This is a genomic window from Bradyrhizobium lupini, assembly GCF_040939785.1.
Classification (GTDB): domain Bacteria; phylum Pseudomonadota; class Alphaproteobacteria; order Rhizobiales; family Xanthobacteraceae; genus Bradyrhizobium; species Bradyrhizobium canariense_D.
This window is the reverse complement of sequence record NZ_CP162553.1, coordinates 2206308-2321142: the sequence shown is the minus strand read 5'-3', so window position 1 is coordinate 2321142 and position 114835 is coordinate 2206308. Positions and strand designations below refer to the sequence as shown.

General features: G+C 62.6%; 95 protein-coding genes, 1 tRNA gene, 21 pseudogenes and 1 other annotated feature (2 of these 118 only partly in view). Of the genes and pseudogenes, 65 read left to right on the top strand and 52 right to left on the bottom strand.

The window, feature by feature from the left end:
* The 4 genes and pseudogenes from AB3L03_RS11300 to AB3L03_RS11285 form a co-directional block, all read left to right on the top strand.
* Positions 1 to 441 carry the 3' portion of a polyprenyl synthetase family protein gene (locus tag AB3L03_RS11300; RefSeq protein WP_368509031.1) on the top strand. Its footprint begins 558 nt before the window's first position, so 441 of the gene's 999 nt are visible here — the last part of the coding sequence; its start codon lies beyond the left edge, outside the window; it ends in the stop codon at positions 439 to 441.
* 300 nt (positions 442 to 741) lie between these two features.
* The gene (locus AB3L03_RS11295; RefSeq protein ID WP_368508594.1) at positions 742 to 2292 is read left to right on the top strand and encodes a hypothetical protein; all 1551 of its coding nucleotides are present in this window, start codon (positions 742 to 744) and stop codon (positions 2290 to 2292) included.
* A complete protein-coding gene (locus AB3L03_RS11290; RefSeq protein WP_368508593.1) occupies positions 2289 to 3191 on the top strand; it encodes a hypothetical protein in 903 nt (300 codons plus the stop codon). The genes AB3L03_RS11295 and AB3L03_RS11290 overlap by 4 nt, the downstream gene beginning before the upstream one ends.
* 19 nt (positions 3192 to 3210) lie before the next feature.
* Positions 3211 to 3441: pseudogene (locus AB3L03_RS11285) on the top strand (type 2 isopentenyl-diphosphate Delta-isomerase); the annotation flags it as partial.
* 8 nt (positions 3442 to 3449) lie between these two features.
* On the opposite strand, the pseudogene AB3L03_RS11280 reads toward AB3L03_RS11285, so the two are convergent.
* Both AB3L03_RS11280 and AB3L03_RS11275 read right to left on the bottom strand, forming a co-directional pair.
* Positions 3450 to 3716, bottom strand: a pseudogene (locus tag AB3L03_RS11280) (MFS transporter); the annotation flags it as partial.
* Between the two features lie 57 nt (positions 3717 to 3773).
* Positions 3774 to 4054, bottom strand: a pseudogene (locus tag AB3L03_RS11275) (aldehyde dehydrogenase family protein); the annotation flags it as partial.
* 434 nt (positions 4055 to 4488) lie between these two features.
* Here AB3L03_RS11275 and AB3L03_RS11270 point away from each other — a divergent pair.
* Positions 4489 to 5076, top strand: a complete 588-nt coding sequence (locus AB3L03_RS11270) for a GNAT family N-acetyltransferase (protein WP_368508592.1) — start codon at positions 4489 to 4491, stop codon at positions 5074 to 5076.
* A gap of 467 nt (positions 5077 to 5543) precedes the next feature.
* On the opposite strand, the gene sbmA is transcribed toward AB3L03_RS11270, so the two are convergent.
* Entirely contained in the window at positions 5544 to 6758 is a 1215-nt protein-coding gene (sbmA, locus tag AB3L03_RS11265) for a peptide antibiotic transporter SbmA (protein ID WP_368508591.1), read from the bottom strand.
* A gap of 631 nt (positions 6759 to 7389) precedes the next feature.
* Here sbmA and AB3L03_RS11260 point away from each other — a divergent pair.
* The 5 genes and pseudogenes from AB3L03_RS11260 (at position 7390) to AB3L03_RS11240 (ending at position 13030) form a co-directional block, all read left to right on the top strand.
* Positions 7390 to 8137, top strand: a pseudogene (locus tag AB3L03_RS11260) (outer membrane protein).
* Between the two features lie 212 nt (positions 8138 to 8349).
* The gene (locus AB3L03_RS11255) at positions 8350 to 8859 is read left to right on the top strand and encodes a transposase DNA-binding-containing protein (RefSeq protein ID WP_368508590.1); all 510 of its coding nucleotides are present in this window, start codon (positions 8350 to 8352) and stop codon (positions 8857 to 8859) included.
* Between the two features lie 420 nt (positions 8860 to 9279).
* Positions 9280 to 10152, top strand: a complete 873-nt coding sequence (gene panB, locus AB3L03_RS11250) for a 3-methyl-2-oxobutanoate hydroxymethyltransferase (protein WP_317245083.1) — start codon at positions 9280 to 9282, stop codon at positions 10150 to 10152.
* A gap of 14 nt (positions 10153 to 10166) precedes the next feature.
* Positions 10167 to 11018 carry a pantoate--beta-alanine ligase gene (gene panC, locus AB3L03_RS11245; RefSeq protein ID WP_368508589.1) on the top strand — a complete coding sequence of 284 codons (852 nt, stop codon included), beginning with the start codon at positions 10167 to 10169 and terminating at the stop codon, positions 11016 to 11018.
* A gap of 1229 nt (positions 11019 to 12247) precedes the next feature.
* Positions 12248 to 13030 (top strand): YggS family pyridoxal phosphate-dependent enzyme, encoded by a 783-nt coding sequence (locus AB3L03_RS11240; RefSeq protein WP_368508588.1) that lies wholly within the window; start codon positions 12248 to 12250, stop codon positions 13028 to 13030.
* Between the two features lie 1341 nt (positions 13031 to 14371).
* Here the strand turns inward: AB3L03_RS11240 and AB3L03_RS11235 are convergent.
* Positions 14372 to 14699, bottom strand: a pseudogene (locus AB3L03_RS11235) (transposase); the annotation flags it as partial.
* 392 nt (positions 14700 to 15091) lie between these two features.
* On the opposite strand from AB3L03_RS11235, the gene AB3L03_RS11230 reads away from it, so the two are divergent.
* The 6 genes and pseudogenes from AB3L03_RS11230 to AB3L03_RS11205 all read left to right on the top strand — a co-directional run bounded on the left by AB3L03_RS11230 (position 15092) and on the right by AB3L03_RS11205 (position 18577).
* On the top strand, positions 15092 to 15592 hold the full coding sequence (locus AB3L03_RS11230) for a transposase (protein WP_368509030.1): 501 nt from the start codon (positions 15092 to 15094) through the stop codon (positions 15590 to 15592).
* Positions 15593 to 15627: 35 nt separating this feature from the next.
* Positions 15628 to 15981 (top strand): annotated as a pseudogene (locus AB3L03_RS11225) (DDE-type integrase/transposase/recombinase); the annotation flags it as partial.
* A gap of 101 nt (positions 15982 to 16082) precedes the next feature.
* Positions 16083 to 16556: a transposase gene (locus AB3L03_RS11220; RefSeq protein ID WP_368508587.1), complete on the top strand. Its 474-nt coding sequence runs from the start codon at positions 16083 to 16085 to the stop codon at positions 16554 to 16556.
* A complete protein-coding gene (gene tnpB, locus AB3L03_RS11215) occupies positions 16553 to 16903 on the top strand; it encodes an IS66 family insertion sequence element accessory protein TnpB (RefSeq protein WP_038952245.1) in 351 nt (116 codons plus the stop codon). The genes AB3L03_RS11220 and tnpB overlap by 4 nt, the downstream gene beginning before the upstream one ends.
* A gap of 206 nt (positions 16904 to 17109) precedes the next feature.
* Positions 17110 to 18387 (top strand): annotated as a pseudogene (locus tag AB3L03_RS11210) (IS66 family transposase); the annotation flags it as partial.
* Entirely contained in the window at positions 18374 to 18577 is a 204-nt protein-coding gene (locus AB3L03_RS11205; protein WP_368508586.1) for a transposase domain-containing protein, read from the top strand. The pseudogene AB3L03_RS11210 and the gene AB3L03_RS11205, both read left to right, overlap by 14 nt.
* Here the strand turns inward: AB3L03_RS11205 and AB3L03_RS11200 are convergent, their stop codons facing one another.
* On the bottom strand, positions 18578 to 18838 hold the full coding sequence (locus AB3L03_RS11200) for a hypothetical protein (RefSeq protein ID WP_368508585.1): 261 nt from the start codon (positions 18836 to 18838) through the stop codon (positions 18578 to 18580).
* A gap of 316 nt (positions 18839 to 19154) precedes the next feature.
* On the opposite strand from AB3L03_RS11200, the pseudogene AB3L03_RS11195 reads away from it, so the two are divergent.
* Positions 19155 to 19372: pseudogene (locus AB3L03_RS11195) on the top strand (integrase core domain-containing protein); the annotation flags it as partial.
* A gap of 301 nt (positions 19373 to 19673) precedes the next feature.
* Here the strand turns inward: AB3L03_RS11195 and AB3L03_RS11190 are convergent.
* Positions 19674 to 20399 carry a hypothetical protein gene (locus AB3L03_RS11190; protein WP_368508584.1) on the bottom strand — a complete coding sequence of 242 codons (726 nt, stop codon included), beginning with the start codon at positions 20397 to 20399 and terminating at the stop codon, positions 19674 to 19676.
* A gap of 52 nt (positions 20400 to 20451) precedes the next feature.
* Positions 20452 to 20817 (bottom strand): hypothetical protein, encoded by a 366-nt coding sequence (locus AB3L03_RS11185; protein ID WP_368508583.1) that lies wholly within the window; start codon positions 20815 to 20817, stop codon positions 20452 to 20454.
* Positions 20818 to 21216: 399 nt separating this feature from the next.
* Here AB3L03_RS11185 and AB3L03_RS11180 point away from each other — a divergent pair, with 399 nt between their 5' ends.
* The 5 genes and pseudogenes from AB3L03_RS11180 to AB3L03_RS11160 form a co-directional block, all read left to right on the top strand.
* Entirely contained in the window at positions 21217 to 22416 is a 1200-nt protein-coding gene (locus tag AB3L03_RS11180; RefSeq protein WP_204513443.1) for an IS256 family transposase, read from the top strand.
* A 64-nt stretch (positions 22417 to 22480) separates the two neighbouring features.
* Positions 22481 to 23356, top strand: a pseudogene (locus AB3L03_RS11175) (IS3 family transposase); the annotation flags it as partial.
* Positions 22705 to 22821: a sequence feature (AL1L pseudoknot), on the top strand. It overlaps the preceding pseudogene by 117 nt.
* A gap of 46 nt (positions 23357 to 23402) precedes the next feature.
* A pseudogene (locus AB3L03_RS11170) lies at positions 23403 to 23711 on the top strand (helix-turn-helix domain-containing protein); the annotation flags it as partial.
* A pseudogene (locus tag AB3L03_RS11165) lies at positions 23601 to 24759 on the top strand (IS30 family transposase); the annotation flags it as partial. The pseudogenes AB3L03_RS11170 and AB3L03_RS11165, both read left to right, overlap by 111 nt.
* Before the next feature lie 43 nt (positions 24760 to 24802).
* Positions 24803 to 25118: pseudogene (locus tag AB3L03_RS11160) on the top strand (integrase core domain-containing protein); the annotation flags it as partial.
* Positions 25119 to 26138: 1020 nt separating this feature from the next.
* Here the strand turns inward: AB3L03_RS11160 and AB3L03_RS11155 are convergent.
* Positions 26139 to 26516, bottom strand: a complete 378-nt coding sequence (locus AB3L03_RS11155) for a hypothetical protein (RefSeq protein WP_368508582.1) — start codon at positions 26514 to 26516, stop codon at positions 26139 to 26141.
* Positions 26517 to 26919: 403 nt separating this feature from the next.
* Here AB3L03_RS11155 and AB3L03_RS11150 point away from each other — a divergent pair, with 403 nt between their 5' ends.
* The 3 genes and pseudogenes from AB3L03_RS11150 to AB3L03_RS11140 form a co-directional block, all read left to right on the top strand.
* A complete protein-coding gene (locus AB3L03_RS11150) occupies positions 26920 to 27237 on the top strand; it encodes a hypothetical protein (protein ID WP_368508581.1) in 318 nt (105 codons plus the stop codon).
* 185 nt (positions 27238 to 27422) lie between these two features.
* Positions 27423 to 28154: a cation:dicarboxylase symporter family transporter gene (locus AB3L03_RS11145; RefSeq protein ID WP_368508580.1), complete on the top strand. Its 732-nt coding sequence runs from the start codon at positions 27423 to 27425 to the stop codon at positions 28152 to 28154.
* Between the two features lie 32 nt (positions 28155 to 28186).
* Positions 28187 to 28448, top strand: a pseudogene (locus AB3L03_RS11140) (transposase); the annotation flags it as partial.
* A gap of 25 nt (positions 28449 to 28473) precedes the next feature.
* Here the strand turns inward: AB3L03_RS11140 and AB3L03_RS11135 are convergent.
* Positions 28474 to 28806: pseudogene (locus tag AB3L03_RS11135) on the bottom strand (VapE domain-containing protein); the annotation flags it as partial.
* Positions 28807 to 29275: 469 nt separating this feature from the next.
* On the opposite strand from AB3L03_RS11135, the gene AB3L03_RS11130 reads away from it, so the two are divergent.
* Together AB3L03_RS11130 and AB3L03_RS11125 are read left to right on the top strand one after the other, a co-directional pair.
* Positions 29276 to 29680 (top strand): recombinase family protein, encoded by a 405-nt coding sequence (locus tag AB3L03_RS11130; RefSeq protein ID WP_368508579.1) that lies wholly within the window; start codon positions 29276 to 29278, stop codon positions 29678 to 29680.
* A gap of 12 nt (positions 29681 to 29692) precedes the next feature.
* On the top strand, positions 29693 to 29875 hold the full coding sequence (locus AB3L03_RS11125) for a WGR domain-containing protein (RefSeq protein ID WP_368508578.1): 183 nt from the start codon (positions 29693 to 29695) through the stop codon (positions 29873 to 29875).
* A gap of 190 nt (positions 29876 to 30065) precedes the next feature.
* Here the strand turns inward: AB3L03_RS11125 and AB3L03_RS11120 are convergent, their stop codons facing one another.
* Positions 30066 to 30260, bottom strand: a complete 195-nt coding sequence (locus AB3L03_RS11120) for a ribbon-helix-helix domain-containing protein (RefSeq protein ID WP_368508577.1) — start codon at positions 30258 to 30260, stop codon at positions 30066 to 30068.
* A 257-nt stretch (positions 30261 to 30517) separates the two neighbouring features.
* Here AB3L03_RS11120 and AB3L03_RS11115 point away from each other — a divergent pair, with 257 nt between their 5' ends.
* A complete protein-coding gene (locus AB3L03_RS11115; protein ID WP_368508576.1) occupies positions 30518 to 31150 on the top strand; it encodes a sce7726 family protein in 633 nt (210 codons plus the stop codon).
* Here AB3L03_RS11115 and AB3L03_RS11110 read toward each other — a convergent pair.
* The 5 genes and pseudogenes from AB3L03_RS11110 to AB3L03_RS11090 form a co-directional block, all read right to left on the bottom strand.
* Positions 31041 to 32138 (bottom strand): beta family protein, encoded by a 1098-nt coding sequence (locus tag AB3L03_RS11110; protein WP_368508575.1) that lies wholly within the window; start codon positions 32136 to 32138, stop codon positions 31041 to 31043. The genes AB3L03_RS11115 and AB3L03_RS11110 overlap by 110 nt on opposite strands.
* 223 nt (positions 32139 to 32361) lie before the next feature.
* On the bottom strand, positions 32362 to 32523 hold the full coding sequence (locus AB3L03_RS11105; RefSeq protein ID WP_368508574.1) for a hypothetical protein: 162 nt from the start codon (positions 32521 to 32523) through the stop codon (positions 32362 to 32364).
* A 205-nt stretch (positions 32524 to 32728) separates the two neighbouring features.
* Positions 32729 to 34858, bottom strand: a complete 2130-nt coding sequence (locus AB3L03_RS11100; protein ID WP_368508573.1) for an ATP-binding protein — start codon at positions 34856 to 34858, stop codon at positions 32729 to 32731.
* A 295-nt stretch (positions 34859 to 35153) separates the two neighbouring features.
* Positions 35154 to 35375 (bottom strand): hypothetical protein, encoded by a 222-nt coding sequence (locus AB3L03_RS11095; RefSeq protein ID WP_368508572.1) that lies wholly within the window; start codon positions 35373 to 35375, stop codon positions 35154 to 35156.
* A gap of 709 nt (positions 35376 to 36084) precedes the next feature.
* Positions 36085 to 36765: pseudogene (locus tag AB3L03_RS11090) on the bottom strand (exonuclease SbcCD subunit D); the annotation flags it as partial.
* Positions 36766 to 37738: 973 nt separating this feature from the next.
* On the opposite strand from AB3L03_RS11090, the gene AB3L03_RS11085 reads away from it, so the two are divergent.
* Complete coding sequence (locus AB3L03_RS11085; protein WP_368508571.1) at positions 37739 to 39229, top strand: DUF459 domain-containing protein; 1491 nt, start codon at positions 37739 to 37741, stop codon at positions 39227 to 39229.
* A 127-nt stretch (positions 39230 to 39356) separates the two neighbouring features.
* Here AB3L03_RS11085 and AB3L03_RS11080 read toward each other — a convergent pair.
* Positions 39357 to 39470, bottom strand: a pseudogene (locus AB3L03_RS11080) (IS5/IS1182 family transposase); the annotation flags it as partial.
* Positions 39471 to 39687: 217 nt separating this feature from the next.
* Here AB3L03_RS11080 and AB3L03_RS11075 point away from each other — a divergent pair.
* Together AB3L03_RS11075 and AB3L03_RS11070 are read left to right on the top strand one after the other, a co-directional pair.
* The gene (locus AB3L03_RS11075) at positions 39688 to 39981 is read left to right on the top strand and encodes an oleate hydratase (RefSeq protein ID WP_368508570.1); all 294 of its coding nucleotides are present in this window, start codon (positions 39688 to 39690) and stop codon (positions 39979 to 39981) included.
* Positions 39982 to 40136: 155 nt separating this feature from the next.
* On the top strand, positions 40137 to 40886 hold the full coding sequence (locus AB3L03_RS11070; RefSeq protein WP_368508569.1) for an SDR family oxidoreductase: 750 nt from the start codon (positions 40137 to 40139) through the stop codon (positions 40884 to 40886).
* A 962-nt stretch (positions 40887 to 41848) separates the two neighbouring features.
* Here AB3L03_RS11070 and AB3L03_RS11065 read toward each other — a convergent pair.
* A complete protein-coding gene (locus tag AB3L03_RS11065) occupies positions 41849 to 42106 on the bottom strand; it encodes a hypothetical protein (protein ID WP_368508568.1) in 258 nt (85 codons plus the stop codon).
* A gap of 327 nt (positions 42107 to 42433) precedes the next feature.
* Complete coding sequence (locus AB3L03_RS11060) at positions 42434 to 42661, bottom strand: hypothetical protein (RefSeq protein ID WP_368508567.1); 228 nt, start codon at positions 42659 to 42661, stop codon at positions 42434 to 42436.
* A 356-nt stretch (positions 42662 to 43017) separates the two neighbouring features.
* On the opposite strand from AB3L03_RS11060, the gene AB3L03_RS11055 reads away from it, so the two are divergent.
* Positions 43018 to 43287 (top strand): DUF1488 family protein, encoded by a 270-nt coding sequence (locus AB3L03_RS11055; RefSeq protein WP_368508566.1) that lies wholly within the window; start codon positions 43018 to 43020, stop codon positions 43285 to 43287.
* A gap of 384 nt (positions 43288 to 43671) precedes the next feature.
* Here the strand turns inward: AB3L03_RS11055 and AB3L03_RS11050 are convergent, their stop codons facing one another.
* Complete coding sequence (locus AB3L03_RS11050) at positions 43672 to 43941, bottom strand: hypothetical protein (RefSeq protein WP_368508565.1); 270 nt, start codon at positions 43939 to 43941, stop codon at positions 43672 to 43674.
* 732 nt (positions 43942 to 44673) lie between these two features.
* Here AB3L03_RS11050 and AB3L03_RS11045 point away from each other — a divergent pair.
* Entirely contained in the window at positions 44674 to 44910 is a 237-nt protein-coding gene (locus AB3L03_RS11045; RefSeq protein ID WP_368508564.1) for a hypothetical protein, read from the top strand.
* Between the two features lie 1127 nt (positions 44911 to 46037).
* On the opposite strand, the gene istB is transcribed toward AB3L03_RS11045, so the two are convergent.
* From istB to AB3L03_RS11030, 3 genes and pseudogenes are all read right to left on the bottom strand, one after another.
* Complete coding sequence (istB, locus tag AB3L03_RS11040; protein ID WP_368508563.1) at positions 46038 to 46850, bottom strand: IS21-like element helper ATPase IstB; 813 nt, start codon at positions 46848 to 46850, stop codon at positions 46038 to 46040.
* Positions 46847 to 48329, bottom strand: a pseudogene (istA, locus tag AB3L03_RS11035) (IS21 family transposase). Before istA ends, istB begins: the two are co-directional and overlap by 4 nt.
* A gap of 613 nt (positions 48330 to 48942) precedes the next feature.
* Complete coding sequence (locus AB3L03_RS11030; RefSeq protein ID WP_368508562.1) at positions 48943 to 49161, bottom strand: hypothetical protein; 219 nt, start codon at positions 49159 to 49161, stop codon at positions 48943 to 48945.
* A 939-nt stretch (positions 49162 to 50100) separates the two neighbouring features.
* Here AB3L03_RS11030 and AB3L03_RS11025 point away from each other — a divergent pair.
* The 5 genes and pseudogenes from AB3L03_RS11025 to AB3L03_RS11005 form a co-directional block, all read left to right on the top strand.
* A pseudogene (locus tag AB3L03_RS11025) lies at positions 50101 to 50495 on the top strand (TauD/TfdA dioxygenase family protein); the annotation flags it as partial.
* Positions 50492 to 50821, top strand: a complete 330-nt coding sequence (locus AB3L03_RS11020) for an ABC transporter permease (RefSeq protein WP_368508561.1) — start codon at positions 50492 to 50494, stop codon at positions 50819 to 50821. The pseudogene AB3L03_RS11025 and the gene AB3L03_RS11020, both read left to right, overlap by 4 nt.
* A 185-nt stretch (positions 50822 to 51006) precedes the next feature.
* The gene (locus tag AB3L03_RS11015; RefSeq protein WP_368508560.1) at positions 51007 to 51294 is read left to right on the top strand and encodes a helix-turn-helix domain-containing protein; all 288 of its coding nucleotides are present in this window, start codon (positions 51007 to 51009) and stop codon (positions 51292 to 51294) included.
* Positions 51291 to 51938, top strand: a complete 648-nt coding sequence (locus AB3L03_RS11010; protein ID WP_368508559.1) for a HipA N-terminal domain-containing protein — start codon at positions 51291 to 51293, stop codon at positions 51936 to 51938. Before AB3L03_RS11015 ends, AB3L03_RS11010 begins: the two co-directional genes overlap by 4 nt.
* Complete coding sequence (locus AB3L03_RS11005) at positions 51833 to 52573, top strand: HipA domain-containing protein (protein WP_368509029.1); 741 nt, start codon at positions 51833 to 51835, stop codon at positions 52571 to 52573. Before AB3L03_RS11010 ends, AB3L03_RS11005 begins: the two co-directional genes overlap by 106 nt.
* A 105-nt stretch (positions 52574 to 52678) precedes the next feature.
* Here AB3L03_RS11005 and AB3L03_RS11000 read toward each other — a convergent pair.
* Together AB3L03_RS11000 and AB3L03_RS10995 are read right to left on the bottom strand one after the other, a co-directional pair.
* A pseudogene (locus AB3L03_RS11000) lies at positions 52679 to 53808 on the bottom strand (IS5 family transposase); the annotation flags it as partial.
* Between the two features lie 28 nt (positions 53809 to 53836).
* Entirely contained in the window at positions 53837 to 54424 is a 588-nt protein-coding gene (locus AB3L03_RS10995) for a hypothetical protein (RefSeq protein ID WP_368508558.1), read from the bottom strand.
* Between the two features lie 745 nt (positions 54425 to 55169).
* On the opposite strand from AB3L03_RS10995, the gene AB3L03_RS10990 reads away from it, so the two are divergent.
* Positions 55170 to 55403, top strand: a complete 234-nt coding sequence (locus AB3L03_RS10990) for a hypothetical protein (RefSeq protein ID WP_368508557.1) — start codon at positions 55170 to 55172, stop codon at positions 55401 to 55403.
* Positions 55404 to 56860: 1457 nt separating this feature from the next.
* On the opposite strand, the gene AB3L03_RS10985 is transcribed toward AB3L03_RS10990, so the two are convergent.
* The 3 genes from AB3L03_RS10985 to AB3L03_RS10975 form a co-directional block, all read right to left on the bottom strand.
* Positions 56861 to 56935: transfer RNA gene (locus AB3L03_RS10985), tRNA-Val, on the bottom strand.
* Between the two features lie 156 nt (positions 56936 to 57091).
* Entirely contained in the window at positions 57092 to 58390 is a 1299-nt protein-coding gene (locus AB3L03_RS10980; RefSeq protein ID WP_018458351.1) for a hypothetical protein, read from the bottom strand.
* A 119-nt stretch (positions 58391 to 58509) separates the two neighbouring features.
* Entirely contained in the window at positions 58510 to 59115 is a 606-nt protein-coding gene (locus AB3L03_RS10975) for a DUF1134 domain-containing protein (RefSeq protein WP_018458350.1), read from the bottom strand.
* Between the two features lie 139 nt (positions 59116 to 59254).
* On the opposite strand from AB3L03_RS10975, the gene AB3L03_RS10970 reads away from it, so the two are divergent.
* A complete protein-coding gene (locus AB3L03_RS10970) occupies positions 59255 to 59740 on the top strand; it encodes a YHS domain-containing (seleno)protein (RefSeq protein ID WP_204513698.1) in 486 nt (161 codons plus the stop codon).
* Between the two features lie 14 nt (positions 59741 to 59754).
* Here the strand turns inward: AB3L03_RS10970 and AB3L03_RS10965 are convergent, their stop codons facing one another.
* On the bottom strand, positions 59755 to 60582 hold the full coding sequence (locus tag AB3L03_RS10965) for a 3'(2'),5'-bisphosphate nucleotidase CysQ (protein ID WP_085348586.1): 828 nt from the start codon (positions 60580 to 60582) through the stop codon (positions 59755 to 59757).
* 171 nt (positions 60583 to 60753) lie between these two features.
* On the opposite strand from AB3L03_RS10965, the gene chpT reads away from it, so the two are divergent.
* The 6 genes from chpT (at position 60754) to AB3L03_RS10935 (ending at position 67532) form a co-directional block, all read left to right on the top strand.
* Complete coding sequence (gene chpT, locus AB3L03_RS10960) at positions 60754 to 61407, top strand: histidine phosphotransferase ChpT (RefSeq protein WP_018458347.1); 654 nt, start codon at positions 60754 to 60756, stop codon at positions 61405 to 61407.
* Between the two features lie 198 nt (positions 61408 to 61605).
* Positions 61606 to 64440 (top strand): chemotaxis protein CheW, encoded by a 2835-nt coding sequence (locus tag AB3L03_RS10955; RefSeq protein WP_368508556.1) that lies wholly within the window; start codon positions 61606 to 61608, stop codon positions 64438 to 64440.
* A gap of 31 nt (positions 64441 to 64471) precedes the next feature.
* Complete coding sequence (locus AB3L03_RS10950; RefSeq protein WP_085409211.1) at positions 64472 to 64942, top strand: chemotaxis protein CheW; 471 nt, start codon at positions 64472 to 64474, stop codon at positions 64940 to 64942.
* Positions 64943 to 65013: 71 nt separating this feature from the next.
* A complete protein-coding gene (locus AB3L03_RS10945; RefSeq protein WP_007600538.1) occupies positions 65014 to 65379 on the top strand; it encodes a PleD family two-component system response regulator in 366 nt (121 codons plus the stop codon).
* 75 nt (positions 65380 to 65454) lie between these two features.
* On the top strand, positions 65455 to 66663 hold the full coding sequence (locus tag AB3L03_RS10940; RefSeq protein WP_247372417.1) for a chemotaxis response regulator protein-glutamate methylesterase: 1209 nt from the start codon (positions 65455 to 65457) through the stop codon (positions 66661 to 66663).
* Positions 66660 to 67532, top strand: coding sequence for a protein-glutamate O-methyltransferase CheR (locus AB3L03_RS10935; protein ID WP_368508555.1), 873 nt, complete (start codon positions 66660 to 66662; stop codon positions 67530 to 67532). Before AB3L03_RS10940 ends, AB3L03_RS10935 begins: the two co-directional genes overlap by 4 nt.
* A gap of 172 nt (positions 67533 to 67704) precedes the next feature.
* Here the strand turns inward: AB3L03_RS10935 and AB3L03_RS10930 are convergent, their stop codons facing one another.
* The 4 genes and pseudogenes from AB3L03_RS10930 to ctrA form a co-directional block, all read right to left on the bottom strand.
* Positions 67705 to 68865, bottom strand: coding sequence for a glutathionylspermidine synthase family protein (locus AB3L03_RS10930; protein WP_247372421.1), 1161 nt, complete (start codon positions 68863 to 68865; stop codon positions 67705 to 67707).
* 11 nt (positions 68866 to 68876) lie between these two features.
* Positions 68877 to 69236: pseudogene (locus AB3L03_RS10925) on the bottom strand (hypothetical protein); the annotation flags it as partial.
* Positions 69237 to 69254: 18 nt separating this feature from the next.
* On the bottom strand, positions 69255 to 69659 hold the full coding sequence (locus tag AB3L03_RS10920; protein ID WP_018455720.1) for a DUF350 domain-containing protein: 405 nt from the start codon (positions 69657 to 69659) through the stop codon (positions 69255 to 69257).
* Between the two features lie 169 nt (positions 69660 to 69828).
* Positions 69829 to 70530, bottom strand: a complete 702-nt coding sequence (gene ctrA, locus AB3L03_RS10915; protein ID WP_007600544.1) for a response regulator transcription factor CtrA — start codon at positions 70528 to 70530, stop codon at positions 69829 to 69831.
* Between the two features lie 416 nt (positions 70531 to 70946).
* Between ctrA and fliI the strand changes: the two genes are divergently transcribed.
* From fliI to AB3L03_RS10885, 6 genes are all read left to right on the top strand, one after another.
* Positions 70947 to 72272, top strand: a complete 1326-nt coding sequence (gene fliI / locus AB3L03_RS10910) for a flagellar protein export ATPase FliI (RefSeq protein ID WP_018455719.1) — start codon at positions 70947 to 70949, stop codon at positions 72270 to 72272.
* Between the two features lie 121 nt (positions 72273 to 72393).
* Entirely contained in the window at positions 72394 to 72813 is a 420-nt protein-coding gene (fliJ, locus tag AB3L03_RS10905) for a flagellar export protein FliJ (protein WP_007606301.1), read from the top strand.
* 178 nt (positions 72814 to 72991) lie between these two features.
* Positions 72992 to 73537, top strand: coding sequence for a sigma-70 family RNA polymerase sigma factor (locus AB3L03_RS10900; RefSeq protein ID WP_018455718.1), 546 nt, complete (start codon positions 72992 to 72994; stop codon positions 73535 to 73537).
* Positions 73538 to 73588: 51 nt separating this feature from the next.
* Positions 73589 to 74644: an anti-sigma factor gene (locus AB3L03_RS10895; RefSeq protein WP_247372424.1), complete on the top strand. Its 1056-nt coding sequence runs from the start codon at positions 73589 to 73591 to the stop codon at positions 74642 to 74644.
* Between the two features lie 352 nt (positions 74645 to 74996).
* Entirely contained in the window at positions 74997 to 75956 is a 960-nt protein-coding gene (locus tag AB3L03_RS10890; protein WP_204513702.1) for an AraC family transcriptional regulator, read from the top strand.
* A gap of 142 nt (positions 75957 to 76098) precedes the next feature.
* Positions 76099 to 77319, top strand: a complete 1221-nt coding sequence (locus tag AB3L03_RS10885; protein ID WP_204513703.1) for an NAD(P)/FAD-dependent oxidoreductase — start codon at positions 76099 to 76101, stop codon at positions 77317 to 77319.
* A 298-nt stretch (positions 77320 to 77617) separates the two neighbouring features.
* Here the strand turns inward: AB3L03_RS10885 and AB3L03_RS10880 are convergent, their stop codons facing one another.
* The 8 genes from AB3L03_RS10880 to AB3L03_RS10845 form a co-directional block, all read right to left on the bottom strand.
* Positions 77618 to 77818 (bottom strand): hypothetical protein, encoded by a 201-nt coding sequence (locus AB3L03_RS10880; protein WP_018455714.1) that lies wholly within the window; start codon positions 77816 to 77818, stop codon positions 77618 to 77620.
* A gap of 294 nt (positions 77819 to 78112) precedes the next feature.
* Entirely contained in the window at positions 78113 to 80254 is a 2142-nt protein-coding gene (gene flhA / locus AB3L03_RS10875; protein WP_085383680.1) for a flagellar biosynthesis protein FlhA, read from the bottom strand.
* Between the two features lie 346 nt (positions 80255 to 80600).
* A complete protein-coding gene (locus tag AB3L03_RS10870) occupies positions 80601 to 80903 on the bottom strand; it encodes a copper-binding protein (RefSeq protein ID WP_085357864.1) in 303 nt (100 codons plus the stop codon).
* A gap of 16 nt (positions 80904 to 80919) precedes the next feature.
* Complete coding sequence (locus AB3L03_RS10865; RefSeq protein WP_085383679.1) at positions 80920 to 81375, bottom strand: plastocyanin/azurin family copper-binding protein; 456 nt, start codon at positions 81373 to 81375, stop codon at positions 80920 to 80922.
* 35 nt (positions 81376 to 81410) lie between these two features.
* A complete protein-coding gene (locus AB3L03_RS10860) occupies positions 81411 to 82748 on the bottom strand; it encodes a copper oxidase (RefSeq protein WP_085357890.1) in 1338 nt (445 codons plus the stop codon).
* Positions 82749 to 82761: 13 nt separating this feature from the next.
* A complete protein-coding gene (locus AB3L03_RS10855; RefSeq protein WP_247489678.1) occupies positions 82762 to 84183 on the bottom strand; it encodes a TolC family protein in 1422 nt (473 codons plus the stop codon).
* A 9-nt stretch (positions 84184 to 84192) separates the two neighbouring features.
* Positions 84193 to 84477, bottom strand: coding sequence for a hypothetical protein (locus tag AB3L03_RS10850; protein WP_018455708.1), 285 nt, complete (start codon positions 84475 to 84477; stop codon positions 84193 to 84195).
* A gap of 74 nt (positions 84478 to 84551) precedes the next feature.
* Complete coding sequence (locus AB3L03_RS10845; protein ID WP_368508554.1) at positions 84552 to 85004, bottom strand: hypothetical protein; 453 nt, start codon at positions 85002 to 85004, stop codon at positions 84552 to 84554.
* 152 nt (positions 85005 to 85156) lie between these two features.
* Here AB3L03_RS10845 and AB3L03_RS10840 point away from each other — a divergent pair, with 152 nt between their 5' ends.
* Positions 85157 to 86422 (top strand): MFS transporter, encoded by a 1266-nt coding sequence (locus AB3L03_RS10840; RefSeq protein ID WP_026233006.1) that lies wholly within the window; start codon positions 85157 to 85159, stop codon positions 86420 to 86422.
* Here AB3L03_RS10840 and AB3L03_RS10835 read toward each other — a convergent pair.
* The gene (locus tag AB3L03_RS10835; protein ID WP_247372437.1) at positions 86419 to 86826 is read right to left on the bottom strand and encodes a DUF4864 domain-containing protein; all 408 of its coding nucleotides are present in this window, start codon (positions 86824 to 86826) and stop codon (positions 86419 to 86421) included. The two genes, AB3L03_RS10840 and AB3L03_RS10835, sit on opposite strands and share 4 nt — an antisense overlap.
* A 53-nt stretch (positions 86827 to 86879) precedes the next feature.
* Positions 86880 to 87521 carry a TetR/AcrR family transcriptional regulator gene (locus AB3L03_RS10830; RefSeq protein ID WP_026233005.1) on the bottom strand — a complete coding sequence of 214 codons (642 nt, stop codon included), beginning with the start codon at positions 87519 to 87521 and terminating at the stop codon, positions 86880 to 86882.
* A gap of 240 nt (positions 87522 to 87761) precedes the next feature.
* Here AB3L03_RS10830 and AB3L03_RS10825 point away from each other — a divergent pair, with 240 nt between their 5' ends.
* The 3 genes and pseudogenes from AB3L03_RS10825 to AB3L03_RS10815 all read left to right on the top strand — a co-directional run bounded on the left by AB3L03_RS10825 (position 87762) and on the right by AB3L03_RS10815 (position 91558).
* A complete protein-coding gene (locus tag AB3L03_RS10825; protein WP_018455702.1) occupies positions 87762 to 88259 on the top strand; it encodes a (2Fe-2S)-binding protein in 498 nt (165 codons plus the stop codon).
* A pseudogene (locus tag AB3L03_RS10820) lies at positions 88256 to 89316 on the top strand (xanthine dehydrogenase family protein subunit M). The gene AB3L03_RS10825 and the pseudogene AB3L03_RS10820 overlap by 4 nt, the downstream one beginning before the upstream one ends.
* The gene (locus AB3L03_RS10815; protein ID WP_368508553.1) at positions 89303 to 91558 is read left to right on the top strand and encodes a xanthine dehydrogenase family protein molybdopterin-binding subunit; all 2256 of its coding nucleotides are present in this window, start codon (positions 89303 to 89305) and stop codon (positions 91556 to 91558) included. Before AB3L03_RS10820 ends, AB3L03_RS10815 begins: the two are co-directional and overlap by 14 nt.
* Positions 91559 to 91600: 42 nt before the next feature.
* Here the strand turns inward: AB3L03_RS10815 and AB3L03_RS10810 are convergent, their stop codons facing one another.
* Positions 91601 to 91753: a hypothetical protein gene (locus AB3L03_RS10810; protein ID WP_368508552.1), complete on the bottom strand. Its 153-nt coding sequence runs from the start codon at positions 91751 to 91753 to the stop codon at positions 91601 to 91603.
* 140 nt (positions 91754 to 91893) lie between these two features.
* Positions 91894 to 92442, bottom strand: a complete 549-nt coding sequence (locus tag AB3L03_RS10805) for a cupin domain-containing protein (protein ID WP_007600574.1) — start codon at positions 92440 to 92442, stop codon at positions 91894 to 91896.
* A 149-nt stretch (positions 92443 to 92591) separates the two neighbouring features.
* On the opposite strand from AB3L03_RS10805, the gene AB3L03_RS10800 reads away from it, so the two are divergent.
* Positions 92592 to 93920, top strand: coding sequence for an aspartate aminotransferase family protein (locus AB3L03_RS10800; RefSeq protein WP_018455698.1), 1329 nt, complete (start codon positions 92592 to 92594; stop codon positions 93918 to 93920).
* Positions 93921 to 93990: 70 nt separating this feature from the next.
* A complete protein-coding gene (locus AB3L03_RS10795) occupies positions 93991 to 95256 on the top strand; it encodes a D-amino acid dehydrogenase (protein WP_018455697.1) in 1266 nt (421 codons plus the stop codon).
* A gap of 106 nt (positions 95257 to 95362) precedes the next feature.
* On the opposite strand, the gene AB3L03_RS10790 is transcribed toward AB3L03_RS10795, so the two are convergent.
* A complete protein-coding gene (locus AB3L03_RS10790; RefSeq protein WP_018455696.1) occupies positions 95363 to 96019 on the bottom strand; it encodes a helix-turn-helix domain-containing protein in 657 nt (218 codons plus the stop codon).
* 180 nt (positions 96020 to 96199) lie between these two features.
* On the opposite strand from AB3L03_RS10790, the gene AB3L03_RS10785 reads away from it, so the two are divergent.
* From AB3L03_RS10785 to AB3L03_RS10770, 4 genes are read left to right on the top strand one after another with little or no spacing between them, the layout of a single operon-like run.
* Positions 96200 to 96958, top strand: coding sequence for an ABC transporter substrate-binding protein (locus AB3L03_RS10785; protein WP_368508551.1), 759 nt, complete (start codon positions 96200 to 96202; stop codon positions 96956 to 96958).
* Between the two features lie 30 nt (positions 96959 to 96988).
* A complete protein-coding gene (locus AB3L03_RS10780; RefSeq protein WP_018455693.1) occupies positions 96989 to 97642 on the top strand; it encodes an amino acid ABC transporter permease in 654 nt (217 codons plus the stop codon).
* Positions 97639 to 98370: an amino acid ABC transporter ATP-binding protein gene (locus AB3L03_RS10775; RefSeq protein ID WP_018455692.1), complete on the top strand. Its 732-nt coding sequence runs from the start codon at positions 97639 to 97641 to the stop codon at positions 98368 to 98370. Before AB3L03_RS10780 ends, AB3L03_RS10775 begins: the two co-directional genes overlap by 4 nt.
* 12 nt (positions 98371 to 98382) lie before the next feature.
* Positions 98383 to 99669, top strand: a complete 1287-nt coding sequence (locus AB3L03_RS10770; protein ID WP_368508550.1) for an NAD(P)/FAD-dependent oxidoreductase — start codon at positions 98383 to 98385, stop codon at positions 99667 to 99669.
* 2 nt (positions 99670 to 99671) lie between these two features.
* Here AB3L03_RS10770 and AB3L03_RS10765 read toward each other — a convergent pair whose 3' ends face one another.
* The 3 genes from AB3L03_RS10765 to AB3L03_RS10755 form a co-directional block, all read right to left on the bottom strand.
* Positions 99672 to 101261 carry a gamma-glutamyltransferase gene (locus tag AB3L03_RS10765; protein WP_368508549.1) on the bottom strand — a complete coding sequence of 530 codons (1590 nt, stop codon included), beginning with the start codon at positions 101259 to 101261 and terminating at the stop codon, positions 99672 to 99674.
* 227 nt (positions 101262 to 101488) lie between these two features.
* A complete protein-coding gene (locus AB3L03_RS10760; protein ID WP_162847226.1) occupies positions 101489 to 101665 on the bottom strand; it encodes a hypothetical protein in 177 nt (58 codons plus the stop codon).
* 9 nt (positions 101666 to 101674) lie between these two features.
* Positions 101675 to 101908, bottom strand: a complete 234-nt coding sequence (locus tag AB3L03_RS10755) for a hypothetical protein (RefSeq protein WP_007606355.1) — start codon at positions 101906 to 101908, stop codon at positions 101675 to 101677.
* Positions 101909 to 102114: 206 nt separating this feature from the next.
* On the opposite strand from AB3L03_RS10755, the gene AB3L03_RS10750 reads away from it, so the two are divergent.
* The 3 genes from AB3L03_RS10750 (at position 102115) to AB3L03_RS10740 (ending at position 106237) form a co-directional block, all read left to right on the top strand.
* The gene (locus AB3L03_RS10750; protein ID WP_204513711.1) at positions 102115 to 104187 is read left to right on the top strand and encodes a sorbosone dehydrogenase family protein; all 2073 of its coding nucleotides are present in this window, start codon (positions 102115 to 102117) and stop codon (positions 104185 to 104187) included.
* A complete protein-coding gene (locus AB3L03_RS10745; RefSeq protein WP_204513712.1) occupies positions 104144 to 105085 on the top strand; it encodes an SMP-30/gluconolactonase/LRE family protein in 942 nt (313 codons plus the stop codon). Before AB3L03_RS10750 ends, AB3L03_RS10745 begins: the two co-directional genes overlap by 44 nt.
* 126 nt (positions 105086 to 105211) lie before the next feature.
* On the top strand, positions 105212 to 106237 hold the full coding sequence (locus AB3L03_RS10740; RefSeq protein WP_018455686.1) for a histone deacetylase family protein: 1026 nt from the start codon (positions 105212 to 105214) through the stop codon (positions 106235 to 106237).
* A gap of 138 nt (positions 106238 to 106375) precedes the next feature.
* Here AB3L03_RS10740 and AB3L03_RS10735 read toward each other — a convergent pair whose 3' ends face one another.
* From AB3L03_RS10735 to AB3L03_RS10720, 4 genes are all read right to left on the bottom strand, one after another.
* Positions 106376 to 107356: an LLM class flavin-dependent oxidoreductase gene (locus AB3L03_RS10735; RefSeq protein WP_204513713.1), complete on the bottom strand. Its 981-nt coding sequence runs from the start codon at positions 107354 to 107356 to the stop codon at positions 106376 to 106378.
* On the bottom strand, positions 107353 to 108084 hold the full coding sequence (locus tag AB3L03_RS10730) for a 4'-phosphopantetheinyl transferase superfamily protein (protein WP_018455684.1): 732 nt from the start codon (positions 108082 to 108084) through the stop codon (positions 107353 to 107355). Before AB3L03_RS10730 ends, AB3L03_RS10735 begins: the two co-directional genes overlap by 4 nt.
* 245 nt (positions 108085 to 108329) lie before the next feature.
* Positions 108330 to 108503, bottom strand: a complete 174-nt coding sequence (locus AB3L03_RS10725) for a hypothetical protein (protein ID WP_007600599.1) — start codon at positions 108501 to 108503, stop codon at positions 108330 to 108332.
* A gap of 141 nt (positions 108504 to 108644) precedes the next feature.
* Positions 108645 to 114835: the 3' portion of a non-ribosomal peptide synthetase gene (locus tag AB3L03_RS10720; RefSeq protein WP_204513714.1), read on the bottom strand. The gene runs 262 nt beyond the window's last position; only the last 6191 of its 6453 coding nucleotides appear in the window; its start codon lies off the right edge, out of view; the stop codon is at positions 108645 to 108647.

Here is a 114835-nt window from a genome sequence, read left to right as displayed (position 1 = left end):
ATCGATCTGTCGCTGGTTGGAAAGCACGTCGAGCTGGACAGGATCGTCGCGATGCACCGGATGAAGAGCGGAGCGCTAGTGCGCGCGTCCGTTCGCATGGGCGCGCTATGCGCCATCGCGGAGGATGCCGCGCACGCTGCGCTGTACTGTGCGCTCGATCGCTACAGCGCCTGTTTCGGCCTGGCGTTGCAGGTGGTCGATGACATTCTCGATGCGACAGCGGATACCGCGACGCTCGGCAAGACCCCCGGGAAGGACGCGGCGGCGCAGAAGCCGACCTGCGCGTCGATCATGGGGCTGGAGCCTGCGCGCCAGTTCGCGCTCGATCTATTGCGCGACGCCGGAGAGGCCATCGTCCCGCTGGGGCCGCGTGCGGAACGGTTGGGGCAGATGCTGCAGCGGGCCAACGCGCACCTGTTCAAGCACGCGCCATGCGCATGAGCGCGCCCGTTGCGCATGGAGTCGCCCCTGTCCCGCTGCGATCGGCCGGCGGTAGCGGTGCATGCTGCACCGTGTCCGAGTCCGCGGCGCCGATCACAGCGGTTGCCCTGCACGGCCGCGGCGCGCTGCGGCCAAGCCTATGCGGCGGACCGGCGCCAGCGTCGGTGGCAAGTCGCCGCGCCAGAGCAGTGCGGCCGTCCGGCGCTGCCCATCGGCCGGGCCGCGACGGACCTGCGGCAACGTGCGCGGCGTCTGCCCGATCCTGGTTCTCGTCAACCGTCTGCAGAAGGAACCTCTCGCGTGAACGCGCAGTCCGAACAGATCCTTTCCGAATTGCGCCACCTGCTGAGCGAGATGAGCGACGGCGGCAGCGTCGGTCCGTCTGTCTACGACACGGCGCGAGCTCTGCAATTCCACGGCAACTTCACCGGTCGGCAGGACGCCTACGCGTGGCTCATCTCGCAGCAACAGGCCGATGGCGGATGGGGAAGCGCGGACTTCCCGCTGTTCCGTCATGCGCCCACGTGGGCGGCGTTGCTGGCATTGCAGCGTGCCGATCCTCTTCCCGGCGCTGCCGACGCAGTCCAGGCTGCAACCCGGTTCCTCGAACGCCAGCCCGATCCCTACGCGCATGCGGTGCCGGAAGACGCGCCGATCGGCGCGGAGCTGATCTTGCCGCAATTTTGCGGCGAGGCCGCATCCTTGCTGGGCGGCGTGGCGTTTCCGCGCCACCCGGCGCTGTTGCCGTTGCGGCAAGCGTGCCTGGTCAAGCTGGGGGCGCTGGGGAGGTTGCCGAGCGGCCATCCGTTGCTGCACTCCTGGGAAGGTTGGGGGACGTCGCCGACCACCGCATGCCCGGACGACGACGGCAGCATCGGCATCAGTCCGGCGGCGACCGCCGCCTGGCGTGCGCACGCCGTGACTCAGGGGAGCACGACGCAGGTCGGGCGCTCCGACGCGTATCTGCAGGCAGCATCGCGGGCGACGCGCAGCGGCATCGAAGGTGTCGTTCCCAACGTCTGGCCAATCAATGTGTTCGAGCCATGCTGGTCGCTGTACACCCTGCATTTGGCCGGGCTGTTCGCGCATCCCGCGCTCGCCGAGGCGGTGCGCGTGATCGTCTTGCAGCTCGACGCCCGCCTGGGCGTGCGCGGTCTCGGCCCGGCGTTGCATTTCGCGGCCGATGCGGACGACACCGCCATTGCGTTGTGCGTCCTGCGCCTTGCAGGCCGCGAGCCGGCGGTCGATGCCTTGCGCCATTTCGAAACCGGCGAGCTATTCGTCACCTTCCCCGGCGAGCGCAATGCCTCGGTGTCGACCAACATCCATGCCCTGCATGCGTTGCGATTGTTGGGAAAGCCCGCCGCCGGCACCAGCGACTATGTCGAGGCTAATCGCAACCCGAACGGTGTATGGGACAACGAAAAATGGCACGTTTCATGGCTGTATCCCACCGCGCATGCCATCGCTGCGCTGGCGCAAGGCAACCCCCAGTGGCGCGACGAGCGCGCGCTGGCGGCGCTGCTGCAGGCGCAGCGCGACGACGGCGGCTGGGGCGCCGGTCGCGCGTCCACATTCGAGGAAACCGCCTATGCGCTGTTCGCGTTGCATGTGATGGACGGGAGCGAAGAGCCGACAGGGCGCCGGCGCATCGCGCAGGCGGTGGCGCATGCGCTGGAGTGGATGCTCGCCCGCCATGCGGCGCATGCATTGCCGCAGACGCCGCTGTGGATCGGTAAGGAACTGTATTGCCCCACGCGGGTCGTGCGTGTGGCCGAACTTGCCGGGTTGTGGCTGGCGCTTCATTGGGGGCGGCGTGCCCTGGCCGAGAGAGCAGGAGTGGCGCCATGATCCAGACCGGACGCGCGCTGCAGCAGGTGCTGGAGTGGGGGCATTCCCTGAACGGGTTCGCCGACGAGCATGCTATGGAAGCGGTCAGGGGCGGCCAGTACATCCTGCAGCGCATCCACCCGAGCCTGCTCGACACCAGCGCCCGCACCGGCCGCGATCCGCACGACGAAACGCTGATCGTGGCGTTCTATCGCGAACTGGCGCTGCTGTTCTGGCTCGACGATTGCAACGACGTTGGCCTGATCGCGCCGGAGCAGCTCGCCGCTGTGGAGCATGCGCTGGGGCAGGGCGTGCCGTGCGCGCTCCCCGGATTCGAGGGCTGCGCTGTGCTGCGCACCTCGCTGGCCGCTCTCGCCTACGATCGTCGCGACTATGCTCAGCTTCTCGACGATACCCGGCGCTACTGCGCGGCGCTACGCGCCGGACAGGTGCGGGCGGCAGGGGCGGAACGCTGGTCCTACGCCGAGTACCTGCACAAGGGCATCGATCTGATCGCCTACGCGAATGTGTTCTGTTGCCTGTCTTTGCTGTGGGGGCTGGACATGGCGACCTTGCGCGCGCGTCCGGCGTTTCGCCAGGTCCTGCGGCTCATCTCCGCGATAGGGCGTCTGCAGAACGATCTGCATGGACGCGACAAGGACAGCTCGGCCGGCGAGGCCGACAACGCGGCGATCCTGCTGCTGCAGCGCTATCCGGCTATGCCTGTGGTGGAGTTCCTCAAGGACGAGCTGGCCGGCCATACGCGCATGCTGCACCACCTGATGGCGGAAGAATGCTTTCCCGCGCCGTGGGGAGCGTTGATCGAGGCCATGGCGGCCATCCGCGCGCAGTACTACCAGACCTCGACCAGCCGCTACCGCAGCCACGCCACGGGGGCAGGCCAGCGTGCGCCGGGCTGAACGCGCGGGACGCGGCGGCGTGCGCGCGCTGCCGTCGGTCCGATCCGACGCAACGCCGTCGCCCGATGCAGCGAGCATGAGCGACACCGCCCTGAGCCGGTGCAAGGACGACTAACTGGACGTCGTGCTGGATCGCCGAACGGCGTCGGCCAAGGTCGCCGCCGCCTGAGAGTATATCACTTTCGATCACTGCGCATTTTCCGAGTTGGACTTGACGCAGATCGAGCTCTGCGCCTGGCGGCTGGGCAAGATCCCGCGTGTGAAGCGTCGTCCATAGCGGTCACCGAGAAACCCGGTACCGAACGATCCTAGCATCATGCCGACGAAGGTCGCGGAGATGAACACCACATTCTGGGGGAGGCTCGAAAATCTGGTCTTGAGTATCACGCTCAGCACGGTACCGATAGTGTAGATGTCGAAACCGTCGAAAAACGTTCCTATGCCGATCAGCAGTATGATGCGGCGATGGAATGGCCCGACCGGCAGTCGATCAAGACGAATGCCTGTGTTCACGGATCTCGACATTGACGCTCTCCATTGATGCGGCCCGCCTTCTTCGAACGTCTGCCGCTTGTCGTTCTGTTAGTTCAGCCGCTTCTGGTTGGCCGTGTCGCGATACCAGTCGAACGGCTGCTCGTGCGTGGCGATCATCACGCTCTTGGTCTTGAGGTGGTCGTCGAAGGTCTGGGTGCCACATTCGCGGCCGGTGGCGGCGAGGCCGCCCCAGGGCGAGGCGGGGTCGAGCCGGTGATGATCGTTGACCCAGATGACGCCGGCGACGGAGGCGGCAACCGCGCGGGCGACGTCACGGGTGCGATCGCTGCGGCAAGGCTGAAGGGGAAGTCGTTGGCAATCCTTCGGGCAGACAATCCCAAGCACCTACCTGGGTTGGCAGGTTCCAAATTAGACTGCGGTGCTTAGACTCGCCGAGCGAATGCAACTCGCAACGTTTGGCGAAACAAGATCACCTTGTAACACAAATCGTCCTTCTCGCTTCCTTCGGAAGGCTGCCAGGCTTGTCGACGCCGATAAAATGAGGCCTTCCTTTCGGAAAGGGCAGGATCCAGATGACGCTCTCATGGCGAAAAGCACAAGTCCTCGGCAGGTCCAAGGGTCAGGGGCTCCCAGCGAGGAACCTTCGCCGAAGCCGCCGTCGAAGGCGGCCTTCTGAGGCGGGATGAGAGCCGGAGGCGGAAACTAAAGGGGATGAATGTTCGGGGCACATCCATTCCGCTCACGTCCCAGGTATCGGTCCTGTGCTCCAACCTTCAACTCTGCGATCGAAAAGCGGTGCATCATGACAAGAGAGCCGGGCGTCACCTCGGCGAACGCAAGTATTCGGGCAAGAATCGTCTGGACGATTGTCCTCGGCTTTGCCGCCGATCCTTTGATGCGTTGGAGTTGGCCGGACCCTGGGCAATATCTTGGCAGCATGACTCAGCTCATCAAGGCCTGTGGCGGACGAGCATTCGAGCATGGCACAGCATACGTCACGGGAGAGACTCGCGCAGCGGCCCTGTGGCTGCCTCCGGGCGTGCAGCAGGATGAGGATGCGCTGGACGCAATCATGGCGCTGTCCCTGCGCCCTGAAATCAGCGAACATATGGCACACCTGCGCCAGGGAATGGCTGAACATCATCCCTCCGAGCCACATTGGTATTTGCCCCTGATCGCTGTCGATCCGAACTGGGCCGGACAAGGGCTTGGCACATTGCTGATGAAGTACGCTCTTCAACGCTGTGATGAGCAGGGCCTCGCTGCCTACCTCGAAAGTTCGAATCCTGAAAACATTCCCTTTTACCAACGCCACGGGTTCAAGATTATTGGAGAGATACAGCACGGTTGCTCACCGCCACTTACGCCGATGTTGCGAAAGACGCGGTGAACGGAATTCGGAGACGCTTCGCATGCTGCGGCTCCCGAAGCGTCCTTGGAGACGCCGAACTGAGGCACATTGCCTCATCCGGATTGTTACTGGACAACTTCTCGCCGGTGATTGGGTGGCTGCCATCGAATTGGTCCGGTGGCGTCTATGGCGGGAAAGATCAGCATGGGCGCGCGGCGGCAGGTGGTGTCGGCCGAAAGGGATCGTTGCCGGTCGGCCACCCGGGCGGAAAAGAGGCGCATCTCGATGCGATATGCGCGACGACCGGCTGGCATCGCAAGTATGCGGTGCGTGCAATTCGGGCACGCGCAACAGTTGGACCGAGGCCGGTCGAGGCACCGCGAGAGCACAAGCGAGGATATGGGGCTACGATCAAGGACGCGATGACCGCAGTGTGGGGGCGTCGGATCGGGTGTGCGGCAAGCGGCTCAAGGGCCGGGTTTCGTCAACTCCTGCAGCTACGCCAATCATGAGGCTGGCTCCTTTTGTGTCTCGATCGACGGCAGTGGCCCACCGTGGATCTTTGCCTCAAAGCTCCGCAGCCGCTGATAGATCGAGATCAGTTCGACGATCGTGCTCCAGGAGTTGACGAGATACTGAAACGAGGTTCGTACTTGCGTGAACGCGTTGAGGATCTGGTTCATCGCGCCGAGGGTGATCCTGCCCGCGATGATTGTGGGCGCAAGCAGCAGATAAGGAAAGATGACGTCAGTCTGCAGATAGACGATCCGGCCGATATTGAAGTACATGAAGTTCAGATAGAGCCGGAAGTAATTCCTGCGAATGTCGCTAAACAGCACGCTCAATGTCGGCGCATTGGCACGCGCCGTATCATCCTCGCCGAGCACGAGCTCCTTGCGATAGGCCGCTTCGACCCGCTGGTTGAAAAATTCAATTCCGGGCAGGCGGATGCCGATAAGCGCGAGAACGCCGGTGCCCAGGATCGACCAGATCACCGCGGCGAACACCAGCGGATAGGCAATCGAGCCGAACAGAGGCAGCTCCGTGACGTTGCTGGACAGCCTCACCAGAACCGGCAGGAACGCCAACAGTGTCAGCACCGCGCTGATGAGATTGACGCCTAGACCTTCCATGGTGCTGGCGAAGCGCATGGTGTCTTCCTGGATGCGCTGGGAGGCGCCTTCGATCGTGCGCAGCCGTGGCCAGTTGGCGACATAAAACTCGTTCATCGCTGTGCGCCAGCGGAAGATGTAGTGGCTGACGAAGAATCGCGTCATCACGCCGACCACGACGGCCACGAGCGCGATACCGGCAAAGGTCGACAATTCGTTGTAGAACTGCTCAACCGTGACCGGCGCCGATTTCGAAAGCGCAGCCTGGACCAGGTCGTAGAACGGTCCATACCAGCTGTTGATCGCGACCGAGACCTGGACCTGAAAGTAAGAGGTGAACAGGATCAGCGCCGAACCAAGAATGGACCACGTCGCCCAGGGATGGGGGGCAAACAACATCCATGCAGCCGCGAACACCGTAACGGTCAGCGCAAAATAGAGATCAAACCACAGCGCCGTGGCCGACCAGAACGTCGCAAGCCCGACCGGCTTCTCCGGGGCTTGAAAGAGATTGCCGGCAAATACATACCAAAACGCCATCGCCAACGCCGTCCAAAGAATTGAGGAGGCAAAGAACAACTTTGGTCGAGGGAAGAATGAAACGAACATGCTCGCTGTCCTTTATCGACTTAGAACTTCAGCTCAGAAGATGAACTCGCCGCGGCCGTTGGCCACCACCGGTCGGCAAGCGTTATCGGCGATCTGGGCATTGGCGGTGTGGTAGAAAGCCTCGGGTGGAGAACGGCTCGTTCAACCAATAAGCAAAATCCTTCGGGCCGCATCCTTCATCCGCCGAGGGCGGAGGTTGTGTTTCGCATGCTCTGTCGACCGCGTGACACAGCGGCATCTGCGACGAACGGGTCAGCATCTGCAGGACATTGATTCAATCGAATAGACTTCATCTGATCTCTCGGGCCGGTGGGTGCAACACGAGCATGGTCGTAACGGGGTCTTTAGTGGCGGCACGGGACAAGAGCAAGAGTTTTGCAAACCGCTTCACTCTTCTCGCTTGCGGTGTGGCTTGCGACGATCTGAGTTGCGAGCGCTTACTCCGCTGAAATCAGCGGCCGCAATCTATGCTCGCGCGCGAAGGTGCATTGCGACGCTGTTGGAGATGATCTGCACCGCAACCTGACGCAGCGTTCGGTTCACGCATTTCTTTCGGCGCAAAGGTTGCGATGCAGTTACAGCAATTCGCGCGCACGTTGTTAAGACGCATGAAGCTCGGGGCACTGAAGAGATGAGAGTAGAAACGAAGAACTTGTTGCTTGCGACTGTGAGCATTGTGGGGCTCGGCGCATGGGTGCCCGCATTCGGCGCGGATCTGGCTGCGCAGCCGGCCAAGCCTCTCTACACCAATGCCCCGCGGCCCGTCGCGGCTGCAATCTACGACTGGAGCGGCTACAACGTCGGTATGAACGGCGGCTTTGGTTCGAGCTCGAATTGCTGGGATTCCGATGGTGGCAAGCCTGAGGGCTGCCATGATGCCACCGGCGGAAGCGTGGGCGGGCAGATCGGCTATCGATGGCAGACGGGCCCCGATCGTGCTTGGTGTTGAAGGCCAGGGGAACTGGGCTCATTTGACTGGTTGGAATCCCAGCGCGGCTTTTTTGGATATCAACCAGACCAAGATTGATGCGTTCGGCCTGGTAACGGGGCAGATCGGTTATGCCTTCGACAACGTACTGCTTTACGCCAAAGGCGGCGCCGCGGTGACGAGCAATACGTTTCGGGTCATCTGGACGACGGGCGAGTTAGGTGGAGAAAGCAAGCACGTTCTTTGGGGCGGCGCGTTGGCAGCCGGTTTCGAGTATGGCTTCGCACCGAATTGGTCGATTGGATTCGAGTACGCACACCTGTTCATGCGGCCAACCATGGTCGGCTTCACCGAGCCCGCTGGTGGGGTTGACCGCATCCGCCAGGATCTCGATCTTATGACTGCACGGCTCAACTATAAGTTTGGCGGCCCGATTCTTCTCAAATGTTGATCTATCGTTCAAAAGGTGGATCGAGGGCCTTGGCCTATGGGCCGGGCCTATTTTGGTGCGCCAGGCATGGCGCGGAGCGCCGCGACTGGCGCGGTTGACCGGCTTTCAATTACCCATAACTTTCTCCGCTTGAGCTGATCCGCTGATCAGCAAAATCTTGAAAAATCACTTGTGATTCCTTGCTGAGCACCTGATGCGCGAGGGGGTGCTCTATGGGGCTCACATTGAGGGATCGATCGGCAAAAGGCCGTTTGCGTTTCTTAGGCGGTGAATGTTGGATTGATCGAGAGACTAGTGGATGCCAGTTTAGGGACGCGCGGCTCGGCGACAGATTCCGCTGCTCACGCAGATTGGAAGCGCCATCGGACAAACTATTCCGCTCGTCTGCCAATTGGGCGAATACCAAGGCAGCTTATCGCTTCTTCTCTAATGACCGGGTTAGCGAAGCGGACATTCTGGCGGGCCACTTTCAATCGGTGGTTGAGCGCATGATTGCCGCCGGCGGTCCGGTTCTAGTGCTCCATGATACGACCGAGTTCACCTATCAACAGCAGTCCAGCACCCTGCGCTCCGACATCGCCGACATCCTTCGCCAAGCGCTGATGCGGCTCGACCAAAAGATCATCTGTGCCGCGGGCAGCCTGCAATGGCGTGAGCCAACAACCGCGGAAGCGGACGAACTCCTGGTGAAGCGTCAAGGCGGTGTCGACAGCATGACGTGAGTCGGCGGGACCACTGACCCGGACCCCGACTGACCACAGCTTCACCTTTCCGCCACTGGAAGACCATAAGCTAATCGCAGCGCTTCGGCACGACTAGATCAGCGCACCCTGCGTCGTCCCGTGCGCTCTCATCTGGAATGGCTCCGACCGCCCCAGCGCGCCCTGAGGCGCGGCGTGACTCGAGGTGCTTCCACATGACAATTTGAATCTTGGAAGTTCTTGCTTGGTGGTCGCGCGACCATTGGAATGTTTGTGCACTCGGTCGCGACCTTGGAGACATATGTTTCTTTCTTCCTTTCACGGTTGACAGTTTTCTCTTGTCCTCCATACGAAAGCATGGTCCCCCGTTGCGGGTAATACTCGGCCGCGTCGCTCGCAACATCGGATTACCGTTCGCCTAGTTGATGGAACGTATCAAAAATGAGCCACGCTTCGGAAGTGTCAGTTGAGCGGGTCACAATTCCAATCTTGCAGCGGTGGAAGCAGGAGCGGCGGCGTGTCACCATGACCACCGCCTATGATGCGGTTACGGCAGGCATCGCCGACCCAATCGTCGACATCATTCTTGTGGGCGACAGTGTTGGCAATGTCTGTCTCGGATTCGACAACACGTTGCCGGTCAGCATGGCAATGATGAATCATCATCTGGAGGCTGTTGCACGCACAAGGCCCCGTGCCCTTCTCGTGGCCGATCTGCCGTTTCTTAGCTTTCACCTTGGTCCGGAGGAGACGATACGCAACGCTGGAGGGTTCCTGCAGCGAGGCGCAGATGCCGTGAAACTCGAGGGCGGGGCCAAGCGCGTGGAAATGGTGCGTGCCTTGGTCGATTGCGAAATTCCTGTCATGGGCCATCTCGGCCTCACCCCGCAAAGCGTCAATGTCATGGGCGGATTCAAGGTGCAGGGCCGGAACGCCGATGACGCTTTACGGCTGCTCGATGACGCTCACCGTCTGCAGGAGGCCGGATGCTTCGCGTTGGTGCTTGAAGGCATTCCGGCCGAGCTAGCCCAGCGAGCGACCGAATCGCTATCGATACCAACCATCGGAATCGGCGCGGGTCCCGACTGCTCGGGCCAAGTGCTCGTATTCCATGACGTGCTGGGGCTAACCATAGGTCATCGGCCCAAATTCGTTCGCGCCTATGCAGATGGTTTTCAGATGTTACAAGAGGCGCTCTCGCGCTGGGCTGCCGATGTCCGCACCGGTGCGTTCCCGGCGCCGCAGGAGTGCTATCGGCTTCCTGAAAGCCTGAGTGACATTATCGCAACCTGGGCTCCTCCCAACCCAACCTGATGTAAGGTGAAACGATGCAGACGATTACCACGGTCGCTGAGCTTCGTCGTGAGCTCGCGAAGGCTTGCAGCGCGGGCAAACGCGTCGGGTTAGTGCCTACAATGGGGTATTTGCACGATGGGCATCTGGCCCTGGTCGAGGCGAGCCGAGCGCAATGCGATGTCACCGTCGTTAGCATTTTCGTCAATCCGACTCAGTTCGGACCAAACGAGGATCTCAGCAGCTATCCTCGCGATTTCGTGCGCGATGAAAAAATGTGCCGCGATGCCGGTGTTGCGATTGTGTTCGCGCCGGGTGCACAGGAGGTCTACCCGGCTCAATTCGAGACCTTCGTCGAGCCGGGCGAACTGGCGAAGCCACTCTGCGGGGCTTTCAGGCCTGGGCATTTTCGGGGCGTGGCGACCGTCGTGTGCAAGCTGTTCAACATGGTGCATCCGGACGTCGTGTTTTTCGGGCAAAAGGATTTTCAGCAATGCGCGGTCGTGCGTCGCATGGCGACAGATCTCAATTTTCCCATCAAGATCGTCACCGTGCCAACCGTTCGGGAACCGGACGGGCTCGCGATGAGCAGCCGCAATCGGCATCTCAGCAAGGAAGAACGTGGGCGAGCCGTTGCCATTAGTCGTGGACTGTTCGCCGCGGCGGAAGAATTCCGCGTAGGAGTGCGCGAGGTGGACAAGCTGATTGCGATAGCCGAGCGGCAACTTGAGACAGTTGATCGGCTGCATTATCTTGAACTTGTCGACGGTGATACCCTCAAGCACGCCAAGAGTCCCCTGCGGTTTCCGGCGGCGCTCTGTGTCGCAGCCTACGTTGGTTCGACCCGACTGATTGACAACGTCCTACTGGGAGTACCAACTCCGTAGCGCAATTCAGAACCAAATCGATAAACTATCTTCTCGTTATAATCCACGGATCGGCCGACCGATTCACCTGTTCAGGCCGTGGGCCCAACCCAGCGATTTGAGACGGTGCAGGTCCGGGATTTGAGCGTACCGGTGCGCAAAGTTCAAGCCGCTCAGCGCCGGACTCCTCGCCGTTTTGTCCCTGAACGGACTCAGTGTGGACGTGGGCCGGTCCGATTGAGCCCGGCGTCGAAGGCGACCGTAGTAATTCGCTGCTAGTTCGCTCGAAGCCAAGCCGTCTCAGCTCCCAGCATCTTCGGCACCGTCGACCATCTCCAACTTGCGCGCAGCAGTCAGATGACAGTCTCGGCCTTCGGATCCACGACTCCACATTGAAACCAAGCTTGTTACCTCCCGCGCCTCTATTCACTAATGATGCGCGAAGTCGACATCGCGATGACCCTGGACACGCCCGGCCACGGGTCAGTTGACGTCGCAAAAGCGTACTGACTACACGCTCGATCTCTAAGGGTCGGAAGTATAAGTCAAACACCGCCGCTGGCCCAAATCCTTGGCGGATCTAGCGGGGCACGTTTTGTTGGCCTACATCCCCGAACTGCTTTCCACGCGGCAACCTATCGAAACTCGGTGATCGCATCCAGGTCCTGCCAACAATTTGCAGCACGAGCGTGATGGCGCAGGCCGATGCGGTGCAGTATGGAGGGGCGATCGGCGCGCTGCCGACCTTTTTGCCCTCGGGTGGCCGCTTCTGAAAATGTTGCGTCCGAAAAAGTGAGGCTCTCGCATAGATACTCGATTGCCGTCCGCGTGTGACGGCTGCACCGATAAAGGCCGCTCTCGACGCCATTGTAGTGGGTGTTCCTGCCGACAAGCGCATGTTTCTGCATCGTTGATGGTGAGACGCTCATCGTTAGACCAGAACTGCCCCGATTTGAACGAATATGAACCTTACTCGTGAATGGAGGGTCGTGAATTGTCTCTCCCGAGCAGCACAGAACTTTCCGTGCTGTCCTCCCTGAGCCAGGGCGGCGAGTTGGGCGATGGCGGATCGCGAGATCCGGAGCACCTTGTCTGGGATTAGGATCGTCCCTATGAGGGGGATACGGCCTGGATTATGCGTCGATGGGAGAGGTTCTGACGAACTAGCCGGACTCGGCTCTGCTTTATGTGCTACCGAAATCCATTGGCCTTATGTCAAACACCATGGACGTGGAAGCGAGGAATTCGCCATGTCGCAGATGAATAGCGCCCGATTCACGGACGATCCGCGCTCGTTATTGCGCTCCAATCTTGATGAGCTTGAGCAGCGCATAAATCGGGCCTGTATGCGGGCTCGCCGCAGGCGTTCAGAAGTTCGTGTTTTGCCTGTCAGCAAGACCGTACCCGCCGCGATTATCCGTATCGCATCCGAACTCGGCCTTTGCGAGTTCGGCGAGAACAAGGTCCAAGAGGCGGAGAGCAAGGTCCGCGATTTGGCCGACCTGTCGTTGAACTGGAGTGTCATCGGTCACCTCCAGACGAACAAAGTGAAATCCATGGTCAAGTTCGCGAACGAGTTTCATGCGTTGGATACCTTGAGATTGGCTGAAGCGCTCCAGGCGCGCCTGAGCGCCGAAGGCCGGCATCTCAACGTGTTCGTCCAAGTCAACACCTCGGGTGAGGTGAGCAAATACGGTTTGCCGCCCCAAGAGGTAGAGGATTTTGTTCTTCGGCTGTCTGACTATCCAGCCCTTGTTCCTCGCGGCTTGATGACTCTCGCCGTCCTGAGCGGAGAGGCGGACAAGGTTCGCGAATGTTTCAAGTTGCTGCGGGGGCTTCGAGACGCACTCCTCGATAGAACATCGACGCGACTTGATCTCCTCTCAATGGGGATGACAAGCGACTTCGAGATAGCAATCGAGGAAGGTGCCGATGTCATAAGAGTTGGTCAGGCGATATTCGGACCGCGTCCGACCAAGGACAGACAGTATTGGCCCGGGCTTCCTCTCCCCACCAGCGCGCTATCCGCGTGAGGCCGCGGGACCTGCCGCGAGTTCTGTTTCGTCCGTCGCCTGCCAACAGCAGACTAAAATCACCACACGAATGCTAGCAAGTCGCCCCGTCACGATCCGCATGACGCCCCTTGTGAGCTGACCAGGCTCGATGGCGGACCCAGTCTAAGTCGACACGCCGGACCCTCGCCGATTGCAGGCGGGCCGCCCAACGGAAAACACGGCAAATTTCTCCGCGACCAGGAACACTAAGGTGCGCCGCGAGGTTCTTCTGCGTCAGGGCTAGGGCTTGCGGAGTTCTCTTCCATGGCTATCCAGATCGTGATGGACCATACAGGCGACAGCCGACATTGTTTTGACCAAAGCGACCTGAAGGGCCTGGCCAGGTCGAGCCGCGCTTCGACAAGCTGACAGGCCGCGGATTATCGCTGTCAACCGGGCGGCGGCGGGTGATCTTAAACCCGTACGGGCATTTGATCCGAGTGCAGGTGAGACGCTGCTCTGTTCGCGCCTTGTCGGGACTAGCCAGACTCGCGGCGCGGCAAATGTTTTTGCTTAGACGCGGCGGTGTCGCAAGTAGCGCGCGTTTGCGCGCCCCGCGTTCGCTTTATCGGAGCTTCATCGAGCAAAATGGGCCGGACGCGCGTGCGCGACGCCTTCTGCGCAATTGGTTATCTCCAAGAGCAGCGTGCGCAATTTGATGCGATGGTTATTTCGAAGTCACCGGCTCTCACACCGGGCGACGGTATCGAATTCATCAGGGCACCATAGTTTTGGAGCCTGATGAAAAATGTAGCCTAAGATCGGGTGGTGTTTCGTTATCGAACAAGCGCTGGTAGCCGGCGACGTGATCCGAAATTGACGTGATCGTCTACGGTGAGTTCGACAAGGAAGGCCAGCTCGAAAGCCAACCGGTGTGTTCTGGGACGCTATGTCTGGATCACGGCACCGGCTCTCTCGATGGTCGTGATCGAGATGCGCACTCGCTGCACGCGGCCAAGCGATTTCAGTCCGGTCGGGAACATGCAAATTGGCCTGATTTGCTGCACCGGCAAGAGCTGATGTGGGTCCCGCGCGCTTCTTGGCGAATAGATTTTCATCGTGCGGATAGCTTCCAAACAATGCGTACGTGCCCGCCTGGAATGGTCGGTCGGAAAATATGCATGTCTCTGACACGCAGGTTGCTCTCCTCGATGAGGTTCATGACTTGTCCAACGTCTCCCTGATCGGAAAAAATCACATACATCGCCCCCTTCGGACTTAACCAGACGTGCGCCCCTCCGACCGCGGCGGCCATGACCTTGTGATCTTGATCGAAACACGAACGCTCCAGATCGTCATTGGCCTTGCGGTTCCCGCGGAGCAGGCCCGCCTGACTGACACCTTCCAGTCACTTCGCACCTTGTCGACAAGCTCGCGCTTGCGGCCAGGCCTTAGAGCGTTTTTGAGAGCACATCCTGAAGCATGGCCTTGTCCAACGACAGGTCGGCGACAATCCGCTTCAGCTTCCCGTTCTCTTCCTCAAGCTGACGCAGCCGCTTCATCTCCGAGGGCATCAAGCCTGCATACTTCTTCCGCCAGTTGTAGAAGGTTGCCTCGCTGATCCCGGCCTTGCGGCAGACCTCGGCCACCGCCGAGCCGTCTTCAGCACGAATGCAATCTGCGCCTCTGAAAACTTCGATGCCTTCATGGAATTCTCCTCTCCCCATCAGGGGGTCATAAGTGGAAAATTCCAGTTCAAACCGGCCTAATTTGGCGGGGGCACGTCAGTTGCAGGCGAACGAATCCCGACGTTCTGGCAACCTATCGAGACGTGCGCCGCCATTCTTCAAGGGAGACGATCCGCGCGGCACTGATGGCAACGACCGGGAGGAGTATGTCTTCGCTTGACCCAACCGCTGGAACTCTACGACATCTACCAGACGAAGATGCTGGACTGCGACCGCAAGCTCGAAGTGTTGATCGCCGCGCTGAGCAATAGAGAAGCAAACGGTCGGAAAGCTATCCAAGCCACGCGTAAAGACCAAGCAGGTCAACACACCCAGCTTCGATGTCAGGAGCTGTACGGTGTGCTCGGCGTTGATGGGTCCCTCACTAGCATTGAAGCTCGTCGGCGAGTGCGGCAAGGATCTGAGAGCGTGGCCGAGCGCCAAGCACTTTACCGCTTGGCTCTGCCTCGCACCCGGCAACAAAATCTCCGGCGGCAAGGTGCTATCTTCGCGCCCGCTGAGATCTTCCAACCAGGCAGCCGTACTACTGCGGCTGCAGCACCACCGTCGGGCCGCGCGATACTTCGCTCGGTGCATTCTACCGCCGGCTGTCCTCACGTGCGGGCAAGTCGAAGGCGCTGACGGCGACCGCCTGCAAGATTGCAGTTCTATTCTACAACACCCTCCGGCACGGCATGAGCTCCAGAGATCCAGGTGCCAACCACTATTACAAACAATATCGCAGCCGCGTCCTTGCCAACCTTCAGAGGCGGGCCAACTCGCTAGGCTTCGCATTGCAGGCCATTCCAGGACACGCAAATCCGGCTGTTTGCTAGGAAGTCGATCGCGATCTTTGCTTGGGGGACCGAAATGAGATTCCGCTTCATCGAAGATTGCCGCGCCGACTGTCCGCTGACGATCCTGTGCGACGTGCTCGGGGTCGCGCCGACCGGCTATTATGGCTGGCGCTCGCTCCCGGAGAGCCCGCGATCGGCCGCCAATCGCTTTCCGATTCCGCCGAATCTGCTCGACCGGAACTTCACCGCCGCCGCGCCAAACCGGACCTGGCTCGCCGACATCACTTATATCGAGACCGATCAGGGCTCGCTCTATCTGACCATCGTCATGGATTTGTACAGCCGCAGGATGGTCGGCTGGGCGATAGCGGATCATTTGCGTGCCGAGTTGTCGCTGGCAGCCCTGCGCATGGTCATCTCGGTGCAGCGGCCTGGCTCCGGCCTGATCCACCATTCCGATCGCGGCGTTAAATGCTTCGTCGGAGTATCGCAATGCGATGCAGTGTGAGCGTCATGCAGGGACCACGCGCTAAGGGCTGATCCGATCGGCTAGAAGAATCTCGCGGAATGGTTGGTCGCGAGGTCACAATGTCGAAGGATAGTCGTAAGGATAGCGATAAGGATAGGCATACGCCTATCGTCGAACACGGCGCCGACACGCTGCGGCGTGTCGAAATCATCACCGGGACGGGCCGGCGTCGGCGCTGGTCGACCGATGCGAAGGCGGCGATTGTCGCGGAGAGTTTCGCGCCGGGTGCAAGCGTGTCCGCGGTGGCACGAGGACACGACATCAGCCCAAGCCTGTTGTTTCTGTGGCGTCGTCAGACCACGCGGGTGAAGCTCGCGGAGCGCCGGGACGGAGATGTGCCACCTGGCTTTGTGCCGGTCGCGATCACTGGTTGCGGCGGCGAATTGTCATCGCGCGAAGAGCAGGCAGTAATTGAGATCCAAGTCGGCGCGGTTCGCATCCGTGTCAGGGGGACGGTCGACCGGCGGGCGCTGTGCGAGGTGCTTGCGGCAGTCGGGACGGTTGGCCGATGATCGGGCTCCGACCTGGGTTGTCGATCTGGATCGCGACGCAGCCGATCGATTTCCGTCGGGGGATGGACTCACTGGCGATGCTGGTGAGCGAGGCGTTTGGGGCCAATCCGTACGACGGCGGACTTTATGTCTTCCGGTCCAAGCGCCGAGATCGCGTGAAGATCCTGACCTGGGACGGAAGCGGCCTTGTCCTTTACTACAAAAGAATCGAGGGGCAGTTCACCTGGCCGCCGATCAAGGAAGGCGTCATGCCGCTATCTCATGCTCAACTCTCGGTGCTGCTCGATGGCTCAGACTGGAAGCGTGTGCCGATGCGGGTTGTGGATCAGCCAGCGCGAGCTGGTTGATCCGTATCAAGAGTAGCTCGTCACTCATGCGGAGTTGTTGTAAAATCACTCTGCATGAGTGATTTGCCTTCCGATCCTGCATTGCTCCGACACACCGTGAGTCAAGGCTTGCGGCGTTGTCGGCGGAATGCAGCACGCTTTCGGCCGAGCGTGATGCGGCGATCGCCCAACGCGACGCTGCGGCTCAGGAGAACGACAAGCTCCTGATGATCCTGTCCCAGTTCAAGCGCACGATCTTCGGTCCCCGCTCCGAGACACTGGATCCCGGACAGCTGCCTCTCTTCACCATCACGGCACAGGCGGCTCGTGCCGCGGCCAACGACGACGTAACCGGAGGCAGGCTGCCGGATGGAGCGGAGGGCCGTGGAAAGCGACCGGCGCGACGCAACCGGGGGAAGCTTCCGGAGCATTTGCCGCGCATCGATGTCGTAATCGATGTCGAGAGCCACATCTGCCCTTGCTGCGGCGAGCGGCTGCACAAGATCGGGGAGACCGTCAAGGAAGCCTTCGACGTCGTTCCGATGCAGTACCGGGTCAAGCGCATTGTGCGTCCGCGGTATGGCTGCCGGGGATGCCGCCAGGGTGTGATGCAGGCACCTGCGCCGGCCCGGGCGATCGATGGCGGGATGGTGACGGAAGCATTGCTGGCCCACATCGCGGTGATGAAATACGGCTACCAGTTGCCGCTGCATCGGCAGGAACAGATGTTCGCCGCGCAAGGCATCACGCTCGATCGGCAGACGCTGGCCTCGTGGATGGGCCGCGCCGCCTGGTGGCTGAAGCCGCTTCACACGCTGTTGCGCGACACAATGATGTCCTACCCGCGGCTGTTTGCCGACGAGACGCCGCTGCCAGTTCTCGATTCTGGCCGTGGCAAGACCAAAGTCTGCCAGTTCTGGGCGATCGCCACCGATGACCGTCCGTGGGGCGGCCCGGCACCGCCGGCGGTAGTCTACATGTTTGCTGAGGATCGCAAGGCGATCCGCGCCAAGCAGCTGTTCGGGGACTACCACGGCATCCTGCAGGTCGACGGCTATGCCGCCTACAAGGGCCTGATCAAGAACGGCGGCCATCTGGTGCAGTTGGCGTTCTGCTTCGCGCATGCGCGGCGGAAGTTCTGGGACGTTCACGTCGCGACGAAGTCGCCGATTGCTGCGGAAGCGCTGCAACGGATCGCGATGTTCTACGCCATCGAGGATCGCATCCGCGGTCTGCCGGCGGCGCATCGGGCTGCAGTGCGGCAGACCGACACCAGGCCGTTGATCGAGGACTTCAAACCCTGGCTCGAGGCGCGGCTACTGGAAGTCTCGAAGAAATCCGGCCTTGGCAAGGCGATCCGCTACACCCTCAACCATTGGGAAGGCCTGAGGCGCTTCATCGATGATGGGCGCGTCGAGATCGACAGCAATACGGTCGAACGCAGCATCAAGCCGATAGGCCTGGGAAAGAAGAATTACTTGTTCGCCGGCAGTGAGGGCGGCGCCGAAACCTGGGCCACCCTTGCATCGCTCATCAACTACGGCAAAGCTGCACGACATCGACCCGCGGCACTATCTGACCGATGTTCTCGAGCGCATCGTCTCCGGACGTACAAAGATCAATCAGCTGCACATGCTGTTGCCGTGGAATTGGAAGGCCGAGCGCGATAGTTCGCAGGCAAAGCTCGCCGCCTGATCAGTGCGACGGCAGCGCATCTGGAACTTCCTGCGCATCGCTGGCGTCGTCGTAGATCTCTTCGCGGATCACGCGCAGCGTCACCTCGTGCAGATACACTTGCAGCGCACCCTCCAGCTCGGTGAACTCCGGCAGCAGGACTCGATCGACGAAGCCCCGTGACGCACGGACCATCACCCGTGTTGCGTCGCTGCCGGCGATAACGAAACGGCCGCAGCCCATATCGGCGGCAAAGCGCCAGAAAAAGGGTGCCGAGACCACTGGTCGGGAAGTGAGAATTGCTGTTCAATCGGTGGATCGTGGCGAGCGAGTTCCTCGACCCGGGCCCGCACCCGCTGCAGCGCGGCTTCCGCCGCAAGGCGCTCACCAGCAGTTCCGGCCCCCACGAACAACGCCTCGATCTTCCGAAGCTTCTCGCGCAGCTGCGACTCGCTGTTCATTCTGATCCCGTTGCCCGCTCAGAACCGGGATCACCCCATCACCGCGCCCCGGCGGCGTCAATCATCCCGACCGCGCTATCCAGAGCATTCCGCGCAAGTCAAGCCCGGGCACCGGTGATCCTATCGTGACGCTCACGATGCAGTCCGCCGGCTTCCGGGCTTCGATGAGCCGCAAAGTCGACTGCTACGACAACGCCCCGATGGAGAGCTTCTTCCACACGCTCAAGACCGAGCTCGTCCATCACCGGCACTATGCAACACGTGAGGACGCCAGACGTGATATCTTCGCCTACACGAGGGCTTCTACAACGACGCACGACCAAACTCGCAGCTCGGATGGAAGACGCCGTCCGAGTTCGCCTTCACCTGCCTCCGCGCCGGAATCTGGCGCGGCCCTATGCCGAGGGCTCCGGGCCAGCTCCCTCGCTTCCACCGCCCAACCGGCAAATCCATCAGCTGGGACAAACTCAGGACTGTAAAACTTGGGGCAAGGTCACTTGCTTCAAGCCAAAATGATGGGTCCGTCCACAACCAAAGGTAAATCGGACCTAAAGCTCCTCAAGGTTTCACTCGTCTCGTCGTCCTTCACCTCAAGGATCACCTCCTTATGAAGTTTCGTCTCGAATGTTTGAGTAGTTATGTGACGATTAGCTATATCATTCCGGCTCATTACAGCTGCCGTAGGCGATGTAAAAAAAATGGTGCCCTCGATACCGAGGATGATAATTCATTGCCACATTTCCAGTCAAAGAAGACTCATACTCCACGCGTACTATACCTTCTGTAGACTTGAAAGTCGCATCAATCACTGCGCATTCGCCGGGATCGAGGATCATACTAACACCTGCGCCGGTGGCAACCGTTACGCTTTCTGTCACTGTTTCTTCGCTGCCCCATGTGTTCCGCCATTCTATGCTTCCTCCGATGCCCACTTGAAAAACTTTCCCAAACTTAATTTCGGCCTTCAACCCATAAGAAATACTCTGACTGTTCGACCACTTCGATGTTACCGTGTTTGTGACCGTTCTGGAAAAGCTTATAGGAAACGGTGCGGGTCGAGAACCACTGTTGATTATCCTTTGCCTAATCGTCTCAGATCCAATGCGGACCTCCAGAACCTGCACACTGCGAACAATCGTGTTTCTTTCAGTTTGTGGCCAATTGTAGGTTTCGTATAAGTCGTTCCATGGGGTCGGGCTACGGACAAATACATCATTTGGCTTTTTACCCATGAAAACAGCGAGGCTGTCTTTGAGCCGATCGTTGTCAACGCTAAAGGTTCGTCGTTCAGCGTCTGTGATGATACTTGAACTACTTCCGGTTCCAGTAGCTGAACTACTCTCAACGGTGTCTCCGAGGGCGACGTCTATTCTGATCGGCATGGTGGCTTCTCTCTCTGCTCTATCTTTCTCTGCTCTATCTTTTCTCTTCCATCTATCTTTCGAAATTTACCAGAAGATTGTGGCGCCGCGACGATTCAGTTCCTACCACTTTGGGTAGGACCTGAAGGGTGTCCATCAGTGAAGGGCGACGCGTTGGTGAGCGCGAGCTACGACCGCCAAATGCAGATGTTCGCGAATGCGCGAAAGGCGGTCTGCTGCACCTTCTGAAGTGCAGCGCCATGGGTTTCATCCAGATCAGCATACCCTGCTTGAAGACACTTGCCTGATCGCCCTCAGGCAAATCGGCAACGCTGTGCGTCATCACCATACGTCCGCCGCAGAAGTCGTGCCGGAACGAGTCGTTCAACTCACGAACCCGCGCTATCGAAGGCTTCTCGCTCTGTTGCTTCGTCTTCATCGGACTATCTCCCCGTTTGTTATTCCAGCTGCGCCAATCGCGGCTGGACGCGAGTTCAGAAGGACCAGAGGTCATAAGCACGGGCGCAAGGAGGCTCCGACTGAGGGACCCTCCGGGATATGAACCGCCCCGGGTTTGCCGGAGGCTCCAACTCCTGAGAGGATGGAGCCATGACAAGCAAGACCACGAACAAGTTTTCGCCTGAAGTCCGCGACCGTGCGGTTCGGATGGTTCTGGATCACGGTCGTGTCCCCGGTGGTGGTGTAGCTCGGTAGAGCAAAGCCGCCCGGACGCGCGCCTTCAAACAGCGCCGTAGCGGGCGGGCGGCTTTGCGGTGGTCACCGGCAGTTCTCCGGTAGGATCGGGTTGCGATACGCCAACGCAACCGAGGAACCACCGATGACCGACGACATGATGAACCTGCGCACGCTCGTGGAGAAGACCCCTGATGCCGATCTCTTGCGCGAGATGATTGGCTTTGCCGCCCAGCGCCTGATGGAGCTGGAAGTGGGAGGCCAGACGGGGGCGGCCTACGGCGAGAAGAGCCCCGAACGTCTGGCCCAGCGCAACGGCTACCGGGACCGGATCTGGGAGACCCGCGCCGGTGCGGTTGAGCTGCGGATTCCCAAGTTGCGCAAAGGCTCCTACTTCCCTGGCTTCCTGGAGCCGCGCCGCATGGCCGAGAAGGCGCTCACTGCCGTGGTGCAGGAAGCCTATGTGCAGGGCGTCTCGACCCGCTCGGTGGACGATCTGGTGCAGGCGATGGGCATGACCGGCATCTCCAAGAGCCAGGTCAGCCGGCTGTGCGGCGAGATCGATGACAAGGTGAAGGCCTTCCTCGCCCGTCCGATCGAGGGCGACTGGCCGTATCTGTGGATCGACGCCACCTACGTGAAGGTGCGCCAGAATGGCCGCATCGTCTCAGTCGCGGTGATTGTCGCGGTCGGCGTCAATAGCGACGGCCGACGCGAGGTCCTCGGCATGGACATCGGCCCTTCCGAGGCCGAGACGTTCTGGACGGCGTTCCTGCGCAAGCTCGCCCGCCGCGGCCTGCGCGGCGTCAAGCTGGTCGTGTCCGACGCCCACGAAGGCATCAAGGCCACCGTCGCCAAGGTGCTCAATGCCAGCTGGCAGCGTTGCCGCGTCCACTTCATGCGCAACGCGCTGGCGCATGCTGGCAAGAGCGGGCGGCGCGTCGTCTCCGCCTTCATCGCCACCGCCTTTGCTCAGGACGACGCCGAGGCCGCGCGAACCCAGTGGCGCAAGGTCGCCGACCAGCTCCGCCCCAAGCTGCCCAAACTTGCCGGCTTCCTCAACGAGGCCGAGACCGATGTGCTCGCCTACATGACCTTTCCGCCACAGCATCGGACCAAGCTGCACTCGACCAACCCGATCGAGCGTCTCAACGGCGAGATCAAACGGCGGACCGAGGTGATCGGCATCTTCCCCAACGAGGACGCCATCACTCGCCTCATCGGCGCGATCCTGCTCGAACAGAATGATGAATGGGCCGTCCAGCGTGCCCGCTACATGACACTGGAAACCATCGCGCCGTTGAGCGATGATCCGAGCGTCAGCATCACGGCTATCGCCAGCTGACCAGCCCGGCTCCAGCCGGCGAACGCGGTGGCCCGCCGCCACCTACACCACGCCACGGGACACGATCCTGGATCACGCCGGCGAGCACCCGTCGCGCTGGGCGGCAGTGACCTCGATTGCGGCCAAGATCGGCTGCACACCGCAGACGCTGCATGACTGGGTCAAGAAGGCCGAGATCGACAGCGGGCAGCGGGCCGGTGTCCCGACTGAGATGGCCGAGAAGCTGAAGGCCCTGGAACGGGAGAACCGTGAGCTGCGGCAGGCCAACGAGATCCTGCGCAAGGCAAGCGCTTATTTTGCGATGGCGGAGCTCGACCGCCGGTCCAAGCCATGATCGGCTTCATCGACGATCATCGTGGGGCGCATGGGGTCGAGCCGATCTGCAAAGTGTTGCCGATCGCCCCCTCGACCTACCATGCCCATGTGGCCAAGACGCGCGATCCCGCCAAGCTGTCGGCGCGAGCCGAGCAGGACGCCGCGCTGAAGATCGAGGTTCGGCGCGTCTTCAATGAGAACTTCTCCGTCTACGGCGCGCGCAAGGTGTGGCGGCAGCTCAAGCGAGAAGGCTTCGATGTTGCTCGTTGCACGGTGTCGCGATTGATGCAGGACATGGGTTTGCAGGGGGTTATCCGCGGCAAACCGGTTAAGATCACGATCAGCGACAAGGCCGCGCCATGCCCGCTGGATCACGTCAACCGCCAGTTCAGGGCGCCAAGGCCGAACGTCCTTTGGCTCTCCGACTTCACCTATGTCGCGACCTGGAGCGGATTCGTCTACGTCGCCTTCGTCATCGACGCCCATGCCCGCAGGATCGTGGGCTGGCGGGCCTCGCGCACGGCGCACGCCAGCTTCGTGCTCGATGCGCTGGAGCAGGCCCTGCACGATCGCCGACCGGTCCATCGCGGCGGGGCTCGTGCATTATAGCGATAGGGGTAGCCAAGGCGGATTCAAACGGTCGTCGCAACACTCGCACATTGGAGGTTGCGATGAGTATTGGAGGACGGAGATCGGCACGATCTGGACGAGCGCCAATGCCATCGCCGGGGCGGCCGCAAGTTGCGGGGCGTGATGAACAGAGCAGATTTTGGCGGGGGATTGCCGCGGGGCTAAGCAGTGAAGAAGCTGCGCTTGAAGCCGGAGTATCGCAGCCTGTCGGATACAGATTGTTCCGAACGGCGGGCGGCATGCCACCAGCAATGTTCAGATCCTCGGCAAAGCCGCTCTCCGGGCGGTACCTGTCGTTTGCCGAGCGCGAGGAGATCGCACTTCTCAAGGTGCAGGGCCACTCCATGCCAGAAATCGGGCGCCGCCTCGCTCGGTCCGCCTCGACAATCTCCCGTGAACTGCGACGCAATGCAGCTACCAGAAGCGGCGGGTTGGAGTATCGTGCGACGACTGCCCAGTGGCATGCAGACCGATCGGCATGTCGGCCCAAACTGACCAAACTTGCGCTCAACAAGACCTTGCGCACTTATGTGGAGGAGAGACTTGCCGGCGTCGTCGTGGCACCGAGCGGCGCTTCCGTTCCCGGTCCGGTCGTTCCGTGGAACGGTCGCCGGCATGGCCCGCGAAGAGATCGGCGATGGGCCAAGGCCTGGAGCCCGGAGCAGATTGCCCGACGCTTGCCGATCGACTTCCCGGACGACAACACGATGCGCATCAGCCACGAAGCCATCTATCAGGCTCTCTTCGTTCAAGGTCGGGGAACGCTACGCCGCGAACTGACGGCCTGCTTGCGAACGGGGCGCGTGCTAAGAGTGCCCAGAGCACGCGTAAAAAGGCGAGGCAAGGGCTTTGTCTCGCCGGAGATCATGATCAGTCAACGTCCCGCCGAAGCAACCGATCGAGCAGTGCCGGGACACTGGGAGGGAGACCTCATCCTTGGTCTTGGCAGCTCAGCGATTGGTACGCTGGTCGAGCGTACAACCCGGTTCACGATGCTGCTGCATCTTCCCCGCCTCATGGGGCACGGCGAAGCTCCGCGCATCAAGAACGGGCCTGCGCTCGCGGGACACGGCGCTGAAGCCGTACGGGACGCGATTACTCGCACCATCATCACGTTGCCACAAGAACTGCGGGCGTTCGCTGACCTGGGACCAAGGCGCCGAAATGGCCCAGCACGATCGTCTCAAGATCGATGCAGGCGTTCAGGTCTACTTCTGCGATCCGCAAAGTCCATGGCAGCGCGGAACTAACGAGAACACCAACGGGCTGCTGCGTCAGTACTTCCCGAAAGGCACTGACCTCAGCGTCCATAGCGTCCATGACATCACCGCCGTTGCTGCCGTCCTCAACGCCCGACCGAGAAAGACGCTGGGATGGAAAACGCCGGCGGAGGCGCTTGACGATTGGCTATCATGAGTGAACAAAATCGCTGTTGCGACGATCGTTTGAATCCGCCCAATACGTCTCTATCAAGTACACCGAGCGCTTGGCTGAAGCTGGCGTCGAGCCTTCCGTTGGTAGTGTCGGAAATTCCTATGACAACGCTCTCGCCGAAACCATCAACGGCCTCTACAAGGCCGAGGTGATCCATCGGCGGGGGCCATGGCGCAGCTTTCGAGGCCGTCGAGTTCGCGACGCTGGTATGGGTGGACTGGTTCAACAACCGGCGGCTCCTGGAGACCGTTGGCAACATCCCGCCGGCCGAAGCCGAGCAACGCTACTACGCTATGCTGGAACAGCCGGCTATGGCGGCATAACTTAAACCAAATGGCCTCCGGCAAACCCGGGGCGGTTCATTTCAGGCGCTTGGCTGTCGTCGCAGCGGATGCAGAGTTACGACAGCGCCTCCAATACCGGGCTGAACGCCGCATCCGCTGGGTATTCACTTAGAGCCAGCGATCAGTCGGCCCATCCCGCGCGGACCTACTTATCAAGATCGAGTAGAAGCGCCGGTGCCCACGGGAATTGAACCGCTCGTTCCGGCTTTTTGGTTCGCGAGTGCTTCATCCGACCAAGTTCGCGCATAACGATCGCGAGTTCACGCTCGACTTCTAATTCGCGCTTCTGACTGATGGGCACGGGACGGCTCCTCGGGTTGCGCCCCCGACCAATTGCTACCGCGAGCGATCAGCCTTTGTAAGTTGTCCTCTGAGACATTGTCCTATGGGCAAAGCTGTTGCCGCTGCGAAGCGGCTCACGGACCTTGGCTGAAGTCGAAGAACTCCGATAGCGAGGCGGTGCGCCGGGAGCGTGAGGAAGAGTGGTGATAGCCGCACGCCCTATGAACACCGCGAGAAAGCCATGACGCGGCTACGCCGCAGCCTGGCATGATGAGGATGGGCTAACGAAGACGCCCAGCAACCGGCCGGGCGGATCGCAAATAAATTTCCGTAATTGAAACGCCCTCATTCAGGCGTCGGCAAATCAATCGGTCTGTGCACTTTTGAACACTGCCGGATGTATCCCCAGCAAGAACGCTGTCGTCGCGGCCTCACCACATCATGGACGCGAGCGCGCAATGGCAAGCGCGGCGACCGCCCCGACCTGTGATTGGCAAATCCGAACCCACGGCGGGTCATTGACGCGCCTGCATCGCATGAGGCCGCTCGAAAGCAGTGGTGCCGGTTGAGCTACGTCAATGAATGCCCTTGAACAGAGCGAAGGCGAACAGCACCTCCGGCAGCATGCCGACCACGATGACCCCATTGCCGTGTGGTATGGCGAAACGGAAATACCTGCGGCGTGAAATTCGTCGATCAGGGGCGGCGCTAGGGAATTCAATGCTGCCGGAAATGTATTCGACGTTGCTGGAGAGATGCCGCAAACGATCCTGTGCGCGGGCTGCCTGTGAGGTTAGTCGAAACCGACTGACACAGCCTGTCAGCCCGGCTGCGCCAGGCGTCCCGGTCCTTTTTCACGTCTGACAATTCGTTGCGGAGCAGCTCGATAATTTGGCGCTGAGTGTCAATCTGCGCCTCTAGCAGCGCCATTTTTGCCCCTTCCCAGTCCGCAGCGCCTTGCCCCACTGACACGCCGGCAGCATGTCCCTCGACTGTTCCAAAGGCGTATACGCGGTGCCGCAACAACTCGGCGGTGTCGATCTGGCCGATCTTCAATTCCCCGGATAACCGGGCAGCTTCCTTCAGGCTCAACATGGTGGGCCTCGTATCAGCTCACCCCCATGCAATCTGCCAGACCCAGCTTAACCATTCCTTAACCCCAGAAGCGCTCCATCACTCGGGCAGACGCCGGGTGATCCGGCGCAGAGTGCACGCGGCGGTAGAGGTTTTCGCGATGTTAGAGGTCAGGCCCGCCAGAGCCCAGCAGGCAGCCGTGGCGAAACAGATCCGGCCCAATCGAGCCCTGTTCGAAGTCGAATAGAATGATCGCGTCGACACGCCGAGCCAGTTCGACTTGCGCGACGACCGTGGCCTTGTCGGCAGGCAGGGTCTCTACACATTGTTAAGCGTGCCGGCCACAGTATTGCAGGCTGCCAGAGTGCGAACGCTTCGAGTCGTTAGAGTCAAACGACCTGCTGGGACCAAGCGTAGGTTCCGAATGGTTGCGGCAGGCTGGCGTTTCGCAAACAAGACAAGGAACAACGGACGGGCCGTCGTCATCGCCCTCCTCGAAGAGTTACCGGTGATCTGGTCAGTCACGGTCGCCGATGCGGTCGAGCAGCGCGTCGAGTTCGGATGTGTTGCCACCGCAGCAACGGATCAGCGCTTTGTCGGTATGACAGAAGGATCGCGAGTGTCATTGCTCGCCGTGCGTGCGCTGCATGATCCATTGGATGCCAGCGTAGCGGACGATCACGCGGGTGTTTCCGCCGCTCAGAATGGCGGCGACGCGAGGCCGTTGTCGAATTTCGCTTAAGCGTGCTTCCGTCCACCTTGACCCGCGGGAAGAGTTTTCCCGGTCGGGAGGTGTAGGGCTAGCGCGCTGTTCTCCAGATCTGCCATCTGCGGAACTTCACCGGATTCGCCTGCAGTCTCTCGTCTAGCTTGTGCGGCCCGCTGATTGCGAGCCGGTTGCGCGGTCGAACCTCCGGCGTTAGGGGCGTGCCCGTCCAGGGAGTTGGCTCGCGCCCCGCGATCGCCAAAGGCAATCGATTGCTAGGTCAAATCCTCAGAATCGTCACGCATCCGGCGACCATCATTGCAGGGGTCTTCTCCGGTCTACTGTTCGGATTCTATCTGCCCCGGCCCGCCCACGCGCTGGTGCCGTTCGCGAAACTTTACGTTGCCTTGCTGTCGATGAGCATGTTGCCCATCCTCGTGACGGCGCTCACCTGGGGCATTGGACAAATGTTGCGCAACGCGACGACGCGCGCGCTCTTCCCGCGCATGACTTTATCCTATTTGCTGCTGCTGCTGATTCCGAGCGCGTCGGCGGTGGTCGTGTGCATCGGTCTGAGCCCGGGCGAGAGTTTGGGCGAGGGCGCTGCCGCGGCGCTCGGCCAGCAGTTTGCCAGTGAGCCGGCGATGGTCTCCGGCGGTCCGATCATGGCATTCCTCCAGGGCATGGTGCCGTCGAACATCTTCGCGGCGCTGTCGGGAGCGCAGTTCATCAGCATCGCCTTTTTTCTGCGTTCTACTCGGACTGGCCCTCGGCGTCATCGAGTCCCCCGGTGCTGGCGAGACACTGCGGATCCTAAACGCCCTCAACGAGGCATTTGCGACCATCTTCCACTGGGTGCTGATCCCGCTGCCGCTCGGCCTCTTCGCCCTCGGCGCGGCTCATGTGGCGGAGGCCGATCGGGAGTTGCTGGGTGCGCTAGGCTCTGTACCTGATAAGCGCCGCGTGATTCCCTTGCCTTGAACTTTTGATTCGAGGATGAGCGAATGCGCGCAAGTTTGTTTTGGCTGAATGATAGGCAAGGGGCGCGTATTGAGCCTCATCTGCCGACGGGGCTGAAGGGACCGGAGCGGGACGACGACCGGCATCATCAGCGGGATCATTCACATGCTGCAGTCGCGGGCGCGATGGCGCGATTGCCCCCGCGAATACGGTCCTTACACGACCGTCTATAATCGCTTCAACCGCTGGGCCAAGCAGAGTCGATTTCCCAAGCCCCTGCGCGCCCTCCAAAATCGGCATGGTGTCCACTTTTGATCCGGGACGACGGACCCGTGCGACAGCTGCGATAAGAGCGCACCGGCCCACTTGATCATGATAGGGAGTGCTTGGGACGCTCAAATACTCGGATAGCCAACTGGACAATCTCGGCTGTCCGTCCCATTTACATCGATCCAGATAGTCGACCACCGGGTGAAATTTCTGTCGCTCCGCCACAGCGGTGATGGCTTGCCCTGCAGTATTGGCGTTGACGGCGACCCCATGGCGCTGCAACCATCCGGCGGCGCGAATATCGTCGACATCAGACCAGGGGCGGGGTTCCCAATGCTTGCTTGAATGTTCCCACGGCGGCGCCCCGAGGAGCATGATCCGCGATGCAAATTCATTGAATTTGATGAGCCCAGCAAACTCTGGTGCACCGCCGAAAAAGGTGATGGCATTCGCGAGAAGCGGTTTTAGAACCCCATGCTCGGACTTCAGCAGATATGCCTTCCAATTGGCCAGTGGCAGCACATCGGAGGGGTCATCGAGTACCATCCGAGCGAGTTTTTCGGAATTATCCATCGTGGTTCTCATCACCCGATGTCAGATGTGGATTTGCGCCGGCGTGCGTTCATCCAAAGCCGTGATGTCGCAGTCGTGTTCTGTCGCCGACGTTGCAGAATCCGAGAATTTTCAGCGTGCAGGAGGAGCGTTGCTTCCCGATGGGTTGGCTCGCTTAAAGATCAGGAGCAAATGCCGCCCTTGCGTAAGTCAAAATATATGCAACAGAGGTAGGCATGAACGTTCGCAAGGCCTTTGACCGTTGGCATAAGTCTGTTGCAAGTTACAGGCAGTGAAATACGGCTATGCCCGCATCTCTACCACCGAGCAGGATCATGCGGGGCAGGTTGACGCGCTAAAGGCTGCCGGCGCCGCCAAGGTCTTCAGTGACAAGATAAGCGGGGTGAAGGGCGACCGGCCACAGCTCGCCCGCGCCATCGCCGCGCTCGACCAGGGCGACGTCTTGGCCGTGACGCGGATTGACCGCCTGGCGCGATCGTCGCGTGATCTTCTCAATATTGTGCATGAGGTGGAGGCGAGGGGCGCGACCTTTGAATCGCTAACCGAGCCTTGTGCCAACACGAACTCACCGCAAGCCGCAGCCATGCTGACGATGCTTCCGGGACTGTATCGCGCGCCTTACGACAACAGGAAGAGGAGGAAATCGCATGACCGCAATCATGCTCACCCGTGTTGACCATCGCTGAACATGGCGCGCTTCTACAAGCTGGACATTCAGCCCACTTTGTTTGGCGAGTGCTCCGTTGTGCGAGAATGGGGACGCATTGGCCGTGCGGGTACAGTTCGGATTGAAACCTATTCATCCCGCGGCCAGGCCGACATGGCCACGATTTCACGATGGGCACAGAAGCGGAAGCGGGGCTATCGGTAGAGTCCGAAGTAACGAATTGGGGAGCCGGCATTCCCATGCCACACCTCAGAGCTTCGCGTAGTCCTACCGGGCGCTGACTTGAGCGTTTTGCTCAAAGGTGATGCCGGTTGGGCCGATGTGTAGCCGATAGCCGCTGTGCGCGGCCACAATCACCATCACCAAGAGTGCCACCAGGCCTGCCACATGGTTTTTATTCAATCTGCCCGGATCGTTTGAACCGCTCGGGATCATAGTGCAGCTCCGCTTTTCCGGACATCACTTCGGGGACCAGTCGCAATGCGGCGTTTATTACCTGCGAGCGGTTCATGCCCAGCCGGCTACAGACCTCATCCAGTTGCTTGATGCGTTCGTCCGAAAGTCGAACTGAAATCACGCGCTTGGTCATGCCATGACAGTAGCGGGCAATCGTAAAAAAAAGCTTAAGTATGTAATACGGCGGCCGAGGCCGGGAACCATGCCGCCATCTGTTGCCTATAGGACTCGGGCCACAGCTTTTTGCTCGGTCCGGTCGCAGACCGGGTGGTCAGCGCAGCTTCTTCGGCGCTATGGTGATTCGATGAGGTCAATCGCTAGCGAACATTCAACCGTTTGTCGGGCTAAATGGCGGCATCTGAGGGCCGCGCTCCTCCTGAGGATTTAGTCGTGCGAGATCGAGACGTCAGGCAAGCTCTGCATCGAAAGGTGCTGAAGGAGCATCACGGCGACGCCGATACGTTGGTGCTCGATGAGTTGGGCCTGCGCCACGGCACCTGCAGGGTCGATATTGCGGTCGTGAACGGCTACCTACACGGTTACGAAATCAAAAGCGATTCAGACACCCTTGAGCGGCTGCCGTCTCAGGTTGCCACGTACGGCCTAGTTTTGGACCGGGCGACTCTGGTTGTCGGCGAACGCCATCTGGACAAGGCGAGGCCGTTTGTGCCGGCGTGGTGGGGTATCAAGGTCGTGACCGCTGGGCCACGCGGCGGCATCAGTTTCGAGACGGCGCAACCTTTCGCCCAGAACCCAACGATCGATCCGCTCGCCCTGGCCGAACTTCTATGGCGCCCGGAAGTGGTCGAAATCCTGCAGGAACGTGAAGCGCCGCCGGCCTTGCTTCGGAAGCCGCGCGGCGTCCTCTATAAATACCTCGCCGAAACCGTCGATCTCAAAGAACTTCGTCCGCTCATTCGGCAGCGATTGAAAGCCCGTGCGCGATGGCGAGGTCATCGACCACCTTTGTCAGATGCCGGTTCGTCGATACCCACACCCACGTCGACAGATTCCCCGTCGTAGCCGTGCCCGCGGCGCAGTCTTCAATATATGCGTCGCCAGCTGAAAACGCGCGGCCGCTGAAATAGGGAAGGCGAACCAGGGTCGCGCACATCTGCTGGTATTGCCCAAAGCCATGCGTTCGCACCGGCGTGCCGCGCGCGACGTGCCAGTGGTCGGTAATGGTGTAGCGCAGCTTCGCAAAGGGCTTGATCATCCGCATATCGAGTTCGACCAGATCGGGATGAGCGACAACGTAATCCCCGAACGTCGGAATACGGGTTTCATGCCCGAGCGTTGCGATGAACGCGCGATAGGCCTGCCATTCATGGCGCGGCAGCAGCTGGTAGGGCGCGGCGATGTTCGCAACCGAGTTGGGAAAGGACGTGCCCGCGATGGTGACGGTGCGCCACTGGTTGAGCATCGGCACTCGGGCCATCAGCGTTTGCATGATTGTGACCATGATGGCGATCGGCACATAGGTCGGGGTCCCGAGGTCGACAACCAGGTCGCATTCGCCATAGCCGTCAGCCATCGAGCGCAGCAGGTTTTCGATATCGGCCTGAAGGTTCAGCCGGTCGAAGTCGGGCAGCGATAGCCGCAAACAGACACCGCGCCGGTCCTGCCGGGCAACGGTGGCAACGGCAGCAAGAAAGGCCGCGTCGTTGGCGAAGCTGACGACCGGAATGGCCGCGCATCCTTCGGCGCGGGCGGTCTGGAAGAGAACATCGACGCAGTGGCGCCCTCCGGCGCATCGCGTTGCAGCCGGCAGATGTTTCAGGTCAACGAAGCAGGGCCGGGCCTGCCACTTTGATTTCAGCCGCTTCCCAAAGTCGCCGAGATGGTCATCGGCACTCTCCTTGTTGGTCTGGGTTTCAAAGTCGAAACCGACCGGCGGAATCTCAACAAGCGGGGTGATCCGGTCTTTGACCGGCGCTGCAAGGCGGCTGAGGGCCTGATACTCCCCCATTTTCCACTTCAAAATCGGCACGTAATGGCGATGATTAAACATAACAGGCTCCAATATTGGTAAAATTCCGGTTTACTCCGAATCTTCCTGCTATTACATGTGCGTTTTTTTTGGTTCCAGTCAAATCAGGCTGTCTTTTTGTCGTGGAATTTGGAGTTTCCGCTAAAAAGGCTCGCGGCGCGTTTCGAGGCCGGAACCCGGTCTTCGGCCGGAAATCGTAGAATTCAATGGTTTGAAATGAAAAGAGGCCCGGGAGCTTTTTGGCTCAACCGGGCTGAATTTCGGCTTTTGGGGATCCCTCTTCGGCCGCCGCAGTCACCACTTGTGGCAAGACTTGCGGCCCATCTTTCAAACGCGCGGCATTCAGCGCAACGGGATCGCCCAGCAACTTGACGATTTTCGCGCGCTGCGCAATCGCGTTGCTCATTACGAGCCGATTCTCGCCTTGCCGCTGGCGCACGCTATGCCGACATCACCACTTTGACCGGTTGGCTATCACCGAGCGCAGCCGCTTGGATCAACCAAACGTCAGACTGGCCCGCCGTCTACCCCGGCGTGCCGATCCTGGTCACCGATCCGGCAACAAACCAGACGCGCGTCTCACCTGGCGTGCTGGAATTTTTGCCGGCTGTCTAAAGAGCGGCTTCAGGCGCTGGAGCTTGGGGCACCGCTCGGCGGAGCGCATCGCTTGCATCCTTCTTCGCCTGATCGAAAGGCCGGCCGAGCAGGATAGGCCGCTCGGCCTTGATCGCCTTGCCGGCAGCGAGGAATTGGAAACGTCCCAGATTCGGAATTGAGCGCACGTGCTGCGAGCTGTAAACACTCTCAAGGAACGTGAGGCTGGTTTGGTCTATCAGGCTGTGCGTCAGGAAGGTATTGCATTGGGAAAGGATCGTCTTGCTCACCAACGCCGTGCGCTGGCTGACGACGAGCAACCCGACACCATACTTACGGCCCTGCAACGCGATCTGACCGATGCGACCCACGACCCACTGCGTATCGTGGTCGAAGCCTGAGCTGAATATCTCCGGAATGATTGTGTGCGCTTCCTCAAGAACGATCAACACCTTGCGCGCTTGGCGATGTTTTCGCGCCCAAGCCATGATGGCCGACAGGTACTGTTCCGTGATCCGCAGCGTTGCTTTGGTATTTGATATCTCGGTCAATTCGAGGACCGCGAGCTTTTCCGTTCCCTCCAGGAAGGCTTTCGCTTGCTTTTCGACGTCATCCTTGATGTTGGCCAAGCATCCCTTCAGTGCGATTTTTTCCGGCCCGGCGCCATAGGCTCCCGTTTCCGCCGCAAATAGTTTTTGATCCAGATCATCGATTTGCGCCGCGGTCGGCGCTGGAAAAATCGGGTTTAGATCACTCAGGCGCGCCCTGTACTCTCCCGTGAAGTCCACACAGAAAACCCTGAAATCATTCTCGACCGCTTCGCGCACGATATCTAGCGCCAGCTCTGTCTTTCCCGTACCGGTCACGCCAAGCACGGCGGTATGGAATTGCACAAGGTCGTCGATGTTTGCGGCGACCCCGATGTTCGTCGATGGCACCGAGCCAATCACGAACTCGCCTGGCTTTAGAACCGCGGCTGGAAAGTCGCGGGCCTTCGCCCAAAAGACTGGCGTGTTCATTGTCGAGAGCCAGCCGTACTTGGTAAATCCGTCTTCGGGGGAGTAACAGCCGAGCTGGACCGCGTTGACTATGTGCGTGCCGCGCGGATTCTGATCGAAACTTTCCTCAGCCGTCTGAGCATCCAGGATTTGATAGAACACATCCGTGCCGTTTAGCCGGACGAAAACAACCTGGCCTTCAGCGAGCGGCGAGGCAGCAGACACCTCGAACCGCAAAACTCCGATGTTGGAATTTTCAACCGTGAACCCGACCAGCTCCGATCCGGGTGTGCCACTCAGATTTTCGATGAATTCGGCCGCCTTCTCCGGCGAATGTGACTGAATCACTTCGCCCTCCGACAGACTAATTTTTTCCTGCAACTCTGCGACGCACAGTCCCGTGCCCATGACTTCCAGACCCTGGACTTGGCTGAACAGCGCCAATACAAAATGCTGATCGCCGTTAGACATCGCGGCCGTATGAAGCTTGCCCGGTTTCCAGGACGAATGCCGCGCAAGCTTGACTCTGACGATACCAGGATGGTCGATGCGCTCGATCGTCCCAATCGTAGGGGATGAAATGACCCTGGCTTTCTCGGCTTGCCAATGCTTCCAAGCCGCTAGTAGCCGTTCAGCGGGCCTTCCGATCGCAACCATCGTCCAGAGGATCGTCAGCCAAGTGACGCTCGTCAGACTGCCTTGGTAAGCGCCGATGATGCTGATCAAGGCTGGCGGAGTGTAAAGCAGCTCGCCCTGTCCGAACGTATCCGTCACACGGAAGAAGAATCGGCCGATGGGTGAACGCTTGTTGTTATCATGGATGAATAGCGCGAATACGGAGCCCACCATGGTCGCTCCGCAGTAGGCCACAGCGATCCATCGCACAATTTCGAGGTGGTGTTTAAGGGCGCCCACACCGCTCAGATCAGCGGTGATCAGGATCGCCATGGCAGTGAGCGCGTTCGCGAGCGCATCCTTTGGCGGGACGAACCAAGGCGCCGAAAGGAGCGCCAGAAACCACAGCGCGAGACCACTCAGAAACCAGACGCTTTCAAGCCCGCCAGTGGGCAACAGATTGCCCGAGGCCGCGTACAAGCTGGCATAAAAAACAACAATGTTTGCGCAAAGTGCCTTGGTGCGATCGCCCAAGGTCGTCTGCAATCTACTTACGGCCACGTGTGATTCCCCGGCTGCACTCTATCATAGCACACAACCCGCCTCGGTATGGCACCGCGCGTAGCGATCGGCAGTGGCGCTATGGATGCCCCGTGAGTCAACCAGACCCACCCGGCCGTCAGGTTCGGGTGAATAGGCCCGCAACGCAGCCTAGCAAGGCATCCACCGGTCCACGCCAGGGGCGGCATCTTCCTTATCTAGCGGCTCGATTGTGTAGGGTTTATTCCCCCGACCGCGGATGAACTGCCGCTTCAGACGCAGCTGGCAACTATTGAGCTTCAGCCTGCTTTTCTAGAAATCTGATCACCTCCTGAATCAAATAGCTAATGTTGTGAAGGTCTATACCGACCTCATTGTAGGCCATCGTATTGAAGGGGGCAGTGTTGAACGTTCCATAGCCAAAAACCGCACTTGCCAGGGGAATTGTCCCCTCCTTATGCGGTGCTTTTTCATCGTCACTTCTGACGTGCTTGAAATGATGGGCCATCATATCGACGATCGCGAACTGCGGGCATTCCTTCCGCCATTTATCTTTCCGTTACGCACGCCAGGAAAGCATGCCGTTCTGACGCAGGGTTACGTTTGAAATCCTCGAAGGTCGGTTCAACAAATTGTTCTATGTAGTATTTGAGGGCGTTCACCATTCGCTCCAAGGGATACAGCGCGCCGGATTAGCGGTTGCCGCCTTTCAGGCTGTCGTACTCGTCCAGCAAGAAATTCAGATAACTACGTATCAGATTGCAGAATAGCCGAGCTTCGTGGCCCGACATCTCCGCTTCGGCTGTGAGGGTCCCGCCATGCCGGACCCCTCCACCTGTAGGAGAGGAAAGATAGCCGTGCAGCGTCTTCATCCAACCGATGGCCTGCTCAGCAACCTGGCCCTTTCGGTGTTGTCTCAGCTCATCGGCGATCTTGTTATAATATTTGCCCTGGATCGTCGCTTCGCCAACCGGAATGCCTTGAAACGCCGTCGCCACGGTTTCCAGCAACCATAAGATTTCCTGCACGGCTTGTCGGTTTTGGCCGGCGGTCAGGTAGTCCTGTGCCTGCTTCAGCGAACGTTGAATTCGCTCGTGCGCCATCTCATCCAACGACGCTGGTAGTTGCTCCATCGTGACCGGATTCGGAGGCGTCCGTGCAATTAAGTGGGGAGGGCTGACCTCGTAGCCAGCATCATGGTTGCCCAGCACGTGATTGATCACCGATTTTGAACCTGCCTCGTTGATGTCGCGGCCCTGCGGCATACCGGGCATTATGAGCGCGCTTGCGCCCTCCACCGCCGAACGTTTGTGCACATGGCCGAGGGTCCAACGGTTGAAGCCAGTAGTTTGGAGGTCCGCGACGCTGCATGGCGCGGAGCGGTCGGGGCCCGGGGCGCCGCCTAGACTCGTGTGCATGATGCCTATATTGACGGCTCCCTCGACGAGCGGGCGAAACCGTCCAAGGAGGCTCTCCGGGGCGTGCGGCTGCGCAAAGCTCAGCCCGTGGACAACAACGGGGACTTGCCCTGGGGCGCGATCAATATCAATTGCTTCTGCTCGCTCCCCAAAGATCTCCACGGAATCGGGCAGTACCAATTCTTTAGTGGTTTTGACAGCGCGCCGTAATTGCCGCGGATGATAAAGGTGCGGATGCCAGCCTGATCGAGGCGCGGCAGCTGTTCGGCCAGGAAGCGAGCCGTCTTCGTTGAGGTCTGATCGCCGTCGCAGAGATCGCCGGCGATCAGCAGCGCGCCGACCTGCTCATCCAGGCAACAGTTAACGACCAGGACGAAGGCGCGCCATTGCCGAGCAGTTCCGCCAGACCGGAATGGCGCAGCGCCAGCAAGCGCAGCGGGAATCAACTGGGATATCCGCGGCATGGACCAAGCGATACGTCAACCTCTCCATCCTATGTTCGGGTCCCCGCGCATGTGTTGGGACCTTACACGCTGTTCAATCGGCGTGATATGGAAATACCCGAGCGAAGTCGGTTTACCAGCAACAATCACACGAACGACCGGTTATCTCTCGGGAATGGGCATGACTGACGAGCCGATCGACGACGTCTTTGGACTGGGCAAAGAAGCTCTCGTCGTGGAAGCAGGAGGCGCTGTGGCGGCTCGCTATCTGTAACGACCTCACGGAGGGGAACGCCGAGGAATTGCTCGCTATGGTCAAGACGGCTGCGGGCTTCAGTCTCGCGAGCCCCCCTCCGGGCCCGGTCCCGTTCGCCAAGCCCACTTCGGGGGCGAGATGCACCAGCCCATCATCTTGAAAGACATCGCCAACGTCGAAAACATCAACCGGCTCGTTCCAAAGGGGCGCTCTCCTTTTTGCCCTCCCGAAGCCGCGTGGTGCAACGACCAGTCCTGGTAGTTGTGCCACGGCTTCGCCGGACGATATATCAGACCGTCAGCTTGGGCTGGCCATGCTGAAGTTAGCGGCGCGTGATAGGGACAGCGCTCTACTGCAATCGGGTGCCGAGTCACGTGCCCGCTAACTTCCCTTGTTACGTTTTGGGGCGATCGAAGCAGGATAGATAAATGCTTTTATATCTTCCGCTGCGCGGCGTTCGCGGCTTCCTCGCACAGGAAAATGAGGACAGTCATGAAGAGCGATATGTCAGGCTGGTCAATCGGCCCTTTGATTGCGGTTTGTTGTCAAGCTACCATTCTTCCTCTCTCCAGTGACACGCTGGTAGCGATTGCTCCGTCGGAGCTGGTCAGGTTGCGGAGACGGAGCGATCGCGGATGGCGAGACGATTGCCTAGGGGGCTTGGCAATTGACGTCGGTGGCGGCTTGGTCGAGTTGGCTTGATGCCTTCGTGTTGGTCTCTGCCGCGGCAGTTCTTCGTCTTGTGCGGTCCACGAGCATGTCAAACAAACTAAGAAATCTGCGCATCTTTACCGACAGAGGTCCCCCGATTGCGCTGACCATCGCTCTGGGGATGGTGGTCGGCGTTGTCGGCCCGACATCGGCGCAGTTCTTCAATTTCGGCGGATATCAGCAGCGGCCGCAGCCGCACCGCGGTGGCGGGTTCGGCGGCGGCTGGTTTGGTAACGACATGTATAAGCCGTCTGCTCCCCAGCGTCGTTGGGATCGGCGGCAACCCTTATCCCCCGCGCGGGAGGACTTTTCGAGCGCCCCCGCGGTCGGAAAGCGCGATACTGTACCGGAGCGCCATGTTCTTGTGCTCGGTGATGCCATGGCGGACTGGCTCGCCTATGGTCTTGAAGACGCCTATGCCGAACAGTCTGACATGGGCGTGATCCGCAGACATAAGACCGTCTCAGGCCTTATCAAATATCAGCCGAAGGGCAATCCGGCCGATTGGGCCGCCGCAGCCAAAGGCATTCTCCCCACCGAAAAAGCAGACGCCATCGTCGTCATGCTCGGACTCGATGACCGGGTCGGGATCCGCGAGCCGCCGGCTGAGAAATCCGACATCAAGTCGTCGGAAAAAAAGCTAGACAAGAAGGATGCCAGAGCCAAGCCGGAGGGCGGTACGAACGCCGACGCGAAGCCGGATGACAGACTGGTCGATACGGAATTGTCGCCCGATGACGCCGCCGACGCGCCGGCTATCGAACCGGAGAGTAGCACGCGCTCGCCGAACGGCCTCTATGAGTATCGCGAGAAACGCTGGATCGAGCTCTACAAAAACAAGATCGAACAGATGGTCGGGGTGCTCAAATCTAAGGGTGTGCCGGTGCTATGGGTTGGCCTGCCGGTGGTACGTGGCGCGAAGGCAACAGCCGATACCGTGTTTCTGGATTCGCTCTATCGCGAGGCGGCCGGCAAGGCCGGCATCACTTATGTCGATGTCTGGGACGGCTTTGTCGATGAAGCTGGCCGTTTTATGCAGCGCGGTCCCGACTTCGAAGGCCAGGTCCGTCAGCTGCGCTCCTCCGACGGCGTGTATTTCACCAAGCCCGGCGCCCGCAAGCTTGCGCATTATGTCGAACGCGAAATCAACCGGTTGTTGGCTGCACGTTCCGCGCCGATCGCGCTGCCGACGGAACCGGCATCGCCCGACGTCAATGCGCTGCCGGGTCAACCGGCCCCGCGCCCGCTCGCCGGACAGATCCTTCCCTTGGTGGCCGCCTCTATCGGCACCGATCAATTGCTCGGCGGTCCAGGCGCGCCGGTGGCAATGGATGCGGTAGCAGCACGTGTCTTGGTCAAAGGTGAGCCCTTGTCGGCACCGGCCGGTCGCGCCGACGATTTTGTCTGGCCGCGCCGCGAAGTCGGACGCGAGGGGTCTAAGGATACTCCTATGGCATCGGCATCGCCCGATGATCGCATCCCGGTTTCGGCCCCGGCGCCAATGCTAAAGCAGAAAAAGAATCGCAGCCAAAGGTGAGGCGCTGACGTTTTGGCCCGCAGGTCTCGCTCAGCGGTGCCTCTTCGGGGCAATCGCATCGGTTTGCATCTGAGCCCGTGGGCATGACAAACGCAGTTCGCACCTGGAGCAACACTAGAGTTCAGACTCAATTGATCCAATAGGCGACGATGGCGGCGAGGTGGACGGCAGCCAAGAAGTTTCTGGCAAGTTTTTCGTAGCGAGTAGCGACACGCCTGAAATCCTTGACCCGAGAAGAGAAGATGGGTGGGAAAGAGAATCTAGAGCTGTCACGAGCGGGACCGTGACATCCTAAAGGTTGCGGCGCTCAATGGACACGATTCCGGTTCTGAACAAAAAGCGAAACGGTAGCTCTTGGAAGCTTGGGGGCCGTTGGCCGAGCATGAGCTCGGACTTCGGTCGGCTGAAAGCCTTCTCGGGAAGTAGTGCTAGGCATGCCGGACTGATCACGATCAGGGGTGCCCAATTGGCTTCTAACCTTGATTCGAAACGCACGGCCTCACTATTTCGAACAGCCGACGAATGGTCGGGTCTACGTGCTGTTCGCTGACAAACCTGGTAACCGTCTCCGTAAGCGCGAGCCGGAGGGCGCGAGACGTGACGTCCTGATTGAGTTGCTTTCGCAATTGGCTTTACGGATGGTATTCGGCACATTTGTCGACAGCTCACGGGTCGTGAACGCAATGACGCCCCACATCACATCTCGGTTTATGCAACGGACTGGTACGGACCGACCGGAAATCATTCCCTAGGGATCGCGCAAACGCCGCGTAGACCACCGTGTTCACCTTGCGTTTGAGTCTCGTCTCTTGAAAATGACCAGCATGATCGGGGAGTTCGTTTTAGTGGTTGAAAAACTCCACACTGCCGCTACCCAACAAACGAATCGAGGCGTGTCGTGAGGCGCGTGAAGGGAAAAGTCATTCTAGTCACGGGCGGGGCTCGAGGGATGGGGGCCACCCATGCCCGCCTGCTGGTAGACGAGGGCGCAAGAGTAGTGATCGGTGATCTTCTTGAGGAAGAAGGAGAACTCTTCGCGGCTCAACTGGGCAGGTCGGCTCTATATGTGCGTCAGGACGTCACAGAACCGGAGGATTGGGGCAACGCCATTGCGAGCGCAGAAAGTCGCTTCGGCGTGCTGGACGGCCTAGTCAACAGCGCGGCCATCTACAGCTTTGCGCCGATCGAGCAGCTCTCGCTCGAGCAGTGGAACAAGACTCTGGCGGTCAATCTGACCGGTGTGTTCCTCGGCATGCAGGCGGCTCTCCCGGCGATGCGCCGCGCTGGCGGCGGCTCGATCGTGAACATCTCATCGGCTGAGGGGCTGCGCGGTAGTGCAGGGCTCAATGACTATGTCGCCTCGATGTTCGGGGTTCGCGGTCTGACGAAGTCCGCCGCCCTGGAGGCGGCGGCGTCGGGTGTGCGAGTGAACTCTGTTCATCCAGGCTTGGTCACCGGCCCGACGAGCAAGAATCAGGATGGCTACCGCTTTCCGATTCCACTCGGGCGGGCCGCCCACCCCCAAGAAGTGTCGCACGCCGTGTTGTTCCTGCTAAGCGACGAGTCCTCCTATCTAACCGGATCGGAAATCGTGGTTGATGGCGGTCTGACGATAGGTCTCCCGCACAAATGTCTGCCACCGGAAAGCATCTTTTGAAAAACATCGACTCCTGGTGTCGTCCGGTCAAAGCAGCTTCAAACTCTCGACCGATCTCTCCTTCCTTGAGAAGCTGTAAGACTTGATGCAAACAATGCCGAAACGCGTTATGACCAACAGTCCTTCAAGAATCCGAGCAGCTATTCGGACCGTTAGATTAGCTTTCACGGCCGTCTTCCGTTCGATCCGCAATGTGCGTCCGGTATACCGGCGATCGAGGAGAGGCGTGCGGAACGACGACTCGCAGGGGAAATGCATCTCCGGCCATGAGGAAGGGGATCTGCTGCGCGATCCCGCGGCTCGCAAATGGGCCGACAGTCCCCTGCAACCTCCTGAGAACTGAGCGTTCCGCGGCAAGCCGATAGATTTTCATGCACGTCGGCTCTGCGCGTGGGGGGCGCGAACTAAGTCCCGACTGCGGGGTCGTGAATGCCGGAGCGAAGGCGCAGGATTTTAAGAGTGGAGTTCGCGGCTGCAATTTAGTCAATCCGAACCCTCTGGAAGAACTTAGGACGAAGATCTCTCCGCAAAGTGTCCATCAAACGATACACAAAAAAGCACCGAACATAGTTCTGTTCTTCCGTCGCATAGTCCAGCAAGTCAGGCAAGGTCAGGGTCTAATAGCGAGGAAGACGAGTTTTAAGAAATCCAGCTCGGATCGGCCCTTGCGGGTCGACGCTGAAAACGTCGGTTAGGTCGAGAGTACGAGCTGGACCATTTGAGTCCGGACTGTAGAGCACGTTTTCTATCGATGGATCGGAAAGCATAGGCTCGCGGGCCAGATCGTGATCCATCCGAAGGGGGTGGTGATGGAGGGCAGGCCGCATGGTTAAACCACTCTCGCCGGACCTTCGCATTCGCATTATTATGGCGGTGCAAGATGAAGGGATGAGCTGCCGGGGCGCTGCCAGCCGTTTCGGGGGGCGCCATCGACAGCGATCGCGCTGGTCAGCAATCGGCGTTCAGCTCGGATTGAGGGCTATGCTGCAGAGATCCTCTCTTTGGTCGAGACTACGCCCCACATGACGTTTGCCGAGATTGCAGACCATATCTTGCACGGCGAGCGATTTGTGCCGCGTGTGGTCGAGCGTTTCTTGTGTGGTCGCAACATCATTTTCAAAAGAATCATCGCACGACAGCGGGCAGGATCCGCCGGTCATGACCGCTAAACGAGCAACGCAGGTCAGCTCGAGTTCTTCAACCGGGAAGAGATAGTTCAAGATGACGTTGCGCTGTTCTTCAACTACCGAAACTGGGGGTTAAAACTCTAGGATGAACAAGCCGGACCAAATTCGCTTTCCGTTGAGCCAAAGCTCCAGGCGAGCCAGGTCTCGCCGTAAACATGTTTATGGTTGGCAGAGAGGCACCCGGCACGATCGGCTTCGTAATAGCTTGTCGTAGCTTGCGTGCTCGATTTGCTAGCTTTCGAAGTCGGCCAGGCCTGTCTGTTGAGGCGCAGAAGCGTGGCCTGCACCTCCGCCTTTGGTCGCCGGAGTCCATTTCGTTTACCTAGTAACGTACCACAGGCGAAACAGGTCCTAAAGCGGTCAGTTAATACGGTGACGAAGCTGAGTCGTGACGGCGCGCTCGTCGTCGGCGTATTCCTGCGCCACCCGGCGAGCTTCTAAGTTGCGCTCGTCCAGCTCAGCGAGGGTCACGACTTGCTCGGCCCTCCGGACCAACTCTTCGTAGTTTTCCGCGACCTTGCGCAGCGTGTCTTTGGTTTCAGGAAACTGGCAGTTTTCGGCCTTGGCGTGAAACTCCTCCGCACGCATAAGCCAGTACCTCGGGGTGTGCATTCGCTCCACGCCCATTCCCCTGAATCGGACCATTCCAGTTTCTTAATGCAGGTTAAGTCCGCCAGTTTCTGAATGCACGTAAAAAGGGCAAACAGGCAGGGAAGCGTCAAGAACCCGGCAGATAGGAACGATGCCTACCAGCCGATTTTGTTCTGCATGCGTTTCAGACGCATGAGGCTATCGGGTCAGTAGCAGGGAGCGGCCTCAGCCCTGGGTCGAGCCACCTTGGCCTGGGGCGTTCTTTCGGCTGAAGGGCTTAGCGCTGCGATGAGGGTTAGGCTTCATCCCGGCTGAGCCGCCATTTATTGAAGACTGAGCCACGGACTCCCGAGATGCCCCTTACCTCTGATCCATCTGGCGAGTTCGATGCCGCGAACAATGAAGCGTTGTTCTTTGCGATGTTCGCGGGCGACAACCGCATCGATTGCAGAGTAGATATAGCCGCTCTGCGGGATCGAGCTGCGGAAGACGGATCCAGCCCAAACGACGTTATCGAAACCTTCAAGAGGTATCGCTCGACGATTGAGCGGATCGCAAGTGAACAATACGACACCGGCGCAACGATGCCGGTTGTGCGAACGCATCAGCGTACGCCGCGGTAGCGCGTTCGGCCTTCCTGTCTAGGGTCAGCGAAGACTCGATCCTGGCGGCCGCAGCCTCGCCAATATCCTGCCAGCGGCAGCTCTGACGGTAATTGCCTTGTTGAGCATGGCCGCCATTTGTTTCCCAATTCGCAAAGCTTCTAACTCGTCCTCGGCATCCAAGGTCATGATCGTACTTTCTGGACAAGCGACGTCATCGCAGTCCTGCAAGCGTCCGGGGTCAACATGGTTCTTCAGGGCACCGCCCTTCATTCATAGGCCGCTGTGGCCGTAAGCAGGCCAGACCCGGACGATGGAGAGACGGGGCTGGAGTTATAGGCCGGGGCCGCTCCGCCAGCTCGGACGAGCGAGCGAGACAACAAACCAAGTAGTGGGGGCCGGTTCCTAACGGAGCGTCAGCAGGTCTTGGCCGGGCGCCCGTAACCGCACGTAGGTACCGCTTTCGTGTAGCTCCAGCCAGGCCTTTTCAACCGCGTGCCTAATGCCGGCGCCGAACTCCGCGCCGCTTGCCTTGAGCGTGTAGAGGAAGGGGTATTTGATCTTCTCGATATGGATTCTGCCGTCCTGTACCGCATCACTCCTCGAAGCTAGCTGAACGAGCTGGCGCGCGGCGACTTCCGGAGCGGCAAAAGGGCGTTCGGTGACGTGCTTCATCGCTGCAATCAAAACCTCAGCCTCATGCTTGGCCTGACTTGCCCGCGACTGTCATGCCAGTTTGGGACGATATGCACAGATCCTGCGGCGCCGCATGCCGAGCAGACCAGGCGCACGCCGACGCACGACCACGGCTGATCATGCGGGAGTGTGTCGAGCCGCACGTCGACGCTGCGATCGCAGTGGCCATTCAGGCATTGGATGTTGCAGGTCACATGCCCGTCAGCCAGCCATTCAGCAGGAGAGCGGAGAGGATAATGGCCGGCCCATTTAGTGTATCGGCGAGTGCGCATGCCACTATCAAGCGGCATCCTAAGTAGCTCGCAAATTATCCATTCCTAGTAGGTCGACACAGTCGCGAGCTACTGCGCGTGGTGGGTGTGGAAAAGTCGCCTGAAGCTCCGCTGGTTCACCCGGCAGGTGCTCCCCTTAGCCGATAAGCGAAACAAAGCCGCCGGGCAAACAATACGTTGTCCGCGGCCTGATATCCGTTCAGCCCCGGGACGGGATTAGCAAAAATCCCGGACAGTCATCAGTATAGGCGCACGGTGTGGAGGTTCAGTTCGCTTTCAAAAGATATACCCCAAAGCCCGCCGGCTTACGCCAGCATTGCCATGCTACAAAACAAGGGCCATCGAGGGTCCCTCTGTCCGCATCGATCAAGAGCGATGCCGAGGCAGGTGCCACTATTTTCTTGTAGCGATTTGGTCCACGCAGAAGGGAGTGCGCGGAATGATTAAACCCATTTTATTTGCTTCCATTGCTCTGGCTTTGATCGGAGGCGCTGTACAGGCTCAGCAGGGCGCGCCTTGCAACCCGCAAGACAAAAATTGGAAAGGTGCCAGCAGCTCGCTACCGGACGCGGTTTTTCGAGTGCGGGCGGAAGAGGAAAGGGAGAAGGTCGCGCAAGCGGGAGTTCGTGATCGCCGGCATGCACGGGAAGCAAAACTAACCAAGCGCTTATCTTGAGCAGGAAGAGGCTGCCGGGCTCGAAATGCCAGTCCCCCGGCAGCACTCTTGTCTTAGACTGGGCACTGAAATCCCACTCCTGTTCAATTCGGCAATGATCATGCTACAGGGCTGATAACCAAATCAGCGGCCAGTTCACGCTGGGGCTGATGCAGGAACCGGTGTCGCCCCGAACGGTTGCACCACAAGCCTCTGTTGTTGCGCGTATAGGTCCGAGGCAAATAGGGAAGGTAATCCTGGCCTCAGAAACAACCCCACCTGATTCACATAACTGAAATGCCGAGCCACCGAGCGGTGCGGCACCGTCGACAGGTCGCAGCTCTAACGTTGGGAGTCTACGGAAGCCCCCTTCCCACGGAGCCAGCCAGCGTGCGAGTCGCGGCCCTCCAACAGGACCGCGCCCGCGTGCCAGCTCACGGCCCGCGGCGGCTTGGCACCGAGTTTATTCGCGCCATGCGCTGTCATGTCTTCACGCTCGACGACTGCGGCAGAACACTGGACTGCAACAGATTGAGTGCGTTGGCCCGGGAGATGCTCTTCAGGGTCAGCCGCCGCGGTAAAAGACCGGCTCGAAGTCTGGTGCGGTTCCCGCCGCTCGCGGCCGCTCGCTTGTTATGAGCCCGATCGCAGTCGAGTGAGGCCGCTGCTGCGTCTGAGCGAACTCTTGACGGTGGCCGAGGGCCGCGTTCTCAAAGGCGAGCAACACATCGCCCACCAAGAAAAAGCTGATCGCTCGGCTCAAGCGCGAAGGACGCGAGCTCACTTGGCTTTCCATTTTGGATACACTGATCGAAGTCCAAAAGGCTTACTCACGGGAGCGCGCTCTGATTGCCCGGGAGCTGGCAAAACGGCCGAGCTAGAGATTTCGACCTGTTGGAGCCGCCGGCGACGATCACCGTCGGACGCCTCGTCTAGCTTCTAAGCCCATGCGTGACGCGTCAATCGCAGCGGCACGAACCGCCCGGACTAGCGGCAGACTTCGCGCTGTTGGAGGTGATTTATAGCGCGACAATCTGGATGGGAAGCGCGCGACAATCAGGATGGCGAGTCTGTGTCGCGGCGAAGTGATGATTGCCGCGATGATTGTCGCGTGCAAGAGTTTTGTTCGCGCTGATTGTCGCGGAGCGTCAATCAGCGAGTGTTTTTGGTGTCGCGTGCGAGGGTGGTCGCCCTGGACCACGCTTCCGTTCGAGCGCGGTACGCCTGCGATAGCTTTCGACGTTCATCTCGACGATGGTGGCGTGGTGAACGAGGCGATCGATGGCGGCGAGCGTCATAGCAGGGTCCGGGAAGACCCTGTTCCACTCTCCGAAGGGCTGATTGGCGGTGATCAGTATGGAACGCCGCTCGTAGCGTGCGCTGATGAGCTCGAACAGCACGCTGGTCTCGGCCTGGTCCTTGGTGACGTAGGCAAGATCATCGCAGATCAGGAGGTCGAAGCGATCGAGGCGGTTAATGGCGGCCTCGAGATTGAGCTCGCGGCGCGCCACCTGGAGCTTCTGCACGAGATCGGTGGTGCGGGTGAAGAGGACGCGCCATCCGTTCTCGATAAGGGCCAGGCCGATCGCTGCCGCCAAGTGACTCTTGCCACCGCCGGGCGGCCCGAACAGCAGCAGATTGGCGCCCTTGCCGATCCAACCATCGCCGGCGGCGAGCGCGGTCACCTGCGCCTTGGAGATCATCGGCACAGCCTCGAAGTCGAAGTTGTCGAAGGTCTTTCCAGAGGGCAGCCGAGCCTCGAGGAGATGGCGCTCGACCCGACGGCGACCGCGTTCGGCGACCTCGTGCTCGGCACTGGTGGCGAGGAAGCGGGCCGCCGGCCGGCCTTCTCTGTCGGACTGCTCGGCAAATTGCGGCCACAGCACCTTGATGGCGGGCAGCCGCAACTCGTTGAGCAACAGATTGAGGCGCGCGGTGTCGACTGTGTTGGCCGTGCTCATGCGGTACCTCCGATCTCGCCGGCACCGATGAGGCACTCATAGCTGGCGAGCGGGGCGAGCTGCACCACGACCTGCGGCATGCAGGCGGGATCGGGCGCGAAGTAAGCGCACAGCCGTCCGAGGTCGGGCAGTTGGCCAGCGTTAAGGTCAGCCGCGAGCTGATCGGCGAGTTCGGCCTCGCAGCCGCGCTCGTGCGCCAGAGCGAGCAGATCGACCATGAGCCGGCAGGCTTTCTTGTCCGGCAGCCGTTCGCGCAAGCGATCGAAGGTTCGGCGATAGGCATCACGCGGGAACAGCCGATCACGGTAGACGAGATTGAGCAGCGCCATTGGCTTGCGCCGCAAGGAATGGATCACGTGCCGATAATCGACGACCTGGTCGTGCTTGCCATTGGGATGCGGCCGCCCACGCGGCAAGGTGACGAGATGGGTGCCGCCGACGAACACGTCGAGACGATCGTCGTAAAGGCGCACCCGCAGTTGGTGCCCGATCAAACGCGACGGCACGGTGTAGAACACCTTGCGCAATGTGAAGCCGCCGCTTGACGTCACGCGGACAATCACCTCCTCGTAGTCCGAGGTGCGGCGATCTGGCAGCGCCTGCAGGGTGGCGCGCTCGTGGTCGATGCGCTTGGTGCTCCGGGCATTGCGGCGGCTGACGATCTCGTCGATGAAGCCGCGATAGGCGGCGAGATCATCGAAGTCGGCAGTGCCGCGCAACAGCAGCGCATCGGCGATCGTGCGCTTGAGATGACCATGCGAGCTCTCGATCGCCCCGTTCTCGTGGGCGATGCCGCGATTGTTGCGGGAAGGCCGCATGCCGTAGTGGGCGCAGAGGTCCTCGTACCGCCGGGTCAGATCGTCCCTCGCATTGCGGTCGAGAGCAGAAGGCGGCCGACAGGCTGTCGGTCCGATGCTCCCGCGGTGCCCCACCGAGCGACCACAGAGCATTCTGCAGCCCTTCGGTCAATGCGACGAAGCTCTCGCCACCGAGCACGACATGGGCGTGTTCAAACCCGCAATAGGCCAACCGGAAGTGATAGAGGCGATGATCGAGCGGCACGCCCGCGATGGTGACCCCAAGCTCGCCCATATCGGTGAAGTCGGAGAGGCTGACCTGGCCCACGTCGTGGGTCTGGCGGAAGATGACCTCCTGCTCGGCGCCATGGATTGCTCGCCAGGCGCGGATCCGGCGCTCCAGGGTGCGGCGGATTCCGGCCCCCAGCTCAGGATGGCGTCGGAGTATCTCCTCGAAGATAGCCACGGGCCGCACGCCGGGAGCCCCCTTCAGCATCGGCACGACCTCCAGGTCGAAGACGTTGGCCAAGGGATCCGGCCGGCGCCTTTGCCGCGGTGACTTCTTTTGCGACGGAAGACGCAGATCTTTCTCGAGCCGATAAGCGGTCGACGAACTGAACGACACCTTCGCGGCCGCCACTGGCGGCGAATTGGTTTGACGGAACTTCATGTAGAGCCTCATCTGGTGATCGGTGAGATGGCAGCCTGGCAACGGGTGATTCCTCTTTGGCGAGAAGAACCATCCATCACCGGCCAGCCGCGATCACCAGACGGCGCGGTCCGCTCGGATCGCGCCGTCGCCGGGCTCGTAACTCCGGTCGGGCTACGCCCTCCCTGCGTCACGAGCCCGGCGAAGCTCTCTCATCCTGATTGACGCTGCACTTCCATCCTGATTGCCGCGCCGCAGTGATTTCTCGTCCACAGGGATGCGTGCCGCTTCTGTTTTCGTTAGTGCGAAGATCACCCAATGCGGTGCTCGCGTTGAACGAGTCGGCGAGACACTTCTCCGCCGCATCTCCGGCGGCTGGCAGCACCTGCGACACGTTAGCCCTGTGCTATCTCACGTGCATTTTCTCGACGATCGCATAGAGCAGCACGAAGATCGGCAAGAAGACGAAGAACCAAACGGCCTCTGGTTCGGCCCGGGAAATTCACGGTTCGGATCTGTTTCCGTGCCGAACGGCACAGGTGGCACTGGCGGCTTTGTACGGCTGCGTTTTACCGCTCGGCTTAGCAGCCGTCGAATCGCTGGTTCGTCCGGATCGCTTGCGCGTCGGCTCTGGTTCGTCACGACTTTAGACCGCGAACATCAGCGGGTATTTGCGGACCAGTTCGAGGTCAACATAGCCGGCGGCATTGATCCACTCGTGGGGACAGTGAACGATCGAGCCAGGGTCGAGCTCCAGGCCATCCCGTTTTATTGCCTCGCGCGTCCCCAGTCGGCCGGCCCATTGTCTCCGTCCGTTTGGATCAGGGCGCATCGCGTCGAACACGGCGGTGTCGTTCTTCGTCATCGCAATTCCAGAGGTGTTCAAACCAATCTTTACGGAATGACCTCAGCTTGCCGCCGGTGTTCTCGCCGACAAGTGACATTCGCTTTTGCAGTTGCTCACCTTAAGCCCGCATGGGTCGTGCTGACGTTTTCCGTGTCTCACTCTCGCTGTTGCAGGTTGCCGAAAGGGAGTTTAGGGAAGGGTGATCCAGAATTGACAGGTGCGGCCGGACCAGCCTCGGCACCCGCGGGCCGCAAGGTGGCTAGCTGTCTGCTCCTCAGGGTGGGTGGGCCGCCAGCATTGGATCGATCTCTTCGTCGAGTCAGCGCTTCCAGTGGCTTTAGGAGGAAGCCCACCACCCGTCGGGGAATGGCTCCAGCAAAGTCCAATCGACTTGGTTGTCGTTGTCAGGGGGGCTGATAGCTCCTGCATTCCCGTTTAGTGGCGCGTGGCGACGGAGGCGAACAGACAAACCGCCCCGTTCACGACGTCGAACGCGGCGCGACGGTGGATGTGCCAAGCGTAATGGAGGCACACCGCGGGCGCTTCGCTCAGCTTCTTGCACCAGATCTCGAAGATCTTCCAATTCTGAGAGCTGAGAGGTGAGTTCGCTAAGTCGTTCGGCGTAACGGATTGCGCGAGAGCCTCGCATAAATGTCCTCCCCAGCACAAAAGCTCTATCAGGATGGCGTCAGAGCAAAGCGCGAGTAGTAAAAGTAGAAGACTACCATCGGTAAACAGCGGATTTCAACACGTCAGGCTTAGTGGCCCTAGGACTGCGTCCTCCCTTGCCAACCCGTCAACGATCTTGACCTATTTTGCCGAAAGCCTGGTTGGGCGTTCGCAAAAGGGGCTGACGTCACATCAGTGTCGCAAAAGTCCCTCGATGGCATGGCAGAAATCGCCTTCTGCGTCGAAAGTTGTCAATCGGCGTTCGGCCATGCCGAAATACATGAAGCGGATAGGAAGCACTTCGACGAGGTGTTCACCGGAACGATCTAAGAGACCGAGCATCCGGTGGTGCGCGTCCATCCCGAGACCGGAGCGCACGCTCGTGCTCGGCAATCTCGTGCAGCGCTTCGTCGGCGTGCCGAAATACGATGGCCAGAAGCTGTTCGACCTGTTCCAGTCGCATATCACGGCACGGGAAAACACCGTGCGCTGGAGCTGGGAGGCCGGCGACGTTGCGATCTGGGACAATCGCGCCCACGCAACATTACGCGGTCAACGACTATGGCGACCAGCACCGCGTTGTGCGCCGCGCCACCATCGATGGGGATGAACCGCTCAGCGTCGGCCGTCGCCGCAGCCTGACTCGCGTCAAGGCATCCAAGCCCCAGACATTGCCGCGGTGAAACACGTCCATCCGTTGCTGATCAAGTCGGCGCGGACCATGGGTGCAACCCCGCAGCAGCTGTTTCGCAAGGTGATCGTTCCGGCGGCGCTTCCCACTATCTTCGTCGGTATTCGTCTCGCCAGCGCATCGGCCATGCTGGTGCTGGTTGCGTCCGAAATGGTCGGCGCCAAGGCCGGCCTCGGCTATCTCATCATCAACAGCCAGTACAGCTTCCTGATTCCGCAGATGTATTTCGGCATTCTCAGCATCACCGTCATCGGGCTGGCGTTCAATGCCATTCTGGAGGCACTGGAGCGGCGCTCGCCGAGCACGACCCGTTCGTAATCGATCCAGAAGCGGCCGGAGCGGACGTTGAGGGCCGGGTGAATATCGACGCCGATTCGCCCCGAGTCACGTAGAAATTCGGCGCTCGATGACATTTGAGTGTGTCGTCGAATGGTGACATTTTAGGATTGTCAACGAATGTCGACATATGTGAAAGTAAGCGAACGCTGACTTTTGGAAATCCCATGCTCGTACGCACCCCGGCCGAACTCGGCGCCGTCCTTCGCGACCGGCGCAAGAAGCTCAAACTCGATCAATCGACGTTTGCCAAACGCATTGGCGTCAGCCGCCAGTGGGTGATCGAGGTTGAGCACGGTCACGCGCGCGCGGAGCTCGGGCTGATCCTTCGCGCCCTTGACGCCCTGGACATCCGCCTGGATGCGAGCACCGAACAAACGCCCGCCCGCGGGGCCACCAGGCCAGCTGTCGATATCAACGCCATCGTGGCCAAGGCCAGGAAGAAAAAGGCATGACCAGCGAAGTTGTTGCTCTGCTGGATGGTCAGGAAATCGGCCGCCTGCGCAATGGCGCCCGCGGCCGGCTCACCTTTGTCTACGACAAGGACTGGCGCCAAGCCGAGGGAGCCTATCCGCTGTCGCTCTCCATGCCTCTCGCGGCCGAAGAGCACGGTCCTTCCGCCGTGCAGGCTTTCCTCTGGGGACTCCTGCCCGACAACGAACGCGTGCTCGAACGGTGGGCCCGAAGATTTCAGGTGTCCGCGCGGAACGTGTTTGCCCTTATTTCCCATGTCGGCGAGGACTGCGCGGGTGCCATTCAGTTCGTCACGCCTGATCGGCTGGAGGCCTTGCGAAGCGGCGCCGACGACAAGGTCGAATGGCTTGAGGAAACGGCGATCGCCAATCGCCTGCAAACTCTACGCGAGGATCACGCCGCATGGCGGTTGCCGCGCGATACCGGACAATTCAGTCTTGCGGGTGCCCAACCCAAAACCGCCTTGCTTCTGCAAAAGGCAAATGGGGAATTCCCTCTGGGCGCATTCCGACGACGCATATCCTCAAACCGCCGACCGGCCATTTCGACGGACACGCGGAAAAAGAACACATCTGCCTCATACTTGCGCGCAATCTCGGTCTGCCCGTCGCCGACACCCAGGTGATGCATTTCGGAAAGGAAATCGCCATCGTCATCGAGCGCTACGACCGGCAGTTTAGTGGGAACGAGATCGTCCGTGTCCACCAGGAAGATATCTGCCAGGCGCTCGGCATCCTGCCGACCATGAAGTATCAAAACGATGGCGGACCAAGCCCTGCCGATGTGATCGAGCTTTTGCGCACCTACTCCACGGATCGCGTCGCGGACGTTGACACGTTTGTCGACGCGCTCGGCTTCAATTGGCTGATTGCGGGTACGGATGCTCATGCCAAAAATTATTCGCTGCTGCTGGCCGGAGGCCCTCACGTACGGCTCGCGCCGCTCTACGACATTGCGAGCGTTCTTCCCTACGATGACGGCGATCTGCAGAAGATCAAGCTCGCGATGAAAATCGGCGGTGATTACAAGCTCAGCCAGATTAGTTTGCGCGATTGGCAGAAGTTCGCGCGCGAAACGCGCCTCGATCCTGACAAGGTGATCGCCGGACTGATTTCCATGGCCGAGCAGCTTCCGGACATTGTAGCCGCCGTACGGAAGCAAGCGCAGAAGGACGGGCTGCACAACGCCATCATCGGGCGCCTCGACGACCACTTGATTGCCAGAGCCAAGCAATGCCGTCGACTGCTCGGAGGTATATAGCTCAGACCAGCCGCCAGCAGGATGATGATGGTCAGCAGCAAGGCTGCCGATCACCATCGACATGTCGCTGTCGACGTCAACGGCAGCACCAGCATCAGTCGTCCGTTAAGAAGGCGAATTGAGCGGGGCTGGACCGGCCAGCACGCGGCATAGTCGGACCAGGAACAGGCACAAGAGTTCTCTGAGCCAGGCTAGGATGCGGCGGAAGTTGTGGCCAACGGCTGAGAGGATGACGTTGGCGGCGTCTCCGGCACGGCCTTTGAGGTAGCAGCGACCGAGGTGACCTTCGGTCTTCATGTGGCCGATGATGGGCTCGATGGCGGAGCGGCGGCGCAGCTCGCGCTTGATGACGCCGAAGACGCCGCGCTTTTGGCCGGAGATGAAGACGCGACGTGGATTTTGAGCATCGTGGCCGCGGTATCCCTTGTCGACATAGGCCCGCTCGATCGGACATCCGGTGAGCGTCTCGGTCGGTCGATGACGTTCCGCATGTGACCGTCGTAGGGATTTTCGGGCAGCGAGCTGGCATGCAGTACGAACAGGCCGCCGGGAGCTCGGCGATTGTTGGTGACGATGGAGGCCTTCACGCCGAACTCGTAAGGGGCTGAGGCCTTGCCTTTGCCGATGCACTCCACCTCCGGGGCATGAAAGGAATAGAGCTTCCAGCCGCGCTGGCGCTGCTGCTGGGAGCGGATCTGGCTGGCTCGGCCAAGCGGAAGGGCGAATGCCTCCTCGAGGGCTGGCTGGCCCTCGATCTTGCGACGGATCTCGCGGATGATCCGGCCCAGCCGGCAGCGCAGGATACGCAACTGCCGCTGATGCCGCCCGAACTGTTTGGCATGGGCGTAGCGGCCCGCCATCATCGCAGCGGCCTTGGCCACGCGAGAATAGGATTGCCGGAGCCTGACGCTGTGCCTTCTCGCCAGGCGGTTGAGGCCCTGGATGGCCGCATGAAGCAGCTTGGCGTCGGTCGGGAAGGTGATTGCCTTCGGCTGCACCGTGGTGTCCGTGACGCGCTTGAGGTCCTGGCTGCGTAAGGCGCCGGCTTCGTGCGCCACCCGCAGGCTCTCCGCCAGCAGCAGCTCCAGCTTGTCGCCGAGCCGCTTGCGCCAATGGCTCAGGTCCGAGCGTTCGTGCGGGAAAGCGTGCCGGAAAAACTCTTCGCCGGTGAAGAACTGGAAATAAGGGTCGTGGACCCAGCGCTCGCACACCCCCTCATCGGACAGCCCGTAGATAGGAGAATGGTCGGATGGATCGTGCCGCTCAGACCGTTAGCACGCCCTGAAAGATAAACTCTGGCAGAACCAAAATTGTGAAGGTCGTTATTTTGAAGTAGTCCAAGAATGCGAACATCGCCATCACGACGAACCGCAGGACCAAGAACGCAACCGAAAATAAAAATGTGTTGATGTGATAGCGAAGAGCAACGCGTTCGGCGGTGGCACTAATATTGATGTTTAGCGCGGCCAGCAACAGCCCACCAAAGAAGCTGAACGTGCAGAAGATGGAAAAGGCGGAAATAAAATACTGTAGAATCTGGATATTCGTTCCAATGAGGTCCGAGAAGGTAAAAAGCTCGGTGAAGTTACCGGGTATCCTAGAAAAATAGCCCGCATTGAACGCAGAAATGGAGCACACGTACAAGAGAGAAAGAACGGTGAGAGATTCGCCTAGGCTAATTCGAGTTGGAGCACTCCAGAGATCGATCGGGCCAACGTCGTCAAGACCATATCGCGGCGCATAGAACTCGTCGCGGCTATACTCAGTAGCGTAGTTGCCGCGCTCAACGGGAAGATACTCTGCGCCTTCATAGTCGATCGGGGCCGCTCGGCGGCGCTTTCGTTTCGACAAGGTTCACACTCAATGGAATTCCGAATCAACTTTGACGAGAGTAACACACGTGGCGCGGGTCGAGCGCGGCAAGGACTGTGCTGTGCAATTTTCAGGGTCACCATCGCGAAAGGTATGGCGTGTGAGCGGTAATCTGACAATTCCCACGGACCATGGGGAGCGTACGCCTCGCCGCCATTTATTCCTCGAAGGCGTTCAGCGATCGGCCGTTCGGTGCAGCCGATTTTTATGTAATCGCTATTTGGTGAAACGACTACGCAGACAAACCCCTGCGGCATAGGCGCGGTCCCCCAACCCACGCTGGCAAAGTAACTGAGGACCGCCCGGACGTGGAATAGGCGGAACGTCTAGATTGCATGACTTGCGGGCAATCCTCCCGCATCAGCGGCTGATTGCTAATCAAAAGGTCTGACTAACCGATTAGCGGAATGATTGCGAGCTTGGTGGCCCTTCTTCTCCACGCCACAACGGCGCACGCCGTGCGGCGTCCATCCCTCGCGCAAAGGGATGCAGAGCTCCTCGCCGGGGGCATTCGGGAAAGGGCCGACGTCATGAAGTATGCCGGCGTCGCTATCACTGCCCCCTTCGCGGGTGCCCTCTTAAGTGGGAAGAGCGAGCCCCACGGCGGACAGCGCGGCCGGACCCAAGCTGATCGAGCAGAAAGACGGCGCATCACAAGGGTCAAACGCTGCCAATCGCCGTGGTTGCAATGCTAGAAGTTCCTGACCGACTGACTGGGGGCAGCATGGTTAAGGCATTTCGCAATATGGTCATGGCACTTACTTTTGTAGGAGTTGCCGGTTGCAACATGTTTTGGAATTTCATGAATGACTATATGGCCTGCGGCCTTGCGGTGGCGGCTTCAGTTGCAGCCGGCTTATGCGTTGAGCGCATCTTCATCGAGCGGTCCCGTCGGGAGATGATCCGCCTCCACGGCGCGGACTGGCATTCAGCGGAGAAGCGACAGCTCGACTCATGAGCATCACCCGTCGCACGCTCGTCGTTTTCATGATCCGATTGTTCGCATTCGACCCGAGGGGTCTAGCCCGATGATCAAACTGGTCCATCCATTCCGGTTCGCTCGCATCGAGCGCGTGCGAGAGCTGCTTGAACGAGACCCGAAATGGCAGTTGATCCGAATGCGGGCGTGAGCACCGCCAAGCTGGTGAGAGCCGATCCCCCAATGCTCGAAACAGGTGTGATACTCGGTCGAGATCCAGGAGGGGGCCGAACTGGGTCCTTCTTTGCGAGCCATGCGAGCGCTACGGCACCGCAACCGGTCAATACGCCCGAGTAGCATCACGATCTGGAAGGGCGATGACCATAAGCCGCCCCCGAGGTAGGGGATGCCGAAAGCGGACTCCCCGCTCCATTGGCCTTACCGCTTTACAATGTTGCCAGGGGGATCTCGTCGTAGTCGTCACCATCACCGCCAGCGAGGTGGTCAACCTAGATGAAGGGATGCTGCCGCCCAGGTAGTCAAGCAATAGACGATCAACGAACCGGAAGCGGTTTTGGGCTTTGTTCCAAGCTGCCGATCTTCAACCGCGAGATCGGGGTGCTCTTTGCGCCGCTGATGCGTCCTGCCGACACGAAGCCATCAGTGTTTACGAATGAGTTGGCTGGGTCAAAGAGCTTATGATACTTTTCCGCAATGGAAAGACTAAGACGGCGCGGAAGACTCGTAAAGCGGCCTGAGGATTCAACCGGACCGTAGACCGTCGGGGCCTTTCGTTGCGTGGCCTACTTTGAAATCCCGAGTGGGCTATTTCGGCCAGTACCTAGCACCGAGGACTGTCCTGATCCCTCCGCGAGTGTGGAATCAAGAAAGGGTCGCATCCGCGCGACCCTGCCGGAAATTTGTTGGGAATCAAATAACAGCCCCGGCAGGAGCAATCCTGACTCCTTCAATACGCCTGAGAAATCCGTAGTAGTAGCACGGTGTTCCGGTACGGATCCGAACGTGTCCTAGTTTCCCGAAACGAGTGTCCTACTCAGGAGAGCACCTAGCGCGAGGGCGCTGGCCTGTCTCCAGCCTCAGTGGCCGAGTTTGAAAACCGTAATGACAGTTTTAAGGAGAACGGAAATACAGCTCTCGATGAAGAATGCTGCAATGAAATGGTAATGAATCGGCTGAAACGCAAAGAAGCCACTGCCACCGCGTATTGAAGGCACTGCGGGCTACATCGAATGACCTAACAATCGTGCAACCGCGATTCCACGCGAGCCCTCCAACTCCATTGATCCTTGTCACATGGCGATTGTGCAGACGCGGATCTCGTCGTGAAACACTAACGAGCTTTCGCCGTCGGGGTCGGAGCGGCGGCCGAAGGTAGAGGGACAATCTTTTTGCGACGTGCCCCTGTTGTGCCCCAGACTTTTCGGGGCACAATGTGGGGGAAGTAACCCGCTAAGTCATTGTAACCATCGGACTAATGGTGGGCGCACAAGGGATCGAACCTTGGACCTCTCCCGTGTGAAGGGAACGCTCTCCCGCTGAGCTATGCACCCGAAACCATCATGCAGGCGACCCGAGTTTCGGCCGCCGATGCTTTGGAGCCCGCGATTTAGAAGTGCAGGCCGAAGGTGTCAAGTTTCGAGGCGCTGCCGGGCCGGAAAACCTTCCCCCGGACCCGCAATTCGGCGGTCAGACCATCTTGGGGCCGCTTACGCGCCCTGCTGGCGGGCGCGGGAGGCGTGGGCCTGGAGCGCGCGGATGCGTTCGGCCAGTGTTCCGCCGCCTTCGGGCAGGGTGCCTGCGGCGGTGCCGTTGGCAGGGGCGTCGTTGGCCGGGCGTGGCGCCGGCCTCGGCGGCTGGCCGGCCTCCGCCGCGAGCAGGGCCTCGATCGGCGAGTTCGGCCCTTCGAGCTGCATCGCGAGCTTGGCCACCTCGGCTGCGATGTCGTTGATGCGTTCGCGCAGCAGCGCGTTCTCCATCCGCTCGGTCGCCCAGGAGCTCTCGGCCTGTTGCTGGATCGCGTTGATGTCGCGCTGGAGCTTGGCGCGCTCGTCGCGGGCGGTGCGCAGCTGCTCCTCGAGCGCGGTCTTTTCCGCGCGGATCGATTCCATTGCGGCCGAGGACTTGCCGCCGCTCAACGCCGCGATCTCAACGCGCAGCTCCTTGATGATGCGCTCATTGGCCTCGTTGGCCTGGCGGAGCTGGTTGTTCTCATAGTCGCGTTCGGCGAGCAGCTTGCCCTGCGTGGCAAGGCGTCCCTCGAGATCGCCGACGCGGCCCGACAACATCTCGGCCTCTTTCACCTGCACGATGAGTTGGCGATCGAGGTCGGTGACGCGCTGGCTGAGGTTCTCGACGCGGCCGCGGGCGTCGCCGAGCTCGCGCGAAGCGGTCTCGGACTCGGTGCGCTCCTGCGCCAGCCGCGCCTGTGTCGCGGCAAATTCCTTTTCGGCGTCGCCGACGCGGTGCTTCAGCTCCTCGATCTGCGCACGGACCGCGACCAGCTCGACCTGACGGCTCTCCGCCATCATCGAGCGGTCGGACAGTTCGGAATTGATCTTTGCGAGCTCGCCCTGCTTGTCGGTCAGCGCGAGCTCGGCGGCGCGCAGGGCTGCGGTCTTGGTGTTGAATTCCTCTTCGGTGGCGCGGAGCTGCTCCTTCACCGCCTTCTCGCGCGCTTCGAGCGCGAAGATCGTGGCGTTCTTCTCGCCGAGCTCGATCTTCATGCGGTTGATGGCGTCGCTCTTCTTGCCGAGCTCGGCGAGCTGGCTCGTGGTCTTGTTCTTGAGCTGGTCGACGCTCATCTCCAGCCGTCGCGCCGACATGGCGAACTCGGCGCGGAGCTGGTCCTTGTCGGCCTGGATCTCGGCCATCGACAACGGCGTGGCGGCCTCGAGCCGGCGCGTGGTCAGGCGCACGGCGCGGTTATGCACCAGCGGCACGATCGCGAGCCCGCACAGCATCGAGAGCAGGAAACCGATCGCCAGGTACATGATCGGTTCGACCATGGGCCAGAACTCCCAAAGCTAAGGAAAAATTTACCAAGGACATTGCATGCGGGGCCGGCAAAAAGCCAGCCCCGACATGTCGTTAACCTTGATCCGTCGCCGGAGGGGAAAGCGGAACGCTAGAACGGGTTCCAGGTCGCGCGCGGGGTGAATTTCAAATAGCCGATATTGGCTCCCAGCCGCAGGCCGAGGCCCGAGCGGATCGGCACCAGCACGATGTTGTTGGCGGTGAGCGCCGTCATGCCGAAGCCGCCGATGATGTAGGCCGAGCCGTCGAGGCCGGCGAAGCGCTGGTAGATCGCGTTGGTGGCGGGCAGATTATAGACCAGCGTCATGGTGCGCGCGCCGTCGCCACCCCAGTCGAAGCCGAGCGAGGGACCCTGCCAGTAGACCCTGAGGTCACCTGCGTTCTTGGTGTAGAGCGTGCCTTCGCCGTAGCGCAGGCCGGCGACGAAAGCGCCGGACCCTTCCTCACCGAGGATATAGCCGTTGGGCAGGCCCCATTGGCTGACCGCCTTCTCGATGATCGAGGCGAGACCGCGCGAGACGTTGCCGAAGAAGCGATGCCCGGCGTTCACGAGTTCGTCCGGCCCATAGGTGCTGGGCGTCTGGGTCCGCTGCGGCGGCGGCAAGTCGGGCGGCGGCGGCTGCTGGGCGGAAGCCGGACTGATCCACCCGACCATCGCGGCAAGCGCGACTGCGGCAAGGCGTGATGCGAAAGTCATAAAAGAACCCCTGGTATCGAATCCGGTCGCTTCCTTAACCTGGCGCCAACAGGCGCGGCTCTAGGTTGCGCCGGATGTCCCCTCGACTCGGATGTTATCCGCAGCAACTATGACGGCACAACGGCAGGAAGCCAGCCCTTTGCGCCCCGGAATTGCCTTGATCGGCCTTCTGGTCTGCATGCTGTCGGGCATTTGGATCCTCTGCGCGGGGTTGCCGGCGCAGGCGGCCACCACCGAGCGGATCGTCGTCAACCGTTTCAGTGGCGTGGCGGTCGAGGGCTTCGACCCCGTGGCCTATTTCGTCGCTGGCACGGCCGTGCAGGGGACGGCCGAGTTCGAGGCGAACCTGTGGGGCGCCGTCTGGCGCTTTCGGAACGAGGGCAACCGGGCGTCTTTCCTCGCCCATCCCGAGGTCTACGGGCCGCAGTTCGGCGGCTACGATCCGGTCGATATCGCCCGCGGCGTCATCATCGCCGGTAACCCCCGCTTCTTCGCGATCGCGGCGCAGCGGCTCTATCTGTTCAGCCGGGAAGCCAATCGCGACGCCTTCGCCGCCAATCCCGAGCGCTTCCTCTATGAGGTGGGCAAGCGCTGGCCCGCCCTCCAGGACAAGCTCAGCCAGTAGGCCCCTTTACGACCTCAGAGTCTTGCCGCCTGCGGGTCACCCCAGGCAATGAACTCCGGGATGATGAAGCCGCCATCGTGCCGCTCGCCGAAGCGGAGCGCGCCGCCCTTGCCGTCGGTCACGCTGCCGCCGGCCGCGGTCACGACCGCGTAGCCGGCCCCGACGTCCCATTCACAAGTGGGCCCGAAGCGGGGGTAGATGTCGGCACTGCCTTCCGCGATCCGTCCGAATTTCACGGCCGAGCCGACCGCCTTTCTGACGGCGCTGGGGCGATGATCGATGAACGCCTCGGTTCGGGGATCTCCATGCGAGCGGCTCACCGCGGCGATCCAGGGCTCGCCCAGGGGCGGCAGCTTGCGGGTATGGATCGGCTCGGCAGCGCCGATGGTTGCGCCGTCGAACCCGACGCGCTCGGCGCCACGGCCGACGATGCCGCGCCAGAGCAGCCCGAGTGCCGGCGCGCTGACGATGCCCAGCAGCGGCACGCCCGATGTCACCAGGGCAAGGTTGACGGTGAACTCGTCGCGCCCGGCGACGAACTCCTTGGTGCCGTCGAGCGGGTCGATCAGGAAGAAGCTGGCGCGGAACGGCGGCGAGGCGAGCTGGGTCCGCTCTTCCGAGAGCGTCGGGATGTCGCCCGCAAGCTGTGCCAGCCCGTCCGCGATGATGCGGTCGGCCGCAAGGTCGGCCTCGGTCACCGGCGAGCCGTCCTGCTTGCCGTCGACCCGCATCGCTGCGCGGTTGACCGCGAGGATGGCTTCGCCCGCCTTCACCACCAGGGCGGTGAGCGGCTCCATCAGGTGGGAGGCGGCCGCGCCGTCGATGATCCGCTTCACCTGCATGCCTCATTCATCGGCAATTCCATCCCTAAGCGAGTGATTCGCCGCGGCATTAGGGCCGCTTCGAACCGATCGCAAGCTAGCTGCCACAGGCTTGCGAATGTTAGAACCTGCGGCATTCGTCAAGCATGCTTGATTCGCCGCGTCCGCGCCGTGCAATTCCAGGAACCCTTTATGTCTGACGCTTCGTCACCCGCTACCGCCACCGCTCCAGATGCGCTCGAACTTGCTGCGCTGCTGTGCTCGCGGGTCTGCCACGATCTCATCAGCCCTGTCGGCGCCATCGTCAATGGGCTCGAAGTGCTCGACGACGATCCCAAGCCCGACGACCGCGAGTTCGCACTCGACTTGATACGCAAGAGCGCGAAAACCGCCTCCGCTCGCCTCCAGTTCTGCCGCCTCGCTTTTGGTGCGGCCGGCTCGTCCGGCGCGCAGATCGATCTCGGCGATGCCCAGACCATGGCGCGCGGCCACATCGAGGACGGCAAGTGCTCGATCACCTGGAATCTGCCGCGGATCTTGCTGCCGAAGAATCGCGTCAAGCTGCTGCTCAACATGCTGGTCGTTTCGCAGCACACGATCCCGCGCGGCGGCACGCTGACGATCGATCCGATCGGCGAGGGCGAGACCATGAGCTTCCGCATCACCGCGACCGGACATAATGCGCGCCTGCCGCAGAACATCTCCGAGCTCCTGAGCGGCGAGCGCGGCCCGGCTGCGGATGCACATGCGATCCAGCCTTATTATACGCGGCTGTTGGCAGAGGCTTGCGGGCTGACCGTGAGGCTCGCGCACGAAGGCGAGGCCATCACCATTATCGCGTCGTAGACACGCCGTCGCTCCTCAGACCTTAATCAAATCTTTACGAGGCGCTTCGGCTTGTCCGGAGCGCCTTATCTCTTTGTTGGTTCCGTTCTTTTCCACATACTCAACCATTATTAAACGCTTTGCGGTGAAGCTGGCCCCATTCCGAATTGGCGCATCACGTCTTGTGTGCGCGCCCTCCCTGTATGAAGGCCTGTTTTCATGGATGATCTGTTGCGGGAGTTTTTGACGGAAACCAGCGAGAGCCTGGACACCGTGGACAATCAGCTGGTGAAGTTCGAGCAGGAGCCGAACAACGCCAAGATCCTGGATAACATTTTCCGGCTGGTCCACACCATCAAGGGCACGTGCGGCTTCCTCGGATTGCCGCGACTGGAAGCGCTGGCGCATGCCGGCGAGACGCTGATGGGCAAATTCCGTGACGGCATGCCGGTGACGGGGCAGGCGGTGACGGTGATCCTGTCCTCGATCGACCGCATCAAGGAAATTCTGGCCGGGCTGGAGGCGACCGAAGCCGAGCCCGAGGGCACCGACCGCGATCTCATCGACAAGCTGGAAGCGATGGTCGAGCAGGGCATGGCGGCTATGTCAGCGTCGGCGCAGCCGATCGCGTCAGGCTCGGCGCAGCCGATGCCGGCCGGCGCTGCTGCTGCCGTTGCCGAAGCGCCGCCGCTGGTGCCGGACGCGCCTGTCGCCGTTGAAGCCGCGCCGACCTCCGGCGTGCTGGCCGACCAGAGCCTGGAGCGTCCGCTGCGTCCGGGCGAAGTCTCGCTCGACGAGCTCGAGCGTGCCTTCCGCGAGACCGCGATCGAAGTGCCGGTCCCGGTTGCCAAGGCCGAAGTCAAGGCGGAGCCTCCGCCTGCCGCTGAAGCCCCGGTGCCTGTTGCCAAGGAAGCCGCGAAGGAGACCAAGGCGAAGGACAAGGCCGCGCCGAAGAAGTCGATCGCCGACGAGGGCGCCGCCGAGGGAGCCAGCATCGCCAACCAGTCGATCCGCGTCAACGTGGATACGCTTGAGCATCTGATGACCATGGTCTCGGAGCTGGTGCTGACCCGCAACCAGCTGTTGGAGATCTCCCGCCGCAACGAGGACACCGAGTTCAAGGTGCCGTTGCAGCGGCTGTCCAACGTCACCGCCGAGCTGCAGGAAGGCGTCATGAAGACGCGCATGCAGCCGATCGGCAATGCCTGGCAGAAGCTGCCCCGCATCGTTCGCGACCTCTCGAGCGAACTCGGCAAGCAGATCGAGCTGGAGATGCACGGCGCCGACACCGAGCTCGACCGCCAGGTGCTCGACCTGATCAAGGACCCGCTCACCCACATGGTGCGCAACTCCGCCGACCATGGCCTGGAGACCCCGGCCGAGCGTCTCGCCGGCGGCAAGGGCGAGCAGGGCACCATTCGCCTGTCCGCCTATCACGAGGGCGGCCACATCATCATCTGCATCGCCGACAACGGCCGTGGCCTGAACACCGACAGGATCAAGGCCAAGGCGATCTCCTCAGGTCTGGTCACCGAGGCCGAGCTCGAGAAGATGAGCGAAGCCCAGATCCACAAGTTCATCTTCGCGCCGGGCTTCTCGACCGCGGCCGCCATCACCTCGGTGTCGGGGCGCGGCGTCGGCATGGACGTGGTGCGCACCAATATCGACCAGATCGGCGGCACCATCGACATCAAGTCGGTCGCCGGTGAAGGCTCCTCCGTCACCATCAAGATCCCGCTGACGCTCGCCATCGTCTCCGCGCTGATCGTGGAAGCCGCCGGCGACCGCTTTGCGATCCCGCAGCTCTCCGTGGTCGAGCTGGTGCGGGCCCGCGCCAACTCGGAGCACCGCATCGAGCGCATCAAGGACACCGCGGTTCTCAGGCTGCGCAACAAGCTGCTGCCGCTGATCCATCTCAAGAAGCTGCTCAAGATCGACGACGGCGCCGTCTCCGATCCCGAGAACGGCTTCATCGTGGTGACGCAGGTCGGCAGCCAGACCTTCGGCATCGTCGTCGACGGCGTGTTCCACACCGAAGAAATCGTGGTCAAGCCGATGTCGACGAAGCTGCGCCACATCGACATGTTCTCGGGCAATACCATCCTGGGCGACGGCGCGGTCATCATGATCATCGACCCCAACGGCATTGCCAAGGCGCTCGGCGCCGCCGGCTCCTCGGCCCATGACATGAACAACGAGAACGGGACGCACAGCATCGGATCGGGCGAGCAGACCACCTCACTGCTGGTGTTCCGCGCCGGCTCGGCCCAGCCCAAGGCGGTCCCGCTCGGGCTCGTCACGCGCCTGGAAGAGCTCCCGGCCGACAAGATCGAGTTCTCGAACGGCCGCTACATGGTGCAGTACCGCGAGCAGCTGATGCCGCTCGTTGCCATGGAGAGCGTCACCATCGCGAGCCAGGGCGCCCAGCCGATCCTGGTGTTCTCCGACGACGGCCGCTCCATGGGCCTCGTCGTCGACGAGATCATCGACATCGTCGAGGAACGGCTCAACATCGAGGTCGGCGGATCCTCCTCCGGCATTCTCGGCTCGGCCGTGATCAAGGGCCAGGCCACCGAAGTGATCGACGTCGGCCACTTCCTGCCGATGGCGTTCTCCGACTGGTTCACCCGCAAGGAGATGAAGCCGTCGCTGCACTCGCAATCGGTGCTGCTGGTCGACGATTCGGCGTTCTTCCGCAACATGCTGGCCCCGGTGCTCAAGGCCGCCGGCTACCGCGTCCGCACCGCGCCGACCGCGCAGGAGGGCCTGGCGGCGCTGCGCGCGCAGAGCTTCGACGTGGTCCTGACCGACATCGAGATGCCCGACATGAACGGGTTCGAGTTTGCCGAGACCATTCGCTCCGACAGCAATCTGGGCGCGATGCCGATCATCGGCCTCTCCGCGCTGGTGTCGCCGGCGGCGATCGAGCGCGGCCGCCAGGCCGGCTTCCACGACTATGTCGCCAAGTTCGACCGTCCCGGTCTGATCGCGGCGCTGAAGGAACAGACCGCGAGCGCCGCCGGCGCCTCCGAGCTGAGCCGCGCAGCCGCCTAAACCCCAGCGGGATGGATCAGGAGATACGCACATGACCAAGAAGACCCAGTCCGGCGAAGGCGCCATGGTCGAATACGTCACCGCGATGATCGGCGGCCAGCTGTTCGGCCTGCCGATCTCCCGCGTCCAGGACGTGTTCATGCCCGAGCGCGTCACCCGCGTGCCGCTGTCCTCGCGCGAGATCGCGGGCGTGCTGAACCTGCGCGGCCGCATCGTCACCGTGGTCGACATGCGCGCCCGGCTCGGCCTGCCCAAGCCCGAGGACGGCAAGATCCCGATGGCGGTCGGCGTCGATCTGCGCGGTGAATCCTACGGCCTCCTGATCGACCAGATCGGCGAAGTGCTGCGGCTCGCCGAGGACGGCATGGAAGAAAACCCCGTCAATCTCGACCCCCGCATGGCCAAGCTCGCCGGCGGTGTCCACCGTCTCGACGGCCAGCTCATGGTCGTCCTCGACGTCGATCGCGTCCTCGAGCTCGCGCCCGATATGATGGCGGCCTGATACGCCGGCACATCCGCCGACGTACCTGCAATTGGAAGTGCCCCCGCAAAAGGGGGGAAGCAGAGGTTCACATGCGAACTTGTCTCGTCGTTGATGATTCCAGCGTCATCCGCAAGGTTGCGCGCCGGATCCTGGAGGGCCTCGACTTCCAGATCCTCGAAGCCGAGGACGGTGAGAAGGCGCTGGAGGCCTGCAAGCGCGGCTTGCCCGATGCGGTGCTGCTGGACTGGAACATGCCGGTGATGGACGGCTATGAGTTCCTCGGCCATCTCCGGCGCATGCCCGGCGGCGACCAGCCCAAGGTGGTGTTCTGCACCACCGAGAACGACGTCGCGCATATCGCGCGCGCGCTGCACGCTGGCGCCAACGAGTACATCATGAAGCCCTTCGACAAGGACATCGTGACGGCGAAATTCCAGGAAGTCGGCCTTATCTGAGCGACCGCCCTGGAGGCTGAACGGCTCCTTCGGCGTTTGTTTTCAACTGACCGTTTCAGTCTGAGTTGGTGAGTAATGAGTGTTGCGTTCGCAGGTAATTCGACCCCGGGCTCGTCGCGGGAAGCCGGACCGTTGCGGGTGATGGTCGTCGATGACTCCGTCGTCATCCGCGGTCTGATCTCGCGCTGGATCGGCGCCGAGCACGACATGGAGGTCGCGGCCTCGCTGCGCACCGGGCTCGAGGCGGTCAACCAGATCGAACGCATCAATCCCGATGTTGCCGTGCTCGATATCGAAATGCCCGAGCTCGACGGCATCTCGGCGCTGCCGCAACTCCTGGCGAAGAAGCGCGATCTCGTCATCATCATGGCCTCGACGCTGACCCGCCGCAACGCGGAGATCAGCTTCAAGGCGTTGTCGCTCGGCGCCGCCGACTACATTCCGAAGCCTGAATCGACGCGCGAGGCTTCGGCTGCGGACATCTTCCATCACGACCTGATCCAGAAAATCCGCCACCTCGGCGCACGGCTGCGCCGCAAGGCCGCGGTTGCGAGCCCGCCGCTCGCGCCCGCAACCGCAAGCCCGGCTCCGGCGACACGTGGGCCGGTTGTCGCGCGGCCTGCCGCGTCCGCGGCCGCTCCGGCCGTCCATGCGCCGTCGTCGTCCTCGGTGCTGTCCACGCGTCCGTTTTCGACCCAGGCCCCGAAGGTGCTGCTGATCGGCTCATCGACCGGCGGTCCTCAGGCGCTGATGGCGCTCGTCGCCGAGCTCGGTCCCGTGATCGACCGTGTCCCGGTGCTGATCACCCAGCACATGCCGCCCACCTTCACCACCATTCTCGCGGAGCATCTGGCACGCACGAGCCGCAAGCCGGCGGCCGAGGCGGTGGATGGCGAGCCGGTGAAGCCGGGCCGCATCTATCTTGCGCCGGGCGGCAAGCACATGCGCGTCGTGCGTAGCGGCGCCGACGTGGCGATCGCGCTCGACGACGGTCCCGCCGTCAATTTCTGCAAGCCCGCGGTCGATCCGCTGTTCACTTCCGCCATCGACATCTGGCATGGCGCCATCCTCTCCGTGATCCTGACGGGCATGGGCTCGGACGGCATGCGCGGCGGCAAGGACATCGTCGCCGCCGGCGGCAGCGTGATCGCGCAGGACGAAGCTTCCAGCGTGGTCTGGGGCATGCCGGGCGCAGCGGCCAATGCCGGCATCTGTGCGGCGATCCTGCCGCTCAACCAGATCGGCGCCCGGGTCAATCGCCTGTTCGCGGGAGACCGCTCGTGACGCCGGTTGACTACGACTATCTGCGCAAATTCCTGAAAGAGCGCTCCGGCCTCGATCTCTCCCCGGACAAGCAGTATCTGGTCGAGAGCCGGCTGCTGCCGCTGGCCCGCAAGGCGAGCCTCGCCGGGATTCCCGATCTCGTGCTGAAGATCAGGAATGGCGACGGACGGCTTGCGAGCGATGTGGTCGAAGCGATGACCACCAACGAGACTTTCTTCTACCGCGACAAGATCCCGTTCGATCACTTGCGCGAAACGATCCTGCCGGGACTGCTTCGGGCGCGCGCAGCGCGCAAGTCGCTGCGCATCTGGTCGGCGGCGTCGTCGACGGGACAGGAACCGTATTCGATTGCGATCTGCGTGAAGGAGATGGGCGTAGCCTTCGCCGGCTGGCGCATCGAGATCGTCGCCACCGATCTGTCGCAGGAGGTGCTGGAGAAATCCAAGGCCGGCGTCTACAGCCAGTTCGAGGTGCAGCGCGGCCTGCCGATCCAGCACCTGATGAAATACTTCACGCAAGCGGGCGAAGTCTGGCAGCTCAATGCCGACATTCGCGCGATGGTGCAGTTCCGCCAGCTCAATCTGTTGCAGGACTTCTCCCATCTCGGCACGTTCGACGTGATCTTCTGCCGCAATGTGCTGATCTATTTCGACCAGGACACCAAGGCCGTGATCTTCGAGCGCATGGCGAAGGTTTTGGAAGCCGACGGCACGCTGCTGTTGGGCGCCGCCGAATCCGTCGTCGGAATTACCGACGCGTTCCGCCCGATCGCCGATCGTCGTGGCCTCTATCAGCTCAATCCGACGCGCTCCGGGCGCCCGATGGGTGGATTGATGCCGCCGTCAATGAAGGTAGCAGCGGCGCGGTGAGATGCGTTCTTCCCCTCTCCCCTTGCGGAAGAGGGTGGCTCGCCGCGTAGCGGCGAGACGGGTGAGGGTTCTATCCGCGAGCCCACCGACACTTGAACTCGCGGATAGAACCCCTCATCCGGCGCTTCGCGCCACCTTCTCCCACAACGGGAGAAGGAATGAAGAGCGCACCTCACAAGATCGCATGCGGCAGAAACCGCGAGCCGTTGCCGGTGATCGGGCTTTCGTCCTCGCGGATCGACAGGCCGCAGGGTTCGTGATCCACCAGCCAGCTTCCGATCACGGGATAGAAGCCGGAAAAATTCGGCAGCGGCGCGAGCGCCTGCCGCACGAATCCTTCGGCGCCGTAGGGGCCTGCCTGCTCGTCGAGCGGCATTCCACCAGACACCAGCGTGACATTGGCCCCTTCGCGCGACAGCAGCGGCTTGCGCACATAGGAGCTGCCGAGCTCGGCTGCCCGCGGATCGTCCTCGAAGAACGCCGGTAGCAGATTGGGATGGTTCGGAAACATCTCCCAGAGCAGCGGCAGGATGCCCTTGTTGGAGAGCACCGCCTTCCACGGCGGTTCGATCCAGCGTGTCTGTGCATCCTTGAGCTTTGCGCTAAAGGCGTCGTGGAACATCCATTCCCAAGGATAGAGCTTGAAGGCGAGCGTGATGTCGCGGTCGCCGAGATCGACGAAGCCGCCGGTATCATTGCGCCAGCCGATCGCCTCGATGTCGAGCAGCGTGGTCGTCAGTCCCGCGTGGCGCGCGGTATCTTCGAGATAAGCGAGCGTGCCGGCGTCCTCCTCATTGCCCGTGGTGCCGGTGAGATGGACGTGGCGGCTAGCGGCAATCTGCTTCCAGGCTTCGATCAATCGTTCGTGGATGGAGTTGAACTGGTCGGCCCGCGACGGGATGATGCGCCGTTCGATCGCCTGTTCGAGCCAGGTCCATTGAAAGACCGCGGCTTCGAAAATCGAGGTCGGCGTATCCGCGTTGTATTCGAGCAGCTTTGCCGGTCCCTTGCCGTCGAATTTCAGATCGAGCCGGCCATAGAGGCTGCGGTCGTCTCGTGCCCAGCTCTCGGCGATCAGGCTCCAGAACGCCTCCGGTATCTTCAAGCGCTGCAGATGGCGCTCGTCGCCGATCACGCGGCCGGCGAGCTCCAGGCACATCGCGTCGATCTCGCCGGTCGGCGCCTCGATGCCACGCTCGATCTCGTCGAGCGTGAAGGCGTAATAGGCGCGCTCGTCCCAATAGCGCTCACCGTCGATGGTGTGGAAGGCGAAGCCGCATTGTTCGGCGGTCTGCCGCCAGTCGTCGCGCTCGGGGCAGACGATGCGTTGCATGGGTCAGCCGCGCCGGAGAAGCCATGGCCAAACGAGCCGAAGCCGCCGCGGCTCACGCCGCCGGAGCCTGAATCGGACGACGTTCCGGACGAGGAATGGCTCGAGGAGTCGCTGCTGAAGAAACTCGATCGCGACGAACTGCCGCCGCCGCTGGAGGAGCTGCGGCTGCTGCTGCACGAGGTGCTCGCTTGCACCGCCGGGTCCATGCCGGCAGGGGAGGGCTCGCAATTCTGCCGCGGCATCAGTGTGTAGGCGGTGGTGCCGACCGCGATCGTGCCCATCACCAGCAGCGCGACATGGCCGGAGCGCTTCACCGGCTGTTGTGCAGGCGGCGGTCCGGCCGCCGGCCGGCGCTTGCCGAACTCCTTTTGGAGCGCTTGTCGGTCATGTCAGTAGATCATGCAGGCGGCGTTGAGCAGGCCTGCGGCGAGCGAGGACAGCCCGAGCCAGATGGCAGCTGCAAGTTCGCCGGCGGCAATCCGCGCCGACAGGTTCGGCACCGGCACTCTCACCAGGAAGAACACGACGATCTGGACGATCAGCGCGATCATCGCCCAGATCAGGCAGTCCAGCACATTGGCCGAATGCGCGATCGCGCTGACAAGCGGCGCCACGAAGCCGAGCAGGCTGAGGCCGAGTGCGATCGCCGCAGCCGGATCGTTGTCGCGGATCAGCTGGAATTCGTTATGCGTCGTGATGCGGGTGTAGACGAACAGGTACGCCACGATCGCGATCAGCCCGGTGCAGAAATAGACCAGGAAGGCGGGCAGGCCGGCCAGTGATTGCAGGATCATCGTTCCCCCATCGTGCAGCGACCATTCGTCGGCGGGGGAAGGATAGCGGTTCAACGGCGCAAGGACGATGAGGCCCCGTTCGCGTCCCCAAAAACAAAACCCCGCCATTTGCGGCGGGGTCCAGGCTGGGAGGAGCAAGCCCCGAAGGGCTCGCGGGTAAAACCCAGGATCAGGCGGGGATGCGCTCTTCGACCTCGTGCGGCTCGCGCAGCACGTAGCCGCGGCCCCACACGGTCTCGATGAAGTTGCGGCCTTCGGAGGCATTGGCGAGCTTCTTGCGGAGCTTGCAGATGAAGACGTCGATGATCTTCAGCTCGGGCTCGTCCATGCCGCCATAGAGGTGGTTGAGGAACATTTCCTTGGTGAGGGTCGTGCCCTTGCGGAGCGAGAGCAGCTCCAGCATCTGGTATTCCTTGCCGGTCAGATGCACGCGCTGACCGCCGACTTCCACGGTCTTGGTGTCGAGGTTGACGACGAGGTCGCCGGTCTGGATCACCGACTGGGCATGGCCCTTGGAGCGGCGCACGATCGCGTGGATGCGGGCAACCAGCTCGTCCTTGTGGAAGGGCTTGGTCATGTAGTCGTCGGCGCCGACGCCGAGACCCTTGACCTTGTCCTCGATGCCGGCGAGGCCGGAGAGGATCAGAATGGGTGTCTTGATCTTGGAGACCCGAAGCTGCTTGAGCACGTCGTAGCCGGACATGTCGGGCAGGTTGAGGTCGAGAAGGATAATGTCGTAATCGTATAATTTACCGAGATCGACGCCTTCTTCCCCCAAATCGGTCGTGTAGACGTTGAAGCTCTCAGACTTCAACATCAGCTCGATCGACTGCGCGACGGCGCTGTCATCTTCAATCAGCAAAACGCGCATGCCAGTTCCCCATAGTCGCCGCTCCTGGGCGTCAGGTCGGCCGCATTCGCGGCACACAACAAAACGCCTTTGAACAACTGATTCGGATCCTGACAACAGATGGTTAACAAATTCTGATTCTGGAACGCAAGCCCTGTAGATGCAATTTTCGTCGAATCGCCCTAAGGTCTTGTGTGCGAAGCAGCTTTCGTTATCCGGTTGCGTTCAAGTTCCACTTTAAGAGACGGGCCTAACCGACTCTCGCGACTCAGCCTTCTTCTGAAGGGGAGCCACGCTCAGTCACAAAGACAGTGACGCAATGATTAACGATGCGGGTAAACACGAAGTTAAGCGCCGTTCAGAAATATGGCGAAACTTAAGGTTCTCGCCACGAAACCCCGGATTATGAAGGCGATCACCCTCATGAAGGCCCTCTTGTGAAGGCTCTTGCCGAACAGATCGGCGACATTGACGGCATCAATATTTATGGCCGTGTGGTCGGCGTGCGCGGCCTGATGGTCGAGGTCGCCGGTCCGATCCATGCGATGTCGGTCGGCGCGCGGCTCGTGATCGAGACCGGCGGCAACCGTTCCATCCCCTGCGAGGTGATCGGCTTCTCCGGCAACAACGCCGTCGTGATGCCGTTCGCCGGTCTGGACGGCGTACGGCGCGGCTGCAAGGCCGTCATCGCCAATGCCGCAAATCAGGTGCGGCCTTGCGCGGCCTGGCTCGGCCGCGTCGTCAATGCGCTGGGGGAGCCGATCGACGGCAAGGGGCCGCTGCCGCAGGGCCCGGCGCCGATGCCGTACCGCAATTCGCCGCCGCCGGCGCACTCGCGCAAGCGCGTCGGCGCGCCGCTCGATCTCGGCGTGCGCGCGATGAACACCTTTCTGACCTGTTGCCGCGGCCAGCGCATGGGCATCTTCGCAGGCTCCGGCGTCGGCAAGTCGGTGCTGCTGTCGATGCTTGCGCGCAACGTCGATGCCGCCGTCAGCGTCATCGGGCTGATCGGCGAACGCGGCCGCGAGGTGCAGGAATTCTTGCAGGACGACCTTGGCGAGGAGGGCCTGGCCCGTTCCGTGGTCGTGGTCGCGACCTCCGACGAGCCGGCGCTGATGCGCCGCCAGGCCGCCTATCTGACGCTTGCGGTCGCCGAGTATTTTCGCGACGAGGAGCAGGACGTCCTCTGCCTGATGGATTCGGTGACGCGCTTTGCCATGGCCCAGCGCGAGATCGGCCTGTCCGCTGGCGAGCCGCCGACCGCCAAGGGCTACACGCCGACCGTGTTCACCGAGCTGCCGAAGCTTCTGGAGCGCGCCGGTCCGGGCCTCGGGGAGGGCGCCATCACCGCGATCTTCACGGTGCTGGTCGATGGCGATGACCATAACGAGCCGATTGCGGATGCCGTCCGCGGCATCCTCGACGGACACATCGTGATGCAGCGCTCGATCGCCGAGCGCGGCCGCTACCCCGCCATCAACATCCTCAAATCCATCTCCCGCACCATGCCGAAATCGGCCGACCCGCAGTTCTGGCCGACCATCCAGAAGGCGCGGGCGGTGATGGCGACCTATGCCGACATGGAAGAATTGATCCGTCTGGGCGCCTACCGCGCCGGCTCCAGCCCCGAGGTCGACGAGGCGATCCGCCTGCACGAGCCGCTGGAGGCCTTCCTGCGCCAGCGCAAGGATGAAAATGCATCGCTGGCGGACGGCTACCGCCAGTTGGCGCAAATCCTTGGTGATTTGGAAACGGAACGCTAACTTTGTCCCGTCATCATCCCATCCCACAGAGTAGTAGAGCCGGTCTTGGCCCCCGTCGGGCCTGTGGGGAGACCGGTGTTGTCCCACGTGCAGCCAAGGGACTTCTGGGGAGTACGAGTCGATGAAGTCACGTGATACACTCATCCGCCTGAAGAAATTTCAGGTCGACGAGAAGCGCCGCCGGGTCACCCAGATCGAGACCATGATCGCCGACTTCCAGCGGATGTCGACCGATCTTGAACGCGAGATCTCGACCGAGCAGGAGCGCGCCGGGATCAACGATCCCTCGCACTTCGCCTATCCGACCTACGCCAAGGCTGCCATCCAGCGTCGCGAGAACCTGACCCGCTCGGCCGACGAGCTGAAGGGCCAGCTCGACGAAGCCAAGGCTGCGCTGGCCGAAGCCTTCGAGGAGCTGAAGAAGGTCGAGCTCCTTGACGAGCGCGATCAGGCCCGCGAACGCGCCGAGGAAAACGCCCGCGAGCAGGCCGATCTCGACAGCATCGGCCTGATGCGTGCCCGCATGGGCGCCGTCGCCTGAGACGCTAGCCGCCAGACCTGCGAGAATTTGCAGAACCCGGACCCCAAGGTCCGGGTTTTCGCATGCCCTGTCCACAGTGTGGCGCCGCGCCCCCTTGGTGGTCGGCTTTGTCGCGCGCTATGGTGGCGGAATGCCAGCGCCTGCGCGGAATGCGACGGGCCGCGCATTGGGGGGCTGAATGCTGACGCCAGCAGAGCTGGTCGGGCTGATTGGGGCGATGGCGCAGGGCGATCAGGCCGCGTTCGAGCGCCTCTACGTCGCCACGCGCGCGAAACTCTATGGCGTCGTGCTCCGTATCTTGCGCCGACAGGATCTCGCAGAGGAGGTCATTCAGGAGACCTACGTCAAGATCTGGAACAGCGCCGGCCAGTTCAATCCCGCTCTCGCGTCGCCGATCACATGGATGGCGTCGATCGCGCGCAACCGCGCCATCGACATCGTGCGCAAGAAGACGGAAGTCTCCATCGAGGAAGAGCCCCAGGCGATGGAAGTCGCAAGCGACAGCCCCGATCCGCTGGCGCGGAGGGAGATGACCGAGGAATTGAAGCGGCTGCTGGAATGTATCGGCCGGCTCGAGCCGGACCGTCAGAGGCTCGTGCTTCTCGCCTATTACAACGGCTGGAGCCGCGAGCAATTGGCGGAGAAATTCGCGGCGCCCGTCAACACGGTGAAGACGTGGCTTCGGCGCAGCATGATGGATATTCGCGAATGTCTCGGGCTATGAGATTCGGGCTACGGGAGCTCATACGGTGAGGGTGGGTCTGGACCGCAAGTGATGGCCTATACGGAGGACCATATCGCGCTCGCCGCGGAATATGCGCTCGGCACGCTCGACGCCGGCGAGCGCGCGCAGGTCGAGACCATGATGGCGGTGGACAAGGCGTTCGCCGATGTCGTGCAGGCGTGGGCATTCCGGCTCGGCGTCCTCAACCAGATGGTCGGCTCGATCGAGCCGCGGCCGATCGTGTGGGAGAACATCAGGTCCGAGCTCGCGCGGACAGGCTTTGCGCAGGATCCGCCAGCACTGCCGGACGCAGCGCCGCCGCCACCTGTGCCGGAATATTCCTCGCCCGACACCGTGCCTCCGCAGGTGCCGTCGGAGAATATGCAGCAACCGCCGCCGCCTCCCGAAGCGGAGCAGCCTGCCCCGGCGCGACTTGAGACCGATGCGATTCCCGACGTCGTGCCGCTATTCATGCCGCAGGTCCACGCGCCGGACCCGGAGGTCGCGCGTGCGCCACCGCCGCCGGTTGCCGACAACAGCAACGTGATCCGGCTCGAGGGCCGCGTGAAGCGCTGGCGCACCATCGCATCCGCCGTCGGCGCGCTCGCGGCCGCGCTGCTCGTGACGCTGTCGCTTCAGATCTTCCTGCCCGACGCGCTGCCGGGCGGCTTGCGACCGGTACCGCGCATCCAGACCGTCGAGGTGAAGACACCGGCGCCGCTCCCGGCGTCGTCGCAATATGTCGCCCTGTTGCAGGGCCAGGGCGGAGGTCCCGCCTTCATCCTCACCATCGACGGCGCGACCAAGAACTTTACGGTGCGTAAAGTGGGCGCGACACCGGAGCCCGGCAAGAGTTTCGAGCTCTGGCTGATCTCCGACAAGCTGCCGCGTCCGCGTTCGCTCGGCGTGATCGGCGCCGGCGATTTCACCGCACGACCGGTGCTCGGCTCGTACGATGCCGACGTTGTCAACGGCGCGACCTACGCCGTCACGCTCGAGCAGGCGGGCGGTTCGCCCAACGGCCAGCCGACCTCGGCGCCGGTGTTTTCCGGCAAGCTGATCGAAACCGTGCCATCGTCACAGCCGCAGGCGCCCGCGAAGAAGTAGGTTTCCATTGTCGTCCTGGCGAAAGCCAGGACCCATTGCCCCAAGAGCTTGTTGCAAGAGTGAGCGCTGGCAACACGGGTGAGCAACCACTCAATCCCCGAGGTAATGGGTCCTGGATCGGCGCTCGCTCTGCTCGCTTGTCGAGGACGACACCGGGGGCATTGGACGCTTCAACATCGTGGTGGCAATGCCTGATCGGTTCTGTCGCCACGGTCCGTCCCGCCGTCGTCTTCCGACAAATTCCGCCGAATCCGCCCTCGATTTGAACCTCTCCGCGCTTCGCGGCGTCAAATGCCCGGAATTTGCAGTCGGCGCCCCCCAATCATGGTGCCGGAGAGGGGCGAGAAATCAGATGGATGCAGCGAAAACGTCGGGCATCTTCATTCACCAATATGCGGGGCTGCCACACGGCCCGGCCTTCGAGCATTGGCGCGAGCGGACTTTCGGGGCCTGCGGCCTCGATATCGGGCCGAGCCGAGGCGATAGCATCGATTGCCGGCTCCAGGTCAGCGTGGTCGACAATATCGCGCTCGCCATTCCCGAAGGCGCCTCCGCGCAATATTCACGCACCCAGAGCCATCTTGCCGACGGCAGCCACGATCTCGTCCTGATCGCCGCGCATGCGGGCCTCGTCCGCGTCGGGCAGAACGGCCATGCCGTGGAGCTTGCGCCCGCGCAAATGGTGCTCGTCGACATGGGCATCACCGGCACCGTCGGCCACACCGAGGAAGATCGCTTCACCACCATCCGCATGCCGCGCCGCGCGCTGCTCGAGATCAATCCGCGCGCCGAGGACAAGCTGTCGCAACTGCTCTCGGACGGCGCGCTCGCCGAGACGATCTTGCGCTACCACTCCCTTGCCGCCCATCATGCGCCGCATCTCGACGCCGTCGGCCAGCGCCTCACCGCGCAGCACATGGTCGATCTCGTCGGCCTCCTGCTCGGCACCGACGCCGAACATGCAAGTCTCGCGCGCGGGCGAGGTCATGCGGCGGCCCGTCTCGATCTCATGCGCGCCGACGTGATGGCTGCGCTTGGCCGCAACGATCTCTGCCTGTCCGAGATTGCCACGCGCTCCGGCTTGAGCCCGCGCCAGGCACAGCGTCTGTTCGAGCAGGCAGGAACGACCTTCACCGAGTTCGTGCTGGAACAGCGCCTGCTGCAGGCGCGCAAGCTGCTCAGTGATCCCCGCGCCAGGACCCGCAAGATCAGCGACATCGCGCATTCGTCAGGCTTCTCCGATCTGTCCTATTTCAACCGCGCCTTCCGCAAGCGCTTTGCCGCGACGCCGTCGGAACTGCGCGAGGCCTGAGCCGCGCCGAGAATTTGTGCGGCGCGCCGGTGCCACCGCAGTTGGTCCGCCGGGCTGGATGAGTTATATCTGTCTGCGCGGTCAGACCGCCTGATCGTTCGTCGCTTCGTCGTCGCTCTCTTGGAAAATGCAGTCAACGGACATGGCGCGTATCGTCGTGCTCGGCGCCGGGTTTGCAGGTCTGTGGGCGGCCATCGGTGCCGCACGCAAGCGCGAGGAGATCGGCGCGGCCGGCGGTGACATCGAGATTCGTGTCATCGATCGCAATCCCTATCACAACATCCGCGTCCGCAATTACGAGGCCGACCTCAGCGAGGTCGCGCTTCCGCTGCCGCAGCTGCTCGATCCGATCGGCGTCAGTCACGGGATCGGCGAGGTCGAAGCCATCGATCCGGTACGGCGCGAGATTTCGCTGGTGACGGATGGCGGCGACGAGACGCTGGCTTATGACCGGCTGGTGCTGGCGCTCGGCAGCGAAGTGATGCGTCCGGACATTCCCGGCCTTGCCGAGCATGCTTTCGATGTCGACACTTATGCAGCAGCGCTCCGCCTCGAGGATCATCTCAATTCGCTCGGACGCAGCGCGCCTTCGCCGGGGCGCTCGACGATCGTCGTGGTCGGCGCCGGCTTCACCGGTATCGAGGTCGCGGCCGAGATGCCCGACAGGCTGGCGCGCGCCGGCATTACCGGCAGCCGCCGCATCATCCTGGTCGATCCCAATCCGGTGGTGGGCGCCACGATCGGCGCACATGCACGTCCCGTCATTGATACGGCGTTGGCCGCGCTCGACGTCGAGACACGGCTTGGCGTCCGCGTCGTCTCCGTCGAGGCCGCCGGCCTGCGCCTGAGCTCGGGCGAGTTCATTCCGACACGGACGGTGATCTGGTGTGCCGGGATGCGCGCGAGCCCCTTGGCGGCGAGCTTCCCGGACGCACGCGATCGCCTTGGGCGGCTTCTGGTCGATCCCATGATGCGGGTCGCGGATGTCGGCGGCGTGTTCGCGGCCGGCGACGTCGCCTCGAGCGTGGTCGACGGCTTGCATCCAACCGTGATGTCCTGCCAGTTCGCGCGTCCCATGGGCCGCTTCGCCGGCCACAATGTGGTCGCCGATCTCGCGGGCCTGCCGATGCTGCCGCTGCGGATCGACTGGTACGTGACCGTGCTCGATCTCGGCGGCTGGGGCGCGCTCTACACGGAAGGGTGGGACCGCGAAGTCCGCGCCACCGGCGCGGCCGCGAAGGCAACCAAGCAGACGATCAACCGCAAGCGCATCTATCCGCCGTTGTCGGGCAGCAAGGACGAGCTATTCGCTGCGGCAGTCCCAACCGTGCAGGCGCCGCCGCCGACGTATGGGGCGCGGTAGTATCCGTGCCGTTGCGGGATGACGGCGGTACGTTTTCCATCGTCATTGCGAGCGTAACGAAGCAATCCAGAATGTCTCTGCGGAGGGATTCTGGATTGCTTCGTCGCAAGAGCTCCTCGCAATGACGGAGCTGGACGCGCGTGCGCTCACGGTGACGACATACCCCAGACATGAGAAAGCGCCCGTGGGGGGCGGGCGCTTTCTGTAGTCGACTTGGGGTTGGGGTCGTCTACATATCCACGTGGCGACTTTGGGGGGCTGATAAAGAGCCGCGTGAATTCCTGAAACTCAAATCTCCTTAGCGAACGAGGGAAACGTTCGAGCTGGTGATAGCGATCGGCTTGCCCGCCTTCATGACGCGAGCGGTCTGGGTCAGGCCTTCATCTGAACTCGTACGCGCGGTGATCCCGAGACCCGCCACCGTGATGCCGGCAACGAGCGCGACAACCACGATCTTGAGGTGGGTTGAGCGATCTGCGCTGTAAATCGAGTGGTTCATGGAAGGCTCCTGCCGCCATCTACCCGAAGTAGTCGCCTGCGTGCTTGGGCAGGTTCATGCTTCCGGTGCCCAACAACCTAGTATTGGGGGGATTCGTTCCCAAGAGGCGATCACAAGGGCGTGACAGGACGTGAGAAGCCGCGATCAGAAACGACCCTTGATCGTGCAATTTAGCAATTATTTCAAAGGTGTAATGTGTCTGCCAAGCGCCTTGCCCGCCGTCGATCGGCAAGGCGCATAAACCTGAAAAACCATTTGCCTGTGGCCAAAAAACACACGGCTTCTTAAGGCAAATCAGATGCTTCCGACCGTTTTCAACCTCGCCCTGGGGTGGATTTCAGCCTGCGACAGCACGGTCGTCTGGGCCCGGAACCGCTCGACCAGGGAACGCACGAAGGGACGAATTGCCGCAGAGGTGACCAGCACCGGGGCCTCGCCTTCACGCGCCGCGCGCTCGAAGGCGTCGCGCACGCCGGTCATGAACTCCGACAGCTTCGAGGGCTGCATCGCGAGGCTGCGCTCCTCGCCTTGGCCGATAATGGATTCGGCGAAGGCTTGTTCCCAACGGGCCGACAGCGCGATCAGCGGCAGGTAGCCGCTGTAAGAGGTGTTCTGCGCACAGATCTGCCGCGCCAGGCGGGCGCGGACGTGCTCGACCATGGTGGCCGGATTGCGCGAGAAGGCGAGCGAGTCGGCGATGCCTTCGAGGATGGTCGAGAGGTCGCGGATCGAGATGCGCTCGGCGAGCAGCAGCTGCAGCACGCGCTGGATGCCGGAGACGGTGACCTGTCCGGGCACGATGTCCTTGACCAGCTCGCCCTGCTCCTTCGGCAGCTCCTTGAGCAGCTTCTGCACCTCGCCATAGGAGAGCAGGTCCGACATGTTGGCCTTGAGCAGCTCGGTGAGGTGGGTCGAGAGCACGGTCGCGGCGTCGACGACGGTATAGCCCTTGAGCGAGGCCTCCTCCTTGAGGCTGGCATCGACCCAGGTTGCGGGCAGGCCGAAGGTCGGCTCGGTGGTGTGGATGCCGGGCACCTGCACCTGGCTGCCGCCGGGGTCCATGACCATGAACTGGTTCGGCCAGATCTTGCCGGTGCCGGCGTCGACCTCCTTGATCTTGATGATGTAGGTGTTGGCTTCGAGCTGGACGTTGTCGAGGATGCGCACGGCGGGCATCACAAAACCCATCTCGATCGCGAGCGAGCGGCGAAGCGCCTTGATCTGCTCGGTGAGGCGGTCGGTGCCGTCGGGGCCATTGACCAGCGGCAGCAGGGCATAGCCGAGCTCGATCTTGAGATCGTCGATCTTCAACGCCGCGGAGATCGGCTCCTCCGCCGCAGCGGAGCCGGCTGCGCCCGGCGTTCCCGGCGCAGGTGCGGTCTTCGCGACTTCCTCAGCCCTGGCAGTCGCCCGGTTGCGGTTGCGGGCGTGCCAGGCGAGCGCACCGGCGCCGGAGCCGAGCGCCAGGAAGGGAAGGGTCGGGATGCCCGGCAGGGCCGCCAGCACCAGCATGACCGCCGCGGACATTGCGAGCGCCTGCGGATATCCGGAGAACTGCTTCATCAACGCCTTGTCGGCGGCGCCGGACACGCCGGCCTTGGAGACGAGCAGGCCGGCCGCGGTCGAAACGATCAGCGCCGGCACCTGGGTGACGAGGCCGTCACCGACGGTCAGCAGCGTGTAGCTGCGGCCGGCATCGGCAAAGGACAGACCCTGCTGCGCCACGCCGATGATCATGCCGCCGACGACGTTGATGAAGACGATCAGGAGGCCGGCGATGGCATCGCCGCGGACGAATTTGGAGGCACCGTCCATGGCGCCGAAGAAGCCGCTCTCGTCCTCCAGATCCTTCCGCCGCTGCTTGGCGACCGTCTCGTCGATCAGGCCGGCGGAGAGGTCGGCGTCGATCGCCATCTGCTTGCCGGGCATGGCGTCGAGGTGGAAGCGTGCCGCGACTTCGGCGATACGGCCCGAACCCTTGGTGATGACGACGAAGTTGACGATGATCAGGATGGCGAAGACGATGATACCGATGACGAAATTGCCGCCCATCACGAAGCTGCCGAAGGCTTCGATGACATGACCGGCGGCATCCGTGCCCTCGTGCCCGTGCGACAGGATCAGGCGGGTCGAGGCCATGTTGAGCGACAGCCGCAGCATGGTCGAGATCAGCAGAACGGTCGGAAAAGCGGAGAATTCCAGCGGCGCCTGGATGAACAGCGACGTCATCAGGATCAGGATCGAGAGTGTGATCGAAATCGCCAGGAACAGGTCCAGCACTATCGCAGGCAGCGGAAGGATCAGCACCACCAGGATGGTGAGAACGCCGAGCGCGAGCGCGATATCGCCGCGCTTGAGGATGTTGCCGACTTCGGCAAGGGTCGGGAAACCGGCGTTCGTGCTGCCTACGCCCTGTCCTGCGGTGACGTCGACCATGGTAGCTGCCCCTCCGCGCGACTGCCGTCCGCGCGCCCCAAATGTCTGCGCGGCGGCCGAGGGGCCGCCGTTCCGAAAGTGAGGCACCGCACTGGCGTCCACGGGAGCTCCCGTTCTACGCGGCTGACGACACTCGACTCCACTGGGCAATTCTTGCCGGGTGTATGGTTAGCAAAGGGTTAATAAAGGGTGCGGCATGGGGGCTGACCGGGGTATTTCGGCCATCTGGCAGGCAAGCACTCGTCATGCCCGGCTTGTCCCGCCGAAGGCGTGGATGGCCGGGACGAGCCCGGCCATGATTTGTGGAAGCGTCTGGGGCCGATATCGGCGGACGGAGGAAGTGGCCCTACTTCGCCTTCTCCATCCGGGTCACCGTATAGCCCGAAGTCGCCTCTTCGGCTTCGAAAGTCACCTTGTCGCCGACCTTCACCTGCTTGAGCACGGCCGGGTCCTTGACGCGGTAGATCATGGTCATGGGTTCATCCATGCCGAGGTTCTTCGCGGGCCCGTGCTTGAGCGTGATCTTGCCGGCGCCCTCGTCGATCTTCTTGACCTCGCCGCTGATCGCGGCGCCCTGGGCTGCCAGGGCACCTGTGGCAAGGCCGACGGCCAGCGCCAGCGCGGCGGCGATACGGATGATGCGGTTCATGGGAGCCTCCCTTGCGTTACTTCACGGTGACGTGGCCGACCATGCCGTAGTCGCGGTGGTCGGGAATCAGGCAGGAAAATTCGAACGTGCCGGCCTTGCTGAACTTCCAGAGGATCTCGGCTGTCTTGCTCGGCGCGAGCCTGACCCCGTTGGGATCGTCATGCTCCATGTGCGGGTGCTTCTTCATCTCCACCGCATGCGCGAGATTCTCCTTTGTGGTGGCGAGCAGGAATTCATGGTCCTCCTTACCGACATTGCGCAGCACGAAGCGAATCTGCTCGCCGCGTTTGACCTCGATCCTGGCGGGGGCATAGTCCATCTCGTTCAGCAGGATCTCGATGGTGCGCGCGGGCTTTTTGGGATCGCCGGGCTCGCCGGCCGAAAAGGTGCCGTGCCCGTGCTGGTCGTGGGCCAAGGCCGGCGCGGTGGAAAGCGCGGCCAGCGCGAGACCGAGCTTGATCGTCGTCTTCATTGGTAGCTCCAGTTGGTGGTGGTTCATCGAAACGCTCACATCTTCATGTTCTTCATCGGCGGTCCGCCTGGTTGTTGCCGCACGGGCTCCGGGGCCGGCGGCGTGACCTCGTAGGCGACGGTGCCCTGCGGGAATTGGTAGGGGCCGGGATCGCGATAATCGTCCCGCGCGAGGCCTTCGCGGATCTTCATCACCGTGAACATGCCGCCCATCTCGATCGGGCCGAACTGACCGGTGCCGGTCATCATCGGCAGCGTGTTGTCGGGCGCGGGCATCTCCATGTTGCCCATCGCCATGCCGGTCGAGCCCATCGCCATGCCGTCAGGCGCGAGCTTGCCGACCGCCTTGGCGAGATCCTTGCGCGACACCCCGATCATATTGCGCATGTCGTGTCCCATCGCATTCATGGTGTGATGCGACTTGTGGCAGTGGAACGCCCAGTCGCCGGGGTTGTCGGCGAGCACGTCGAACACCCTGACAGCGCCGACCGGTACGTCCGTCGTCGTCTCCGGATATTGCGCGCTCTCCGGAATCCAGCCGCCGTCGGTGCAGGTCACCGCAAAGCTGTGGCCGTGCAAATGGATCGGATGGTTGGTCATGCTGAGATTGCCGATGCGCACGCGCACCTTGTCGCCGAGCCTGACCGGCAGCGGATCGATGCCGGGAAACACCCGCGCATTCCAGGTCCACATGTTGAAGTCGGTCATCTCGTTGACCTTCGGCAGATAAGTGCCGGGATCGACGCGATAGGTGCTCATGACGAAGACGAAGTCGCGGTCCACGGCCCGAAAGCTCGGGTCGCGCGGATGCACGACGACCATGCCCATCATGCCCATCGCCATCTGCACCATCTCGTCCGAATGCGGATGGTACATGAAGGTCCCGCTCTTCCTCATCTCGAACTCGTAGACGAAGGTTTTTCCCGGCTGGATGTGCGGCTGGGTAAGTCCGCCGACACCGTCCATGCCGCTGGGAATGATCATGCCGTGCCAGTGCACGGTGGTGTATTCGGGCAGCCTGTTGGTCACGAAGATGCGGACCTTGTCGCCCTCGACGGCCTCGATCGTCGGGCCCGGTGACTGGCCGTTATAGCCCCACAAATTCACCTTCATGCCCTCGGCGAATTCGCGCACCACGGGCTCGGCAACGAGATGGAATTCCTTCCAGTCGCCGTTCATCCGGAACGGCAGCGACCAGCCGTTCAGCGTGACGACGGGTCGATAGTCCGGCCCGCTGACGGGGTGCAGCGGCGGCTGCATTACGACCTTGTCCATGTGCGGGGCTTCCGGAATCGAGGCGGCCTGGGCGCGGCCGCTGACGACGGATGCGCCGGCGAGCGCGGCGCTACCCAAAAATCCTCGGCGGGAAAACATGTTGGCCTCCATGTCAGTGACCGCCATCGGCAGGCGCTGCCGCGGCGAGAGTGGTTGAATTGTCGCCGTCAGCAGGCGCGCCGCCGCCATTGACGGCGGTCTGCAAGTCGGATTGGGCAAGGAAAAATCTTTGCCTGGCATCGATTGCACCGCGCAGCGACGCGAGCCGCTGCCGCGCCTCGGTGAGCAGCGCGAAGATATCGACCTGCATGCTGGAGAAGCGGAGCTGCATCTCCTCGGTGATGATTTTTCGCAAGGGGATGATCTCGCGCTGATAGTGGCTGGCGATGTCGTAGCCGGAGCGATAGACCCGATAAGCATCGCGCGCCTCGGAGCGTACATTCACGGCGCGTTCGGTCAGCCGGTTGAAGGCGAAATTGTAGGTCTCCGCCGCCTGCCGCACCCGCACTTCTCCGCCGTCGAAGATCGGGATCTGAAACTGCACGTCGAAGCCGCGCTCGCGGAACGGCGCGCCTTCCGGATCTCGGGTGCGGCGGGAGATGCCGGCGAGATCGAGCAGTGTCACGAAGCGCGTCGCCTCCGTGAGGTTCAGCGACTTTGCGAGCGCGCTCAGCTCGAGCCGCGCGATCTGCAGGTCGATGCGATGGGCGACCGCGTCGGCTTCGATCGACGGCAAAGCCTGCGGCCGGCGCGGCAGCGGCGGCAGTTGATTGGGCAGCCGGAAGTCGAGCCCGCCGTCCCACAGCCCCATCAGGCGCGCCAGCTTTTCGCGCGCGCTCGTCGCCGTCTGTCGCGCGGTGGCGAGGTCGGCGGTGGTTTCGGCGTAAAACACCTGTTCTCGGGCCTGATCGAGCTTGTTGATCGAGCCAGTTTCGCCGAGCTTGACCGCGAGCTGCGCGGTTGATTCCGCCGTCGCCTTCGCATCCGTCAGCAACGCCACCATCTCGTTGCCGCCAACGGCGCGCCAATAAGCGCGGCGGACATCGGCGGCAAGCCGCAACGTCGCCAGGCTTGCGCGCAATTGCGCCTGGCGGAAACGGTCGCGGGCGATTTCCGAGCGGAACGGCAGGGTGGCGAGCGCGAGGATGTCGCCGACAATTTGACGCTCGATTTCGCTGGCGCCGTTGCCCGAGATCCGGGAGACCGAGAACACGGGATTGGGCGGCAGGCTCTGCTCGACGAGATCGGTCTCGGCCAGCGCCAGCTCGTTATAAGCGGCCTGAAGCCCCTTGTTGTTGAGCAGTGCGATCTGCACGGCGGTCTCGATGCTGAGTGTTCGCGACAGCAGCTGGCGAACGCGCGCGTCGACCGCGCCGGCTCCTTCGGTTGTTCGCACAAAGGCGACATCCTTGTTGATGGTCTGGCTCGTCAGTTCCGAGACGGCCTTCATGCCGCTGTCGGGCGAGAAGGCGGCGCAGCCTGCAAGTCCAAACGAGGTGAGACCGAGCAGGCTTAGCGCGAGACGATGTGTCATGGCGCGCTCCTACCGGTCTTGCTTGAGCTGCGGCGCGACGCTCTCGTTGCGCTCGCGCCATGGTGCCGGCGTCGCGGGCCGCAGGCTGGTGTAGGGCGCAATCGTCGAACGATAGCCGGCGCGCGCGATCTTGGCCGCGGGATCGGCAGGATCAGCGCCAGCGACTTGTATCGTTGCCGGCATGCAGCCGGACAACGCCAAGGCCGTCGCGGCCAGCAGCGGCCAATTGAATCGAAAGTGTCGTCCCCGCGCCGCGGATGCAGCGGCGGACTTCGCCCCGGAAAGCGTAAGCATGAGTCATCCCTGATCTGTCTGGAGACCACAGGTGCGCGCGCGCGGATGCGCGCTCGGCCTGACGTCGTCGCGCGTCAGATCAGGCGATCGGAGGGCGGTAGTGCAGGGGCGGCGCCGCGCTGTGCAGGCTGGCCACGATCTCGGGCGAGCAGGCGGAAACCGGCTGAAGCGACTTTGCGACGCTGGGCAGGTCGGCCGGCAGCGCGCTCACGCACATCATCGCGCAGCACGGTCCCGCCGTACCCTTGCCGCCGTGATGATGAGGGGGTGGGGGGCGCGTCCTGCGCGGCGGCCTGGTGATGCGCATGCGGCCCGGCGTGGTCATGCGAAGCGCCGTCATGCGTGTGGCTGGCCTGCATCTGGTGATGCACCGGCACGCGATCGGCGAGGAGCGCGTCGTCGAGGCACGGTGCTGGAGCGCTACCCCAGGCGAGGCTTGCGGCCGGCGCGATCACGCAGAACAGATAGGCGAAGGCAATGAAGCGCCCCACCTTGATCCGCATCGATCGTGTCAATCGCAGCAACATTCCGCCGACATGCTCTCCGCGCCGCCTTGTTGCATGCGCTGATTTGCAAAATAATGACAAAACGCGCGTTCGCCAAGCTCCATCTTACCGCAGTGCACCGTGCATGCCCAATATCGCGCCACAATGGTTGACCCTGTGGTGATCCGCGGGCCATGGTCCCGCCCGTGCACGCACCAAATCAGTCTGGACAAACACCCGAAGCATTCACCCCTGATTCGCGTCAGGCCTGGATGCGCCTCGTCATTGCGCTTCTGATCGGCTCGATCGGCGGCGTCGGCATGTGGGCGATCGTCGTCATGATTCCCGCGGTGCAGGCCGAATTCTCCGCCACGCGCGGCGCGGTGTCGCTGGCTTTCACCCTGATGATGTTCGGTTTCGGGCTTGGCGGCGTCATCGCCGGCAGGATCACCGACCGCTTCGGCATCGTGGCGGCTATGGCGATCAGCATTGCCTTCCTCGGGGTCGCCAATGTGCTGGCGGGTCTGTCGACCCAGCTCTGGCAGTTCGTGGCGGCGTATTTCCTGATCGGGCTCGGCACGTCGGCGACCTTTGCGCCGCTGATGGCGGAGGCCTCGCACTGGTTCGAGCGCTATCGCGGCCTGGCCGTGACGATCGTCGCCAGCGGCAATTATGTCGCCGGCACGATGTGGCCGCCGCTCGTGAGCACGGGCATGCAGACGATCGGCTGGCGCTTCACTCATATCGGCATCGGCCTCGTTTGCGTCAGCCTGATGACCATCCTGGTGCTGGTCCTGCGCGCGCAGATGGGCGACGACAAGGTTCACGATCATGCCAATGCAGCGCCGCCGCGGGTCGACCTCAAGCTCTCGACCAACACGCTGACGGTGCTGCTCTCGATCGCCAGCATTTCCTGCTGCGTCGCCATGGCAATGCCGCAGGTGCATATCGTCGCCTATTGCGGCGATCTCGGATATGGCGTGGCGCGCGGCGCCGAGATGCTGTCGCTGATGATGGCCTGCGGCATCGTCAGCCGGATCGGCTCCGGCTACCTCGCCGACAAGATCGGCGGCATCCCCACACTGCTGATCGGTGCGGTGGCGCAAGGCTTTGCACTCGTGTTCTATCTGTTCTTCGACGGCCTGACCTCGCTCTATTTGATCTCCGCGATGTTCGGCCTGTTCCAGGGCGGCATCGTGCCGAGCTATGCCATCATCGTGCGCGAGGCGATGCCGGCGAGCGAAGCCGCAACCCGCGTCGGCATCGTGATCTTCGCCTCCGTGTTCGGCATGTCCTTCGGCGGCTGGGTCTCGGGCGTCATCTTCGATGCGACAGGTTCCTACGCCGCGGCGTTCGCCAACGGCGTGGCGTGGAACGCGCTCAATATCGGCATCGTCTTGACGCTGCTGATCCGCTCGCGGATCAATGCAGTCAGGACCGGTCCGGGTTTTGCGACCTAGACTGCCTGTCCCGCCTTCAGCAGCGAACAACCCGTGATCTTGTAGCTGCCGTCCGGCTGCTGCTCCAGCGTGTAGAGCGCTTCCCAGGCCTCGCCATTGGCATCGATGATATGGACGTGCTGGGCAATCCGGCTGCCCTCGCTCTTGCTGTCGCCAAATTCAAAGCTCTTGTGCCGATAGACCGGCGGATAGCCGTTTTGCACCATGGACATGAAGATGTCGGGCGCGGGGAAGATCTCCTGGATCGCAGGAGCGGCGTAGGAATAGGCCCCGCGCGCGTCGTCGCGGCCGAATGCCTGCTCCTGGGCGCGGATGATACTCTGTGCCGTCGCGACATCGTCGGCGCGCGCTGAGATGGGACCGAAGGCGACACTGAGAAAGACCAGCAAGGCGGCGATGCGCATGACAAGCTCCGCGTTGAAATCCCGGCGGCGCCGATCCTAGCACATCTCGCGGGCTATCGCTTCCGCTTTGCAGCCGGCTTCGCAGGCTTGGCGGACGCGCGGACCTTGGCTTTCATGGCAGGCTGCACCCGCAAACCGTCAACGAACACATCGAGCATCCGCAGCACCGAGGATTGCCAGCCGGGCTGGTCGTGCATGTAGCACATGCCAAAGAACGCGCGCAGCAAGTCCTCGGGACTGACGTCCGCGCGCATCGCACCGGCCGCGGCTGCGCGATCGAGCAGCGAGCCGATCGCCTTGGTCAGGCGCTCAAAGGAAAAGGCATGCAACTCCGACCCGCTCTGCACCGCGAGTGCCAGGGCTGCCACCATGCCCTTCTTGGTGGCAACGAATTCGACTCCTGAGCGCAGCCAGCGCCTGAGCGCGTCGACCGGGTCACTGGCGTTCTTCAACTGCTCGGCGAGCTCGCTGAGCTGCTCGACCTCGCGCCGGTACACCGCCTCGAACAAATCCTCGCGGGTCGGGAAATGCCGATAGAGCGTGCCGATGCCAACGCCGGCGCGTTTTGCCACCGCCTCCAGGCTCGCCTCCGGACCACCCGCGTTGAACACGGCCTTGGCCGCCTCGAGCACGCGCTCGCGATTGCGCACGGCATCGGCACGGGGCTTGCGGGTCTGGTCGGTGTGCTCGTCCATGCCGGCAATGTAGATCACGAATTGGTTAGATTGAACCCTTACGGGGCTGCATCGCGTTGATGCGCACGGGCTTTTGACGAATTCCAAATATTTCCCGCCGGCCCTTGTTAAGCGGAGGCTGCCTCCGTATCTTCGCTGAAGTCGTTGCCCCGGATGATGTTCGGGGGGCGCATATCGACGGCGGCCACGGCGGTGGCGCGCTGCGCGATCACTCATGTCTATTCCTGATCGGAGCCTTGTATGAACCACTCCATCAGCCTCACCGTGAACGGTGCGCGGCGCGACTTCGTCCTCGACGATCCGCGCGTCACGCTGCTCGATCTCCTGCGTGAGCGCCTCCACCTGACCGGAACCAAGAAGGGATGCGACCGCGGCCAATGCGGCGCCTGCACCATTCTCGTCGACGGCAAGCGCATCAACTCCTGTCTCGCGCTGGCCATCAGTCATGATGGCGCCGACATTCTCACCATCGAGGGCCTGGCGCGCGGCGACCAGCTTCACCCCGTGCAGGCCGCTTTCATCTCCCACGACGGATTTCAGTGCGGCTTCTGCACGCCCGGCCAGATCATGAGCGCGATCGGCATGATGAGCGAGGCGCAGGCCGGCAACGATCCCGAGCGCATTCGCGAATGCATGAGCGGCAATCTGTGCCGCTGCGGCGCCTATGCCGGTATCGTCGATGCCGTGCTCGACGCGCAGGCCGGCATGGACGAATCCAATCAGAGGCGCTCCGCATGAAGCAATTTGATTACGTCAGGCCGGCCACGGTCGCCGAAGCCGTCGCGGCCGCGACGCAGCCGGGCGCGGTCTATCTCGCCGCCGGCACCAATCTGCTCGATCTGATGAAGGGCGGCGTCAGCCGTCCGGATCGTCTGGTCGACGTTACCCATCTCGACGGACTCGATCGGGTCGAGCGCCTTGCCGACGGTGGTATCCGCATCGGCGCACTGGTGAGCAACGCCGATCTTGCGCATGACGCAGACTTTGCCAAGGCCTATCCGGCCGTCGCCGAAGCGCTGCTCTCCGGCGCATCGGCGCAACTGCGCAATGCCGCGACCGCGGGCGGCAATCTACTGCAACGGACGCGCTGCGCGTATTTCTACGACACCGCAAGCCGCTGCAACAAGCGCGAGGCCGGCAGCGGTTGCGACGCGCGTGACGGCGAGAACCGCACCCACGCCGTGCTCGGCTGGAGCGAAAACTGCATCGCAACGCATCCATCCGACTTCTGCGTACCCTTGGTCGCGCTTGACGCCATCGTCGAAATCGAGGGCAGGAACGGGCGGCGCGAGATCGCGCTCGACGACCTGCATCGCCTGCCCGGCGATACGCCCGAGCGTGAATCGGCGCTCGAACCGGGGGATCTCATCGTCGCGGTGCGCCTGCCGCCTGCGGCGCGCGGCTTTGCGGCTCATGCGCGCTATCTTAAGGTCCGCGATCGAACGTCCTACGCGTTTGCCGTCGTCTCGGCTGCGGCTGCGCTGCGGATCGAGAACGGCGAGATCGCGGACGCGCGGCTTGCGCTCGGCGGCGTCGCGGCAAAGCCCTGGCGCGCCCGCGCGGCGGAGGATGTGCTCAGGAACGTCGCGCCCACGGTGGACGCTTTCCAGGAAGCCGCCTCGCGCGCGCTCGCCGACGCAAAATCGTCCGGCGACAACGCCTTCAAGATCGAGCTCGCGCGCCGCATCGTCGTGCGTGCGCTGAGCCTCGCCGCCGCCGGTACGCCCGCGCGCATCCCCGCGCTGCCGGCCTCTCCTTTGCCTCGACGTCCGGAGCCATTCATGCCCGAGCTTAATCTCACAAGCGCGCCCGCTCATCTGCGCCACGGCTCGAACATCGGCCAGCCGCTGACCCGCCGCGACGGGGTCCTCAAGGTCAAGGGCCAGGCGACCTACGCCGCCGACAATCATCCGCCCGGCATGCTGTTTGCCGTGATGGCCGTCGCCAGCATTTCGCGCGGCCGCGTGACTTCGCTCGATGTCAGCGCTGCCAAGCGCCACCCCGGCGTCGTCGATGTCATGACGCCAGACCACAAGCCTGGGCTCGCGATCGATCCCGAGATCAAGACCAACCCCTTCGTGTTCCGGATGGAGGTGTTGCAGAGCAATGAGGTCCGCTACGCCAACCAGCCGATCGCCGTCGTGATCGCCGAGACGCTGGAGGCTGCGACGGAAGGCGCGGCGCTGCTGGCGCCGCGCTACGAGACGCTGCCCGCGCTCATCGGCCTCGATGCGGGTGAAAGCTTCGTGCCGCCGGTCGTCGGTGTCGGCAACCCCACGGAAAATCACCGCGGCGATGTCGAGGCGGGGCTTGCCTCCGCCGACAAGCGGATCGACGCGATCTACGAAACGCCGCCGCAATATCACAACGCAATGGAGCCGCATGCGATCGTGGCTGCCTGGAACGGCGACAGTCTGCACATCGACATGCCGACCCAGGGTCTCATGCTGTCGCTGGCGCGCGTTGCCGAATTGTTCGGCATCGCACACGACAAGATCCACATCCGCAGCCCGTTCCTCGGCGGCGGGTTCGGCTCGAAGGGGCTCATGGCCGGCCCTCCGGTGCTCGGCATTATGGCGGCAAAGCTCGTCGGCAAACCGGTCAAGCTGGTGCTGCGCCGTGAGCAGATGTACGGCCCGGTCGGCCATCGCGCGCCGACGCGGCAGCGGCTGCGCATCGGCACAGATGGCGAGGGGCGCCTGACCGCGCTCGATCACCATGCGAGGACCGTGTCGAGCACGTTCGACGATTTCTACGAACCCGCGGCTGATGCCTCGCACACGCTCTATGCGGCGCCCGCGATCCGCACCTCGCATGATGCCGTGCGCGTCAACACCGGCACGCCGTTGTTCATGCGCGCGCCCGGCGAGGCCACCGGCTCGATCGCGCTAGAGAGCGCGATCGACGAGATGGCGTGGGCTTGCGGCATCGATCCGCTCGCCTTTCGTCTGAAGAACTATGCCGAGGTCGAGCCCATCACCGGCAAGCCGTTCTCGTCCAAGGCATTGCGCGCCTGCTACGAGCAGGGAGCGGCGCGCTTCGGCTGGGCGAAGCGATCGCTCCAGCCGCGGCAGATGCGCGACGACGATGGCCTTCTGGTCGGCTGGGGCATGGGCACCGCGACGTTCCCGGCGCTGATGTTCCAGGCCGAGGCACGCGCAGTGCTTCGCCGCGACGGCTCCGGCGCCATGGAAATCGGCGCGCATGACATGGGGCAGGGCGCCTGGACGGCGCTGGCGCAGATTGCGGCCGACGAACTGGGGCTTGATATCGACCGCGTCGAGTTCAAGGCGGGTTCATCCGACCTGCCCGATGCCGGCATCGCCGGCGGCTCGGCACACACGGCAACCGCGGGTGCCGCGATCCACAGCGCAGGCGCGGCCGTGATTGCAAAACTCGCCGATCTCGCCACCAACGATGAGCGCTCGCCGCTGTTTGGCGCCGGCAATGCCGGCGTGATCGCGCGCGATGGCAGGTTGATCCGGCGCGACGACGAGAGCCGCGGCGAAAGCTATTCCGAGATTCTCGCGCGCGCCGGCGTCGCCGAGCTCGAGGCGCGCGGCACGGGCGCGCCGAATCCGGCGGCGATGGAGGAGTATGCGATGCACGCCCACGGCGCGGTGTTCGCGGAGGTGAAGGTCGATCCCGAGCTCGGCCAGGTCCGCGTCACCCGCATGGTCGGCGCTTTCGCCGCGGGACGCATCGTCAACCCGCGTATGGTGCAGAGCCAGCTGTTCGGTGGCATGATCTGGGGCCTGTCCTTCGCGTTGCACGAGGAAGCCATCACCGACCGCCGCACGGGCCGGATCATGAACGCCAATCTCGGCGAGTACCATATCCCGGTGAATGCCGACGTGCCGCCGCTCGACGTGATCACGGTCGATGAGCACGACCCGCACGTGAACGCGCTCGGTATCAAGGGTGTCGGCGAGATCGGCATCACCGGCAGTGCGGGCGCGGTTGCCAACGCGGTGTGGCATGCGACGGGCGTCCGTGTCCGCCGTTTCCCGATCCGGATCGAGGAGTTGCTGACGTAGCCTTTAAGCAGCGGCGGGCGAGGCCGTCTCGCTCTCCGCCTGCTAGTGCAGCTTCTTGCGAAGAGCCTTGAGCGCTTCTCGCTGCGACTCGATGTAGTTCGCGATGGCCTTGCGCAGCTCCTCCGAATGGAGCTTGTCGTTCTCGCGCTGCACTTCATCGAGTGCGGCCTCTGCATTTGCGAGCGTGATCTTCATAGCGAGCCCTGTTACGAAGCGGCTCCGGAAAGCGGAGGCTGCTTGGCTATGGCTCGAAATATATAGAGGATCAGGCTGCGGAAATTGAGATGGCTCAAGCTCCGTAAGATACCGGTGGCTCCGTAGGATCGCGGATAACTTCAAAATGTCGGCGGTGTGCAGGCCGAGATCACCTCGCACGGCTTGCCGCCGACGCAGCGGAAGCGATGCGGACGCCGGCTCTCGAAGTAATAGGCATCGCCCGGATTGAGGATGCGGCGCTCGTCCTCGACGGTGACTTCGAGCTTTCCCGAGATCACGATGCCGCCTTCCTCGCCGTCATGGACGAGGTGAACGCGCCCGGTGTCGCTGCCGGGCTCGTAGCGCTCCTTCAGAATCTGCAGGCTGCGACCGAACAGATTGTCGCCGATCTGCCGATAGGAGATCGGCTTCTTGCCGACCTCGGTCAGCTCTTCGCCGCGGTAAAATATCTTGCGCCGGCTCTCCGGCTCCAGCGCGAAGAATTCGGCGAGCCCCATCGGAATGCCGTCGAGGATGCGCTTGAGGGCGCCGACCGACGGGTTCATCTGGTTGGATTCGATCAGCGAGATCGTCGAATTGGTGACGCCGGCGCGCTTGGCGAGTTCGCGCTGCGACAGCTTCTGGCGCGCCCGGATGAATCGCAGCCGTCCACCGATATCGACGCTCATGTCCCTGTCCCGTGTTGCAGGTGTTGCGGATCGCGCAAATATGGACCGGCAGCCCCAGTTAAATCAATGGCTTGCAGCCTCTCAGAAAAGGACTTGTTGCGCTTTTCAAGCCGTGCCTCTGGTAGCAGGTCAGCAAAGGAGCGTGGCCCGTGACCCTTCATCAGATTCCGAACACCATCAAGACCGACTCGTTCTGGATGCCGTTCACGGCCAACCGGCAATTCAAGAAGGCGCCGCGCCTGTTCTCCTCGGCCGAGGGCATGCACTACACCACCGTCGACGGCCGCAAGGTGATCGACGCCTCCGCCGGCCTCTGGTGCGTCAATGCCGGCCACGGCCGCAAGCAGATCGCCGCCGCCGTCGAGCGCCAGCTGATGACGCTGGACTTCGCACCGTCGTTCCAGATGGGCCATCCGCTGGCATTCGACTTCGCCGAGCGTCTGGCCGAGATCGCGCCGAAGGGTCTCGATCGCATCTTCTTCACCAATTCCGGCTCCGAGTCGGTCGACACCGCGCTGAAGATCGCGCTCGCCTATCACCGCGCCAACGGCCAGGCGAGCCGCACCCGTTTGATCGGCCGCGAGCGCGGCTATCACGGCGTCGGCTTCGGCGGCACCTCGGTCGGCGGCATGGTCGCCAACCGCCGCGCCTTCGCGACCCTGCTGCCGGGCGTCGACCACATCCGCCACACCCACGATCTCACCCGCAACGCCTTCGCCAAGGATCAGCCCGAGCATGGCGCCGAGCTCGCCGATGATCTCGAGCGGTTGGTGGCCCTGCATGGCGCCGAGACCATCGCCGCCGTCATCGTCGAGCCAGTGCCCGGATCGACCGCGGTGTTGCCGCCGCCGAAGGGCTATCTCCAGCGCCTGCGCGAGATCTGCGACAAGCACGGTATTCTCCTGATCTTCGACGAGGTCATCACCGGCTTCGGCCGCCTCGGCACGCCGTTCGCCGCCAACTTCTTCGGCGTCACGCCTGACATGATGACGACGGCCAAGGGCATCACCAACGGCACCGTTCCCTGCGGCGCCGTGTTTGCGAGCCGCAAGGTTCACGACGGCCTGATGGTCGGCCCGGAGAACGCGATGGAGCTGTTCCACGGCTACACCTATTCGGCGCACCCGGTCGCCTGCGCCGCGGGCATCGCGACGCTCGACATCTACAAGGATGAAGGCCTGCTGACGCGCGGTGCTTCGATCTCCGAATATTGGCGCGACGCGCTGCATTCGCTGAAGGGCCTGCCTAACGTCGTCGATATCCGCAATTGCGGCCTGATGGGCGCGGTCGAGTTGTCGCCGCGTGACGGTACGGTCGGCGTGCGTGGCTACGACGTCATGGTCGACTGCTTCAATCGCGGGCTGTACTTCCGCATGAGCGGCGATAGCTTTGCGCTGTCGCCTCCGCTCATCGTCGAGAAGAGCCACATCGACGATATCGTGTCGATCCTCGGCGATGCCATCAAGCGGGTGGCCTGATAATTGCTCTCGCCGTTGCGGAGTTCCCTCTTGCAGCGGCGAGCGTGATGCCGCAGGAGTTTGACCAAGCGTGAAAGTTCTGATCCTCGGCAGCGGTGTCATCGGTGTCACCTCTGCCTACTACCTCGCGCGTGCCGGCCATGAGGTGACGGTCGTCGACCGTCAGCCCGAACCGGCGCTCGAGACCTCCTTTGCCAATGCCGGCGAAGTGTCGCCCGGCTATTCCTCGCCCTGGGCCGGTCCCGGCGTGCCGGTGAAGGCGGTCAAATGGCTGCTGATGAAGCACGGCCCGCTGGTGATCCGGCCGAAGCTCGATCCCGGGATGTGGGTCTGGCTGCTCAAGATGCTGCGCAACTGCACCAGCGAACGCTACGCGATCAACAAGAGCCGGATGATTCCGATCGCGGAATACAGCCGCGATTGCCTGCGCGACCTGCGCCGCGACATCGGCATCCAGTATGACGAGCGCTCGCAGGGCACGCTGCAGCTGTTTCGCTACCAGGCCCAGCTCGACGGCACCGGTGAGGACATCGCCGTGCTCAAGCAATACGGCGTGCCGTTCGAGGTGTTGAGCCGCGAGGGCTGCATCGCGGCCGAGCCGGCTCTGGCGGGCGTGAAAGAGAAGGTCGCGGGCGGACTACGCTTGCCGCAGGACGAGACCGGCGACTGCCACATGTTCACGCAGGCACTGGCCAAGCATGCCGAAGCGCTCGGCGTGCGCTTCATGTTCAATACCGGCATCGACCGCATCGTCACCGAGGGGGCGCGCGTCAGCGGCGTCGCGACCAGCGCTGGGATGTTGCAGGCAGACGCTTACGTGCTCGCGCTCGGAAGCTGGTCGTCGCGGCTGGTCGCGCCGCTCGATATTTCGCTGCCGGTCTATCCCGTGAAGGGTTATTCGATCACGGTACCGATCAAGGACGCTTCCGGCGCGCCGGAATCGACGGTGATGGACGAGAGCTATAAAGTCGCCATCACGCGCCTCGGCAATCGCATCCGCGTCGGCGGCACCGCCGAAATCTCCGGCTTCTCGAGCCAGCTCTATGGTGCGCGGCGCGCCACGCTCGATCACTCGCTGACCGATCTGTTCCCGCGAGGCGGCGATCTCTCCAAGGCGACGTTCTGGAGCGGCCTGCGCCCGATGACGCCGGACGGCCCGCCCGTGATCGGCCCGACGCAATACGCCAACCTTCACCTCAACACCGGCCATGGCACGCTAGGCTGGACCATGTCCTGCGGCTCCGGCCGCGTGCTCGCCGACATGCTGTCAGGCAAAAAGCCGGACATTGATGTGAGTGCGCTGACAGTGGACCGGTACAAGTACCGGTTTGGCTAAGACTCTATCCTCCCGTCATTGCGAGGAGCTCTCGCGACGAAGCAATCCAGAGTGTCTCTGCGGTGAGAATGTGGATTGCTTCGCTTCGCTGGCAATGACGGCTGCGCTACGCCGTCCCCGTCACGCAATTCACCCACAGCACCACCGCCTTCGCGTCATTGGCTGGATTTGAAAACCGGTGGGGCCGACGGCTTGCAAACCGAAAACTGTCGCCCGTCTTCAGCGACCACGTCTCGCTGTCCACCGTCAGCATCATCTCGCCTTCGAGAACGAGGCCGGCTTCCTCGCCGTCATGGGTGTAGAGCTCGTCACCGGTGGAGCCGCCCGGCTCCAGATGCACCAGGAACAGGTTGAGCCGGTTGTCGGGGCTGGCGGGGCTCAGCAACTGCTTGGACACGCCGGTGCGCCAGAGCTTCAGCTCGGGCCGCTGCAGTCCGCGCGTGACCACCTGATCTGGTGCACCGTCGGCGTTCGGGCTCGCGCCGAACAGCGCGGCGATGCCGACGCCGAGCACGTCGGCGAGCGTGGCCAGCACGCGCAGCGACGGCGACGACAGTCCGCGCTCGATCTGGCTGAGGAAACCGATCGACAGCTCCGTGCGCGAGGCAACCGTCTCGAGCGAGAATTGCCTGATGCGCCTGAGATCGCGGATGCGGCGGCCGACCGCAACATCCATCGCCGGCTCGGCCGCTTTGGCGATAGCCCGGGCGGAGGCTTTCACCTTCACCTTCTTCACCGGCTTTGCGGCGGCCGGCCTGTGCATTCTCTTGCCACCGCTCACGTCAAACCGCTTCCTTCATGTGCATGAAAACCACTTGCATCGGCCGCAGAAGTGTGACCAAATTTTCATATTGGTGAAAATAGGCCGAAACGGCTTTGCTCGCAACGTCTGCGATGACGAGGTTTGCGAGCGCCGCCATCGGTCGGGCCCAAGGGGGATGCGATGAAGCGTTTTGGTCTGGCCGCGCTCGCGGCACTCGCGATTGCCGCAGCAGCGCCGGCCTCGGCGCAGCAAGTGCTGAAGGTCGGCTCGACGCCGACAGGCATTCCCTTCACCTTCCTCGACACCAAGACCAATAGCATCCAGGGCATCATGGTCGATCTCGTCACTGGAGTGGGCAAGGATGCCGGCTTCAACGTGCAGATCGAGCCGATGCAGTTCTCGGCCCTGATCCCGTCGCTGACATCAAGCAAGATCGACATCATCGCGGCCGCGATGTTCATCACAGCGCCGCGCAAGGAGGTCGTCGACTTCTCCGACCCGATCTACACCTATGGCGAAGGCCTCGTGGTCCCCAAGAGCGACACCAAGGCCTACGCCACCCAGGACGATCTGAAGGGCGAGACGGTCGGCGCTCAGGTCGGCACCGCCTTCGTCGACGCGCTGAAGAAGTCCGGCCTGTTCGCCGATGTCAAGGCCTACGACACCATCCCCGACATCCTGCGCGACGTGAACACCGGCCGCCTCAAGGCCGGTTACGCCGACTATCCGATCCTCGCCTACAATCTGAAGCAGGGCGGCTTCCCCGAGGTGCGCCTGGTCGATGGCTACAAGCCCGTCACCGTCGGTTCGGTGGGCATCGGCGTGCGCAAGGGCGAGGCCGCGCTGCTCGGCAAGATCAACGCTTCGCTCGCCAAGCTGAAGGCCAACGGCACCATCGACAAGATCCTCGATAAATGGGGTCTGAAGGCACAGGGTTGATCGGCAGAGGCCATCGATGAAAGCTGATCGATGAAAGGCTTCTGGCACGACGCGGCCGAATTCTTCCCGATCCTGATGAGCGGCGTCGCGCTGACGATCGTCGTCACCATCGGCTCGCTGCTGCTTTCGACGGTTCTTGGCCTCGTCTGGGCGATGATGCGGGTCTCCGGCATCCGCGTCCTGTCGCTGCTCAGCGCCAGCCTGATCAACGTGATCCGCGGCATTCCGATCATCGTGCTGTTGTTCTACCTCTATTTCGTGATGCCCGATCTCGGCGTTACCCTGTCCGCGTTGCAGGCCGCGATCCTCGGGCTCGGCATCGCCTACTCGGCCTATCAGGCGGAGAATTTCCGCGCCGGCATCGAGGCCATCGACAAAGGGCAGATCGAGGCGGCGCAATCGATCGGCATGGGCTGGTGGCTGACCATGCGCCGGGTCGTGCTGCCGCAGGCGGTGCGGATCGTGCTTCCGCCCTACGGCAACGTCATGATCATGATGCTGAAGGACTCTTCGCAGGCCTCGACCATCACGGTCGCCGAGCTCGCCCTTCAGGGCAAGCTGATCGCGTCGTCGACCTTCAAGAACACCAACGTGTTCACGCTTGTCGCGCTGATGTATCTCACCATGAGCATTCCGCTGATCCTGCTGGTCCGTCACTTCGAGAAGCGGGCCGGCAAGAAATGATCGAGTTGACCGACGTCCACAAGAGCTTCGGTGCGAACGAGGTGCTCAAGGGCATCACGGCGTCCGTCCAGAAGGGCGAGGTGGTCTGCATCGTCGGCCCCTCCGGCTCCGGCAAGTCCACCATCTTGCGCTGTATCAACGGTCTCGAAAGCTACGACCGCGGCGAGATCAGCGTCGAGGGATTGAAGGTCGACCGCGACGCGCCGTCGATCGTGAAAGTCCGCACCCAGGTCTCGATGGTGTTCCAGCGCTTCAATCTGTTTCCGCACCGGACGGTGCTGGAGAACGTGGTTGAAGGTCCGCTCTATGTGAAGCAGGAGCCACGCGCTGCCGCATTCGAGCGTGGCCGCGCGCTGCTCGCCCAGGTGGGCCTTGCCGAGAAAGCCAACGAGCATCCGCCCCAGCTCTCCGGCGGCCAGCAGCAGCGCGTCGCGATCGCACGGGCGCTGGCGATGCAGCCCAAGGCCATCCTGTTCGACGAACCGACCTCGGCGCTCGATCCTGAATTGGTCGGCGACGTTCTCGGCGTGATGCGCAAGCTCGCCGACGACGGCATGACCATGGTCGTCGTCACCCATGAGATGGGCTTTGCCCGCGACGTCGCCGACCGCGTGCTGTTCATCGACGGCGGCGTCATCGTCGAGCAGGGGCCGGCCAAGTCGCTGCTCAATCAACCCCAGCATCCGCGCACGCAGGACTTTTTGCGCCGCGTGCTGCATCCGCTCTGACCGGTCTTCGCCATGACCACGCGCCTGCCTCTGCCGCCGTCCCTCTACGCCGACACCGCCGTCGTGCCGCCGACTACGCCGCCGCTCGACGTCGACAGGACGGTCTCGGTCGCGATCGTCGGCGGCGGCTACACCGGCCTGTCCACGGCGTTGCACCTGGCGGAGCAGGGTGTCGAGGCACTGGTGCTGGAGGCGCAGGAGCCGGGCTGGGGCGCATCCGGCAATAATGGCGGCCACACCAATCCGGGACTGAAGCACGACCCCGATCAGATCGAGTCCGATTTCGGCGCTGAGCTCGGCCGCCGCATGATCGACTTCTCCTACGGCACCACGAATTTTACGCATGATCTGATCCGCCGTTACCAGATCCCGTGCGAAGCGCGGCAGAACGGTACGTTGCGCGCGGCCTATAACGAGGCCAGCGCGGCCGCCATCGAGAAAACCGCACAACGGTGTATCGCCCGCGGAATGCCGGTGTCGTATCTCAATCGCGAGCAATTGCGCGGGATGACCGGCACGGATCGCTATATCGGCGCCATGCTGGATGCGCGCGGCGGCGATCTGCATCCGCTCAGCTACGCCCGTGGTCTCGCGCGTGCTGCAATCTCGGCAGGCGCGAAGGTGCACGGCGAAACACCCGCACTATCACTCCGTCGCGAGGGCAGCCGCTGGCGCATCGAGACGCCGCGCGCGGTGGTGCATGCCGACAAGGTGCTGCTCGCGACCAACGGTTTTACCGACGATCTCTGGCCGGCGCTTCGCCGCACCATCGTGCCGGTGTTTTCCTCGATCGCGGCCACGGCCCCGCTCTCTGACGACGTGGCCCGTTCGATCATGCCGACGCGTCCCGTCCTTTACGAGAGCGGCCACATCACCGTCTATTACCGCATCGATCAGCAGAACCGCCTCTTGATGGGGGGCCGCGGCCCGATGCGCTGGATCAGTTCGCCGCGCGACGTCGCCTATCTCATGCGATACGCCGAACGGCTATGGCCGCAGCTCAAGGGCGTGGCCTGGACCCATGGCTGGAACAGCCGGCTCGCCATCACCGCGGATCATTACCCGCACGTGCACGAGCCCGCGGACAACATCCTGATCTCGCTCGGCTGCAACGGTCGCGGCGTCGCGCTCTCGACCGCGATGGGCGCGCAGCTCGCGCGGCGTCTGATCGGCGGCGCCAAGGCCGAGCTCGACATGCCCGTCACCGGCATCAAGCCGATCCCGATGCATGCCTTCTGGCCGGTCGGCGTGACGACGGCAGTGATCGCTGGTCGCCTGCGCGACCGGTTGGGGATCTAGGCTCAGCCCTCCGCCACCGCGTCGGCCCAGGGCTGGAAGATCTCGACCGCGCCGGAGTTGGTGTCGCCGTCGCGCATCACGACGCTCGGGCAGGCGAACTTCTGCGGCAAGGACTGCACCCGCGCTTCCTCATAGTCGAATCGCGCCGCGAGCGCCTCGCGTGTGTCCGCCGGCAGCCTGGTATCGCCGATCACGATGGCGCCTTCGCTGGCGTCGATGCGCGGTTGGTGGATCGCGGCATCGAGATCCATGCCGAAATCCATCGCAAACGACACGATCTGCATCACCGACGGGAGGATGCGGCGACCGCCGGAGGCACCGACCGCGAGCCGTCTGCCGTCCTTGGCCTCGGCGATGACGGGCGTGTAGTTGGTGAGACAGCGCTTGCCAGAGGCGAGCGAGTTGGTGGTGCCTGGCTTCGGGTCGAACCACATGATGCCGTTGTTCATGGCGATGCCGGTGTGCGGCGTGACGTATTTCGAGCCGAAGGACGACAGCAGCGTCTGCGTCACCGCCGCGATGTTGCCGTGGCGGTCGACCACGGAGAAGTGCGTGGTGCAGGCGGGCGCCAGATAGTCCGCGCCGAGCGAGCGCTTGCCGTCGGCATCGCCCATATCCTTGAGCCGCTCGCGATAGGCCGATTGCAGCGCGGCGGCATATTCGGCATAGGCGCCCGCATCGGGCGCGCTTCCCGGCTTCAGGTTCTGCTGCAACAGGCGCAGCGCATGCGCCATGGTCGGTCCGGCCGTCAGCTCCGGTGTCGCAAACACCTTGCCGCCGCGATAGGGGATCGCCAGCGGATCGCGCAGATGGGCTCGGAACGCGGCGAGGTCCTCCACCGATAGCGCGCCGCCGTCGGCCTTGATGTCGGATGCGATGCTCCTGGCGAGATCGCCCTGGTAGAAATCGCGCGGACCGGCGTCGGCGAGGTGCGCCAGTGTCGCCTTCAGCGTGTCCAGCGGCAGCCGCGTCTCGGACTTGATGCCCCACGGCGCGCTCGGCGGGAGGCCGTCCTTCAGGAACGTTGTCGCGCTCGCGGGATAGCGCCGAAGATCGGACGCCGATGCCGCGATCGTCAGCGTGGTCCACCAATCGACCAGCAGGCCTTCGCCGGCGAGGGCGACGGCCGGCGCGACCAGATCGTTCCACGGCAGCCTGGCGTGACGGCGATGCGCCTCCTCCATGCCGGCGACGACGCCGGGCACGGCGATCGAGCCGGGGCCGTGGATGTTGCGGTCGTCCTTCACCCGCTGCCAGGGAAACAGGTCGGAAGCCGCGCCTTCGCCGCTGAGCGGATAGTCGGCGGCGCGCAGGCTTTGCGGCGCGCACATGCCGTAGTCGATCACCTCGTAGAGATTTTCCGCGGCACGGTAGAGCACCATCCCGCCGCCGCCGCCCATGCCGCTGTTCCAGGGCTCCAGCACGTTAAGCGCGAAGGTGGTGGCGACGATCGCGTCCACACAGTCGCCGCCCGCCGCCAGCACTTGCGCCCCCACTTCGGCCGCCCGCCGCGATTGCGCGGCGACGATGCCGCCTTTGGATGTGACGGCGGGCTTGCGGACGGTTTGGGTGTGGCTGAACTGGTGCGGCATGATGATGTCTGTGTGCTGTCTTCGGTTTGGCTTCGTTGCGCTGAGCTCCGCGAAGAATGGCACATCGCCCCCATCGAGAACATCGAAAGGGCGACGCGGCATGGCTGGTGTGTAACAGCGGGGGTGGCGCAGTCGGCAAGACGTAGATGCCAAGACGAGAAAGCCCGGGACAGGCCCGGGCATGACGAGTTATGAGACCGATCAGTGGGAAGCGGAAGCCGCAGGGCTCAGCGCGCGCGATCCAGCCGGCTGGCCTGATACCTGGCGTGCCATTTCGGGCCAGGCCCGCGCATGTAGTGGAGCTCGGGGCGGTAGGGATTTCCCGCGATCCGGATCAGCGTCAGCCATTTGCTGGCGATGAAGTTCAGGGGCTGGCGGAACAGGGTCAGTGACGCGAGCAACATGGCATCACCTCAGTGCGGCTTGCCGAGCATGGCAGTGAAGGGGAGGTCGAAGATCTCCTCGCCGTCGGAGCCGCTGACATGGATTACCCAGTCGCGCCAATCCTCAGCGCCGGGCGTCAGGATCATCGCGTTCATGATCTGGGCGGCACGGTCGCGCGCCTCGGTCAGGTTGGTCACGGCTGTGCCGCTGCGATCGATCAGCGTGCCGTCCAAGTTGGAGCAGTGAAAATAGACCTGGACCATATGCGTCTCCTATTGGGAGCGATTGGGACGGCAAACCGATACCATTCCAAGCCTTCGCGAAACATTCGGGTCGAGCCCGGTAAGGGAATCTACGGAGATTGGTCGGCGCCAAGCCCCCTGCTGGTTTGATCACAAGGGGGTGTTGATCAACTGGACGGCGTTCCCGCGGCATGGAACAACCCTGGACGGAACGTCCGGGAGGCGCCGTGAACCACCTCACATTTTGGCGTGAAAGCCGAAGCCTGCGCGCATGCACGGGCGCCTTGGTGGTCCTCCTGACCCTCGCCTCGGTAGGCTCATCAGAACCGGTCCGCAAGAGCGGCTATGCGATCGGCACGGAGACCTGCGGCAGCGCCGATCTCGCCTTTCCCAGAATCCAGATCGACATGAAGGCGGGATTTTGCGCTGGCCTCGTCGCCAGCGAGGAGGATCGGCTGAAATTCCCGCGCTCGATCATCCAGGTGCCCGGTCGTGACCTGTTCGTGGTCGCCGACATGGCGGGCTGGGGCCATACCGATGGCCGGCTGCTGTTGCTCGACCCGCGGGCACCCCAGGGACAGCGGTTCAAGGAGTTGCTGACTGCAATCGAATATCCGTTCGGCCTCGCGATCGGCCCGGACAAGAAGCTCTATGCCTCGAGCGCGGAGACGATCTTCCGGTTCGATCCGCTCGCCGACAATCCGCGCGACACGGTCGAGACCGTCGTCCGTCACATGCCCGGCCGCCGGATCACATTGCCCGACGGCAAAAAGCTCGACGAGAGCGCGCATCCATTCAAGCAGTTTGTCTTTGATAAGAACGGCCGGCTGTTCGTCAATGTCGGCTCGCACAGCGACGACTGCATCACGCCGGCGCCGATCACGAGACCTTGCGCGGCGGCGGAGGGCGTTTCCGCAATGGCGTCGATCTGGCTGTTCACGCCGCCCCCGGGCGGTATCTTCCCGGCGTTGAAGCCTGGCGAACCCGACCCGCCGCACGGTGTCTATGCGCGCGGCCTGCGCAACTCGATGGCGCTGGCGCTGCATCCGAACTTCCCTGATGCGGGCTATGCCTTCCTGCAAGGCGAGAACGGCCGCGACCTGCCTGACATTTTCAAGCCGAACGAGGAGATCAACGCGATCGAGCAGGGCAGGCATTACGGCTGGCCCTATTGCTACGATTTGTCGACGCCGAGTCTCGAATTCAGGATCGTATTGCGGTCGGGGGTCTTCAAATCGCTGTGCACCGCCAACGCTCTCTACAAGGCGCCGTTCTCGCTGCTGCCGCCGCACGGCGCGCCGCTCGCGATGCTCTATTATCGCGGCGCGAAATTTCCGGAGCTCGAGGGCAAGCTGCTGGTCGGCCTGCATGGCTATCGCCCGACCGGCAGCCGCGTCATCGTCTATGACGTCGACGATCACGGCTTCCCGAAGCCCGCCCCGGCGCCGGTACGCTATCATGTCAGTTGCGCGGCCGATCCGACCCACAGCTTTCAGACCGAGGCCGGCGCCGTCGCCGCCGCGCCGTTCGAGGAGCTGATCGCAGGCTGGCACCGCGTCAACGGCGCGCGGCCGCAAGGTGCGCCGGTCGGCATGACGGTCGCGGAGGACGGCGCAATCTGGCTGGTCGAGGACAAGAACCAGACCGTGATCCGGATCGACCGCGCCGCGGGCGATGCGCCGTCGCCGCTGCCCTGCGACGTGCGTAGCCAGGCGCTGATCGAGCAACTGGCGGTCTTCGTGGCCAGGGACGCGCAGAACAGCGTCCGGCTCACCAATTTGCGCAAGGGCCTCGTCGAAAAGCACTGCGTCGGCTGTCACTCGGATTTCGGCCTGAAGCCGGGCCTATCGGACGCTCAGAAGGACGCGACGGTGCTTCGCTTCATGCTGTCGCAGGATGGCTGGATCTATCCTGGTGATCCCGATTCCGGAAAGTTGCGCACGCGGCTTCGTGGGTTGGGCGCGGAGAAACTGATGCCGCCGGGTGGCGACGGCCTGCCGAAGGCCGAACCCGGTTACACGCGCCTGCTCGACACGGCGGATCTGCTGGTGTCAAGAATGGTTCCAGGCATCCGGATGCGGATCAAGTCCGGCCCGCCGCAGCGCAAGTTCTTTGGCAAAACGAACAAGGAATGCGGCGAAATACCGGCTGCCAAGGTCGTCGTCGTGACACAAAGGAACGCTGTAGACAAACCCGGTTTCAGCCGCTTCTTCCGACCGGCCGATGCCTATCTGAATGGCGAGTGCAGCGACGGCGATGGCTATTACATCCGGCAGGAATTTCTGGTGCCTGTGCAGTAGCGTTGTTCTCGTCCTTGCGACGGCACCGGCCCGAGCGGAAACGAAACTGTTCGAAAGCGTGCAGGTGACGCCATCAGGCGAATACACGTTCGGCATCGAAGGGCCGGCCGCCGATCTCGACGGCAATCTCTTCGTCGTCAATTTCGGCAAGCCCGGCACCATCGGCAAGCTGCCCGTCGGCGGCACGGCGTCCGAGCCGTTCACGGCGCTGCCCGAGGGCAGCGTCGGCAATGCCATCCGCTTCGCGCGCGACGGCACCATGTTCATCGCCGACTACAAGAAGCACAACATCTTCGCGATCCCGAAGGGATCGACCGAGCCCGCCATCTGGTTTCACTCCGACGAGATGAACCAGCCCAACGACATCACCATCGCCCGCGACGGCACGATCTACGCGAGCGATCCGAACTGGAAAGGTCGCGAAGGCCACATCTGGCGCATCGCGAAGGGAGCCGACGGAACGGTGCAGGGACAGCTGATGTCGGCGCCGCGCGCGATGGGCACGACCAACGGCATAGATCTCAGCCCTGATGACAAGACGCTCTATGTCGGGGAATCCAGCAGCGGTCAGATCTGGTCCTATACGGTCGCCGGCAACGAGCTCACCAGTCCAAGACTCGTCAAGGCATTTCAGCCCGACACTGTCGACGGCCTGCGCACCGACATCGCTGGCCGCCTGTATGTTGCGCGCATCCTCAAGGGCACGATCACGTTGATGAAGGCCAATGGCGCGGTGGAGCGGGAGATCACGCTGAGAGCCAAGGAGCCGACCAACCTCGCCTTCGGAGGCCACGACGGCAAGACGATCTTCGTCACTCAGCGTCAGGGCGGCTTCCTCGAGTCCTTCCGCACCGACCAGCAGGGCCGCGAGCACTGCCTTCAGCGCGGGCGCTGCTGAGCTTCACGAGGGATCTGCTTCCGGCGCAGGGCGGTGCGACAGGGGCGGCATTCTTCTTGCTTGCATCTCGCCGCCGCGGGGATTTAGACATCTGTGGCACCCTCAAAGCGACCACGGAGTGTTCGAGTGAAAGCCGTCCATACCGAGCTGCATCGCAGCCACGATCCGCAATTCTTCCTGGTTCGCGGTGTGGTCAAGCGCACCACCGAGCAGCCCGAACGTGCCGACCGCCTGCTCAAAGGGCTCAAGGACGGCAAGCATCAACTGGTCGAGCCGACCACATTCGGGCAGGGACCGCGTGCGCGCATCCACAGTCCGGAATATCTGTCGTTCCTGAGCGAGGCCTGGGAGGCCTGGACCGCGCTCGGCGATTCCGGCCCGGAGATGATCGGCAATATCCATCCGGTGCGCCATGCCGCGACTTATCCCACCCATATCACCGGCAAGCTCGGCTGGCACACCGCCGACACCGCGGCGCCGATCGGCCCGGGCACCTGGGCTGCGGCCTGCGCTGCGACCGACGTCGCGGTCACCGCGGCACAGATGGTGATGGACGGCGAGGATGCGACCTATGCGCTCTGCCGGCCGCCCGGCCATCACGCCTATCGCGACATGGCCGGCGGCTTCTGCTTCCTCAACAACAGCGGGATCGCGGCGGCGCATCTGCGGCAGAGGCACGAGCGTGTCGTGATCCTCGACGTCGACGTCCATCACGGCAACGGCACGCAAGGAATCTTCTACGCGCGGCCGGATGTCTACACGGTCTCGATCCATGCCGATCCCGTCGCGTATTATCCTTACGTGTGGGGCTATGCGCATGAGCGCGGCGAAGGTCCCGGCCTTGGCACAAATCTCAACATTCCCCTGGCGATCGGCACCGGCGATGACGGCTACATCCAGGCGATGGACGTCGCGCGCAAGGCGATCGAGTCCTTTGCGCCCGGCGCCCTCGTCATCGCGCTCGGCCTCGACGCCTCCGAGCACGATCCACTCAAGGGTCTCGCCGTCACCACGCCGGGCTTCCGCCGCATCGGACAGGCCATCGCGAAGATGGGCCTGCCGACCGTGTTCGTGCAGGAGGGCGGCTACCTCTCGGACATCCTCGGCGCGAACCTGACCTCGGTGCTGGCCGGCTTCGAAGAGGCGCGCTGATTCTCGCTGAGTAGCCCATCATTCTCCGTCATTGCGAGGGTAGCGAAGCAATCCAGAATCTTTCCGCGGAGGGACTCTGGATTGCTTCGCTACGCTCGCAATGACGATGTGGATGGTTAGGTCGACTTCATCCACAACTCAAAACATCCCGCTTGCCGCGAGCGCCTTGCAGACGTGCTGCATCTCGGTCTCGTCCGCGACCATGTCGAGCATGATCGTGGTCAGCCCCTTCGCGGCAAACTCCTTCAGCTTCGCGCCGATCTCCGCGTAGCTGCCGACGAGGTAGGGGCAGTCGGCCTGGAAGGTCAGGAACGGCAGCAGCCAATAGCCATTTTCCGCGAGCTCGCCGCTCTGGCTCTCGTAGAGGCGCCGTTTCCACACGGAATCGCTGTTCTCCACGGTGAGCGCGAGCAGCTCGCGATCGTCGGCATTATCGCGGAAACGCGCCTTTGCCGCTTGCCGCGCCTCGTCGCGTCCCTCGCGGGCGAAAATTCCAAAATTCATGCCCGGCGCATCGAGGCCGCGGTCGAGATCCGGCGGCAACATCTGCATCTTGATGCAGCCGGTCTCCTTTGCGACGCGCTGTGCCGGCTCGGACTGGCCTGCGACCAGAAATTCCGGCATCAGCTCCGGCGGCAGGCGCGGCCGAAGTTGCAGGTTGCTGGCGCGGTAGAACCGGCCCTCGAAAGTCGTCGGACGCGGGCTTGCCAGCAGCTGGCGCATCAGCGCAACGAATTCGCCGAGCCGGACATAGCGATCGGCGTGCGACTGCTCGTCGCCGAGCCCCTGCAGATCGCTGACCGCCGTCCCCGTGATCATGTTGAGATAGACCTTGCGGCCGTGGAGCTGCGCAAAGGACGAGACGAATTTTGCCGCCGTGAACGGGTGCATGTAGACCGGATTGACCGCGATCAGCGGCGAGGATCGGGTCGTCTCGCCGATGATGTGCTGGGCCATCGCCCAGGGCTCGACGAACACGTCGTTGCCTTCGAATAGCAGGATGCCTTCGAAGCCGTTGCGATCGGCGAACTGCGCCACCCGCATCAGCTCGTCGACATATTTCTTGGGGTCGCGGTTGCGCGAAATCGCGGGAAAGACGCGCAGCCGCCGCGGCGTCATTCAGCCGCCTCCTGTAGCGGCCATCCATTGCGGGTGATGGGAAGGCCGCCGGTGGCGCGGGAGCCGTCCGCGATCGCGAGACGATGCGAGGGCGACGGCGAGATCAGCTGGAATCGCCAGCCTTGCGGATCGTCGGGGATATCGGGCTTGAAGCTGATCTCGATGGCCTCGCGCGATACCTGCATCGCGAAGGCGTCGAGCGGCAAATTGAGGCCGAAACCCCTGGCCTTCAGATAGGCTTCTTTCAGCGTCCAGTAGTCGAAGAAGCGCTCGGTCGCGGCGGGCTCCGGCAGCCTGCGCAGCGTTTCGACCTCTTCCGGCGCGAAGAACCGAAGCGCGGTCGACAGCGGCGCCACCCGACGCGACACGGTCTCGACATCGACGCCGACGGTCTCATGCCCCGACACGACGCAGGCGACGCAGCCGTCGGCGTGCGACAGGCTGAAATGCAGCGTGCTCGATGTCCTGGGTGATGCGACAAACGGCCGCCCGTAACGCCCGGCCGCAAATGACCAGTCGGTCGGTGCGACCTCAGGTGCGACGTGCGAGAGCGCAAGGCGCAACATCGCGTGCGCGAAAATATACTGTCGCTGGTGCCGCTCGAACACGAAGTGGTCGGCTCGTACCCGTTCGTCGACCGAGAGCAGGCGCCGGCACGTATCGATCGCACCTGGCGTGTCAAAATTCTCGATCAATCCGACAAACAGTTCAATTCTGTCGTCTGCCATCAATTGGGCCCATGGCGCCAGGCCGGGGCCAAATCCCCTGCCATGACGGAAGAATCAACTGAGCAAGAATCAACTAAGCGGACCGCTTCTAGCGGTCCACTCGGGCGAATCCTTGTCGATTGCTGGCCGGTTTACGGGCGCAAGCTTGTGCGAGACCCCAACTCGACACGCGAGCGGCCAAATGTGAAAAATGAAGCCCGAAAACTGAAGCCTGAAGATTCGTGCGGCGTCCCGGCCGACGAGTCTTACGTCTTCTTCTTCTTCTTGGACTTCTTGGAGCCGCCCAACATCGAAATGCTGGCGTCGACGTCCTTCAGCGCGGACTGCAGCTTCTTCTTCTCGGCGCCGAGCAACTTCTGCAGGGCCTTGCGGTCCTTGTCGCTCAACGAGGTGCCCTTGGTAAATTTGATGAAACCCATAACGAACTCCCCGGTTGAAAATACTCGTCCAAATCAAAACGCGAGAATAATCTTGCGCGATGGCGCCAAATAATCAAGATGCAACTTGGTCATTCACAGCTTTGACGAGTGACCCCGTATTCGTCCGTGATGTACGGCCGGTCATGCCGCCCTGCGATTGAGCAATCGGCCGAGCGGTGTGTTGGGTTGGGCGAGGGCGGCCGCGAGCAGCGCGAGGAGATCCTCCATCCACTGGCCGACCGTAGCGCCGTCGAGCAGCTCGCTCTTGTAATTGCACGAACCGGTGATCCCCGTCGGCCGCTCCTTGAGCATCAGCGACAGCCATGTCTGGTCGATCGGCAGCACCGGCTGGCCTTCGCGGGCGATGTTGCCGATCGATCCTGTCGTGAGATCAGGCAGATCGAGCGGCTGGCGCAGCGGATTTTGCAGGGTGAAATAGACCTGGAGCAGCGAGGCTGGATTGACCCCCTCCTGCTCCAAATGATCGGCCAGGATGTTGAAAGGCAGCTCCTGGCGCGCATGCGCGTCAAGCACGCTCTGGCGGACCCGGACTACGGCCTGCGCGAACGACAGCTCCGGCGTGATTTTGGTACGAACAATCACCGTGTTCTCGAACGGACCGACGATCCGGTCGGTGTCCGGCTGGCCGCGATTGGCCATGGCGGTGGCGATAGAGATGTCGTCGCGGCCGGTCCGCGCCAGCAGCACGGCTTTCAAGCCGGCCAGCAGGCACATGAACAGCGTGCAATTGTGCTGGCCGGCGAAAGCCGCGAGCCGGCCGATCAGCTCACGCTTGAGACTGACCGGATGGTGCCCCCTGGACGGGCCCGGCCTTGATTCGCCCTCGAAGAGGGGAGGCGCCCCGCGCAAATTCTCGGTCCAGTCGGCCGCCTGACGGCGGGCGGCATCGGTGCCGCACCACCAGCGCTGCCAGCGCGCCACGTCCGCAAAGGCCGGCGGCGGTTTCGGCAGCGGCACCGACCGATAGCCGGCCAGCGCCGCATAACGGTTGGATAATTCCTCGAACATCACGCCGATCGACCAGCCATCGACGACGGCGTGATGCAGCGTCAGCAGCAACACGTGATCGCCATCGTGGAGCCGCAACAGCCGGGCGCGCAGCAGCGGCGCGCGCGTGGTGTCGATCGGGACATAGGTCTCCTGTTCGATCAGGAGATTGATCTTGCGGAGTTCCAGCGCCTTGCGCCGCTTGTTATTGTGGGGCTGACCGTCGCCGATCGTCTCGACACTCAGGACACGGCCGAGGGCGCCGGGCGCGGCGATGCGGCTGACGGGCTCCCCGCCGCTCCAGCCGAAATGAGTCCGCAGCGATTCGTGCCGGCGCACGATGTCGTCGATCGCCTGCGCCAGGGCGGCCGGATTCAGCGGCCCCTGGAGGCGGAAAGCGAAAGGCAGGTTGAACAGCGGCAGTCCGTGAAGATTCTGCTCGATCCGCAGCATCTGGTCCTGCGCGATCGAGAGCGTGGGTGGGCTGCCTTCGGCCAGGCTCGCGCCAGCCAGCCTTGCAAAACTTGCAGCCGGCTTGCGCGGCTTTGCCGCCACGACCTCGTCGACCCGCCGGGCAAGCTCGTCGATCGTCGGTGCCTCGAAGATGGTCTTGATCGGCAGCGACGCGCCGAGCGCCCGAGCGACCCGCGCCATGACTTGGCCCGCCAGCAGCGAATGGCCGCCGAGGTCGAAAAAATTGTCGGTGACGCCGAGGCTCTCGACCTTCAGCAGGTCGATCCAGATGTCGGACAGCACCTTTTCGGTGAAGCGCCGCGCCGGCACGGCCGCATCCGGTTCGAACGTTTCCTGCTGCGCCGGCGCCAGCAGCGCGGTCCGATCGATTTTGCCATGGGCATTGAGCGGCACCTGATCCAGGAACAAGAACGCGGACGGGATGGCATGGTCCGGCAGCCGGCTCTTCAGGAAATCGCGCAGCTCGCTGGCGCTGCTCCGGCTGCCGGATCTTGCGACGATATGGGCAATCAGCCTGACATCGCCGCTCGCTTCGCGACGCGGCTCGACGATGCCGGCGCGCACACTGGGATGGTCGGCAAGCGCGTTCTCGATCTCCTTGAGCTCGATACGGTAGCCGCGGACCTTGACTTGATGGTCGGCGCGACCGAGGCATTCGATCGTGCCGTCGGCACGGCGGCGGGCGAGGTCGCCGGTCCGGTACAGCCGGCTGCTTGCTTTGCGCGAGAACGGATCGGGCAGGAAGCGCTGCCGGTTCTGCGCGGGATCGTTGACATAGCCGCGGCCCACACCGGCGCCGCCGATGCAGAGCTCGCCGGTCACGCCGACCGGCTGCGGCTGCAGGTTTGCGTCGAGCACGTAGAGCTGCATGTTCGGCAGCGGCGCGCCGACCGGGACATGGCCTATGTCGGTCGCCGGCGCCTTGGTCAGGCGATGCAGCGAGACGTCGTCGGAACATTCCGACGCACCATAGGCGTTGATCAGCGGCACTTTCGGACAGCGGGCGAACCAGGCCTTGCAGAGATCGACGGGCAGCGGTTCGCCCGTCGAGATCAGAAGGCGCAGCCTCGCAAAGGCGCGTCGGATTTGTGCCTCGTCCATGCGATCGAGGATCACGCGCAGCAGCGACGGGACGATCTCGAGCACCGTGATGCCCTCGCGCTCGATCTCGCGCGCGAGCAAAATCGGGTCCTGCACGATCGCGGTCCCGCAGATGTGGACGCGCGCGCCGACCATGGGCCCCGCGAGGAACTGCCACACCGAGATGACAAAACTCTGTGGCGCGGTCTGCGCGATCACGTCCCGGGACGAGAGGTTCAGCTCGGAGATGAGCGACGCCAGATGGTTTGACAGCCCGCGCTGCTCGATCATGACGCCCTTGGGCGCGCCGGAGGACCCGGAGGTGTAGATGAGATAGGCAAGGCTCGACGCCGCGCGCCGCTTTGCGGGGGCCGGCTTGGCCGACGCTGGCGCGATCGCGTCCTCGAGCTCGGCCATTTGGATGCGCTCGACCAGCGGTTCGAGCAGCGCCTCCGCCATGGATGACTGCGCCCGTTCGATCAGCAGCATGCGGGCCCCGCTCGATCCGAGGATGGTTGCGAGCCGTTCCCGCGGCTGGTCGGGATCGAGATTGAGGAAGGCGGCGCCCACGCGTTGTACGGCGATCATCGCGGCGAGCAGGTCGGGCCCGCGATCTGCAAGCAAGGCGACCACGGCCTCGGCGCCGACGCCTTCGAGAGTGAGCCAGCGCGCAGCCGCTTGGCTGCGGCGCGCCAGCTCGCGGTAGCTCAGGGATGTGCGGCCGTCCGACACCGCGATCGCGTTCGGCGTCTTCTTGACCTGGCGATCGAAACCTTCGCTCAAATTGCCGCGCGCGACGAAATTGGCCGGCACGCCCCGGCCCTGCGCCAGCAGCTGCCGGCGTTCGGCCTCGGTCAGGAGTGCCAGGCGGGAGATGCGCTGCTCCGGATCGGCGATGACGGATTTGAGCAGGGTTTTGAACTGAGCGGCCATGCCCTCGATCGTCGCCGCGTCGAACAGATCGGTGGCGTATTCGAAGAAGCCGGTGAAACGGCCGTCGGCCTCGACCAGTTCGAGCGTGATGTCGAATCGCGCCACTTTTGGATCGATCTCGATCCGCCGCGTCGACAGACCGGAGAATCGTGCCGCCTCGATCGAGGCATTCTGGAGGATGAACATGATCCGGAACAGCGGATTGCCGTCCGTCCTTCGTGCGATCTGAAGCGAGCGCAGGACTTCCTCGATCGGGAGATCCTGATTGCGATAGGCATCGAGCGTGACCTGCCGTACCCGGCGCAACATGTCGCCGAAGCTCGGATCGCCGCCAAAATCATTGCGCAGGATCAGGGTGTTGGCGAACAGTCCGATCAGGCGCTCGCTCTCGATCTGATTGCGGTTGGCGATCAGCGATCCGGTCGCGACATCTTCGTGTCCGGTGTGACGGAACAGCAGGCACTGGAACACGGCGAGCAGGGTCATGAAGGGCGTGACGCCCTGGTTCTGGCTCAGCGCGCGCAGGTCGGCCGACAGGGTTTTGGAGAATTCGAGATAGTGACGGGCACCGTGGCCGCTCCAGACCTCCGGCCTTGGGCGGTCGGTTCGCAGCGGCAGCGTGGTGACGCCGTCCAGTTGCACCCGCCAGTAATCGAGCTGCTCCTTGGCCGCCGGCGTCTGCGCCCAGCTCTGCTGCCAGAGCGCAAACTCGCGGTACTGGAAGGCGGGCGAACGCAGTGCCGTCACGTCGTTCTTGCGCGCTGCCGAATAATGGGCGGCGAGTTCTTCCCAGAACAGCCGCTGCGACCAGCCGTCGGTGACGAGGTGGTGGACGTTGACCACCAGCACATGGCTGCTCTTGTCGAACGAGAGCAGCGTGACCTTCAGCGGTGCCTCGTTCGCAAGGTCGAACGGATGTTGCGCGAGCCGGAGCGCTTCGCGCCTGACAACAGCGACCCGCTTGTTCGCGGGGCAGGGCTTGAGCTTGATCCGCTCGAACCGCGGTGGCGATTGCAGCACAAGCTGCACCGGCTCGCCCTCGCGTTCGACGATGACCGACCGCAACGCCTCATGGCGCGCCGATACGGCGGTGAGGCTCGCAGAAAGTGCGGCGACGTCGAGCCCACCCTTGAGGAGCGCGACTTCGACGACGTTATAATTGTAGCGCGTGGGGTCGAGCCGCGAGAGCACGTACATCCGCTGCTGCTGGAACGACAGCGGCGCGTCTGCTTCCCCGGCCTGGCGCCAGGCCGGTAGCATCGTTTCGCGATGGATTGCGGCGGTCTCGATCCGGGCCGCAAGCGCGGCGGCCGTGGCGCAATCAAAAACGTCCTCGAACGAGAAATCGACATTGAAGCGTTCGCGCAGGCGCGAACGCATCTGCGTCACCGCGAGCGAGTCGGCACCGAGCGCAAAGACGTCCTGATCTCCCCCGACCTGCGGCAGCTCCAGCAGATCGGCCCAGATCCCGGCGAGCTCGGTCTCCAGCGCGTTGCGCGGCAGACGGGCCTCCTCCTCGCCGCCGCCCGTTGTTGCGATCAGCTCGGCGAGCGCATTGCGCTTGACCTTGCCGCTCGCGCCTTTCGGCAGGGTTGCGACGCTGCGGATCAGGCTCGGCACTTTGTAGGCCGCGAGCCGTTTCCGGGCGAACTGGCGCAACTGGTCGGAGGTCGCCTCGGAATTCGGCCGCAGCACCACGATTGCGGCGACGTTCTCGCCGAGCTTCGGGTGCGGGACGGCAAACACGCCGGCTTCCAGCACCGCCGGATGGCTGAGCAGAACCTCTTCCACCTCCAGAGGCGAGATCTTCTGCCCGCCGCGGTTGATGACGTCCTTGATGCGACCGACGATGAAGAGATAGCCGTCGGCATCGAGATAGCCGAGATCGCCGGTCCGGAACCAGCCGTTGCGGAAGGCAGCCTGCGTCGCCGCTTCGTCATTATAGTAGCCGCGGCTCATGTTGGGTCCGCGCAGCATGATCTCGCCGTGCTGGCCGCTGGCGAGCGCGCGGCCCGTCTCGTCCATGATTGTGATCTCGGGGCCCGCGGCGCGGCCAACCGATCCGACCTTGCGCAGCTCGAACGGGTTGGCCGCGATCTGCGAGGCCGCCTCCGTCATGCCGTAGGTTTCGAGCACGGGAACGCCGAACGTCGCCTCCAACCCGTCGAGGATCGCAGGCGCAAGCGAGGCCGAGGCGGAGCGGATCACGCGCAGCGACGACGATCGGGCAAGATCCGGGTTGGCTTCCGCCGCCGTCAGCAGCGCGCGATGGATGGTCGGCACTGCCGTGTACCAGGTCGGTCGCAGCTGCCGCATCCAGCCGAAGAAGGAGGCTGCGTCGAAACCCTCGGTACAGACTACGCTGGAGCCCGCGGCCAGCGCCGTCAGCAGGCCGGAAATCAGACCATGGGCGTGAAACAGCGGCAGGACGTTGAGCAGACGATCGTGGGACGCGAGCGAGAGCACGCGGCCGGCATTGTAGGCGGAGAGGCACACATTGCGATGCGTCAGCGGCACCATCTTCGGTCGCGCCGCCGTGCCCGAGGTCAGCAGGATGAACGCGTCGTCGTCGCCGCGCGAGGCGCCGCTGCTGCTCGCCGGTCCGACCGCCGGCCCGACCAACGCGCAGCCGCCGAGATCGTCTTGCGGCCCCGGCACGAAATCGATCACCGCAATATCGAGCGCCTTGGCGACATCGCGGGCCGCCGAGTTCGTGTCGGCCCGGGTGACGAGCGCCGTCAGCTTCAATTCGCTGAAATAGCGTTGCAGCTCGTCCGCCGTCAGATCGGGATTGACGGGAACGCAAGCGCAGCTCGAGGCTACCGCGATCAGGGCCA

Coding starts and splice junctions, on each gene's coding strand:
- panB (WP_317245083.1), top strand. CDS start 9,280: ATGAGCCACGCTTCGGAAGTGTCAGTTGAGCGGGTCACAATTCCAATC.
- AB3L03_RS11050 (WP_368508565.1), bottom strand. CDS start 43,941: ATGAAGCACGTCACCGAACGCCCTTTTGCCGCTCCGGAAGTCGCCGCG.
- flhA (WP_085383680.1), bottom strand. CDS start 80,254: ATGGTCGACGTCACCGCAGGACAGGGCGTAGGCAGCACGAACGCCGGT.
- AB3L03_RS10920 (WP_018455720.1), bottom strand. CDS start 69,659: ATGATCCTGCAATCACTGGCCGGCCTGCCCGCCTTCCTGGTCTATTTC.
- AB3L03_RS11055 (WP_368508566.1), top strand. CDS start 43,018: ATGCCCCTTACCTCTGATCCATCTGGCGAGTTCGATGCCGCGAACAAT.
- AB3L03_RS10815 (WP_368508553.1), top strand. CDS start 89,303: ATGCCCGAGCTTAATCTCACAAGCGCGCCCGCTCATCTGCGCCACGGC.
- AB3L03_RS10860 (WP_085357890.1), bottom strand. CDS start 82,748: ATGTTTTCCCGCCGAGGATTTTTGGGTAGCGCCGCGCTCGCCGGCGCA.
- AB3L03_RS10825 (WP_018455702.1), top strand. CDS start 87,762: ATGAACCACTCCATCAGCCTCACCGTGAACGGTGCGCGGCGCGACTTC.
- AB3L03_RS11255 (WP_368508590.1), top strand. CDS start 8,350: ATGGGGCTCACATTGAGGGATCGATCGGCAAAAGGCCGTTTGCGTTTC.
- AB3L03_RS11015 (WP_368508560.1), top strand. CDS start 51,007: ATGCTCGTACGCACCCCGGCCGAACTCGGCGCCGTCCTTCGCGACCGG.
- AB3L03_RS10955 (WP_368508556.1), top strand. CDS start 61,606: ATGGATGATCTGTTGCGGGAGTTTTTGACGGAAACCAGCGAGAGCCTG.
- AB3L03_RS10735 (WP_204513713.1), bottom strand. CDS start 107,356: ATGACGCCGCGGCGGCTGCGCGTCTTTCCCGCGATTTCGCGCAACCGC.
- AB3L03_RS11155 (WP_368508582.1), bottom strand. CDS start 26,516: ATGTTGAGCCTGAAGGAAGCTGCCCGGTTATCCGGGGAATTGAAGATC.
- AB3L03_RS11190 (WP_368508584.1), bottom strand. CDS start 20,399: ATGCCGATCAGAATAGACGTCGCCCTCGGAGACACCGTTGAGAGTAGT.
- AB3L03_RS11030 (WP_368508562.1), bottom strand. CDS start 49,161: ATGACGAAGAACGACACCGCCGTGTTCGACGCGATGCGCCCTGATCCA.
- fliJ (WP_007606301.1), top strand. CDS start 72,394: ATGAAGTCACGTGATACACTCATCCGCCTGAAGAAATTTCAGGTCGAC.
- AB3L03_RS11240 (WP_368508588.1), top strand. CDS start 12,248: ATGTCGCAGATGAATAGCGCCCGATTCACGGACGATCCGCGCTCGTTA.
- ctrA (WP_007600544.1), bottom strand. CDS start 70,530: ATGCGCGTTTTGCTGATTGAAGATGACAGCGCCGTCGCGCAGTCGATC.
- AB3L03_RS10865 (WP_085383679.1), bottom strand. CDS start 81,375: ATGAAGACGACGATCAAGCTCGGTCTCGCGCTGGCCGCGCTTTCCACC.
- AB3L03_RS11230 (WP_368509030.1), top strand. CDS start 15,092: ATGGGTCCCTCACTAGCATTGAAGCTCGTCGGCGAGTGCGGCAAGGAT.
- chpT (WP_018458347.1), top strand. CDS start 60,754: ATGTCTGACGCTTCGTCACCCGCTACCGCCACCGCTCCAGATGCGCTC.
- AB3L03_RS10990 (WP_368508557.1), top strand. CDS start 55,170: ATGGTTAAGGCATTTCGCAATATGGTCATGGCACTTACTTTTGTAGGA.
- AB3L03_RS11125 (WP_368508578.1), top strand. CDS start 29,693: ATGGCGCGCTTCTACAAGCTGGACATTCAGCCCACTTTGTTTGGCGAG.
- AB3L03_RS10845 (WP_368508554.1), bottom strand. CDS start 85,004: ATGTTGCTGCGATTGACACGATCGATGCGGATCAAGGTGGGGCGCTTC.
- AB3L03_RS10870 (WP_085357864.1), bottom strand. CDS start 80,903: ATGAACCGCATCATCCGTATCGCCGCCGCGCTGGCGCTGGCCGTCGGC.
- panC (WP_368508589.1), top strand. CDS start 10,167: ATGCAGACGATTACCACGGTCGCTGAGCTTCGTCGTGAGCTCGCGAAG.
- AB3L03_RS11105 (WP_368508574.1), bottom strand. CDS start 32,523: ATGAGCAACGCGATTGCGCAGCGCGCGAAAATCGTCAAGTTGCTGGGC.
- AB3L03_RS10755 (WP_007606355.1), bottom strand. CDS start 101,908: ATGGTCCAGGTCTATTTTCACTGCTCCAACTTGGACGGCACGCTGATC.
- AB3L03_RS10950 (WP_085409211.1), top strand. CDS start 64,472: ATGACCAAGAAGACCCAGTCCGGCGAAGGCGCCATGGTCGAATACGTC.
- AB3L03_RS10850 (WP_018455708.1), bottom strand. CDS start 84,477: ATGCTTACGCTTTCCGGGGCGAAGTCCGCCGCTGCATCCGCGGCGCGG.
- AB3L03_RS11150 (WP_368508581.1), top strand. CDS start 26,920: ATGGTTGCGGCAGGCTGGCGTTTCGCAAACAAGACAAGGAACAACGGA.
- AB3L03_RS10785 (WP_368508551.1), top strand. CDS start 96,200: ATGAAGCGTTTTGGTCTGGCCGCGCTCGCGGCACTCGCGATTGCCGCA.
- AB3L03_RS11045 (WP_368508564.1), top strand. CDS start 44,674: ATGATTAAACCCATTTTATTTGCTTCCATTGCTCTGGCTTTGATCGGA.
- AB3L03_RS10835 (WP_247372437.1), bottom strand. CDS start 86,826: ATGCGCATCGCCGCCTTGCTGGTCTTTCTCAGTGTCGCCTTCGGTCCC.
- AB3L03_RS10840 (WP_026233006.1), top strand. CDS start 85,157: ATGGTCCCGCCCGTGCACGCACCAAATCAGTCTGGACAAACACCCGAA.
- AB3L03_RS11290 (WP_368508593.1), top strand. CDS start 2,289: ATGATCCAGACCGGACGCGCGCTGCAGCAGGTGCTGGAGTGGGGGCAT.
- tnpB (WP_038952245.1), top strand. CDS start 16,553: ATGATCGGGCTCCGACCTGGGTTGTCGATCTGGATCGCGACGCAGCCG.
- AB3L03_RS11120 (WP_368508577.1), bottom strand. CDS start 30,260: ATGACCAAGCGCGTGATTTCAGTTCGACTTTCGGACGAACGCATCAAG.
- AB3L03_RS10725 (WP_007600599.1), bottom strand. CDS start 108,503: ATGGGTTTCATCAAATTTACCAAGGGCACCTCGTTGAGCGACAAGGAC.
- AB3L03_RS10765 (WP_368508549.1), bottom strand. CDS start 101,261: ATGCCGCACCAGTTCAGCCACACCCAAACCGTCCGCAAGCCCGCCGTC.
- AB3L03_RS11060 (WP_368508567.1), bottom strand. CDS start 42,661: ATGCGTGCGGAGGAGTTTCACGCCAAGGCCGAAAACTGCCAGTTTCCT.
- AB3L03_RS10745 (WP_204513712.1), top strand. CDS start 104,144: ATGGCTATTACATCCGGCAGGAATTTCTGGTGCCTGTGCAGTAGCGTT.
- AB3L03_RS11010 (WP_368508559.1), top strand. CDS start 51,291: ATGACCAGCGAAGTTGTTGCTCTGCTGGATGGTCAGGAAATCGGCCGC.
- AB3L03_RS11180 (WP_204513443.1), top strand. CDS start 21,217: ATGACCGACGACATGATGAACCTGCGCACGCTCGTGGAGAAGACCCCT.
- AB3L03_RS10830 (WP_026233005.1), bottom strand. CDS start 87,521: ATGGACGAGCACACCGACCAGACCCGCAAGCCCCGTGCCGATGCCGTG.
- AB3L03_RS10780 (WP_018455693.1), top strand. CDS start 96,989: ATGAAAGGCTTCTGGCACGACGCGGCCGAATTCTTCCCGATCCTGATG.
- AB3L03_RS10895 (WP_247372424.1), top strand. CDS start 73,589: ATGGCCTATACGGAGGACCATATCGCGCTCGCCGCGGAATATGCGCTC.
- AB3L03_RS10945 (WP_007600538.1), top strand. CDS start 65,014: ATGCGAACTTGTCTCGTCGTTGATGATTCCAGCGTCATCCGCAAGGTT.
- AB3L03_RS11095 (WP_368508572.1), bottom strand. CDS start 35,375: ATGATGGCCCATCATTTCAAGCACGTCAGAAGTGACGATGAAAAAGCA.
- AB3L03_RS10810 (WP_368508552.1), bottom strand. CDS start 91,753: ATGAAGATCACGCTCGCAAATGCAGAGGCCGCACTCGATGAAGTGCAG.
- AB3L03_RS11220 (WP_368508587.1), top strand. CDS start 16,083: ATGGTTGGTCGCGAGGTCACAATGTCGAAGGATAGTCGTAAGGATAGC.
- AB3L03_RS10975 (WP_018458350.1), bottom strand. CDS start 59,115: ATGACTTTCGCATCACGCCTTGCCGCAGTCGCGCTTGCCGCGATGGTC.
- AB3L03_RS10980 (WP_018458351.1), bottom strand. CDS start 58,390: ATGGTCGAACCGATCATGTACCTGGCGATCGGTTTCCTGCTCTCGATG.
- AB3L03_RS10930 (WP_247372421.1), bottom strand. CDS start 68,865: ATGCAACGCATCGTCTGCCCCGAGCGCGACGACTGGCGGCAGACCGCC.
- AB3L03_RS10885 (WP_204513703.1), top strand. CDS start 76,099: ATGGCGCGTATCGTCGTGCTCGGCGCCGGGTTTGCAGGTCTGTGGGCG.
- AB3L03_RS10880 (WP_018455714.1), bottom strand. CDS start 77,818: ATGAACCACTCGATTTACAGCGCAGATCGCTCAACCCACCTCAAGATC.
- AB3L03_RS11270 (WP_368508592.1), top strand. CDS start 4,489: ATGACAAGAGAGCCGGGCGTCACCTCGGCGAACGCAAGTATTCGGGCA.
- sbmA (WP_368508591.1), bottom strand. CDS start 6,758: ATGTTCGTTTCATTCTTCCCTCGACCAAAGTTGTTCTTTGCCTCCTCA.
- AB3L03_RS10805 (WP_007600574.1), bottom strand. CDS start 92,442: ATGAGCGTCGATATCGGTGGACGGCTGCGATTCATCCGGGCGCGCCAG.
- AB3L03_RS10855 (WP_247489678.1), bottom strand. CDS start 84,183: ATGACACATCGTCTCGCGCTAAGCCTGCTCGGTCTCACCTCGTTTGGA.
- AB3L03_RS10965 (WP_085348586.1), bottom strand. CDS start 60,582: ATGCAGGTGAAGCGGATCATCGACGGCGCGGCCGCCTCCCACCTGATG.
- AB3L03_RS11085 (WP_368508571.1), top strand. CDS start 37,739: ATGTCAAACAAACTAAGAAATCTGCGCATCTTTACCGACAGAGGTCCC.
- AB3L03_RS11110 (WP_368508575.1), bottom strand. CDS start 32,138: ATGTTTAATCATCGCCATTACGTGCCGATTTTGAAGTGGAAAATGGGG.
- AB3L03_RS10760 (WP_162847226.1), bottom strand. CDS start 101,665: ATGTTGCTCGCGTCACTGACCCTGTTCCGCCAGCCCCTGAACTTCATC.
- AB3L03_RS10900 (WP_018455718.1), top strand. CDS start 72,992: ATGCTGACGCCAGCAGAGCTGGTCGGGCTGATTGGGGCGATGGCGCAG.
- AB3L03_RS10770 (WP_368508550.1), top strand. CDS start 98,383: ATGACCACGCGCCTGCCTCTGCCGCCGTCCCTCTACGCCGACACCGCC.
- istB (WP_368508563.1), bottom strand. CDS start 46,850: ATGAGCACGGCCAACACAGTCGACACCGCGCGCCTCAATCTGTTGCTC.
- AB3L03_RS10775 (WP_018455692.1), top strand. CDS start 97,639: ATGATCGAGTTGACCGACGTCCACAAGAGCTTCGGTGCGAACGAGGTG.
- AB3L03_RS11185 (WP_368508583.1), bottom strand. CDS start 20,817: ATGAAGACGAAGCAACAGAGCGAGAAGCCTTCGATAGCGCGGGTTCGT.
- AB3L03_RS10790 (WP_018455696.1), bottom strand. CDS start 96,019: ATGCACAGGCCGGCCGCCGCAAAGCCGGTGAAGAAGGTGAAGGTGAAA.
- AB3L03_RS10890 (WP_204513702.1), top strand. CDS start 74,997: ATGGATGCAGCGAAAACGTCGGGCATCTTCATTCACCAATATGCGGGG.
- AB3L03_RS10940 (WP_247372417.1), top strand. CDS start 65,455: ATGAGTGTTGCGTTCGCAGGTAATTCGACCCCGGGCTCGTCGCGGGAA.
- AB3L03_RS10730 (WP_018455684.1), bottom strand. CDS start 108,084: ATGGCAGACGACAGAATTGAACTGTTTGTCGGATTGATCGAGAATTTT.